Source organism: Serratia sp. Nf2, assembly GCF_003028435.1.
GTDB classification, from domain to species: domain Bacteria; phylum Pseudomonadota; class Gammaproteobacteria; order Enterobacterales; family Enterobacteriaceae; genus Serratia; species Serratia marcescens_L.
Genome location: NZ_PYTW01000012.1, coordinates 113322 through 217979 on the forward strand (window position 1 = coordinate 113322; position 104658 = coordinate 217979).

Annotated in this window: 89 protein-coding genes, 2 tRNA genes, 1 rRNA gene and 1 pseudogene (1 of these 93 cut by a window edge); 48 read left to right on the forward strand and 45 right to left on the reverse strand. The window is 61.0% G+C overall.

The genetic code is table 11. From position 1 onward, the window contains the following. A protein-coding gene (gene iolD, locus C9411_RS22840; protein WP_107227984.1) for a 3D-(3,5/4)-trihydroxycyclohexane-1,2-dione acylhydrolase (decyclizing) crosses the window boundary here: on the reverse strand, positions 1-717 show its start. 1224 nt of this gene lie to the left of the window's left edge; 717 of the gene's 1941 nt are visible here — the first part of the coding sequence; the start codon lies at positions 715-717; the stop codon falls past the left edge of the window. A gap of 545 nt (positions 718-1262) precedes the next feature. On the opposite strand from iolD, the gene iolC reads away from it, so the two are divergent. Both iolC and C9411_RS22850 read left to right on the forward strand, forming a co-directional pair. After that, complete coding sequence (gene iolC / locus C9411_RS22845; RefSeq protein WP_107227985.1) at positions 1263-3194, forward strand: 5-dehydro-2-deoxygluconokinase; 1932 nt, start codon at positions 1263-1265, stop codon at positions 3192-3194. 203 nt (positions 3195-3397) lie between these two features. Continuing rightward, complete coding sequence (locus C9411_RS22850; protein WP_004930856.1) at positions 3398-4234, forward strand: MurR/RpiR family transcriptional regulator; 837 nt, start codon at positions 3398-3400, stop codon at positions 4232-4234. Positions 4235-4275: 41 nt separating this feature from the next. Here C9411_RS22850 and C9411_RS22855 read toward each other — a convergent pair whose 3' ends face one another. The 4 genes from C9411_RS22855 to C9411_RS22870 form a co-directional block, all read right to left on the reverse strand. Beyond that, the gene (locus tag C9411_RS22855) at positions 4276-4614 is read right to left on the reverse strand and encodes a type II toxin-antitoxin system RelE/ParE family toxin (RefSeq protein ID WP_038871444.1); all 339 of its coding nucleotides are present in this window, start codon (positions 4612-4614) and stop codon (positions 4276-4278) included. A 14-nt stretch (positions 4615-4628) separates the two neighbouring features. Then, positions 4629-4898 (reverse strand): hypothetical protein, encoded by a 270-nt coding sequence (locus tag C9411_RS22860; RefSeq protein ID WP_033649358.1) that lies wholly within the window; start codon positions 4896-4898, stop codon positions 4629-4631. A gap of 174 nt (positions 4899-5072) precedes the next feature. Further along, on the reverse strand, positions 5073-5894 hold the full coding sequence (gene iolB / locus C9411_RS22865; protein ID WP_033636349.1) for a 5-deoxy-glucuronate isomerase: 822 nt from the start codon (positions 5892-5894) through the stop codon (positions 5073-5075). A 77-nt stretch (positions 5895-5971) separates the two neighbouring features. Then, the gene (locus C9411_RS22870) at positions 5972-7477 is read right to left on the reverse strand and encodes a CoA-acylating methylmalonate-semialdehyde dehydrogenase (protein ID WP_049202852.1); all 1506 of its coding nucleotides are present in this window, start codon (positions 7475-7477) and stop codon (positions 5972-5974) included. A gap of 556 nt (positions 7478-8033) precedes the next feature. Here C9411_RS22870 and C9411_RS22875 point away from each other — a divergent pair. After that, the gene (locus tag C9411_RS22875) at positions 8034-9476 is read left to right on the forward strand and encodes a sugar porter family MFS transporter (protein WP_107227986.1); all 1443 of its coding nucleotides are present in this window, start codon (positions 8034-8036) and stop codon (positions 9474-9476) included. 32 nt (positions 9477-9508) lie between these two features. Beyond that, entirely contained in the window at positions 9509-10345 is an 837-nt protein-coding gene (locus C9411_RS22880) for a TIM barrel protein (RefSeq protein ID WP_063991727.1), read from the forward strand. A 36-nt stretch (positions 10346-10381) separates the two neighbouring features. Here the strand turns inward: C9411_RS22880 and fetB are convergent, their stop codons facing one another. From fetB to C9411_RS25650, 4 genes are all read right to left on the reverse strand, one after another. Beyond that, on the reverse strand, positions 10382-11155 hold the full coding sequence (fetB, locus tag C9411_RS22885; protein ID WP_033645324.1) for an iron export ABC transporter permease subunit FetB: 774 nt from the start codon (positions 11153-11155) through the stop codon (positions 10382-10384). Continuing rightward, a complete protein-coding gene (gene fetA / locus C9411_RS22890) occupies positions 11142-11819 on the reverse strand; it encodes an iron ABC transporter ATP-binding protein FetA (protein ID WP_063991728.1) in 678 nt (225 codons plus the stop codon). Before fetA ends, fetB begins: the two co-directional genes overlap by 14 nt. Before the next feature lie 190 nt (positions 11820-12009). Continuing rightward, positions 12010-12297, reverse strand: coding sequence for a FaeA/PapI family transcriptional regulator (locus C9411_RS22895; RefSeq protein WP_063991729.1), 288 nt, complete (start codon positions 12295-12297; stop codon positions 12010-12012). A gap of 73 nt (positions 12298-12370) precedes the next feature. After that, a complete protein-coding gene (locus C9411_RS25650) occupies positions 12371-12652 on the reverse strand; it encodes a hypothetical protein (RefSeq protein WP_146158894.1) in 282 nt (93 codons plus the stop codon). A gap of 752 nt (positions 12653-13404) precedes the next feature. Here C9411_RS25650 and C9411_RS22900 point away from each other — a divergent pair. The 9 genes from C9411_RS22900 to C9411_RS22940 all read left to right on the forward strand — a co-directional run bounded on the left by C9411_RS22900 (position 13405) and on the right by C9411_RS22940 (position 22318). Then, positions 13405-13935: a fimbrial protein gene (locus C9411_RS22900; protein ID WP_107227987.1), complete on the forward strand. Its 531-nt coding sequence runs from the start codon at positions 13405-13407 to the stop codon at positions 13933-13935. An 88-nt stretch (positions 13936-14023) separates the two neighbouring features. Further along, complete coding sequence (locus C9411_RS22905; RefSeq protein WP_060424946.1) at positions 14024-14575, forward strand: fimbrial protein; 552 nt, start codon at positions 14024-14026, stop codon at positions 14573-14575. Between the two features lie 79 nt (positions 14576-14654). Continuing rightward, complete coding sequence (locus C9411_RS22910) at positions 14655-17156, forward strand: fimbria/pilus outer membrane usher protein (RefSeq protein ID WP_107227988.1); 2502 nt, start codon at positions 14655-14657, stop codon at positions 17154-17156. A gap of 30 nt (positions 17157-17186) precedes the next feature. After that, positions 17187-17930 carry a molecular chaperone gene (locus tag C9411_RS22915; RefSeq protein WP_063991732.1) on the forward strand — a complete coding sequence of 248 codons (744 nt, stop codon included), beginning with the start codon at positions 17187-17189 and terminating at the stop codon, positions 17928-17930. 11 nt (positions 17931-17941) lie between these two features. Beyond that, positions 17942-18553, forward strand: coding sequence for a fimbrial protein (locus C9411_RS22920; protein WP_107227989.1), 612 nt, complete (start codon positions 17942-17944; stop codon positions 18551-18553). Further along, positions 18531-19475: a fimbrial protein gene (locus tag C9411_RS22925; protein ID WP_107227990.1), complete on the forward strand. Its 945-nt coding sequence runs from the start codon at positions 18531-18533 to the stop codon at positions 19473-19475. Before C9411_RS22920 ends, C9411_RS22925 begins: the two co-directional genes overlap by 23 nt. Before the next feature lie 8 nt (positions 19476-19483). Then, positions 19484-20014 carry a fimbrial protein gene (locus C9411_RS22930; protein WP_233221940.1) on the forward strand — a complete coding sequence of 177 codons (531 nt, stop codon included), beginning with the start codon at positions 19484-19486 and terminating at the stop codon, positions 20012-20014. Positions 20015-20121: 107 nt separating this feature from the next. Further along, entirely contained in the window at positions 20122-20745 is a 624-nt protein-coding gene (locus tag C9411_RS22935) for a LuxR C-terminal-related transcriptional regulator (protein ID WP_107227991.1), read from the forward strand. A 79-nt stretch (positions 20746-20824) separates the two neighbouring features. Continuing rightward, the gene (locus C9411_RS22940; RefSeq protein ID WP_107227992.1) at positions 20825-22318 is read left to right on the forward strand and encodes a PLP-dependent aminotransferase family protein; all 1494 of its coding nucleotides are present in this window, start codon (positions 20825-20827) and stop codon (positions 22316-22318) included. Here C9411_RS22940 and C9411_RS22945 read toward each other — a convergent pair. Next, entirely contained in the window at positions 22315-23154 is an 840-nt protein-coding gene (locus C9411_RS22945) for a DMT family transporter (RefSeq protein WP_233221945.1), read from the reverse strand. The genes C9411_RS22940 and C9411_RS22945 overlap by 4 nt on opposite strands. Positions 23155-23526: 372 nt before the next feature. On the opposite strand from C9411_RS22945, the gene C9411_RS22950 reads away from it, so the two are divergent. The 4 genes from C9411_RS22950 to C9411_RS22965 all read left to right on the forward strand — a co-directional run bounded on the left by C9411_RS22950 (position 23527) and on the right by C9411_RS22965 (position 30407). Next, the gene (locus C9411_RS22950; protein ID WP_107227993.1) at positions 23527-24777 is read left to right on the forward strand and encodes an SrfA family protein; all 1251 of its coding nucleotides are present in this window, start codon (positions 23527-23529) and stop codon (positions 24775-24777) included. Then, positions 24777-27722, forward strand: coding sequence for a virulence factor SrfB (locus tag C9411_RS22955; protein WP_199200148.1), 2946 nt, complete (start codon positions 24777-24779; stop codon positions 27720-27722). Before C9411_RS22950 ends, C9411_RS22955 begins: the two co-directional genes overlap by 1 nt. Next, a complete protein-coding gene (locus C9411_RS22960) occupies positions 27719-29899 on the forward strand; it encodes a virulence factor SrfC family protein (RefSeq protein ID WP_107227995.1) in 2181 nt (726 codons plus the stop codon). The genes C9411_RS22955 and C9411_RS22960 overlap by 4 nt, the downstream gene beginning before the upstream one ends. A gap of 94 nt (positions 29900-29993) precedes the next feature. Beyond that, positions 29994-30407: a VOC family protein gene (locus tag C9411_RS22965; protein WP_063991741.1), complete on the forward strand. Its 414-nt coding sequence runs from the start codon at positions 29994-29996 to the stop codon at positions 30405-30407. On the opposite strand, the gene C9411_RS22970 is transcribed toward C9411_RS22965, so the two are convergent. Further along, positions 30404-31087, reverse strand: a complete 684-nt coding sequence (locus tag C9411_RS22970) for a Crp/Fnr family transcriptional regulator (RefSeq protein ID WP_063991742.1) — start codon at positions 31085-31087, stop codon at positions 30404-30406. The genes C9411_RS22965 and C9411_RS22970 overlap by 4 nt on opposite strands. 161 nt (positions 31088-31248) lie before the next feature. Here C9411_RS22970 and C9411_RS22975 point away from each other — a divergent pair, with 161 nt between their 5' ends. Then, positions 31249-32184, forward strand: coding sequence for a nucleoside hydrolase (locus C9411_RS22975; protein WP_107227996.1), 936 nt, complete (start codon positions 31249-31251; stop codon positions 32182-32184). 14 nt (positions 32185-32198) lie between these two features. Then, positions 32199-33191 (forward strand): adenosine deaminase, encoded by a 993-nt coding sequence (gene add, locus C9411_RS22980; protein WP_063991770.1) that lies wholly within the window; start codon positions 32199-32201, stop codon positions 33189-33191. A gap of 28 nt (positions 33192-33219) precedes the next feature. Here add and C9411_RS22985 read toward each other — a convergent pair whose 3' ends face one another. Beyond that, entirely contained in the window at positions 33220-34419 is a 1200-nt protein-coding gene (locus C9411_RS22985) for an NAD(P)/FAD-dependent oxidoreductase (RefSeq protein WP_107227997.1), read from the reverse strand. A 300-nt stretch (positions 34420-34719) separates the two neighbouring features. Between C9411_RS22985 and pitA the strand changes: the two genes are divergently transcribed. Further along, on the forward strand, positions 34720-36222 hold the full coding sequence (pitA, locus tag C9411_RS22990) for an inorganic phosphate transporter PitA (protein WP_063991745.1): 1503 nt from the start codon (positions 34720-34722) through the stop codon (positions 36220-36222). An 80-nt stretch (positions 36223-36302) separates the two neighbouring features. Here the strand turns inward: pitA and uspB are convergent, their stop codons facing one another. Beyond that, positions 36303-36638, reverse strand: a complete 336-nt coding sequence (gene uspB, locus C9411_RS22995) for a universal stress protein UspB (protein ID WP_016930435.1) — start codon at positions 36636-36638, stop codon at positions 36303-36305. 439 nt (positions 36639-37077) lie between these two features. On the opposite strand from uspB, the gene C9411_RS23000 reads away from it, so the two are divergent. The 13 genes from C9411_RS23000 (at position 37078) to C9411_RS23060 (ending at position 50830) form a co-directional block, all read left to right on the forward strand. Next, positions 37078-37851: an SDR family oxidoreductase gene (locus C9411_RS23000; RefSeq protein WP_107227998.1), complete on the forward strand. Its 774-nt coding sequence runs from the start codon at positions 37078-37080 to the stop codon at positions 37849-37851. Positions 37852-37916: 65 nt separating this feature from the next. After that, the gene (locus C9411_RS23005) at positions 37917-38186 is read left to right on the forward strand and encodes a hypothetical protein (RefSeq protein ID WP_063991747.1); all 270 of its coding nucleotides are present in this window, start codon (positions 37917-37919) and stop codon (positions 38184-38186) included. Beyond that, complete coding sequence (locus C9411_RS23010) at positions 38179-39933, forward strand: monovalent cation:proton antiporter-2 (CPA2) family protein (RefSeq protein ID WP_107227999.1); 1755 nt, start codon at positions 38179-38181, stop codon at positions 39931-39933. Before C9411_RS23005 ends, C9411_RS23010 begins: the two co-directional genes overlap by 8 nt. Positions 39934-39938: 5 nt before the next feature. Continuing rightward, positions 39939-40520 carry a DUF924 family protein gene (locus C9411_RS23015; RefSeq protein WP_197817126.1) on the forward strand — a complete coding sequence of 194 codons (582 nt, stop codon included), beginning with the start codon at positions 39939-39941 and terminating at the stop codon, positions 40518-40520. Positions 40521-40568: 48 nt separating this feature from the next. Further along, the gene (locus C9411_RS23020; RefSeq protein WP_063991750.1) at positions 40569-41477 is read left to right on the forward strand and encodes a LysR family transcriptional regulator; all 909 of its coding nucleotides are present in this window, start codon (positions 40569-40571) and stop codon (positions 41475-41477) included. 267 nt (positions 41478-41744) lie between these two features. Next, on the forward strand, positions 41745-42182 hold the full coding sequence (gene uspA, locus C9411_RS23025; protein ID WP_004930988.1) for a universal stress protein UspA: 438 nt from the start codon (positions 41745-41747) through the stop codon (positions 42180-42182). A gap of 199 nt (positions 42183-42381) precedes the next feature. Continuing rightward, a complete protein-coding gene (gene gdhA, locus C9411_RS23030; RefSeq protein ID WP_033649380.1) occupies positions 42382-43725 on the forward strand; it encodes an NADP-specific glutamate dehydrogenase in 1344 nt (447 codons plus the stop codon). Between the two features lie 329 nt (positions 43726-44054). Beyond that, positions 44055-45041 carry an autoinducer 2 ABC transporter substrate-binding protein gene (locus tag C9411_RS23035; RefSeq protein WP_033636379.1) on the forward strand — a complete coding sequence of 329 codons (987 nt, stop codon included), beginning with the start codon at positions 44055-44057 and terminating at the stop codon, positions 45039-45041. A 105-nt stretch (positions 45042-45146) separates the two neighbouring features. After that, a complete protein-coding gene (locus C9411_RS23040) occupies positions 45147-46646 on the forward strand; it encodes a sugar ABC transporter ATP-binding protein (RefSeq protein WP_063991753.1) in 1500 nt (499 codons plus the stop codon). After that, the gene (locus tag C9411_RS23045) at positions 46639-47628 is read left to right on the forward strand and encodes an ABC transporter permease (protein WP_063991754.1); all 990 of its coding nucleotides are present in this window, start codon (positions 46639-46641) and stop codon (positions 47626-47628) included. The genes C9411_RS23040 and C9411_RS23045 overlap by 8 nt, the downstream gene beginning before the upstream one ends. 1 nt (position 47629) lies before the next feature. Then, complete coding sequence (locus C9411_RS23050; protein ID WP_049202888.1) at positions 47630-48583, forward strand: ABC transporter permease; 954 nt, start codon at positions 47630-47632, stop codon at positions 48581-48583. A gap of 10 nt (positions 48584-48593) precedes the next feature. Further along, a complete protein-coding gene (locus C9411_RS23055; RefSeq protein WP_063991755.1) occupies positions 48594-50231 on the forward strand; it encodes an FGGY-family carbohydrate kinase in 1638 nt (545 codons plus the stop codon). Then, positions 50231-50830, forward strand: a complete 600-nt coding sequence (locus tag C9411_RS23060; protein ID WP_060433490.1) for an SIS domain-containing protein — start codon at positions 50231-50233, stop codon at positions 50828-50830. The genes C9411_RS23055 and C9411_RS23060 overlap by 1 nt, the downstream gene beginning before the upstream one ends. Before the next feature lie 28 nt (positions 50831-50858). Here the strand turns inward: C9411_RS23060 and rsmJ are convergent, their stop codons facing one another. The 4 genes from rsmJ to C9411_RS23080 all read right to left on the reverse strand — a co-directional run bounded on the left by rsmJ (position 50859) and on the right by C9411_RS23080 (position 55766). Beyond that, on the reverse strand, positions 50859-51605 hold the full coding sequence (rsmJ, locus tag C9411_RS23065; protein ID WP_063991756.1) for a 16S rRNA (guanine(1516)-N(2))-methyltransferase RsmJ: 747 nt from the start codon (positions 51603-51605) through the stop codon (positions 50859-50861). An 8-nt stretch (positions 51606-51613) separates the two neighbouring features. Next, positions 51614-53656 (reverse strand): oligopeptidase A, encoded by a 2043-nt coding sequence (prlC, locus tag C9411_RS23070; RefSeq protein ID WP_107228000.1) that lies wholly within the window; start codon positions 53654-53656, stop codon positions 51614-51616. A 118-nt stretch (positions 53657-53774) separates the two neighbouring features. Continuing rightward, positions 53775-54236: an HIT family protein gene (locus C9411_RS23075; RefSeq protein ID WP_107228001.1), complete on the reverse strand. Its 462-nt coding sequence runs from the start codon at positions 54234-54236 to the stop codon at positions 53775-53777. Positions 54237-54323: 87 nt separating this feature from the next. Next, positions 54324-55766 (reverse strand): amidase, encoded by a 1443-nt coding sequence (locus C9411_RS23080; protein ID WP_233221942.1) that lies wholly within the window; start codon positions 55764-55766, stop codon positions 54324-54326. A gap of 106 nt (positions 55767-55872) precedes the next feature. Between C9411_RS23080 and C9411_RS23085 the strand changes: the two genes are divergently transcribed. Then, the gene (locus C9411_RS23085) at positions 55873-56778 is read left to right on the forward strand and encodes a LysR family transcriptional regulator (RefSeq protein WP_033649404.1); all 906 of its coding nucleotides are present in this window, start codon (positions 55873-55875) and stop codon (positions 56776-56778) included. Here the strand turns inward: C9411_RS23085 and C9411_RS23090 are convergent. Next, a complete protein-coding gene (locus C9411_RS23090) occupies positions 56773-57177 on the reverse strand; it encodes an ASCH domain-containing protein (protein ID WP_063991759.1) in 405 nt (134 codons plus the stop codon). The two genes, C9411_RS23085 and C9411_RS23090, sit on opposite strands and share 6 nt — an antisense overlap. A 135-nt stretch (positions 57178-57312) precedes the next feature. Here C9411_RS23090 and C9411_RS23095 point away from each other — a divergent pair, with 135 nt between their 5' ends. Both C9411_RS23095 and gorA read left to right on the forward strand, forming a co-directional pair. Beyond that, positions 57313-58155, forward strand: a complete 843-nt coding sequence (locus tag C9411_RS23095) for a 23S rRNA (adenine(2030)-N(6))-methyltransferase RlmJ (RefSeq protein ID WP_063991760.1) — start codon at positions 57313-57315, stop codon at positions 58153-58155. Between the two features lie 130 nt (positions 58156-58285). Beyond that, positions 58286-59638, forward strand: a complete 1353-nt coding sequence (gene gorA / locus C9411_RS23100; RefSeq protein ID WP_063991761.1) for a glutathione-disulfide reductase — start codon at positions 58286-58288, stop codon at positions 59636-59638. Between the two features lie 77 nt (positions 59639-59715). Here gorA and C9411_RS23105 read toward each other — a convergent pair whose 3' ends face one another. The 3 genes from C9411_RS23105 to C9411_RS23115 form a co-directional block, all read right to left on the reverse strand. Further along, positions 59716-60234 carry a DinB family protein gene (locus C9411_RS23105; protein ID WP_107228002.1) on the reverse strand — a complete coding sequence of 173 codons (519 nt, stop codon included), beginning with the start codon at positions 60232-60234 and terminating at the stop codon, positions 59716-59718. Between the two features lie 66 nt (positions 60235-60300). Further along, a complete protein-coding gene (locus C9411_RS23110; RefSeq protein WP_063991763.1) occupies positions 60301-61152 on the reverse strand; it encodes a PhzF family phenazine biosynthesis protein in 852 nt (283 codons plus the stop codon). A 36-nt stretch (positions 61153-61188) separates the two neighbouring features. After that, positions 61189-61818 carry a LysE family translocator gene (locus tag C9411_RS23115; RefSeq protein WP_107228003.1) on the reverse strand — a complete coding sequence of 210 codons (630 nt, stop codon included), beginning with the start codon at positions 61816-61818 and terminating at the stop codon, positions 61189-61191. Positions 61819-61955: 137 nt separating this feature from the next. Between C9411_RS23115 and C9411_RS23120 the strand changes: the two genes are divergently transcribed. The 3 genes from C9411_RS23120 to C9411_RS23130 all read left to right on the forward strand — a co-directional run bounded on the left by C9411_RS23120 (position 61956) and on the right by C9411_RS23130 (position 65742). Continuing rightward, the gene (locus tag C9411_RS23120; protein ID WP_107228004.1) at positions 61956-63305 is read left to right on the forward strand and encodes a PLP-dependent aminotransferase family protein; all 1350 of its coding nucleotides are present in this window, start codon (positions 61956-61958) and stop codon (positions 63303-63305) included. 161 nt (positions 63306-63466) lie between these two features. Continuing rightward, complete coding sequence (locus tag C9411_RS23125; protein ID WP_033631849.1) at positions 63467-63961, forward strand: molybdopterin-dependent oxidoreductase; 495 nt, start codon at positions 63467-63469, stop codon at positions 63959-63961. Further along, a complete protein-coding gene (locus C9411_RS23130; RefSeq protein WP_107228005.1) occupies positions 63958-65742 on the forward strand; it encodes an ATP-binding protein in 1785 nt (594 codons plus the stop codon). Before C9411_RS23125 ends, C9411_RS23130 begins: the two co-directional genes overlap by 4 nt. Here C9411_RS23130 and C9411_RS23135 read toward each other — a convergent pair. The 4 genes and pseudogenes from C9411_RS23135 to C9411_RS23150 all read right to left on the reverse strand — a co-directional run bounded on the left by C9411_RS23135 (position 65732) and on the right by C9411_RS23150 (position 74423). Continuing rightward, complete coding sequence (locus C9411_RS23135) at positions 65732-66583, reverse strand: helix-turn-helix domain-containing protein (RefSeq protein ID WP_063991767.1); 852 nt, start codon at positions 66581-66583, stop codon at positions 65732-65734. The two genes, C9411_RS23130 and C9411_RS23135, sit on opposite strands and share 11 nt — an antisense overlap. A 455-nt stretch (positions 66584-67038) precedes the next feature. Continuing rightward, positions 67039-70065, reverse strand: a pseudogene (locus tag C9411_RS23140) (autotransporter outer membrane beta-barrel domain-containing protein). 202 nt (positions 70066-70267) lie between these two features. After that, positions 70268-73291, reverse strand: a complete 3024-nt coding sequence (locus tag C9411_RS23145; protein WP_107228006.1) for an autotransporter serine protease — start codon at positions 73289-73291, stop codon at positions 70268-70270. Positions 73292-73769: 478 nt separating this feature from the next. Then, positions 73770-74423, reverse strand: coding sequence for a TetR/AcrR family transcriptional regulator (locus C9411_RS23150; RefSeq protein WP_063990809.1), 654 nt, complete (start codon positions 74421-74423; stop codon positions 73770-73772). Between the two features lie 248 nt (positions 74424-74671). Between C9411_RS23150 and C9411_RS23155 the strand changes: the two genes are divergently transcribed. Then, a complete protein-coding gene (locus C9411_RS23155; RefSeq protein ID WP_107228008.1) occupies positions 74672-75889 on the forward strand; it encodes a Tm-1-like ATP-binding domain-containing protein in 1218 nt (405 codons plus the stop codon). A gap of 94 nt (positions 75890-75983) precedes the next feature. Here C9411_RS23155 and spy read toward each other — a convergent pair whose 3' ends face one another. Further along, positions 75984-76472, reverse strand: coding sequence for an ATP-independent periplasmic protein-refolding chaperone Spy (gene spy, locus C9411_RS23160; protein WP_063990806.1), 489 nt, complete (start codon positions 76470-76472; stop codon positions 75984-75986). A 534-nt stretch (positions 76473-77006) separates the two neighbouring features. Between spy and pdeR the strand changes: the two genes are divergently transcribed. Beyond that, on the forward strand, positions 77007-79001 hold the full coding sequence (pdeR, locus tag C9411_RS23165; protein WP_063990805.1) for a cyclic di-GMP phosphodiesterase: 1995 nt from the start codon (positions 77007-77009) through the stop codon (positions 78999-79001). Between the two features lie 16 nt (positions 79002-79017). Here pdeR and C9411_RS23170 read toward each other — a convergent pair whose 3' ends face one another. After that, complete coding sequence (locus tag C9411_RS23170; protein WP_063990804.1) at positions 79018-79884, reverse strand: crotonase/enoyl-CoA hydratase family protein; 867 nt, start codon at positions 79882-79884, stop codon at positions 79018-79020. Positions 79885-80225: 341 nt separating this feature from the next. Between C9411_RS23170 and yhjD the strand changes: the two genes are divergently transcribed. Continuing rightward, the gene (gene yhjD / locus C9411_RS23175; protein ID WP_063990803.1) at positions 80226-81245 is read left to right on the forward strand and encodes an inner membrane protein YhjD; all 1020 of its coding nucleotides are present in this window, start codon (positions 80226-80228) and stop codon (positions 81243-81245) included. A gap of 10 nt (positions 81246-81255) precedes the next feature. Here yhjD and C9411_RS25765 read toward each other — a convergent pair whose 3' ends face one another. After that, entirely contained in the window at positions 81256-81402 is a 147-nt protein-coding gene (locus C9411_RS25765; RefSeq protein WP_158263890.1) for a hypothetical protein, read from the reverse strand. A gap of 171 nt (positions 81403-81573) precedes the next feature. On the opposite strand from C9411_RS25765, the gene C9411_RS23180 reads away from it, so the two are divergent. Both C9411_RS23180 and C9411_RS23185 read left to right on the forward strand, forming a co-directional pair. Further along, positions 81574-82896 (forward strand): MFS transporter, encoded by a 1323-nt coding sequence (locus C9411_RS23180; protein WP_107228009.1) that lies wholly within the window; start codon positions 81574-81576, stop codon positions 82894-82896. Between the two features lie 102 nt (positions 82897-82998). Beyond that, entirely contained in the window at positions 82999-83766 is a 768-nt protein-coding gene (locus C9411_RS23185) for a CDP-diacylglycerol diphosphatase (RefSeq protein ID WP_107228010.1), read from the forward strand. On the opposite strand, the gene C9411_RS23190 is transcribed toward C9411_RS23185, so the two are convergent. Together C9411_RS23190 and pdeH are read right to left on the reverse strand one after the other, a co-directional pair. Then, positions 83767-85806: an AsmA family protein gene (locus C9411_RS23190; RefSeq protein WP_063990800.1), complete on the reverse strand. Its 2040-nt coding sequence runs from the start codon at positions 85804-85806 to the stop codon at positions 83767-83769. It lies immediately after the preceding gene. Positions 85807-85896: 90 nt separating this feature from the next. Next, positions 85897-86688 carry a cyclic-guanylate-specific phosphodiesterase gene (gene pdeH, locus C9411_RS23195; RefSeq protein WP_107228011.1) on the reverse strand — a complete coding sequence of 264 codons (792 nt, stop codon included), beginning with the start codon at positions 86686-86688 and terminating at the stop codon, positions 85897-85899. A 240-nt stretch (positions 86689-86928) separates the two neighbouring features. Here pdeH and C9411_RS23200 point away from each other — a divergent pair, with 240 nt between their 5' ends. Further along, the gene (locus C9411_RS23200) at positions 86929-87864 is read left to right on the forward strand and encodes a sugar kinase (RefSeq protein ID WP_063990798.1); all 936 of its coding nucleotides are present in this window, start codon (positions 86929-86931) and stop codon (positions 87862-87864) included. A 48-nt stretch (positions 87865-87912) separates the two neighbouring features. Here the strand turns inward: C9411_RS23200 and ilvC are convergent, their stop codons facing one another. Further along, complete coding sequence (gene ilvC / locus C9411_RS23205) at positions 87913-89388, reverse strand: ketol-acid reductoisomerase (protein ID WP_038874693.1); 1476 nt, start codon at positions 89386-89388, stop codon at positions 87913-87915. Between the two features lie 168 nt (positions 89389-89556). On the opposite strand from ilvC, the gene ilvY reads away from it, so the two are divergent. After that, positions 89557-90447 carry an HTH-type transcriptional activator IlvY gene (ilvY, locus tag C9411_RS23210; RefSeq protein ID WP_063990808.1) on the forward strand — a complete coding sequence of 297 codons (891 nt, stop codon included), beginning with the start codon at positions 89557-89559 and terminating at the stop codon, positions 90445-90447. A 10-nt stretch (positions 90448-90457) separates the two neighbouring features. On the opposite strand, the gene C9411_RS23215 is transcribed toward ilvY, so the two are convergent. The 10 genes from C9411_RS23215 to C9411_RS23260 form a co-directional block, all read right to left on the reverse strand. Beyond that, positions 90458-91159 carry a DUF2461 domain-containing protein gene (locus tag C9411_RS23215; RefSeq protein WP_107228012.1) on the reverse strand — a complete coding sequence of 234 codons (702 nt, stop codon included), beginning with the start codon at positions 91157-91159 and terminating at the stop codon, positions 90458-90460. A gap of 21 nt (positions 91160-91180) precedes the next feature. Further along, positions 91181-91759 (reverse strand): hypothetical protein, encoded by a 579-nt coding sequence (locus C9411_RS23220; protein ID WP_107228013.1) that lies wholly within the window; start codon positions 91757-91759, stop codon positions 91181-91183. Next, positions 91759-92754 carry a hypothetical protein gene (locus tag C9411_RS23225; RefSeq protein ID WP_063990795.1) on the reverse strand — a complete coding sequence of 332 codons (996 nt, stop codon included), beginning with the start codon at positions 92752-92754 and terminating at the stop codon, positions 91759-91761. The genes C9411_RS23220 and C9411_RS23225 overlap by 1 nt, the downstream gene beginning before the upstream one ends. A gap of 112 nt (positions 92755-92866) precedes the next feature. Then, positions 92867-94411, reverse strand: a complete 1545-nt coding sequence (gene ilvA, locus C9411_RS23230) for a threonine ammonia-lyase, biosynthetic (RefSeq protein ID WP_033654502.1) — start codon at positions 94409-94411, stop codon at positions 92867-92869. A gap of 5 nt (positions 94412-94416) precedes the next feature. Then, positions 94417-96267, reverse strand: coding sequence for a dihydroxy-acid dehydratase (ilvD, locus tag C9411_RS23235; protein ID WP_033649965.1), 1851 nt, complete (start codon positions 96265-96267; stop codon positions 94417-94419). Between the two features lie 76 nt (positions 96268-96343). Continuing rightward, positions 96344-97270 carry a branched-chain amino acid transaminase gene (locus tag C9411_RS23240; protein WP_033636413.1) on the reverse strand — a complete coding sequence of 309 codons (927 nt, stop codon included), beginning with the start codon at positions 97268-97270 and terminating at the stop codon, positions 96344-96346. A gap of 23 nt (positions 97271-97293) precedes the next feature. Beyond that, the gene (gene ilvM, locus C9411_RS23245) at positions 97294-97551 is read right to left on the reverse strand and encodes an acetolactate synthase 2 small subunit (RefSeq protein WP_038874702.1); all 258 of its coding nucleotides are present in this window, start codon (positions 97549-97551) and stop codon (positions 97294-97296) included. Continuing rightward, the gene (ilvG, locus tag C9411_RS23250) at positions 97548-99194 is read right to left on the reverse strand and encodes an acetolactate synthase 2 catalytic subunit (protein ID WP_063990792.1); all 1647 of its coding nucleotides are present in this window, start codon (positions 99192-99194) and stop codon (positions 97548-97550) included. The genes ilvM and ilvG overlap by 4 nt, the downstream gene beginning before the upstream one ends. Before the next feature lie 142 nt (positions 99195-99336). Continuing rightward, a complete protein-coding gene (gene ilvL, locus C9411_RS23255) occupies positions 99337-99435 on the reverse strand; it encodes an ilv operon leader peptide (protein ID WP_013814970.1) in 99 nt (32 codons plus the stop codon). A gap of 133 nt (positions 99436-99568) precedes the next feature. Then, the gene (locus C9411_RS23260; RefSeq protein WP_063990791.1) at positions 99569-100801 is read right to left on the reverse strand and encodes an MFS transporter; all 1233 of its coding nucleotides are present in this window, start codon (positions 100799-100801) and stop codon (positions 99569-99571) included. Between the two features lie 341 nt (positions 100802-101142). Here C9411_RS23260 and C9411_RS23265 point away from each other — a divergent pair, with 341 nt between their 5' ends. Then, the gene (locus C9411_RS23265) at positions 101143-102666 is read left to right on the forward strand and encodes a YifB family Mg chelatase-like AAA ATPase (protein ID WP_107228014.1); all 1524 of its coding nucleotides are present in this window, start codon (positions 101143-101145) and stop codon (positions 102664-102666) included. A 27-nt stretch (positions 102667-102693) separates the two neighbouring features. Here the strand turns inward: C9411_RS23265 and C9411_RS23270 are convergent, their stop codons facing one another. Next, a complete protein-coding gene (locus C9411_RS23270; RefSeq protein WP_004929946.1) occupies positions 102694-103032 on the reverse strand; it encodes a DUF413 domain-containing protein in 339 nt (112 codons plus the stop codon). 119 nt (positions 103033-103151) lie between these two features. On the opposite strand from C9411_RS23270, the gene hdfR reads away from it, so the two are divergent. Next, on the forward strand, positions 103152-103979 hold the full coding sequence (gene hdfR / locus C9411_RS23275) for an HTH-type transcriptional regulator HdfR (protein WP_063990789.1): 828 nt from the start codon (positions 103152-103154) through the stop codon (positions 103977-103979). 260 nt (positions 103980-104239) lie between these two features. Here the strand turns inward: hdfR and C9411_RS23280 are convergent. The 3 genes from C9411_RS23280 to rrf all read right to left on the reverse strand — a co-directional run bounded on the left by C9411_RS23280 (position 104240) and on the right by rrf (position 104653). Beyond that, positions 104240-104315, reverse strand: a tRNA-Trp gene (locus tag C9411_RS23280). A gap of 51 nt (positions 104316-104366) precedes the next feature. Beyond that, positions 104367-104443, reverse strand: a tRNA-Asp gene (locus tag C9411_RS23285). A gap of 94 nt (positions 104444-104537) precedes the next feature. Further along, positions 104538-104653 (reverse strand): 5S ribosomal RNA (gene rrf, locus C9411_RS23290). Between the last annotated feature and the right edge of the window lie 5 nt (positions 104654-104658).

Genomic DNA, 104658 nt, shown 5'->3' on the forward strand with positions numbered 1-104658 from the left:
GCCGCCGCCGCACACCAGCAGCGGTTTGCGCTTGGCGGTCAGCAGCGCCAGCGCGTCCGCCAACATACCGTCGGTCGCCGGGCGGCGATCGAGCCGATGCACGCGTTTTTGGAAGAAATAGTCGGGATAGTCGTAGGCTTCTCCCTGCACGTCCTGCGGCAGACACAGCGTCACCGCGCCGGTATCCGCCGGATCGGTCAGCACGCGCATCGCGTTGATGCAGGCGCTCATCAGCTGTTCCGGCCGCACGATGCGGTCCCAGTATTTGCTCACCGCGCGGAACGCGTCGTTGGTGCTGATACTGAGATCGTAAGATTGTTCGATTTGCTGCAGCACCGGATCCGGCTGGCGGGAAGCGTAAACGTCGCCCGGCAGCAGCAATAAAGGAATGCGGTTGGCGGTTGCGGTGGCCGCGGCGGTGATCATATTGGCGGCGCCGGGGCCGACCGATGAAGTGCAGGCGTAGATCTGCCGGCGCAGCTTCTGTTTGGCGAAGCCGATCGCCGCATGGGCCATGCCCTGCTCGTTGCGGCCCTGATGCACCCGCAGCTCGCCGCTATCCTGCTCCAGCGCTTGCCCCAGCCCCAGTACGTTGCCGTGGCCGAAAATCGCGAAAATGCCCGCGACGAATTTGGTTTCCACGCCGTCGGCCAGCAGATACTGGTTATCGAGGAATCTGACGAGCGCCTGCGCCATGGTTAGCCTGATCTTGCCCATTTACTCACCCTTTAGATTGAGGGCCGCCCCGGAAAGGGCTCGCGCCGAGCCGACAATCCCGTGTTTGTATTACGCGGCGGCAGCTATTATCTTGAGCAGGCGATGCCCGCTGCTCACGAAGTCGACAACCTGAAACGTGAAGCGATTATAAACAAATATATTTTTCATAAAATCACATTACAGAAGAAACATTTCATTTTGCGATAAAGATCGCATATTGCATGAAAAGCCCGTTTCATCTCGTGATTCAGCTTTCACTGGCTTCGCGCCGCGCACCGTCCGATAGAAGCCGTTAGCACACCAGCTGACAGCCTTTATCCTGACCTAACCCTCCTTTTCTGCGCGCGCCCGGTCGCCGTCTTATAGTCACTTCATCGGCTTTTCCCGTTCCCCTGCCGATGTTTTAAACGCATCACATTTTCGGGGTGTAAATTTCATTCTATATTGAAATTGAAATTTTCATTCCCCATACTGACCACATGCTTCCTGCAGGGCGCCACGCTCGGGCCGCCGCCGGAGTTTTGCTTAAACAGAAGGAAACGGGTATGGCTACACAAGAAAAACAGCTTGATGTCATTTGTCTCGGGCGCATCGCCGTCGATTTCTATGCTCAGCAGATCGGCGCGCGGCTGGAAGACGCCGGCACATTCGCCAAGTACCTCGGCGGCTCTTCCGGCAACGTGGCCTACGGCACCGCCATTCAGGGGTTAAAATCCGGCATGCTGGCGCGGGTCGGCGACGAGCACATGGGCCGCTTTCTGCGCGAAGAGCTGCAGCGCGTCGGGGCCGATACCCGCTGTCTGATCACCGACAAACGTCGGTTAACCGGCCTGGTGATCCTCGGCATCAAGGATCAGGAAACCTTCCCGCTGATCTTCTACCGCGAAAACTGCGCGGACATGGCGCTGACGCCGGACGACATCGACGAGGCCTACATCGCCTCCGCGCGCGCGCTGGCCATCACCGGCACGCACCTGTCGCACCCGAACACCCGCGCCGCGGTGCTGAAGGCGCTGGAATACGCGCGCCGCCACGGCCTGCGCACCGCGCTGGACATCGATTACCGCCCGGTGCTGTGGGGGCTGACGTCGCTGGGCGACGGCGAAACCCGCTTTGTGGAATCGGACCAGGTCACGCGCGAGCTGCAGGAGGTCCTGCACCATTTCGATCTGATCGTCGGCACCGAAGAGGAGTTTCATATTGCCGGCGGCAGCACCGACACGCTGGCGGCGCTGAAAAACGTGCGCCGGGCCACGGCGGCCACGCTGGTGTGCAAGCGTGGCGCGCAGGGCTGCTCGGTATTCGAAGGCGAAATCGCCGACGACTGGGCGCAGGTGAAACTGCACGCCGGCGTGCGGGTTGAGGTGCTGAACGTACTGGGAGCCGGCGACGCCTTTATGTCCGGCCTGCTGCGCGGCTACCTGAACGATGAGGGCTGGGATCAGGCCTGCCGCTACGCCAACGCCTGCGGCGCATTGGTGGTCTCGCGCCACGGCTGCGCGCCGGCCATGCCGACCAAGCAGGAGTTGGATGACTATCTGCAGCGTGAACAACAGGTCACGCGCCCGGACCGCGACGCACGCCTGAACCACCTGCACCGGGTCACCACCCGCAGGCAACAGTGGCCGGAGCTCTGCGTGTTCGCTTTCGATCACCGCAAGCAGCTGGCGGACATGGCGCGCGAAGCCGGCGTCGGCGAGGAACGCATTCCGCGCCTGAAAACCCTGCTGCTCACCGCGGCGCAACAGGCTGCCGCGCAGGCGGGGCTCAACGGCAACAGCGGCATTCTGGCCGACACCACCTACGGACAGGCGGCGCTGAACGAAATCACCGGCCAGGGATGGTGGATCGGCCGGCCGGTAGAGTTGCCCAGCTCGCGCCCGCTGCGCCTGGAGCACGGCAATATTGGCTCGCAATTGATCGACTGGCCGCAGGAGCACGTGGTGAAGTGCCTGGTGTTTTATCACCCGCACGACGCGGCGGAACTGCGCCGCGAACAGGATGAGCTGATTGCCGACGTTTACCGCGGCTGCTGCAAATCCGGCCACGAGCTGCTGCTGGAGGTGATCCTGCCGGACAGTAACCCCGACAAGGACGAGCGCCATTACCTGGGGATGATTGAACACTTCTACCGGTTGGGCATTCAGCCGGACTGGTGGAAACTGCCGCCGCTGAGTGCGGAAAACTGGCAGCGGGTCGGCGCGCTGATCGACACCTACGATCCCCACTGCCGCGGCGTGCTGATCCTGGGGCTCGACTCCCCGGAGGCGGTGCTGAAGGCGGGCTTTGCCGCCGCTGCGGATGCGCGCTGGGTGAAAGGTTTCGCCGTCGGCCGCACCATCTTCGGCCAGCCTTCGCGCCGCTGGCTGCAGGGTGAAATCGACGACGCGGCCCTGATCGAGCAGGTGAAACAAAAATACCTGACGCTGATCGGTTTCTGGCGCCAGTACCGTCCGCAGGCGAGCGGCGCGCACTAACAGCGAGCGCGAGTTCACGTCCCCTTAAGGCTATTTCGCCGCTTTAAGGGGATTTTTTTGCCCCTTTTCTGTGAAGTCGCGCAATGTGCGATCGAATAAATCGCTTTTTGAGGAAATGAAATTTCCGCTCCGTCTGTTAAAATACCCTGTCAATATTTCAGGCGTCAGGCCCATGCGCCTTCACCCCACTGCGAGCCGAATGGATGAACAACCCAACTCAACTTTCGCTGTTACAGGACGAGATTCGCCACCGTTATGAAACGCTGAGCAAGCGTTTGAAGCAGGTGGCGCGCTATATTTTGGATAACAGTAACAGCATCGCTTTCGATACCGTTGCCTCCATCGCCGCACAGGCCAGTGTGCCGCCTTCCACCCTGATCCGTTTCGCCAATGCCTTCGGCTTCAGCGGCTTCAACGAAATGAAGCAGGTGTTCCGTCAGCATCTGATGGAAGAAACGGTGAACTATACCGAGCGCGCGCGCCTGTTCCGCCAAACCTCCACCGACGACAACGTCGCACCGGAGAAACCGGCGGAAATTCTCAACGTATTCACCATGGTCAACGCGCAAGCGCTGCAGCAGCTGGCGATGCAGATCGCCCCCGAGCAGCTGGATCGCGCCGTAGAACTGCTCAACAACGCCGAAAACATCTACGTGATCGGCCTGCGCCGTTCGTTCAGCGTCGCCTCCTATCTCACCTATGCGCTGCGCCATCTGGAGCGCCGCGCGTTTCTGATCGACGGCCTGGGCGGCATGTTCACCGAACAGCTGAGCATGGTGAAACCGAAGGACGTGGTGATCGCCATCAGCTATTCGCCGTACGCCCGCGAGGCGGTGGAACTGGTGGAATTGGGCGCCAAGCGCGGCGCGCAGCAGATCGCCATCACCGACAGCCAGGTCAGCCCGCTGGCCGCCTTTAGCGATGTCTGTTTCGTGGTGCGCGAAGCGCAGGTGGACGGCTTCCGCTCGCAGGTGGCTTCGATGTGCCTGGCGCAGACGCTGGCAGTCTCGCTGGCGCTGAATAACGCCCGGGACGAGTAAGGCTGGGGTGAACGCGCCCGGCAGGCTCGGGCGCGGCGGGATTATTGCAACAACAAATAGCGGTAGAGCGCGCTTTCCAGATCTTGCTTCATGCTGATGAAAAGCAGAATCTCCACCGTCTGGCCGTCGTAGTCATAAATGACGCGATATTCGCTGTCGGGATCCAATCGCTCGTGCAACCGTACCCCCATGCCCGCCAGCACGGCGTTGAAGCGATAGCGGGCAGGATCGTCCGCGATTGCCGCAAGAGACGATAGCAACAGATTATCCACGAACACTCCGGCGGCGGCGGCCCCTATCGTTCCACTCTTGTAAGACTCGATGTCTTTCAGGCTCCATTCCGCCGCCGGCGCGACGGTAAAACGTATTTCCTGGGGCATCCTGCACCTCGGGCCTATTTCCGCGCGTCACGCAGCCGCTGCAAGGTTTCTTCGGGCGACAGACCGCGCTGATTTTTAATCTCTTGTTTCGCCAGCATAGTCAGTTTCAACAACGCATTGGACTGGCGCTCCAGATTGCGTTCCCGAATTTCGGCCTCTCTCTCAGCCGCCGTTTGCACAAACAGTTCGGCAACACCATTTTTTGTGACGTAAACCCCGCCTTCAAACAGATCGGGTGAACCTAATCCTTCGCGCGCCGCTTTTTGGGACATGGTGGTCGTCATGGTTTTTCCTCCTGCGCATAGGCAATCTCGCTGTATCACAGCGGTTCTTTGGAGTCACTCGGTCGGGGAGCGATCGCGTGCGGACAGGTTATCATTTGAGCAAGAGGGAGGGCAAATTTAGGGCAAATTTATACCCTGATAAAAAGAAGGCCCGGCAAGCCGGGCCTCAAACGCTTATTGCGCGGCGGGATAGCCGTCGCCGTTAATCCAGGCGTGGTCTTTTTCCCAGGTGAATTTCCACTGCCGCACCGGCCCGGCCATCACGTTAAGATAATAGTTGTCGTAGCCTGCCAGGGTCGCCACCGGGTGATAACCACGCGGCACTTTCACCACGTCGCGATTGTAGACCGGCATGCACTCGTCGAGCGTGCGATCGTCGGTATAGACACGCTGCATGCAGAACCCCTGCTCCGGCTGAATGCGGTGATAATAGGTCTCTTCGAGATAGGTTTCGTCCGGCGAGTCTTCCCGATCGTGCTTGTGGCTTGGGTAAGAGCTGGTGTTGCCCTCGTCGGTGTAAACCTCCACCACCAGCAGGCTGTCAGCCGGCTCGCTGTCCGGCAGAATGTTGTGCACCAACCGCTGGTTGCGCCCCTTGCCACGCCGCTCCACGCCGATATCCGCCGGCGTGATCAGCCGTGAGGGCAGGTGGCCGCTGCCGGGCGCGCTGCACACCGCCAGCTCCAGATCGGTTTCTGCCCGCACGTCGATGCGATCGTGGTGCGGCACATACACCGCGTAAGGCGGTGTGCGCTCGAACGGGCTCATGCGTTTGCCGATATGCGGGTACTCGGCGCGCAGCGTGGCGACGGAGGCGATACCGGCCACCAGCACCAGGCACAGCTCCTTGTCGCCGCACTCAAGCTGCAGCGACTGCCCGGCGGCCAGGCGATAAACGTCAAAGCCGACATAGCGCCACCCGGCATTTTCCGGCGTCACGTGCTGGATGCGCCCCTCGGCGTTCGGCGTTTGACATTTGGCAAGCAGTGAAGACATCTCGATTCTCCTGTTAACTCCCCGTGCAAAGGCCGTTGCCCCAAGGGAACAACGGCCCGTTTATACTCTGCGATCGCTTAACCCAGCGTCGGCATGCTGAATTCGGACACCGTCTGCTGCCCGGCCGGCCAGCGCGCGGTGGCGGTCTTCATGCGCGTATAGAAGCGCACGCCGTCGGTGCCGTGCACGTTCAGCGCGCCGAACACCGAGCGCTTCCAGCCACCGAAGCTGTGGAACGCCATCGGCACCGGTACCGGCACGTTGACGCCGACCATCCCGGCCTGCACTTCTTGTACGAACTGGCGCGCGTAGTGGCCGCTGCCGGTAAAGATGGCGCTGCCGTTGCCGAACTCGTGGCCGTTCACCGTGTCGATGGCGGTACGGTAGTCCGGCACTCGCACGATGCCCAGCACCGGCCCGAAGATCTCTTCGCGGTAGATGCGCATATTCGGTTTCACATGGTCGAACAGCGTGCCGCCGACGTAGTAGCCTTCAGGGTAGCCCGGCACCTGATAATTGCGGCCGTCGGCCACCAGGGTCGCGCCTTCTTCCACGCCCAGATCGATGTAGCCCAGCACCTTCTTCTGGTGGGCGGACGACACCAGCGGCCCCATTTCATTCTCTTCGCCGCCCTGCTGCAAGCCCGGCCCGACGCGCAGCTGCGCGATCAGCGGCTTCAATTTGGCGATCAGTTTGTCGGCGGTATCGTCACCGACCACCACGGCGATCGGCAACGCCATGCAGCGCTCGCCGGCGGAGCCGAACGCGCCGCCCATCAGCGCGTTGACCGTGGCGTCCAGATCGGCGTCCGGCATGACGATCGCCTGGTTCTTCGCCGCGCCGAAGGCCTGCACCCGCTTGCCGTGCGCGCTGGCGGTGGTGTAGATATGTTCCGCTACGGTGGAGGAGCCGACGAAGCTCACCGCCTGAATGCGCGGATCGGTGCACAGCTGCGCCGCGTCTTCATTGGCGCAGTGCACCACGTTGAACACGCCGTCCGGCAGGCCGGCTTCTTTCAGCAGTTCCGCCAGGCGCACCGAGGCGGAAGGCACCAGCGCCGGCGGCTTGAGGATGAAGGTGTTGCCGCAGGCCAGCGCGATAGGGAACATCCACATCGGCACCATCGCCGGGAAGTTGAACGGGGTAATGCCCGCCACCACGCCCAGCGGCTGCATCAGCGAGAAGCTGTCGACGCCGCTGCCGACGTCCGGCGAATACTCGCCCTTGATCAGATGCGGGATGCCGCAGGCGAATTCGACCACTTCCATGCCGCGCGTCAGTTCGCCCAGCGCATCCGAGTACACCTTGCCGTGCTCGCTGACGATAAGCTCGGCCAGCTCGTCGCGGTGCTGTTCCAGCAGCGCCTTGAAATTGAACATGATGCGCGCGCGGCGCAGCGGCGTGGTGCGCGACCAGTCGGCAAACGCCCGATGGGCCACGTCGATGGCCTGTTTGACTTCGGCGGCGGTGCTCTGCGTGACGCGCCGCTCAACCTGCCCGCTGGCCGGGTTGTGCACGTCGACGGTTTGATTGCTGCTGCTCAGGCATACCTGCCCGCCAATAAAGTTACCCACGGTTTTCATGTCACGCCCTCTTTTCAAGTCCGCTGTCGCCTGGCCACACGCCGGCGGCGCGGCGTTAATCGTCCCGCTCGCCAAACCCCGTCGGCAAGCCGGCTAAATCCTGACCGGATGCAGCAAACTCTATTTCATTGAAAAAAAAGTTTCAAATAAATTGTTTTGAAAAATTTGTTTTTAGTGCGTGAGGTCGCAATTTTGTAGTGTCGATCGGATTAGCGCTTTCATTAGCGTGCCAGGGAAAGCGCAACGACGGCGGAGAAAACAAGGGTAATACACACTGACTTTGCTACAGAAAACCCGCGCTGCGCCAGCGCTGTCGTCGTTATCGCCCGCCCCCGAGCACCCAAGGTGCCCGAATCACTCGCGACGGTTTTTTTTGAACTGGATCTAAAAATCAATATTCCATTATTCACTAATTATGAAATAAATGTTCTTGTTTGTTCCAGCATTTATCGACGACATCGCCTTGATGACAGGCACGGTTCACACCCTTCCGCTCGCCCTCTTCCCGACACCCCAACCGTGCGGACGGAAGCCAGGATAAAAATCGGAGCAACACATGTCATATCAGCGTAAGCACAATACCGGCTACATATTGCGAATTTGCGGCATCGCCGCCCTGGGCGGCATTCTGTTCGGTTACGATACCGCCGTGATCTCCGGCGCGATCGAAGCGTTGAAAACCTATTTCAGTCTCAGCCCGGCCGAAACCGGTTGGGCAGTCTCCAACGTGGTGATCGGCTGCGTCGTCGGCGCCTTTGCCGCCGGGCCGCTGGCGGCGCGCTGGGGCCGTAAAAAGGCGCTGATGCTGGCGGCGCTGCTGTTCACCGTGTCCGCCATCGGCGCAGCCTTGGCCCCGACTTTCACCTGGTTCGTCATCTACCGCATCATCGGCGGGCTGGCGGTCGGCATTGCCGCCACCGTGTCGCCGATGTACATGTCGGAAGTGTCGCCAAAGGACATGCGCGGGCGGGCACTCAGTATGCAGCAGTTCGCCATCGTGTTCGGCCAGATCGTGATTTTCTACGTCAACTTCAAAATCGCCAGCATCGCCAGCGAAGCCTGGCTGGTGGAAATGGGCTGGCGCTGGATGTTCGCCTCGGGCGTGATCCCCTGCATTCTGTTCTGCATCCTGGTGTTCGTCATTCCTGAATCGCCGCGCTGGAACGTGATGATGGGCCGTGACGATCAGGCGCTGGCGATGTTGACCAAGGTCTCGAACGCCGCCCACGCGCAGAATCTGCTGAAAGAAATCAAAGATTCGCTGCAGCAGGATCAACAGCAGCAGCACCGGAAGCTGAACTACAGCGATGCGCGGGTGCGTTTCATCCTGTTCGTCGGCTGCATGATCGCCATGCTGCAGCAGGTGACCGGCGTCAACGTAATGATGTACTACGCACCGGTGGTGCTGAAAACCGTCACCGAAAACGCGCAGGAAGCGCTGTTCCAGACCATCTGGATCGGCGTGCTGCAGCTGGTCGGTTCGGTCATCGGCGCCATGCTGATGGATCGCATGGGCCGCATTCCCTTGATGCGTTACGGCACGCTGGGCGCCATCGCCGGCCTGCTGCTCACCTCGTACGCGCTCTATACCCAGGCCACCGGCTATTTCGCGTTGTTCGGCATGCTGTTCTTCATGGTGTTTTATGCGCTGTCCTGGGGCGTCGGCGCCTGGGTGCTGGTGTCGGAAATCTTCCCGAACCGCATGCGCGCGCAGGGGATGAGCATCGCCGTCGGCTGCATGTGGGTCGCCAACTTCGCGGTGTCGCAGTCGTTCCCGATGATCAACGACCACCCTTACCTGTTCTCGCATTTCCACGGCGCCTTCCCGATGTGGATCTTTGCCGCCTGCTGCCTGTTCAGCTACTGGTTCATCGGCCGCTATATTCCGGAAACCAAAGGCGTTTCGCTGGAAAAGATGGAGCAGGTGGTGCTGGCCAAACGCCACCGCCACCCCCTGCCCGACGGCAAGCCGCTGCCGCTGGAAAACGGCAAATCCTGATCTCTCAACCCTGACCGCTGGAGTAATGCCTCATGACCATTGCGCTGGACCGCTTCTGCATTAACCGCAAGATCGCGCCGAATCTCGATCTGGACAGTTTTTTCCGCCTGGTGAAACGCTGCGGGCTCAGCAACGTTGAGCTGCGCAACGACATGCCCAGCGGCAAGGTAACCGACGATCTGAGCGACGCGCAGCTCAATGCGCTCGCTGCGCAATACGGCATCGAGATCGTCACGATCAACGCCCTCGGCATGTTCAATCTGATGGATAATCCGGCGGCGCTGCTGCAGCGCGCCGAAGCATTGCTGGCGCAGGCGCAGGCCATCCACAGCCGAGCGCTGGTGCTGTGCCCACACTGCAGCGCCGACGACATGCGCAGCGAGCAGCAAAAACGGGACGACACCCTCGCCGCGCTGCAGCTGCTGGCGCCGCTGTTTGCGCGCTATGGCGTGCAGGGATACGTCGAGCCTCTGGGCTTCGGCATCAGCTCGCTGCGATCGTCGCTGCTGACCCAGGCGCTCATCCGCGATTCGGGCGCACCGTACCGCATCGTGCTCGATACTTTCCACCACTACCTGAGCGGCGTGACGCAGGCCGACTTCGACGCGCAAATCCAGGTGGCGCAGATCGGCCTGGTGCATCTGTCCGGCGTGGAGGATGGGCGGGATAAAGGCGCGCTGAGCGACGAAGAACGCATCATGCTGAGCGAGGGCGATCGGCTGGAGAGCCGCCGCCAGGTACAGAACCTGGAACGCCTGGGCTATACCGGCGTTTATGCCTTCGAGCCCTTCTCTTCGCAGTTGGACGGCTGGAGCGAAGCGGATATCGAACGGGAAATCCGCCAGAGCATCGCCCTGCTGCAAGAGTGAAAAAAACGGCCTCCGCGGAGGCCGTTTTTCATGGCGTTACTTCAGGTTGCCGACCACCAGCTGGTGGCGCTCGTTGTAAAACTTACGGTAGGCCAAATAGCAGGCGATAATGGTCGACAGGCTGGCGGTGGAAAGCAGCATGAAGGTCACCATAATCTGGTATTTGATCGCTTTCACCGGGTCGATACCGGCGAAGATCAGCCCAGACATCATGCCCGGCAGGCTAACCAGCCCAACGGTTTTCGCCGAGTCCACGGTCGGAATCAGCGAAGCGCGGATGCTGTCGCGGATCAGCGCCGCCGAAGCGAACTTGGGCGTCGCCCCCAGGCTGAGCATCTCCTGAATCTTCTGCTGTTCGCTCTTGAAACGCTGGCCGAGGTTGGTGTAGCACAGCCCCACCGCCACCATGGCGTTACCGGCGATCATCCCGGAGATGGGGATCACCTGCATCGGCGTAAATTCGATGGAGCCGGTCAATACCAGCACCGCCAGCGTCAGCACCGCGCCGGTGGTGATGGCGATAAACGACGTCACGAACGCATGTTCGACGTACTTGCTGCGTTTCTTGGCGTTGTAGGCCGCGTTAAAACAGATGAACAGCACCATCAACACGGTGAGCACCGCGTTATCCAGGTCGAAAATATACTTCAGCACGTAGCCGACGATGATCAGCTGCACCACCGCGCGGCAGATACTCCAGATAATGTCCTTTTCCAGCGCCAGCTTTTCCCGGTGGCTGATCAGGATGGCGACCACCACCAGCACCATCGACAAGCCTAAGGATTCGTTGGTGATGTTATGCTGATTCATGCTGTTGCTCCTGTTGTTCGGCGCCGTGCGCGCGCAGGGTGATCACCTCATCCGCATGCGCTATCTCTTCGGTATCGTGCGTCACCCACAGCACCGCCAGCCGGTGCTCCGCTACCAGCTGATGAACGATTTCGTTGACGTTGCGCTTGTTTTCTTCGTCCAGCGCGCTGGTGATCTCATCGAGCAACAGCACCCGGGGCATAAACTGCAGGTTGCGGATCAGGGACACGCGCTGCTTCTCCCCGCCGGACAGCTCATTGATGCTTTTGGTCAGCATCGCCTCCGGCAACCCAAAACGCGTCAGATCGGCCTGCATTTTTCGTTCATCCGGCGACTGTTGACGGATCTGGTAGGGCAGCGCCAGATTGTCGTAAACCGTATTGCCGAACAGCGCCGGCGTCTGGAAGCAGTAGGAAACCTGCTTGCGATACGCCTCCGGCGATATCTCGCCGATCGCCCGTCCGTCGAAATAGAGGTTCCCGCTCGTCGGATCCATTAAAGAGGAGATGATTTTCAGCAGCGTGCTTTTCCCGCAGCCGGAAGGCCCGGTGATCAGTTTGAACTCGCCTTCACCCAGCGTGAAAGAGACGGAGTCCAGGATCACCTGGTTGTCTATTTGATAATGAATATCATCCAATCTCAGTATGTCTTTCTTTTCCTTCATTACGATGCCGGCTCCCTACACCTGTTCCCGTCTGAGCGATAAGTATATGGCTGCAAAAAACATCTTAGCAACGCCTGCGCGGGTGGCAGAGAGCGGAGAGGAGGATTGGCGGAGCAAAACGCCCCGCCAAATGATAAATTTAATTAATCATTAGCTGTAGGAATAGTCAAAAGCGACCGCCAGGGTCGAATCACTCTTTTTTTATCGCTGCCTGTTCGTCGCAGCTGTACCAGCGTAGAGAATTGTTGATGCTGCGGTGGGTGCAGTGAACCTTGCCCTCCTTTTCCAGCGCCAGCAGCAGGGTGCGGGTGGTATAAATGTTTTCACCGCATTTATCCGCCAGTTCACGCGTCTTCGGCCATTGCTCCGGCGGGGGATGATGGCCCCCGGCCCCTTCCACACGCTCCCTGCACAATCCTTGCAACACATCCAGCATCAGCGATTTTCTACTTTCAAACGTTTTCGGCACCTTGGCCATAGCATTCCTCCTGAGTGGTTACTGCTGAGCTCCCCGCTCATGGCTGCACGTCAGCGATGCGCAGGGGGATAAATCACGGCGGTGTCCGCGCAAACGGCGTTGTTCCGATAAAATAGACCTGGCGCTGTCGAACACCGCGAGAATGAATATTTATTAATGAATCCAACCTTTGCAGATAAAATGTCATGCATTGATCCTCGGATTTTTCACTAGGATTTTTCTGTGCAATTTTTTTCACGGTTATCATGGTACGAAGATGTTTAAACAATCCCATAACGAACCGCGAAGAAATAATTACCAACATCGTCAACGCATTCGCCTTACCTCTGCTAAAAGCATTAATCTCAGTAATCATTCCATTGATCATCCTTTCATTATCACTTAGGTCATTATTATATGATGAACATGGCATTTCCTGCCCTTTTCTGGTTAATCACAATGGGTTAAATAACATAAATGCGTCAAAAAAATAGCATCGGATAAGAATAATCTCCCCTCCATCATGTTGTTATTTTTTTGTTAAAAACACGTCAACAACCCAGGAATTGGCGTTGGAAACGCCATACGGACAACTAATCACACAAAATTATATAAAACAAATGCTTATGTTTTTCATTTTGTTTCATAAAGAAAATTTTTCAATGACCGTCAAAGCGTAATATTAGCAAAGCGATATTGCGCATTGTAGGGCAACAGCTATTCCAGTCGATCAAATATCTCGCATAACCTTATTTATACAGTGATTTATTCTGGATAATATTTACATACGATCTATTGGTTTTTGATCTTATATTTAACTTTTTCCTTTTGGTTTTATATTCTGAATTTGACTTATTTTAATAAAATCTATTTCCAAGCAATGCTATTGTTTGCAAGAATATTCCCAGCAAAACGCCATGCCGACATTCGGTTTTTAAAATCAAATAAAACCGACTAAACATCACATAACCATTTCGTTATTGAAAACAAATAACGAAGGGTGTGCGTATTGCCCAAAGCAAAAGGATCTGGCTCCCATCGCAGCGCAGCTGACAAGGCGTTGCCGCTCTGCGGGGATTTAGGTGTGCTTTTCTTTTTATTTAAATACTCTCTACAGGAACCTGAGAAATGAAACTGAATAAATTAATGCTGGCGACCGTCATTGCTTTTTCCACCGCCTCCTTTGCACATGCGGCGCCTAACCAGGGCAGCGGCACCGTGACCTTTAGCGGTGAAATTATCGATGCGCCTTGCAGCATCACGCCGGACTCCGTCGATCAAACCGTCCCGATGGGCCAGATCAGCAGCCGCATCCTGGCCAAAGAAGGCAAATCCAGCGCCGAACCCTTCAGCATTGAGCTGAAAGACTGCGCGCTCAACACCATGAAAAACGTCAAGGTGACCTTCACCGGCACGCCGGATGCCGTCAACAGCAAACTGCTGGCGTTGAGCGGTTCCGCCAGCGGCGCGGGCATCGTGATTTACGACCAGTTGCATGCCAAGGACGTTGAGTTGGGCACCGCAACGGACGGCCAGGGCCTGAACGAAGGCAACAACGCCCTGAAATTCGCCGCATACCTGCAAGGCAACAGCGCTTCCGGCGCCGTCGTGCCGGGCAAGTTCACCAGCGTGGCGAACTTTACCCTGGCTTATCAGTAAGCCTCGTTGGGGATGCCGGCACGGGCATCCCCATGCTTAACGACGCCGGCTCCGGCAAAGGAACCGATCTCGACAGGGAGAAGCCAGCATGACCATCCATTGGCGAGGCGCATTGCTGATCGCGCTCAGCATCGGCAGCGCTAGCGCCACGGCGAAAACTCAGGGCCACGGCAAAGTCAGCCTGGGCGGCGAAATCGTCGAAACGCCATGCAACATCGCCGGTGACAGTCTGGATCAAACCGTTGATTTCGGGCTGGTTTCAATGAGCGACGCCGGGCGGGATGCCCAGCCGAGCCTCATCGGAAGCCGCCGCCACTTCGCCATCAGGCTGGTGAACTGCGAACTGGCCAGCCAGATAAAACCCGATTTTATTTATCGCGCGGCCAACCTCACCTTCAGCGGCATCGCGGATAGCCAAGATCCGCAATGGCTCGCCGTCCAGGGCGAGGCGCGCGGCATGGCTATCGAGTTGCTGACCGACGCCGGTACCCCGATCCCGCTCGGCAGCACGACCGCAGATTATCTGATCGTCGCCGGCGACAACACGCTGCGCTTTGGCGCCCAGTTGCGCATTCACCCCGACAGGGCACGGGCGGGCGGTTTCAGCTCATTGGCCAAATTTACCCTGTCTTATCTGTAGCCGGTTTTCGTTAGGAACGCTGTACAGCATTACGTATTCAGGTCGTAGGGGATGACCTGCTATTAGGCGCGGATTTGCCATGAGTGATCATTCTATGACGTCTTTACTGACAATAAAAAAAACGCCCATCATCGTCATTCTCTCTTTTCTCTGGGCAAAACCGGTCTTTTCCGCCACGGAATTCAATACCGACGTGTTGGATATCGGCGAACGCAGCAAAGTGGACTTATCCCGCTTTTCCGACGCCGGTTACGTCATGCCGGGCACCTATCTGCTGGATATCAAAATCAACCAGAAAACGCTGCCCCAGCGCAGCATTCAGTATTTCCCGTCGCCGGATGACAAGAGCGGCAGCCAGGTGTGCCTGCCGCCTGACCTGGTGGAAAAAATGGCGCTGAAAGAAGAAGTGGCCAAAAAAGTCACCCTGTGGCACGACAACCAGTGTGCCGACATTCGCGGCATCAAAGGCGCAACCATTTCCGACCGCATCAGCGGCGGCGTACTGGCGATCACCATTCCGCAGGCCTGGATGAAATATTCCGATCCCGACTGGACGCCGCCCGAGCAGTGGGACGATGGCATCCCCGGCATGCTGCTGGATTACAATCTCAGCGGCCAAATCGGCAAACAGCACCACGACAACGGAACCACCGAAAGCCTCAGCAGCTACGGTACGTTGGGCGCCAACCTGGGCGCCTGGCGCCTGCGCGCCGATTACCAGACCGACTTCAACCAACAATACGGCCGGCGCGACAGCAATTTCGACTGGAATCAGATCTACGCATACCGCGCGCTGCCGATGCAGGCCGCCAGGCTGACGCTGGGCGAAATCTACCTGAATTCGCCGGTGTTCGACGCCTACCGTTTTACCGGCCTCAACCTCGCCAGCGACGAGCGCATGCTGCCGCCCAACCTGCAGGGTTACGCGCCTGAAGTACGCGGCATCGCCAAAAGCAATGCCCGGATCACCGTCTCTCAGGAAGGCCGCACGCTGTATCAAACCACAGTGCCCGCCGGGCCGTTCGCCATCCAGGATCTCAGCAGTTCGGTACGCGGCAAACTGGATGTGAAAGTGGAAGAACAAGACGGCAGCGTTTCCACTTTTCAGGTAGATACCGCCAGCATTCCTTATCTGACCCGCCCCGGCTACGTGCGCTATAACATGGCGCTGGGCAAGCCGTCTGCCTACGATCACCGCACGCAAGGGCCGGTGTTCTCTGCCGGCGATTTCTCCTGGGGGTTGAGCAACGCCTGGTCGCTATACGGCGGCGCACTGATCGGCGGCGATTACAACGCCTGGGCCCTCGGCCTGGGGCGTGACCTGAACCTGTTCGGCGCCCTGTCGGTGGACGCCACGCAGTCGATCGCGCGCCTGCCCAATGAACCCAGCGCCAAAGGCATGTCATTCAAGGTCAACTACGCCAAACGTTTCGACGAACTCAACGGCCAAATCACCTTTGCCGGCTACCGCTTTTCGCAGCGCAAATTTATGACCATGTCGCAGTACCTGCAGGCGCGCTACGGCGACATTGACGATCGCTACAGCGGCCGACAAAAAGAGTTGTATACCGTCACCGCCAGCAAAACCTTTATGGCGGAGGACAGCGCTCAGGCGATCACCGCTTATCTGACCTACTCACACCAGACTTACTGGGACGCCGGTGCGCAAAATCGCTACGGCATGTCGACCAGCAAGCTGTTCGACTTCGGCGGGATCAGCAATATCACCGCCTCGTTGGCGGCCTATCGCACTCACTATCGGGGCCGCACCGACGATAGCGCGATGCTCAATTTCACCGTGCCTATCGGCGAGCACAACCGCCTGGGCTACGCGCTGCAGGTCAATAACCACGACGTGACCCAAACGGCGACCTACACCGACAACAGCGACATCAACAATACCTGGCAGGTCGGCAGCGGCGTCACCCAGTCCGGCAAACCGACGGCGAGCGGTTACTACACCCATAACGCGTCGTTCGGCACGCTCAACGCCAACGCGTCTTATCAGCAGGGCAGTTACTCCTCGATAGGCGGAACTTTCCGCGGCGGCCTGACCGCTACCCGGCACGGCGTCGCCGCGCACCAGAACGCCGGCAACGGCGGCAGCCGCATGATGCTGGATACCAACGGTGTCGCCGGCGTGCCGATCAACAACGGCCGCGCTTACAGCAACCGCTTCGGGTTGGCGGTGATCTCGGATATCACCAGCTACTACAACACCGATACGCGCATCGACGTCAACAAGCTGGCGGACGACGTTGAAGCCACACGCGCGGTGGTGCAGGGCACGCTGACTGAAGGCGCCATCGGTTATCGCCACTTCGAGGTGGTGAAAGGCAGCAAGCTGTTGGCCACCATCAAGCTGGCGGACGGCAGCGAACCGCCGTTCGGCGCCACGGTGCTGAATGCGACCGGACGGGAGATCGCGGTGGTGAACGACGGCGGATCGGTGTATCTGACCGGCGTCCAACCGGAAGAACGGTTGGACGTCGCCTGGGAAGGCCGCCGTCAGTGCCGCATCGCCATCCCAGGCGCCGCCAAACCGCTGGACCGGCTGCTGTTGCCGTGCGCCAAACCGTAATCCGCAACACATTGAGAGTAGACGAATAACATGAACAAACATTCGATAGCAGTAACCGCGGGCAGCCTGGCGTTGATGACGCTGGTTTCGACGGCCGACGCGGCGATCGCGTTGGATCGCACGCGCGCCATCTATGTGAGCGACGCCAAATCGATCAGCCTTAACATAACCAATGAGAACAAAGAGTTGCCATTTCTTGCTCAGGCCTGGATCGAGAATGCGCAACATCAAAAGATCGTTTCGCCGCTGGTGGTATTGCCGCCGCTGCAACGGGTGGAAGCCGGAGAACGCAGCGTCGTGCGCATTACCAAAACGCCGGAAGCCGAGCTATTGCCGCAAGATCGCGAATCGGTGTTTTATTTCAATTTGCGCGAAATTCCGCCCAAAAGCAGCAAAGCCAACGTGATGCAGCTGGCGCTGCAAACGCAGATCAAACTGTTCTTCCGCCCGAAGGCCATCGTCGCCCCGCAGGGTGAGATATGGCAAGAGCAGCTGGTGTTCCACAAAACCGCCGACGGTTTCACCATCGAAAACCCGACGCCGTTCCACATCACGCTGACCGGTATCGCCCGTCAGACGCAGAAACAAGGCGGTGGCGCGATCGGCGATTTTCAGCCGGTGATGCTGTCCCCCAAATCCAGCGAAAAAGTGCGTTTGCGCGACAATGGGTTCGACGCCTTCGTCGTCACCTATATCAATGATTTCGGCGGCCACCCCGAGTTGCGCTTCACCTGCAGCGTTAACCTCTGCACCGCCGCAACCGGGAAAAAATAAGGAGATACGGCATGGCTGACTTCACCGGCCGCCTGCGGCCTCTGCTGATCGGCGCCTTGCTGCTCGGCAACGGCGCCGCAATGGCCTCTCCGCCGGGAGAGGTTCAGGGCACCAGCGGCACCGTCGGTTTTCAGGGCGCTCTGCTGAGCTCTCCCTGCAGCCTGGCGCCGGATAGCCGCGATCAGTCGGTCGATCTCGGTGAGATCGGCACGACCGCCTTCCGGCATGTCGGCGATCAAAGCGCGCCGGTACGTTTTCGTCTCGCCTTTAACCATTGCCTGCTGGGCGCCAGGGCGCTGGCAGACAATCCGGCCGGGATGCGCAATGGCGATGCCGGCCTGCTCTACCTGCGGGGGGAGCAGGCCGCCACGCTGGTGTTCCTCGGTGAAAGCGATCCCGACAATCCGCAGTTGCTGAAGCTGCACGGCGGCGTACAAGGCGTTGGCCTGCGGCTGAAAGATCAACGGGGCCGCGCATTGTCCCTCAACCAACCCGGCGCCCCCTATGTCTTGCAGCCCGGCGGCAATACGTTGTGGTTCAGCGCTCAGTTGGAATCAACCCGTCAGTTCATCGAAGCAAACCAATTCAAAGGAGTGGTGCATGTCCAGTTGGTCTATTTATAAACGCCTGGCGTTGCTGGGTTGCCTGGCGACGCCATTCGGCGCTCAGGCGCTGGAATGCCACCTGAATACCGAGAACGGCATTACCGAAGAGAGCGAGGATATCGGCCGGTTGACCATACCGGCCACCTTACCGGTCGGCAGCCGGCTTTGGACCTCTAAACCGATGAGCCGCGACGTTATGTGCTGGGCGCACTCCAGCAAACCCAAAGGGGAATGGGTTTATTTCTATCCCAATCCGGACAACCGGCAATTCGCCGCCGGCATCTCCATGGGGGTGATTTATAACGGCCAGGATCTTGGCCTGATCAATTCCCGGGTACAAACCGATATGTTTCGTACCCCCAAGCAACGGGAGCTCGGTCACGTCAATTACCAGGTTTATTTGCAAAAAACCGGAGAAATCATCGCGGGAGGCGCCAGCCAGATCGCCGTTTTTCAGCTCGATGGCGTAGGCGGCATCAACGTCCACCCAGGGAAAAATTACCGTTTCACCCTAACCGGGCTGGATAAAATCAAGGTCATCCAGTGCGCCGCGTCGGTGGAACTTTCAACCCCGGAAGGCGTTGATTTCGGCGAAATCCCCACCTGGAAACCCAATGCGGGCACCGTAGCGAGCAAGGATTTCAGCATCTTGATCCGTAAAAACGGCTGCAGCGACAGCTTCGCGCTGGACGCCAATTTCATGGTGAAAAACGGCACGCTGACCGACGCTACCGGCTTGAATATGGACAATGGTTCAACCTTGCGCATCCACGATAATTCCAACCCCAAATGGATTAAATACAATCAGTTCGACAGCTTCGCCGACATGAATGGTCACGATCAGGTGCAAAAATCCTACAGCGCCTCATTGCAGGCCACCGGGGAAGGACAGGAAGGCAATTTCCGTAAGACCGTAATCTTGCTGATTAATTATATTTAAGGGGGGTGATGATGAATAACTATCGGACAATCACCCTTCTGTGCAGTATCGGTTTTCTATTTTCCTCCGCAGTCGCGGCGGAAAATAAGGAAATAGACTTTTTCGGCTCCGTGGTAAGCAGGCCCTGCAATATCGACCCGCAGTCTCTTCACCAGACCGTCGAGATGGATACGGTGTTGATCAAAACGTTGTACCGCTACGGCCACACCAACCCCGTGTCATTTTCCATTCGCTTAACCGACTGTAAAACCGCCGTTTTCAAATCGGTCACCGCCACCTTTACCGGCACTGAAGATGCCGAACTGCCGGGCAAACTGGCGATCAACAATGGCGCCAACGGCGCCGCCATCGCGCTGTTCGACGGTGCGGGCAAAGCGATTGAGCTGGGTACGCCGGCTGATGCGGTGACATTGCAAGACGGACCCAATGCCCTGAGGTTCAGCGCCTATGTCCAGGCCCGGCCGAGCGCGATTAAAGATAAAACCCTTACCGAAGGCGCATTCAGTTCAGTCGCCAATTTTGTGCTGGCGTACCAATAAGCTCGCACTACCCCAGGGAAATCAGGAAAACGCCGGCGCCCCTTGCCGGCGATGGGTCGTTACCGTTCGCCACGGCCCGGTACGACGACCTTTTAAAGGAGCCCTCCATGCCAGATATTCGCTTCACGCTGTTCGACAGCGATAACTTCTACCGGCAGGGGTTGCACCTGCTGCTGCAGGATTATCTGCACTCCCTGAACGAATGCCACCGCCTGTACCCTCAGTTCGCGCCGTTGGCGCTGCAGACGCTGGATAACATCGAAATCGTGTTCCGCACGCCGGAAGAACGTTGGGGTTGCGCCTGCTGCTACCAGAGCCCCTACGGCATCCCGCTCCAGCGGCAGCTGACCCTGCTGATCCTCGACGATGCGACCCAACAACAGGTGAAAAACCTGCCGCAGCTGTTCAGTATCCATCGCCGCGATTCGGCTTACGCCATCCGCCTCAAGCTCCAGATGGCGCTGGAAAAATTCATCCAGCATCCGTGGATGGCGCTGCATGCCGCCGGCGTGTGGAAATGCCAGGCTTGCCGCATCGCTGCACTCAGCCACTGCGAAAAAAAGGTGTTGGGGTTGATGAGCAGCGGCATGTCCGCCTGCCGCATCGCCGGCCTGCTGCAGCGCAGCCAGAAAACCATCAGCGCCCATAAGCGCTCGGCAATGCGCAAGCTGAACGTGCGGAAAAACAGCGAGTTGAATAGGGTGCTGCTGAATCAGCGGGGGCTTGGCTGAGCGACAACAGGCTCGCGAGTGACACCAGAGTGGTTTACTCTGAATACTCATTTTCGTACTGTAAAGCGAGCCGGAATCCATGCCAAGAACAGCCAAAGTCGTTGACGTCCCCGCCCTCGGCGAACTCGATCGTCAGGCGGGCCAGCTTAGCCACCAGCTGGCGCAGGCCCTGCGCCAGGCCATCCACCGGGGCGATCTGAAAGCGGGCGACCTGCTGCCTTCGACGCGTCGGCTGTCGGCGGCGCTGAATCTGGCGCGCGGTACGGTATTGGAAGCATTTGCTCAGCTGACGGCGGAAGGCTTTCTCGAACCGCAGCCCGGCTCCGGCACCCGGGTCGCTCACTATCAGGCGCCGCGCCGCACGCCGCACGCCAAGGTGCAGGCGAGCTCGGCGGTAGCGGTGCCGCTTTCTTCACAGGCGCAGCATCTGGCGCGCTTCGCCGCCCAGGCGCGGGCGCTGCCGCCGGTGCCATTCACCGTCTCGGTGCCGATCGGCGATACCGCGCCCGACGATGTCTGGCGGCGGCTCGGCAACCGCATCCGGGCGCGTGGCCCCGGCGCCCCGTCAGGTTACGGCGATCCGCTGGGCGCGTTGCCGCTGCGCGAAGCCATCTGCGACTACGTGCGCCGTTCCCGCTCGGTAAACTGCACGCCGCAGCAAATCCTCATTACCTCCGGCACGCAACAAGGGCTCTATTTGGCCGCCCAGATCCTGCTGGACGCCGGCGACAGCGCCTGGGTCGAAGATCCCGCCTACGCCGGCATTACCGCCATTTTCGACAGTCTGTTTCGCGATCGGCGCATGATTAGGGTGCCCGTCGCCGACGACGGCATCGACGTTGCCGCCGGCGTGCGTCTGGCTGCCGACGCCCGCGCCGCCTTTGTCACGCCGTCGCATCAATATCCGCTGGGCATGCCGATGAGCATGGCGAAAAGAAGCGCCCTGCTGGCCTGGGCCAAAGAGCGGCAGGCCTGGATCGTGGAAGACGATTACGACAGCGAGATGCGCTACGCCGGCCACCCGTTCCCTTCGCTGCAGGGGCTGGCGCCCGAGCGGACGCTCTATCTCGGCACCTTCAGCAAGGTGCTGTTCCCTTCGCTGCGGCTGGGTTACGCCATCGTGCCGCCGCCGCTGGTCGACGCCTTTTGCGGCGCCAGGATCCTGATGGATCGCCATCCGCCCAGCGCGGACCAACACGTGCTGGCCGCCTTTATCGCCGAAGGGTATCTCGACCGGCATATCCGCAAAATGCGCGGCGTCTACGCCGAGAAACGCCGGGTGCTGATCGAGGCGATCAACACGCACATCCCCGCTGAGCTGGCGGTAGTGCAGCCCTGCGATCAGGGCATGCACATGGTGCTGTGGCTGAGGAAAGATCTCGATGACGTGCGGGTCGCCCAGTGCGCCAACGAAGCCGGATTGGCGCTGCGGGCGGTGTCGCCGATGTATGCACCCGGCCACGGTGAACCGGGCCTGGTGCTGGGATTGGGCGGTTACGCCGACCGCCAGGTGCAACAGGCGGTGGAACGGCTTGGACAGGAGATCCTGGCCTGCGCCGGCAGCAGCGCCTAGCGGGAAAAACGTTTGGCGCCAAACACGCAAACCACCACGCCGGCCATCACGGCGATCATCATCGGCTGGACGGTCTCATGCAGCAGCCAGCCCGCCAGCGCCAGGCCGAAGAACGGTTGCAGCAGCTGCAACTGCCCGACGGCGGCGATGCCGCCCTGCGCCAGGCCGCGATACCAGAAAATAAACCCAATCCACATGCTGAACACCGAGACGTAAACCAGCGACAGCCAGGCGGCGCCGCTGATCACGGGCCAACCGGCCGGCGCCGCCAGCCAGGTGGCCGCCAGCGTCAACGGCAACGCCACCACCAGCGCCCAGGAGATCACCTGCCAGCCGCCGATCCGGCGCGACAGCACCGCCCCTTCGGCATAACCCAGGCCGCACAGCAACACCGCCCCGACCATCAGCGCATCCCCTTGCCAGGCACCGCCGCTCCCCTGGCTCAACGCGAAAGCGCCCACCAGCACGGCGCCGACGCCTGAAAAAGCCCAAAAAGTGGGCTTGGGCCGTTCTCCGCCGCGCAAAACGCCAAAACCGGCGGTCGCCAGCGGCAGCAGACCGATGTACACCAACGAATGCGCCGACGTGGTGTGCTGCAGCGCCAGCGCCGTCAGCAGCGGAAAACCGATGACCACGCCGAGCGCCACAAACAGCAGCGGCGGCAAATCGGCCCGCGTCGGCCGCGCCTGCCGGGTGATCAGCAACGCACACAGGGCCAGCAAGGCGGCGATCGCCGCCCTGACCGCCGTCAGAAACAGCGGATCGAGCTCCAGCACCGCCACTCGCGTGGCGGGCAGCGAGCCGCTGAAGATCATCATGCCGAGGAAACCGTTCATCCAGCCCTGGGCCGACTGCCCGGCAGCGGGATGTGCAGGGGGAACAACGAGAGTTTTTTCAGACTGACTGTCCGTCATGTGAACGCTCCGCACGCCTGAGGCATACCGAAATCGGCAACCCGCGAGGCGATGTCATAGTGAAAGAGAACATCGTTCCCCGGCGTCGCTTGCCGGGGCCAGGTTCTATTTTTCAGATAAAGCGGTTCACAGACAGGTCCAGATAGCGAGATTTTCACTGTGCCGGTTAGCAAAGCATGCCGCTAACGCCAAAGAAGGGCGTTTTTCGGGCTGTCCTTGGCCGTTTGGCGGCTCGGCCTGCGGGGTATCATGGACTTTTATGCGTTTTTGCAGAACAGGACAAGGTGCGGTGCCGTGGTGAAACCCTTCTTACGCAGTGGCAGTTTGGATGATGTGCTGGCTTTAGGCGAAAACGGGCAACCGGTTTACGCCTGTGCGCAGCAGCTGCGGGAAACCCTGCGTCTTCGCCGGCAGCAGCAGGCCGCCGACTGTCTGGCGATCCCCCAACCGAACGAAAGCGGCACCCGCATCGACTGGTATGCGCCCTTCCCCGGCAAAGTCACCTCCTGGCTAGCGGCGAGCGACGCCCAGCGCGCGCAGGCGGTGCGCCACCTGGAACACTGCCTGACGACCTTCCGCAGCCTGACGGAACAGGCCCAGGCGACCGATCACCCCAGCCATCGCCTGTTCGGCGCGCTGCTGGCCAAAGCGATGCACATGCCCGATCCCAACCACGTTTATCTGGTGGACGACCGGCCGGTGCTGACCTTCTGGGGCTTTATCAAGCCGCAGGCGCAGAGCCCGGACGATCCGTTGGCCTGCCTGCGCCCGATCGAAGCAGAGGTGAAAGTCGAAGTGGAAAAACCGGCGCCGATCGCCGCCGCTCCGCGTAAACCGGCCATTGTCGAACCGGTAAAACCGGCCCCGGCCGCCGAGTCCGAACCGGTGCCTGCCCCGGCAGCGCCTATCGAATCCCCTGCCGCCGTTCGCCCACGCCGGCGCCACGCGCTGTGGCTGTTGCCCGTACTGCTGCTAGGCAGTGCGGCGCTGGCCGCCTGGCTGCATCGCTCACCACCGCCGCAACCGGCGATGCCGACTGAGGTGCAGCATCCGGCGCCGCCGGAAAAAACCGCCGCGCCGTTGCCTAAGCTGCGTTTGCCGCTGGCGCACGCGACGCTGATGCCGCCGCCATCGGCGCCGGTCATCCCGCAGCCGGCGGACAAAAATGCGCTGGTGCTGCCGCCCGAGGCGGTGAAGGCCGGCTCCACCCGTTTCCTTAACGGCAAATGGCGCGCCACGGTGGCGCTGAAAGATCCGATCACCGGCAAACGCCCCAGCCTGCAATACCGCCTGAACGCAGGCAAAGGCAACGCCATCATCGCCTACGGCGACGGCGTCAGCTGCCGGGTGGCGGTCGAAGCCGGGCTGATGCAGTCCGGCAATCTGGTGATCAACAGCCGCACCAAGGCGCGCTGCAGCGACGGCAGCCGCTACCAGATCCCGGAGATCGTTTGCCGCCAGGGCGAAACCGGCGCGGCGGAGTGCACCGGCCGCTACGATGCGGACACCACCTATCCCATGACGTTCAAGCGCGAGAGTAAATGATGCTGGCACCCCTTACGGACTACAAACACGGCATTACGCTGATTCAGGACAGCGGCATTCAGTTTCTGGACTTTGCCCTGACGCCGCTGCTGGACGCCGAGTTTCCCGGCAAATTCGTGCGCAAGACCGCCAGCGGCCCGCTGCTGCGCCTGCAATGGGAGGCCGAGAGCGGCAAATACCAGCTGCCGGCCGTGAGCGACCAGGCCGCCGAAGTGGTGCGGCCGGAGTTCAGCTATCCGCTGCAGCAGTCGCTGCGCCTGCTGGATAAGCTCTGGCTGCCGCTGCCCTTCTTGCGCCACACCCCGGCGGGCCTGTTTTTGTCGGGCCCGGACAACTGGGCGCGCCTGCAGGTGGTGCAGTTGGATGAACCGGATCAGGACGGCAACCTGCTGCGCGTGGTGCTGGCCTTCGACACCCGTGCCGCCGCGCCCGGCCAGGAGGCGCTGGCGCCGGGCGAAAGCGATCTCGGCACCGGACTGAACTTCGCGCTGGCGCACCGCAACCACGAGCTGGGCGAATTTCTCGATCTGACCTGGGTAGACGGCTGGCTGCGCGAGGCGTTCAGCCAGCGCGCCGCCGAGCGGGAGCAGCGCGCCGAAGTGGAGATCAACGCCGGGCTGAAAACCTTCGAGTATCAGGCGCACTACCTCAACCTGCTGCACATGCTCGGCCACCAGCTCGCGGTGCCGCAGATAAAGATGGTGGCGGCGACGCTGCAGCAACCGGCGATCGACGTCGATCTGGTGCTGGACGTCGGCAATTCTCACACCTGCGGCGTGCTGGTCGAAGACCACCCGGAAGAGAGCAACGGCCTGAAGCAAACCTACGAGCTGCAGCTGCGCTCGCTGTCCGAACCGCACCGCGTCTACAACGAACTGTTCGAGAGCCGGGTCGAGTTTTCTCAGGTCAGCTTCGGCAAGCCGCATCTGTCGTTCCAGAGCGGGCGCGACGACGCCTTCCAGTGGCCCTCCATCACCCGCGTCGGCCGCGAAGCCGCGCAATTGGCGCAGCGGCGAACAGGCCATGAAGGCACTACCGGCATTTCCAGCCCGCGCCGCTACCTGTGGGACGAGGAGCGCTATGCGCCCGGCTGGCGCTTCAACGAGCGGCACGAGCCGATGGCCGCCGCCGCACCGTTGACCACCCTCATCAACGACGAAGGCGTGCCGCTGTCCACCCTGCCGACGGCGCAACGGCTGCCGGTGTTCGCCGCCCATTACAGCCGCAGCGCGGTGATGACGCTGATGCTGAGCGAGCTGTTGGCGCAGGCGCTGATGCAGATCAACGGCATCGCCCAACGCAGCCGCATGCCGAACGCCGCCGCGCCGCGCCGTTTGCGCGCCATCATTCTGACGCTGCCTTCGGCCATGCCGAAGCCGGAGCGCGAGATCTTCCGCCGCCGCATGCAGGAGGCGATCGGGCTGGTGTGGAAGGCCCTCGGCTGGCACCCGCAGGATGCGCCGTTCGACGGCGCGCACGCCCACTTCCCGGTGCCGCAGGTGCAGATGGAGTGGGACGAGGCCACCTGCGGCCAGATGGTCTATCTGTACAACGAAACCCAGGTGAACTTCGCCGGCCGCACCGACGCCTTTTTCGCCGCCATGGCCCGGCCAGACCGGCCGCTGGCGCCGGACGAGCAGGCGGGTAAAACGCTGCGCATCGCCTCCATCGACATCGGCGGCGGCACCACCGATCTGGCGATCACGCACTATTCGCTCGACGACGGCGTGGGCAACAACATCAAAATCAACCCGCGCCTGCTGTTCCGCGAGGGCTTTAAAGTCGCCGGCGACGACATCCTGCTGGACGCCATCCAGCAGTTTATCCTGCCCGCCGTGCAGCAGGCGTTCGAAGCCGCCGGCGTGAGCGCCGCCGCGGCGCTGATGGACAAACTGTTCGGCAACGAAGGGCGCATGGACGGGCTTTCCACCCTACGTCAGCAGGCCGCGCTGCAGATTTTCATGCCCGCCGGACGCGCGCTGCTCGGCGCCTATGAAGAATACGATCCGCTGGACAGCCGGGCGGAAATCGCCGCCAGCCTCGGCGATCTGCTGCCGCAGCCGCCGACGCCGCAGGTGCTGGCGTTTATCAACGGCGAAGTGCAGCGCGAAGCCGACAGCGACGCCTTCAATATTCTGCACACCCCGCTGGTGATCCGCCTGGCCGACCTGCACGCCGCCTTCTTGTCCGATCGCATCGGCATCGGCCGCTGCCTGCGCCTGCTGGCCGAGGTGGTGGCGCTGTATACCTGCGACGTGCTGCTGTTGACCGGCCGCCCGGCGCGTTTCCCCGGCGTGCAGGCGCTGCTGCGCCATCTGCAACCGCTGCCCGCCAGCCGCATTCTGCCGCTCGAGGGCTACCACACCCGCAGCTGGTACCCGTTCAACAAACGCGGCCGCATCGACAACCCGAAATCCACCGCCGCGGTGGGCGCCATGCTGTGCCTGCTGGCGATCGACCTGCGGCTGGAGAGCTTTTACTTCAACGTCGGCGATTTCCAGCCCTACTCCACCATTCGCCATCTGGGCATGCTGGACGGCAATAACATGCTGGCGGACGATAACGTCTATTACCGCGACATCGATCTGGATCGCGCCGACTTCGCGCTCGACCCCGCCGGCAGCTTCCAGCTGCGCGGCCCGCTGCGCCTGGGCTTCCGCCAACTGGACAACGAGCGCTGGCCGGCCTCGCCGCTCTATACGCTGACCATCAATGACGCCCAGCTGGCGCGCAAACTGGCCGGCGATGCGGTGATCACCCTGCGGCTGGCTATTACCGCCAGCGCCGAACAGGGCGCAGAAAGCGTCAAGATCGCGCAGGCGTTGTTGGCCGACGGCAGCCCCGTCCCGGCGCACCACCTGCAACTGAAACTCAATACCCTGGCTGCCAGCGCCTCCGGCGCGACCCACTACTGGATAGACAGCGGGAGCATTTACCCACGATGAAAGCCACCACTACCGCCCAATCGGCCCCGAACCACGCACTCAGCACCGGCATTCTGCAGGCGATCGCCTGGGTGGACGCCGCACGCCGGCAGTCCACCCGTTTGGAACAGGAGGCGGATCGCCTGACGCTGCGCCTGCGCCGTTGCCATAACCGCGCGCTGCAATTGGCGAATGCGCAACCTGAGCAGGTCGCTATCGGCCTGTACGGCCACAACGCCACCGCCAAGGCCCACCTGCTGGCGGCGCTGGCCCCCGGCGCAGAAAGGCTGCACGCAGACGCCGCGCTGGCGGTGCGTTACTGCGCCGCCGCGCCGTCGCCGTGCGCCGAGTATCCTCTCGCCCTCGCGCTGCTCGATGAAGCGCAGTGGCTGGCCATCACGCTCGATGCCGCCGCGATGGGCGGCTTCCGGCTGGACTGGGACGCCCGCGCGATCGCCAGCCACCTGCAAGCGTTGGCACGCCACCGCCAAGCCGTCGCCCTCGACGGCCTCAGCGACAGCGATGTGCTGACGCTGTGGGATAGCCAACGCCGCCACGGCGACAAGGGGCAACAGACGCTGGACAGGCATTTCTGGCCGCAGGCCGTGGCGCTGGCGCCGCAGTTGAGCATTGACGATCGCGCGCGCCTGTTTGCGCCGCTGTGGGGAGAGGAAACAACGCTGACGGCGCGTTATCGCCAGTTGGCACACACGCTGCATGCCCTCGGCGGCAGCCGACAGGTTCATGCCCCGCACCGCGTCTTGCCGCTGCTGACCGCGAGCGCCGCAGCGGAAAACGCGACGATCGTCGTGATGGCCGAACACGGCGGTGAACGGGAGATCGCGCTGAGCGATCTGATCTGGCTGACCGCCGAAGTCACCACCGTTCTGCCGCAAACGGCGCAGGCGGGCCTGCCCGCCGACGTGGCGCTGATCGACCTGCCCGGCAGCCACGCCTGCCCGCAGGCGGAACCAACGCAGCGGCTGCAACAGGCGAAACGCGCCCATTTGCTGACCCGCTGCGCAGACGGCCTGCACGCCAACCTGCTGCTGGTGGCCGATGCGGCCGCCACGCCGCAGGATGCCGCCCGCATCGGCCAGGCGCTCGCCAACTGGGTCAACCAGACTCAGGGGGAAACCCCGACGCTGCGCCAGCGCCGCAAGCCTGGCCTGATCTGGGCGATCACACCGTTCGATCAACGCGGGGAAGGCAAAGCGCGTCCCGACGACGCCGTACAGCGCCAGGTCGGCGAGCCCGGCGACAGCTGGGCCACGCTGCTAGCGCTGGATGAACAGGATTGCCGCCGCATGGTGAGCTACCTGGCCGCCCAGGCGCGCCCGGTCCAGAAGCAAGCGCGCCTGCTCGAACAGCGCGAAGAGTTGCAGCGCGAACTGACGGAAAGCCTGCTCGGCAACTGGCTCACCGCCGCCGATCCACACGCGGCGCAGCAACGCGGCCAACAGCTGCTGCGCGCGCTGCAGGCGCAGGCCGGCCGCCACGGCGAACTGCTGGAGCGGCTGTTGCCCCAGCGCGATACGTTGCGCCAACTTTATCAGCAACAGCAGCACGCCGTACCGGCCCCGGCGGCGACGCCTGCGCCGTTCGGGCTCGATATCGATCTGTTCGGCGCACCGGAAACCCCGGCGCCCGGTGAGTCCCCCGGGTCATCCTTTGCCGCGCGGGTATTCGCAGATTGGATCAACCATCTGCGCAGCCTGCCGGACAGCCGCCGGTTGCTGGAGCTGCTCGGCGTCGAAAAGCCGCATCTGGAACTGCTGGTCGATGCGCTGATCGGCGCCGCCTGTCGCCTGCAGCTCAATGATGAGCTGGAACGCGCGCTGTGCGCCGGGGGCCTGCCGGAACAGAGCGAAGATCGGCAAATCAGCCAGGCGCTGGCGCTACTGGGCGACTTCGTCGCCTGGCTCGGCTTCCAGCGGCGCGATGCGGCAACGCGCCCCGAGAGCCGCGTCAATCCCGGCCAGCCGATCTTTACCCCGCCGCCGCAGCCGGCGGTGGACTGGAGCGGCCAGCAGCGGCTAACCCGGCTGGCGCCGACGCCGACCAAAAATACCGCGTTTTATATCTATGATTGGCTGATCGGCCTGCAAACCCTGCTGGCGGAGAATGCAGCGACGGAAAGCGCGCTCGGCGAGGCGCAGCGCGCGGCGTTGGAAGAGATCGTGGCAACTCTGCGATAAGCGGCAGCTCTGGCAGCAATAGGGGGCGAAAACAGGATAAATCGGGCGTTGCCGATTATGCTGATGAGTAACGCAGCGATTCTGGGAGAAAATCATGCCCCCTTTCAGCCTGAAGACTATCGATCATGTGGTGTTACGCGTGCGCGATGCGGAAAAAAGCCTGCGGTTCTATACCCAGACGCTGGGTTGCGACATCGCCAAACGGCGGCCCGATTTGGGGCTGGTGCACCTGCGCGCCGGGGCGGCCATGATTGATCTGGTCGACGTTAACGGCCAGCTTGGAAAAAAAGGCGGCGACGCGCCCGATCCTCACCGGCAAAATGTCGATCACCTCTGCCTGCGCATCGATCCTTTCAACGAAGACGAGCTGTTGACCTATCTGCGATCGCAAGGGATCGCCGTCGATCCCGCTGAATCTCGCTACGGCGCGGAAGGCGACGGGCCGTCGATTTACTTCAACGATCCGGACGGCAACCGCATAGAGCTTAAGGGGCCGGCGATCGGCTAGATCCTGGCACTCCCGTTGATGTCGGCCAGCCGTTGGCTATCCACCACCCGTAGCGATTTGTTTTTAAACTGAATAATACCGTCCGCCGCGAGCCGCGCCAGCGCGCGGCTCAGTTGCCTGACGGAGATCCCTAATCTGCCCGCCAACAACTCCCTGTTTTCGAGCTGAATCTGCACGCCTTCCTGCTTTATTTTAAATAACAAAAATTTGCGCAGCTTATATTCTGCCGTTAAGCCGCCGCTCGCATGCAGCAATGAAGCGTTAAGCAGCTTGTCGCTCAACTGGCGGCACATAAAGGCGAGGAAAACAGGATCGTGCATGGCCCGCTCTTTGATGACCTCGATAGGCAGCGTGAAGATCAGCGCGTCCGTGACCGCCTGTACGGTGCTGAACACCGCCCGCTGCGCCTGGGAGAACAGCTCCAGATCGCCTATCACGGAGAAATCCGTTTCGAAGGAAAAGACGATGTGCATGCCGTTCACATCGTAATTCTCAACCTGCAATTTTCCCTGCACGAGAAAAAACAGGTGGGTCAACCGATCGCTTTGCGTCACCAGGTATTCACCGGCCTCGACCCTGACCAAGCGCAAGGCGGCCAGCAGCGGGGGCGAAAGCGCCGTTCGCAGATCGTGAGCTTCGATAAACGCTTCTTTTAGCTTGCTGTCACCGACAGTTTTCACGGCGATTCACTCCCAGGGCTTATCCGTTAACGTCTTGCATCCTATCTTTTCGGCTGCGCCCAGAATAGCCGGGGCGCTTCAGAAAGAAACAGGACATCTGACCTTTTTCACCCTAAGCCGCGTGGGTATGTTCTCCTGAAGACCAACCAGGGGAGATTGATATGCGACATATTTTGATAGATACCGATACCGCCTCCGACGATGCCGTCGCCCTGCTGATGGCGTTGCGCGAGCCTGACGTGAGGGTGGAAGCGATCACCACGGTCGCAGGCAACTGCCCGCTTGAACAATGCGTCAAAAATGCGCTTATCTGCGTGGAAAAAGCGGGAACCTATACGCCCCCGGTTTATGCCGGCATGGCGAAACCGCTGTTCCGAACGCGTTATCACTCGCACCACATTCACGGTGAAGACGGCATGGGCGACATGGCCTTGCCCGATCCACAGCTGACCGCCGCACCCATTCATGCCGTAGACGCCATCATCGACTGCGCCGCACGGCTCAATGGCGAGCTGGAAATCGTCACCCTCGGGCCGCTGACCAATCTTGCGATGGCGGTGCTGAAAGCGCCCGCGCTGGCCGAACAAGTGAAAAGGGTTTATGTCATGGGCGGTTCCGGGCTGACGCCCGGCAATATCACTCCGCTGGCCGAATTTAATTTTTACGTCGACGCCGAAGCCGCGCATGTGGTGCTCACTGCCGGGCTGCCACTCACCCTTGTCGGCTGGGAAATCGGCATGGGGGAAGCATTTATCGACCAACGCGATATAGCACGATTGAATGATCTCAGCGATCTGGGGCGCTTTGCCGTGCGCTGCAACCGCACGCTGATGGCGTTCAACGCCGGGCGCACCGAGCGTAAAGGCTTTGATTTGCCCGATCCGACCACCATGGCGGTGGCGCTCTACCCGGACATTGTCGAGACCAGTCTGGAGGCGTATTCCTGGGTAGAATATAAAAGTGAACGGTCTTACGGCCATTACGTCATTGATTCCACCCACCTGACCGGCGAACCGGCCAATGCGCGCGTGATTACCCGCATTAAACCCGGCCTGTTTAAAGAAAAACTGTTCTCACTGTTATCTCACCGCGAATGAAAGAGGTGGCTGCCATGAATTTCGATCCGAGCAAATTAAAAAAAGTGGAATTACACGTCCATTTAGATACGTGCTTGAGCTACCACTATGTCAAAAAGATCGACCCGCAATTAACCAGAACGGCCTTTAATCGGCAATTTATCGCGCCGAAGCGATGCGCCGATCTGGGGGACTTTTTAAGCAAGATCGCGCCGCAAATAGACCTCTTGCAGACGCGCCAGGCGATAGCGCTGGCCGTCGATGACTTGTTCGCGCAGCTGGCGACAGATAACGTCATCTATGCGGAAGTGCGCTTTGCCCCGCTGCTGCATACCCGGATGGGATTAAGCGGTGAAGCGGTGGTCGAGACGGTGCTCGCCGCGATGCATGACGCCGCGCAAACTTACGGCGTCGCCGCCGGGCTGATCCTGTGCACGCTGCGGCATTTCGATGCGGCCGCCAGCCTGCAAACCGCCGGGCTCGTGATTAACTATCTGGGCCGCGGCGTGGTCGCGCTGGATTTGGCCGCCGACGAAGCGCGTTACCCGCTGGCCAATCACATAGCGGCCTTTCGGGCGGTGCGCGAAGCCGGCGGCAACGTCATCGCCCACGCCGGCGAGGCGAAGGGCGCCGACAGCGTACGGGAAACGCTGGATAGGCTGCAGGTGTCGCGCATCGGCCACGGCGTCAGGAGCATCGAGGATGCTGCGCTTATCGAGCGCCTGATAGCCACCGGCGTCCTGCTCGAGATCTGCCCCAGCTGCAATCTCGTCTGCAATCTGTTCGACAGCATCGACAGTCACCCGATAGACCGGCTGAAAAGAATGGGAGTGCGGCTGAACGTGAATACCGATGCGCGCACCGTCGCCGATACCACGCTGAACAAGGAGTACCAGCTGTTGCATGACGCCTTCGGCTGGCAGGATGACGATTTTAACCGCAGCAACCGACAGGCGCTGGAGGCGAGTTTTCTCGACGGCGACACTAAAATGAAATTAATGAATCAGCTCAAGGCCGGGTCAATGTGACCCGGCACGTTTCAAGGCTGAGCAGGTTTTAACGCCCCTGTGCCGCCAGCGCCTGGGCGCAGGCCCAGGCCGAGCTCCACGCCCACTGGAAGTTGTAACCGCCCAACCACCCGGTCACATCCACCACTTCGCCGATGAAGTAGAGCCCCGGCGCCTTGTGGGCCTCCATCGTCTTGGAGGAAAGTTCACTGGTGTCGACGCCACCGAGCGTCACTTCCGCCGTGCGGTAGCCTTCGGTGCCGTTCGGCTGCACGCGCCAGTTCTGCAACAGATCCACCAGCGCCGCCTGCTGCGGCGCATTCAGCTGCTTCAGCGTGGCCTCCGGCAGTTGTCCCAGGGTCTGCAAGCACTCCACCAGCCGCTTCGGCAATTGCAGCGCCAGGGTGTTTTTCAGGCTTTGGTTCGGGTGCTCTCGGCGTTGATCATCCAGGAAGGCCGCCAAATCCAGCTCAGGAAGTAAGTTAACGCTCACATACTCACCCGGTTGCCAGTAGCTGGACAGCTGCAGCACCGCCGGGCCGGACAGGCCGCGATGGGTAAACAGGATGCTTTCACGGAAGCTGACACCGTTCTCGGCGGTGATCACCGCCGGCACCGAGACGCCGGACAGCGTCTGCACATGCTCCAGCAGCGGCTTATGCAGGGTAAAAGGCACCAGCCCGGCGCGCGTCGGCAGCACCTTGAGGCCGAACTGCTCCGCCAGTTTGTAACCGAACGGCGAAGCGCCCAGCCCCGGCATGGACAATCCGCCGCTGGCCACCACAAGTGAGCGAGCACTCACTTTTTCACCATTCAGCGCCAGCGAGTAGCCATGTTCGGTTTTCTCCACGCCCAGCACTTCGCTGCGCAGGCGCATCGTCACCTGGCCCAGCTCGCACTCTTTGACCAGCAGATCCACCACCTGCTGCGCCGAGTCGTCGCAGAACAGCTGCCCCAGCGTTTTTTCATGGTAGGCGATGCCGTAGCGGTTGATCAGATCGATGAAGTCCCACTGGGTGTAGCGCGCCAACGCCGACTTGCAGAAGTGCGGGTTGTTCGACAGATAGGCCGCCGGCTCGGCGTACATATTGGTAAAGTTGCAGCGCCCGCCGCCGGACATCAGGATCTTGCGGCCCGGTTTTTTGCCGTTGTCGAGCAGCAACACGCGGCAACCGAGTTGCCCCGCCTGCGCGGCGCAAAACATGCCGGCGGCGCCCGCCCCAATCACTACGACATCAAACTGTTCCACCTGAGCCTCACTTATCAAAACCACAATCGCGACAAAAGAGCGCCATATTACGCCGTTTCGCCGCCGGTCACCGCCAAATTCACGGCGGCAGATTGTAAAGCCCCGGCGTCGCCAACGCCATAGTAAGAAAATATTACAGAGGTCAGAGGAGATTAACGCGTTGATATTCCATATTTTTGTTATAGGCGCGTCATCGTTTCGTCATGTCCAAATCAAAAAAACGTCATATTTTCCTTTTCCCCGGCCCCGGTTGTCACTGATAATGCGCGGCGTTCATGTCCACAAACTGGCGTAACGCTTATGCTGCATTTGTTCGCTGGCCTGGATTTCCATACCGGCCTGATGTTAATTCTCGCATTGTTGTTCGTGTTGTTTTATGAAGCCATCAACGGTTTTCATGATACGGCCAATGCGGTCGCTACAGTTATTTATACCCGCGCCATGCGCTCGCAACTTGCGGTCGTGATGGCAGGTTTGTTCAACTTTCTTGGCGTAATGCTCGGCGGTTTGAGTGTTGCTTACGCCATCGTCCATTTGCTGCCTACCGATCTGTTGTTGAACGTCAGTTCAGCACACGGATTAGCCATGGTCTTCTCCATGCTGTTGGCGGCAATCATCTGGAACCTCGGCACCTGGTATTTCGGTCTGCCGGCCTCCAGTTCCCATACGCTGATAGGCGCAATCATCGGTGTCGGTTTAACCAACGCCCTGATGACCCACACTTCGGTGGTGGATGCGCTTAACGTCCCGAAAATGATTGGCATTTTCCTTTCTCTGCTGTTCTCGCCGCTGGTCGGCATGATGGTGGCGGGAGTGATGGTGTTCGCCTTGCGCCGCTATTGGAGTGGCACCAAGAAACGCCAGCGTATCCACATGACCCCTGCGGAACGTGAAAAGGTCGACGGCAAACGCAAGCCGCCGTTCTGGACCCGTATCGCACTGATCCTGTCGGCGATTGGCGTCAGCTTCTCGCACGGCGCCAACGACGGCCAGAAAGGCATCGGCCTTATCATGCTGGTGCTGATCGGCGTTGCGCCGGCCGGCTTCGTGGTCAATATGAATGCAACCGGTTATGACATCACCCGTACGCGTGATGCCGTGGCCCACCTGCAGCAATATTACCAGCAGCACGGCGACGCGCTGTCGCATGCGGTGTCGCTGACGCCGCTGGTGCCAAGCCCGGATGACGAAGCCGCGCCTAACAAGCCGGCCGAGTTCCACTGCGACAGTTCGCGCGCCATGCCGGCGATCGAGCTGGCTCAGGGCATGCTGACCAACCTGCAGAGCTACGATCAGCTGACGGTTGACCAGCGCAGCCACCTGCGCCGCCTGCTGATGTGCGTAACCGACACGGCGGATAAAGTCGCCAAGCTGCCGGAAACCTCATCCGCCGACCAGCGCTTCCTGAAGAACCTGCGTCAGGATCTGCTGCAGACCGTCGAGTACGCGCCGATGTGGATCATCGTCGCCGTCGCGCTGGCACTGTCGCTCGGTACTATGGTGGGCTGGAAACGCGTAGCCACCACCATCGGCGAGAAGATCGGCAAGAAAGGCATGACGTATGCCCAGGGCGTATCGGCCCAGATGACCGCGGCGCTGTCGATCGGCGTGGCGAGTTATACCGGCATGCCGGTCTCCACCACCCACGTCCTCTCTTCGGCGGTTGCCGGGACGATGATCGTGGACGGCGGCGGCGTGCAGAGCAAAACCGTGAAGAACATCCTGTTGGCCTGGGTACTGACCCTGCCAATCTCGATTCTGCTTTCCGGTGCGCTGTATTGGGTTGCGTTGAAGCTGATCTAAGCGATAAAAGCGATAAGCATGAGAAAGGCGGCCGCAGGGCCGCCTTTTTTTTTGCCTGCATCAAGGGAAACAGAAAGGCATTAATACCAGATCATCAGCGCTATCAGGCTGATGACCACCAGGCCGCACAGGGCCGAAGTCAGCATAAACTGCCCGCGCACCCGCTCGCAGCGGCGAATAAACTCCGGATCGTGGTGCTCGACATAGCGCTGCGCAAAGATATAGCGCACCAGCCTCAGCTGCTTGCTGGGTTGCCCGTGGGCGGTGAAGAAACCGCCGCCGTCGACGTATTGGTACAGCAACGGGTCACAGCCGCGCAATACCACCAGCAGCGCGCGCAGAGAAGAGTAATACCGCACCATGTTTACCACACACACCACACATAAGGCCCAAAACAGCGCGACGGTACTGATCATGATTGCCCCCTCAAGGCGTTGTTATCCTCGGCCATCCGCCGGGTCCAACCGCCCTACCTCATTACCCGATACTCTGCTGGAGCTTACCGCTCTCATCCCCTTTTTTGCCTGCACGGGCCACGCCCATAACCCACCGCCTCCGGAGACGTTACCGCACCGCACAGAGAGATTTGCACAGCGAGGTTCCACTCAGAGGGGAAATGATGAGGCCCATATCCATCATTGTAGGTTAATGAAACGCAAACTGGCCTGATCAGTGGATAAAATTTACCGCCACGCGCCGGGAAGTCACCCACCGGGCCGTTATAAGTGATAACCGTCCGTCTGCAATTAGTCGTTTTTCCTGGATAGTCTATCCCGCCCCACGCCGCTGATCTTTCGCCCAACGCTGGTTAGACTCAAGTTTCCGTTACATTCACCCGCACCCAAGGAAACTGTTATGGCCAATCATTCAATCAAAGGAAAAACCGTCCTGATCGCCGGCGGCGCCAAAAATCTCGGTGGGCTGATCGCACGCGATTTAGCGGAACAAGGCGCCAAAGCGGTGGTGATCCACTACAACAGCGCCGCCTCCAAAGCCGAGGCGGATAAGACCGTCGCCGCCATCCAGGCCGCCGGGGCGCAAGGCGTCGCACTGCAGGCCGATCTGACCACCGCGGACGCCGTCGAGAAGCTGTTCGCCGATGCGGTCGCCGCCGTCGGCAAGCCGGATATCGCCATCAATACCGTCGGCAAAGTGCTGAAAAAACCCATGGTCGACATCAGCGAAGCCGAGTACGACGAGATGACGGCGGTCAACGCCAAAAGCGCGTTCTTCTTCCTGAAAGAGGCGGGCAAGCATCTCAACGACAACGGTAAAATCTGCACGCTGGTCACTTCGCTGCTCGGCGCCTTTACGCCGTTTTACGCCGCGTACGCCGGCACCAAGGCGCCGGTGGAACACTTCACCCGCGCCGCCGCCAAAGAGTTCGGTGAACGCGGCATCTCCGTGACCGCCATCGGCCCGGGCCCAATGGATACGCCGTTCTTCTATCCGGCCGAAGGCGCCGATGCAGTGGCGTATCACCAAAGCGCAGCCGCGTTGTCACCGTTCAGTAAAACCGGCCTGACCGACATCCAGGATGTGGTGCCGTTCGTTCGCCACCTGGTCAGCGACGGCTGGTGGATAACCGGCCAAACCATCCTGATCAACGGCGGCTACACCACCAAATAACGCTGAATGGGGGCGGCGCGTCTGGCACCGCCCCAGCCAGAAAGCGCAGCGTAGAGGATATTGCAATGCACATGCTGATGGTTATTGGTGGAGGCGTGGTTCTCCTGGGAGTGTTCGTGCTGTTTGGCTGGCTCTGGGGCGCCAGCGCGGCGGGTATGGCGCTGGCGGCCAAAATTTTCGTGCCGGCCTGGCTGCTGATCGCAGGAGTCAATATGTGGGTGGGCGTCGCCCACGCGGGCTACAGCGTGCGGGCAGAATTGCCGATCCTGCTGCTGGTGTTCGCGATCCCCGCCGCCATCGCCGCGCTGGTATTCTGGCGCCTCGTTCATGTCTGAAAGCGCCGGCGATCTGCTCAACGTAGTGACGCTACTGGGCGCCGCGGTGGTGGCCGTGCCGCTGTTCAAACGGTTGGGGCTGGGTTCGGTGCTGGGTTATCTGGCCGCCGGTTTGGCGATTGGGCCGTTCGGCTTCGGTTTGTTCAACGACGCGCAGACCATCCTGCACACCGCCGAGCTTGGGGTGGTGATGTTTCTCTTCGTCATCGGCCTGGAGATGCGGCCTTCTCATCTGTGGAACATGCGGCGCGACATTTTCGGCCTGGGCAGCCTGCAGGTGTTGAGCTGCGGGCTGCTGCTCACCGCCATCGGCGTGGTCTTCGGTTTTTCACTGGCCATCTCGTTCGTTTGCGGCATGGGGTTCGTGCTGACGTCTACCGCCATCGTCATGCAGCTGTTGGGCGAGCGCGGCGACATCGCCAGCCCGCGCGGGCAGAAAATCGTCGCCGTATTGCTGTTTGAAGATCTGATGATTGTCCCGCTGCTGGCGCTGGTGGCGTTCCTCTCGCCGGCCGATTCATCAACGCCGGTATCCAGTTCCGCCTGGGGCGGCATCGCCATCGCCGCCGGTGCGCTGGCCGCGCTGGTGGCGGCCGGCATCTGGCTGCTGAACCCGCTGTTTCGCATTCTGGCGAACGCCAAAGCGCGCGAAGTGATGACCGCAGCCGCGCTGCTGGTGGTGCTCGGCGCCGCTTTGCTGATGCAACTGGGTGGCCTCTCCATGGCCATGGGCGCCTTTTTGGCCGGCGTGCTGCTGTCGGAATCGACGTTCCGCCATCAACTCGAAGCCGACATTGAGCCCTTTCGCGGTTTGCTGTTGGGGTTGTTCTTCCTCGGCGTCGGCATGTCGCTCGATCTGGCCGTGGTGGCGCGCAACTGGCCGCTGATCGTCAGCGGCGTGCTGGCGATGATGTTGATCAAAGGCCTGTGCATCTACTGCGTGGCGCGGTTGGCGAGAAGCTCGCACGGCGATGCTCTCGACCGTGCCGTGCTCATGGCACAAGGGGGAGAATTCGCTTTTGTGCTGTTCGCCGCCGCGCTGGCCAACCATGTGCTGCCAGCGGAAACCAACGCCAACATGACGGCCGTCGTGGTGCTGTCGATGGCGTTGACACCGCTGGTGGTGCTGATTCACCAACGGCTGCGCGCCTCGTCCGGCGCCTCGTTGGACGGCGCTGAACAGCCCGCAGGCTTGACCAACAGCGTGCTGATCGTCGGATTCGGCCGCTTTGGCCAGATAGTCAGCCAGCACGTTTTGGCGATGGGCGCCGATATCGCCATCATCGACCACGAACCCCAGGTTGCCCGCGACGCGCAAGAATTCGGCTTCAAGGTTTACTATGGCGACGGCGCACGCATAGATGTGCTGCATGCGGCAGGTGCCGATCACGCCCGCGCCATCTTGGTTTGCCTTGACGATCCGCTCGCTGCCACGCAGATTGTCGAACACGCCAAAAGCCATTTCCCACAAGCCCGCGTGCTGGCTCGCGCTTACGATCGCGAACATGCCATCGCTTTGATCAAGGCAGACGTGGATTACCAAATTCGCGCCACCTTCGAGTCCGCCATGTCTTTCGGGCATGAGGCCGTCATGGCATTGGGCACCGATCCGGAAACCGCTACGGACCTGATGGCCGAACTACGGCGCAAGGACGCCGAACGTTTGGCGATGGAAGTGTCCGGCGGCATTTACGCCGGCACATCGATGATTTTGGGCAATGCGCCGACCAAAACGAAGAAGGAATGACTGGCATGCAGACCTTTTTCCGCCGGCGCAGCGATGCGCTCGCGGCCGATAATCAAACGGCCGATGAGATGATTCGGTTTTGGCGAGACGCCGGCGCCGGTCAATGGTTCCGGCAGGATCTGCGCTTCGACCAACATTTTCGTACACGCTTTTTGGGCCTGCATCTGGCGGCGGCCCGGCGTGAACGTGACGACTGGCTCAAAGCGCCGGAAAGTGCGCTGGCGCTGATAATCCTGCTCGACCAATTTCCACGCAATGCTTTTCGCAATACCGCCCACATGTACGCCACCGATCCGCTGGCACGCCGCTTCGCCCGCATCGCCGTTACGGCGAGCTACATGCAGGCCGTCGAGCCGGCGTTGCGCCTGTTTTTTTGCCTGCCGTTCGCCCACTCGGAAAATCTCGCCGATCAGGATCTGTCCGTAGCGCTAAACTCTCAACTGGGGTCGGCCGAACGTGCGCATGCCGAGGAGCACCGCGATATCATCCGCCGTTTCGGTCGTTTCCCGCATCGCAATCGGCTGCTGCTGCGCGATACGACTGAGCAGGAGCAAGCCTTCCTGGAACAAGGAGGGTTTTCCGGATAACTCCGCTGGAAGACATTAAACGACAACAAGGACAATACAGGCGCACCAATGGACAGATTCAATCAATACCGCGTATTCGTACAGGTGGCGGAAATGGGCAGCTTTATCCGGGCGGCCCATGCGCTGGAGATACCGCGCGCCTCGGTATCCGCCGCCGTGCAACAACTCGAAACGCAGCTGGGCGTGCGCCTGCTGCACCGCACCACGCGGCAGGTGCGGCTGACCGCCGACGGCGAACAACTGCTCGAGCGGCTGCGCCCGCTGCTGGCCGAGGTGGAAGACATCGATCAGTCATTTCAGGCCAGCCAGCGCCAGGCCTCCGGCCGGCTCAGCGTCGACGTGCCGAGCCGCATCGCCCGCCGGATGATCGCCCCGGCGCTGCCCGGCCTGCTGCGGCGCCACCCTCATCTGCAGCTGGTGCTCGGCTCCGCCGATCGCGCCATCGATCTGGTCCAGGAAGGGGTCGACTGCGCGGTGCGCGTCGGCGATCTGCACGACAGCAGCCTGGTGATGCGCCCGCTCGGCCATATCGCGCTGATCAACTGCGCCAGCCCCGCCTACCTGAGCGAATTCGGCCATCCGCGCCAGCCCGGCGATCTCGTCGAGGGGCACTGGAGCATCGGCTACGCCTCGCCCAAAACCGGCCGTGAGTCCCCTTGGGAATACCTGACCGACGACGGCCATACGCAACGGCTCGAACTGCCCAGCCGGGTGGTGGTCAACAACGCCGAAAGCTACATCGCCTGCTGCCGCGCCGGGCTGGGGCTGATGCAGATCCCGCGCTACGACGTGCAACACCTGCTCGACGCCGGTGAACTGGTAGAAGTCCTGCCCGGTTACCGCGCCGCCTCCATGCCGATCGCCCTGATCTACCCCCATCGCCGCCAGCGATCGCGCCGCCTGGCGGTGTTTCATGAGTGGTTTGAAAGCCTGCTGCAGCCGCATCTGGAGCGCTGATTGCACATTTAGCGCTATACTTTGTTTAATAACGCTTATAATTCAAGCGGTCAGACCGTCAGCATCCGCATAACCCATAGGCTTTTACGCCGCGCGGGTGTACAACGAAAGGTATCGGGCGGAGAGATTTTCGATGCGGCGCAGTGTGATCGCCCCAACATATCATTGCGTTATCCGAATGATACTATGGAACCAAAAGCGCCAGGCGGGTAAACGGAACGCCTGCTAACCCTTTTTAATCGGCATGTTTATGGAAGGAGTATTCTTATGGCTTACAAACACATACTGATCGCGGTGGACCTATCCCCGGAAAGCAAGATCCTGGTAGAAAAAGCCGTCTCGATGGCGCGGCCGTACAACGCTAAAGTTTCTCTGATCCACGTCGATGTCAACTATTCCGACCTCTATACCGGCCTTATCGACGTCAATCTCGGCGACATGCAAAAACGCATCTCCGAGGAAACCCATCAGGCGCTGACCGAACTGTCGCAGAACGCCGGCTACCCGATCACCGAGACCCTGAGCGGCAGCGGCGATCTGGCGCAGGTATTGGTCGATGCCATCAAGAAATACGACATGGACCTGGTGCTGTGCGGCCACCACCAGGACTTCTGGAGCAAGCTGATGTCTTCCGCTCGCCAGCTGATCAATACCGTGCACATCGATATGCTGATCGTGCCGCTGCGCGATGAAGAAGACGAATAAAGTAAGCACTTGCTAACTTAATTGCCCAACGCCCGCGCCCTGCGGGCGTTTTTCATGCCGCCATGCCGATTAATCGCTTGATAATCAACCGCCCTCCGATGATATAGTCGCTAAAGACACAACATCCTCCCCCGGGCATCGCCTATACCCATATCTATAAGAAATAGCGGGGGAAATTTAATGCGAAAAGGAGTTATCCATGGAATATGCCGTATCGGTAGAGTCTTTCCTGTCCTCGTTACAACGCCATAACCCCCACCAGCCGGAATATTTGCAGGCGGTGCGCGAAGTATTCACCTCGCTGTGGCCGTTTATCGAACGCAACCCGCGCTATCGCGAACAGGCGCTGCTGGAGCGCCTGGTGGAGCCCGAGCGCGTCATTCAGTTCCGCGTCAGCTGGGTGGACGATCGCGGCCAGGTGCAGGTCAACCGCGCCTTCCGCGTACAGTTCAACTCGGCCATCGGCCCCTACAAGGGCGGCATGCGCTTCCACCCGTCGGTAAACCTGTCGATCCTGAAGTTCCTCGGTTTTGAGCAGACCTTCAAGAACGCGTTGACCACCCTGCCGATGGGCGGCGGCAAAGGCGGTTCCGATTTCGATCCCAAGGGTAAAAGCCAGGGCGAGATCATGCGCTTCTGCCAGGCGCTGATGACCGAGCTGTACCGCCATCTGGGGCCGGACACCGACGTGCCGGCCGGCGATATCGGCGTCGGCGGCCGCGAAGTCGGCTTTATGGCCGGCATGATGAAAAAACTGTCCAACAATACCGCCTGCGTATTTACCGGTAAGGGCCTCTCCTTCGGCGGCAGCCTGATCCGCCCCGAGGCGACCGGCTATGGTCTGGTGTACTTCACCGACGCCATGCTGCAGCGCCACGGCCTGGGCTTTGAGGGCATGCGGGTGGCGGTATCCGGCTCCGGCAACGTGGCGCAGTACACCATCGAGAAAGCGCTGGAACTGGATGCGCGCGTGATCACCGTGTCGGATTCCGGCGGCACCCTGGTGGACGAAGACGGCTTCACCACCGAGAAGCTGGCGCACCTGGCGGAGATCAAAAACCAGCGTTATGGCCGGGTGGCGGACTATGCCCGCGAACGCGGCCTGACCTATCTGGCCGGCCAGCAGCCGTGGAACGTGCCGGTGGATATCGCCCTGCCGTGCGCCACCCAGAACGAACTGGATCTCGAGGCGGCGCAGACGCTGATCCGCAACGGAGTGAAGGCGGTCGCGGAAGGCGCCAACATGCCGACCACCATCCAGGCCACCGACGCCTTCCTCGACGCCGGCGTACTGTTCGCGCCGGGCAAGGCGGCCAACGCCGGCGGGGTGGCCACCTCGGGGCTGGAGATGGCGCAAAACGCCGCGCGCATCGGCTGGCGGGCAGAGAAAGTGGATGTACGTTTACAACATATCATGGCCGATATTCACCACGCCTGCGTGGAATACGGCGGCGAAGGCAAGCAAACCCACTACGTGCACGGCGCGAATATCGCCGGTTTCGTCAAGGTCGCGGACGCCATGCTGGCGCAGGGCGTGCTGTAATCCGCCTTAAAGGTGATCTTGTTCACACATCGATTAAATGCTTCAATGCCGGCCTCTGCGCCGGCATTTTTTTATGCTTTCACGCCATCCAAATGATGCCGATACGTTAAATAAAAGTTAATAATAGGTTATTTATTGCTTCTTAATCGGTAGTAAATTTACCACCACCAAATAATTAAACATTTATTTAACATTAAATACGCCATTATTTTACTTAAATGTGCGCAGATCACATTTCATTAACTTCAGCTACGCCCCCTCTTCCATTCCTTTGTAATCTGCAGCGGTGGAAAAACCGCCACCCCTACAGATAAAAAAAGGTACAGCTAATGAAATTTAACCTCGCATTATTAAATGCATGTGTGGTTTCTGCGTGCATGTTATCGACAACACCTGTGTTCGCCGCTGATAAGTATGAGATTGCCGTGGTCGCTAAAGTGACCGGCATTCCGTGGTTCAACCGCATGGAAGTGGGCGTCAACGAAGCGGCGAAAAAACTCGACGTCAACGCCTACCAAACCGGCCCTTCTACGCCGGATCCGGCCGCGCAGGTCAAGGTGATTGAGGATCTGATCGCCAAGAACGTCAACGCCATCATCGTGGTGCCGAACGACGCCAAGGTGCTGGAGCCGGTGCTGAAAAAAGCGCGCGACAAAGGCATCGTGGTGCTGACCCATGAATCCCCGGACCAGCAGATCGGCCAGTGGGACATCGAGACCATCGACAGCGAGAAATACGCGCAGGCCAACGTCGATGAGCTGGCGAAAGACATGGGCGGCAAAGGCGGCTACGCGATCTACGTCGGCTCGCTGACCGTGCCGCTGCACAACGCCTGGGCCGACTCCGCCATCAAATACCAGAAAGAAAAATACCCGGACATGTTTGAAGTCACCTCGCGCCTGCCGGTGGCGGAAAGCATCGACAAATCTTACGCCACCACGCTGGATCTGATGAAAACCTATCCGCAGATGAAGGGCATCATCGGCTTCGGCTCGCTCGGCCCGATCGGCGCCGGCCAGGCGGTGGCCAAGAAACGCGCCAAGGACAAGATCGCGGTAGTGGGCATCGCCATGCCGGCGCAGGCCGCCCCTTACCTGATGCGCGGCGACATCAAGAAAGCGCTGCTGTGGGATCCGAAAGACGCCGGTTATGCGCTGGTGACGGTGGCCGACCAGCTGCTGCAGGGCAAGGAAGTGAACAAAGACCTGTCGATCGAGGGCCTCGGCAAGGCCGACGTCGACATGGAACACAAAGTGATTCGGTTTAATAAGATTTTGGAAGTGACCAAAGACAACGCCCAATCGCTTGGATTCTGATTTTTCGCGTAATTTCGCCACACCGGGAAAGTAGTTAAACCCTCGTAGGGGCGCAGCATTGCTGCGCCCAGGGCTTCGGCCGCTACGCAAGCACAGGTTAACGTTATGACAGCCTCCCCCGCATTTATCACCCTGGAGAATATCAGCAAGCGATTCCCAGGCGTGCTGGCATTAGACCAGATCAACCTGACGCTGAATAAAGGCGAAGTGCACTGCCTGGCCGGGCAAAACGGCTGCGGCAAAAGCACCATCATTAAAATCATCTCCGGCGTCTATCAGCCGGAAAAAGGCGCCAACATTTCGCTGGAAGGCAAACTCTTCCACGCCCTGACGCCGCAGCTGTCCGGTTATTACGGCATACAGGTGATCTACCAGGACCTGTCGCTGTTCCCCAACCTGACGGTGGCGGAGAACATCGCCATCCACCGTTACCTGCCCGGCGGCCATTTCTGGGTGCGCAAGCGGGTGATGCGCCAGACGGCACTCGACGCCATGGCACGGGTCGGCATACGCATCGATCCCGATAAAAAGGTGGAAAAACTGTCGATCGCCGATCGGCAGCTGGTGGCGATTTGCCGCGCCATCGCCGCCGAGGCGCGGTTGGTTATCATGGACGAACCGACCGCCTCGCTGACCCGCCAGGAGGTCGACGGCCTGCTGCGGGTGGTCAACGAGTTGAAGGCGGCCGGCATCTGCGTGGTATTCGTCAGCCACAGATTGGACGAAGTGATGGAAGTCGCCGATCGCATCAGCGTGATGCGCGACGGCAAGCTGGTAGGCACCTGGCCGGCCAGCGAACTGGACAGCCATGAACTGGCGTTCCTGATGACCGGCCAACGCTTCCACTACAGCCCGCTGCCGCCGCTGCCGCCGGCCGAACAGGCACCGCTGCTCGAGGTGCGCAACCTCAGCCGCGGCGAGAAATACCGCAACGTCAATCTGGCGCTGCGCGGCGGCGAGATCGTCTCGATCGTCGGCCTGCTCGGCGCCGGCCGTACCGAACTGTGCCTCAGCCTGTTCGGCATGACGCGACCCGACAGCGGCGAGATCCGCATCGAGGGCCGGGCGGTGCAACTGCACAACAACCGCGAAGCGGTGCGCCACGGCATCGGCTATGTGTCGGAGGATCGCCTGACGCAGGGGCTGATCATGGAACAATCAATCTACGACAACACCATCGTCACCGTCTTCGATCGGCTGCATACCTCGCTCGGGCTGTTGGATCACGCCAAGGCGACCGAGCTGGTCAACCGGCTGATCCGCGATCTGAACATCAAGGTGTCCGACAGCGCATTGCCGGTGAAAACCCTGTCCGGCGGCAACGCCCAGCGCATCGCCATCGCCAAATGGGTGGCGACCCAGCCGAAGATCCTGATCCTCGACTCACCCACCGTCGGCGTGGACATCGCCAACAAAGAGGGGATCTACCAGATCGCCCGCGATCTGGCGCAGCTGGGCATGGCGGTGCTGATGATCTGCGACGAGATCCCGGAAGCCTATTACAACAGCCATCGGGTGATGGTGATGCGCAAGGGCGAACTGATCGCCGAGTTTGCGCCGCACCAGAGTACCGAGCAACAGATCGCCGAGGTGGTGAATGGATAAGTCATTATTGGCCCGCCTGGCCGGGCGGCACGAGTTTTATCTCGGCCTGTTGGTGCTGCTGCTGGCGATCGGCCTGAGCGCCGGCACCGACGAATTTCTGACGCTCGGCAACCTGACCGACGTCGCCACCAGCTACGCCATTCTCGGCATCCTGGCCTGCGGGCTGTTCGTGGTGCTGATCGCCGGCGGCATCGACATTTCGTTCCCGGCGGTCACCGCCATCGCCCAGTATGTGATGGCCAGCTGGGTGATCCAGCACGGCGGCAGCTTCCCGCTGGCGTTCGCCCTGGCGATTGGCGTCGGCCTGCTGCTCGGGCTGGTGAACGGTTTCCTGGTGTACTGGCTGAAAGTGCCGGCGATCATCATCACCATCGCCACCCTTAACCTGTTCTACGGCCTGCTGGTGTACGTCACCAACGGCACCTGGCTGTACGGCTTCCCGGACTGGTTCATGAACGGTATCAACTGGTTCTCGTTCCAGGGCGCCGACGGCTACGACTACGGCCTGACGCTGCCGCTGCTGTGCCTGCTGGCGACCATCGTCGTCACCGGCGTGCTGATGAACCGCACCCGGCTGGGGCGCCAGATCTACGCCATGGGCGGCAACCGCGACGCGGCATCGCGCCTGGGGTTGAACCTGCTGCGGCTGCATTTTTGCGTCTACGGCTACATGGGCATTCTGGCCGGCGTCGCGGCGGTGGTGCAGGCGCAGATTACCCAGTCGGTAGCCCCCAATTCTCTGCTCGGCTTCGAGCTGACGGTATTGGCGGCGGTGGTGCTGGGCGGTACCAGCATGAGCGGCGGCCGCGGCTCGTTGACCGGCACCCTGCTCGGCGTGGTGCTGCTGGCCTTCCTGCAAAACGGGCTGACGCTGCTCAGCGTCTCGGCCTATTGGCACCAGGTGTTCAGCGGCGCGATCATTTTGATCAGCATCAGCACCACCGCCTGGAACGAAAAACGCAAGCTGCTCAAGGAGATCTGACATGACGCAGTTAACTCGGTTGATCCCAAGCGATCGGATCATTCGCCTGCAGGGCGCGATCATCATCGCGGTGGCGCTGCTCTTCGCCGGGCTGCTCGGATCGCGCTTCTTCAGCCTCGGCAACTTCCAGTCGATCGCCTCGCAGCTGCCGATCCTCGGCCTGCTGGCGCTCGGCATGGGCATCACCATGCTGACCGGCGGCATCAACCTGTCGATCATCGCCGGCGCCAACGCCTGTTCGCTGGTGATGGCGGCGATCATCGTCAGCCATCCCGACCAGCCGCTGTTCCTGGTGCTGGCGCTGTTGGCCGGCCTGCTGGTGGCGGTGGCGATCGGCGCGCTGAACGGCGCGCTGGTGGCCTGGATCGGCGTCTCGCCGATCCTCGCCTCGCTCGGCACCATGACGCTGATCACCGGCCTGAATATCCTGCTGTCCAACGGCGCGGTGATCTCCGGCTTCCCGGCGGCGATTCAATTTCTCGGCAACGGCGCCGTGCTCGGCGTGCCGGTGGCGCTGATCCTGTTCCTGCTGGTGGCGGCCGGGCTGTGGCTGCTGCTGGAGCACACCACGCTGGGCCGCAGCCTGTACCTGATCGGCTCCAACGAGCAGGCTACCCGCTTCAGCGGCGTGAATACCGCGCGGGTGCAGATCGCGGTGTATATCCTGTCGGCGCTGCTCGGCTGGGGCGCCGCGCTGCTGATGATGGCCAAGTTCAACTCGGCCAAGGCCGGCTACGGCGAATCTTATCTGCTGGTGACCATTCTGGCCTCGGTGCTGGGCGGCATTAATCCGGACGGCGGTTTCGGCCGTATTCTGGGGCTGGTGCTGGCGCTGATCGTGCTGCAAATGTTGGAAAGCGGCCTCAATCTGCTGGGGGTCAGCAGCTACCTGACCATGGCCCTGTGGGGCGGCGTGCTGATCCTGTTTATCGCGTTACAGAATCGAAAAGCCTGAGGAGAAAATAATGGCGAGCTATTTTATTGGCGTAGATGTGGGCACCGGAAGCGCGCGCGCAGGCGTATTCGATCTCAACGGCCGCATGGTCGGCCAGGCCAGCCGGGCCATCGATCTGTACCGGCCGAAGGCGGATTTCGTCGAGCAGTCGTCGGATAACATCTGGCAGGCGGTGTGCAATGCGGTGCGCGACGCGGTCAACCAGGCCGACATCAACCCGATCCAGGTCAAGGGGTTGGGCTTCGACGCCACCTGTTCGCTGGTGGTGCTGGATAAAGAGGGCAAGCCGCTGACCGTCAGCCCCTCTGGCCGCACCGAACAGAACATCATCGTGTGGATGGATCACCGGGCGATCGCCCAGGCCGAGCGCATCAACGCCACCAAACACCGGGTGCTGGACTTCGTCGGCGGCATTATCTCGCCGGAGATGCAGACGCCGAAACTGCTGTGGCTGAAACAGCACATGCCCACCACCTGGGCCAACGCCGGCTACCTGTTCGATCTGCCGGACTTCCTCACCTGGCGCGCTACCCAGGACGCCACCCGCTCGCTGTGTTCGACGGTGTGCAAGTGGACCTATCTCGGCCACGAACAGCGCTGGGACAAGAGCTACTTCCAGCAGATCGGGCTGGAAGACGTGCTGGAACATGACGCGGCCAAGATCGGCAGCGATGTCAAAATGATGGGCGAGCCGCTGGGCCACGGCCTGACCCAGCGCGCCGCCAGCGAGATGGGGCTGATCGCCGGTACGGCGGTGAGCGTGTCGATCATCGACGCCCACGCCGGCACCCTCGGCACGCTGGGCGCCACCGGCGTCTCCGGTGAGGTGGCCGACTTCAACCGCCGCGTCGCGCTGATCGGCGGCACCTCTACCGGCCACATGGCGATGTCGCGCACCGCGCGCTTTATCGGCGGCGTCTGGGGGCCGTATTACTCGGCGATCCTGCCGGAATACTGGCTGAACGAGGGCGGCCAGTCCGCCACCGGCGCACTGATAGACCACGTCATCCAGTCGCACCCGTGCTACCCAGAGCTGCTGGCGCAGGCGAAAACCCAGGGGCAGACCATCTATGAGGTGCTGAACGCCATTCTGCGCCGCATGGCCGGCGAGCCGGAGAATATCGCCTTCCTGACGCAGGACATCCATATGCTGCCGTATTTCCACGGCAACCGCTCGCCGCGCGCCAACCCGACGCTGACCGGCATCCTGACCGGGCTGAAGCTGTCGCGCACGCCGGAGGACATGGCGCTGCACTACCTGGCCACCATTCAGGCCATCGCGCTCGGCACCCGCCACATCATCGAAACCATGAACCACAGCGGCTACTGCATCGACACCATCATGGCCAGCGGCGGCGGCACCAAGAACCCAATCTTCGTGCAGGAGCACGCCAACGCCACCGGCTGCGCCATGCTGTTACCGGAGGAGAGCGAAGCGATGCTGCTCGGTGGCGCCATGATGGGCACCGTGGCGGCGGGCGTGTTCGACACCCTGCCGGAGGCAATGAGCGCCATGAGCCGCATCGGCAAGACGGTCACGCCGCAGACCAACCAGATAAAAAGCTACTACGACCGCAAATACCGGGTATTCCACGAGCTGTACAACGACCACATGAAATACCGCCGGTTGATGCAGGAGGAGGCGTGATGCAGCAGGAATGGCGGCAGGCCGTGCAGGGTTGGCAAACCTACAGCCAGGAGCTGGCGCAGCTGGGCGAGCGCCTCGACGCACGCACCTGGCAACGGCTGCTGGCGTTGCTGGCCGACTGCCGCGGTAAAATCGCCGTCACCGGCGTCGGCACCTCGGGAATTGCGGCGCGCAAGATAGCCCACATGCTGGCCTGCGTGGAACGGCCGGCGGTCTACCTCGACGCCACCGGCGCGGCGCACGGCGATCTGGGTTTTCTGCGTGCCGACGATCTGCTGATCCTGATCTCGCGCGGCGGCAACTCCGACGAACTGACCCGCCTGCTGCCGACGCTGCAGGCCAAGGGCGTGACGCTGATCGCGGTGACGGAAAACCCGCATTCCGCCATCGCGCAGGCGGCGCAGCTGACGATCGCCACCGGAGTGCAAAAGGAGATAGATCCGCTGAACATGCTGGCCACCACCTCAATTGTGCTGGTGCTGGCGATCTTCGACGCCGCCTGCGCCTGCCTGATGGCGCGCAGCGGTTACGACAAGGACACCTTGTTGGCGGTGCATCCGGGCGGCGGCGTGGGGAAAAGCTTGCGGGAGGAAAACTGAGGGCCCGACACGGCGGGCCCGGCAGACATTACAGGGGCATGTAGATATCGAAACGGTGGCTTTTGGTCAGCGTGGCGGCGTGCGCCGGCACGTCGGCCAGCGGCGGCGCGTAGTCCGGGCGTTTCACCACCACGCGCTTGGTCGCCAAACGGCGCGCCGGCTCCAGCAGGCCGTCGGCGTCATCGTCGCTGCCCACCAGCGATTGAAACACCCGCATCTCTTTCTTCACCAGCGCGCTTTTCTGCTTGTGCGGGAACATCGGATCGAGATACACCACCTCGGGGCGCGGGCTGAGATCCACCAGCGCCGTCAGGCTGGAGGCGTGCAGCAGCGTCAGGCGCTCGCGCAGCCACGGGCCGATTTCCGCATCCTGATAGCCGCGCTGCAGGCCGTCGTCCAGCAACGCCGCCACCACCGGATTGCGCTCCAGCATCCGCACCCGGCAACCCAGCGCCGCCAGCACGAAGGCGTCGCGCCCCAGCCCGGCAGTGGCGTCCACCACGTCCGGCAGATAGCTGCCCTTGATGCCGACCGCTTTGGCCACCGCCTCGCCGCGGCCGCCGCCGAAGCGGCGCCGGTGCGCCATGGCGCCGGTGACGAAATCGACGTAGATCCCGCCGAGCTTCGGCTCGTCGCGCTTGCGCAGCTCCAGCCGCTGCGGGGTCAGTACCAGCGCCATCGGCGCGTCGTCGTCGGACGTCAGTTGCCAGCGCTGCGCCAAAACAGACAAGGCGCCGGGATCGGCGCCTGCTTCACACAATAAACACACGCTCACGTGTCGGGTTATCCTTTAATGCCGTAATGGCGCAGCATAGCATCCAGCTGCGGCTCGCGGCCACGGAAGCGTTTGAACAGCGCCATCGGCTCTTCCGAACCGCCGCGCGACAGAATGTTGTCGAGGAAGGATTTGCCGGTTTCGGCGTTGAAGATCCCCTCTTCTTCGAAGCGCGAGTAGGCGTCTGCCGACAGCACTTCCGCCCACAGGTAGCTGTAGTAACCGGCCGCATAGCCGCCGGCGAAGATGTGGCTGAAGGCGTGCGGGAAGCGGCCCCAGCTCGGCGAAGGCACCACCGCCACCATTTTCTTCACTTCCGCCAGCGTCGGCAGGATCTGCGCGCCTTTTTCCGGGCTGTATTCGAAGTGCATGCGGAAATCGAACAGGCCGAACTCCAGCTGGCGCAGGATGAACAGCGCCGCCTGGTAATTCTTGGCCGCCAGCAGCTTGTCGAGCATGGCCTTCGGCAGCGGCTCGCCGCTCTGGTAGTGGCCCGAGATAAACGCCAGCGCTTCCGGCTCCCAGCACCAGTTTTCCATAAACTGGCTCGGCAGTTCGACCGCATCCCACGGCACCCCGTTGATGCCGGAGACGCCGGCGGTATCGATCTGCGTCAGCATGTGATGCAGACCGTGGCCGAACTCGTGGAACAGCGTGGTCACTTCGTTATGGGTGAACAGCGCCGGCTGGTCGCCCAGCGGGCGGTTGAAGTTGCAGGTCAGGTAAGCGACCGGTTTTTGCAGCGTGCCGTCGGCCTTGCGCAGGCTGCCGACGCAGTCGTCCATCCAGGCGCCGCCGCGTTTGTTTTCGCGGGCGTACAGATCGAGGTAGAAGCTACCGCGCAGCTCGCCGTTAGCGTCGAACAGATCGAAGAAACGCACGTCCGGATGCCAGGTTTCCACGTCTTTACGCTCTTTAGCGGTGATGCCGTAGATGCGTTTCACCACTTCGAACAGCCCTTCCACCACCCGCTGCTCCGGGAAGTACGGGCGCAGCTGCTCGTCGCTGATGGAGAACAGGTGCTGCTTCTGTTTTTCGCCGTAATAGGTGATGTCCCAGGCGTCGAGCTCGTCCACGCCATAGTGCTGTTTGGCGAAGGCGCGCAGCTGCGCCAGCTCTTGCTCGGCCTGCGGGCGGGCGCGCTTGGCCAGATCGCTCAGGAAGCCGATCACCTGCTCCGGGCTCTCCGCCATTTTGGTCGCCAGCGACTTGTCGGCGTAGGTGTCGAAGCCCAGCAGCTGAGCCAGCTCGTGGCGCAGCGCCAGCGTTTCCGCCATCACTTCGCTGTTGTCCCATTTGCCGGCGTTCGGCCCCTGGTCAGAGGCGCGGGTGGCGAAGGCGCGGTACATCTCTTCACGCAGCGCGCGGTTGTAGGCATAGGTCAACACCGGCAGGTAGCTCGGCATGTCCAGCGTCAGCAGCCAGCCGTCCTGCTCTTTGGCCTGCGCCATCGCCTGTGCCTGCGCCAGGGCGCTCTCCGGCAGGCCGCTCAGCTCGGCTTCGTCGGTAATCAGTTTGCTCCAGCCCATGGTGGCGTCGAGCACGTTGTTGCTGTAGGTGGAACCCAGTTCGGACAGGCGCGCGACGATCTCGCCGTAGCGCTGCTGTTTATCCGCCGACAGGCCGATGCCCGACAGTTCAAAATCGCGCAGCGCGTTGTCCACCGCCTTGCGCTGCGGCACGCTCAGCGCCTCGAACGCCGCGCCTTCTTTCAGGCTGCGGTAGGCCTGGTACAGCCCTTCGTGCTGGCCGACCCAGGTGCCGTACTCGGACAGCAGCGGCAGCGCCTGTTCATAGGCGGCGCGCAGCTCCGGGCTGTTTTTCACCGAGTTCAGGTGGCCGATCGGCGACCAGATGCGCGACAGGCGATCGTCCGACTCCGCCAGCGGCTGACACAGATTATCCCAGGTGAACGGCCCCGGCTGCGCGACCACGCGCTCTACCGCGGCGCGACAGTCCGCCAGTGCGGATTGCACCGCAGGCACGATATCTTCAGGGCGGATCGCCGAGAACGGCGGCAGGGAAAACGGGGTCAGCAACGGATTTGTCATAGGGCAGTCCTGATTAGCGTTGGGGCCCGCCGCGGGGGCGAGCCTTAAAATGCGTATGAATCTCTAACATGGAGCCAGACAACAGGAAAATCAATGCCCGGCGTTGATCGTTCGTGCCTTAAACGGCGCTTTGGCGGATGCGGGCGGCCAGCGCCGCCAGTTGTTCGTCGTCGGCGCGCGCGGCGTCGTGGGAGGAGATATAGCCCTCGTAACGTTCGAAAAACTTCGGCGAGGTCGATTCGATCGGCCGCCACTGTGCCAGCGACGCGGTGCCGTGCAGCGGGATCAGTTTGGCGTGTACATGGTCGACGCCGTAGCCCTCGAACACCATGCCGCAGCGGCCGACGTCGTCGAATGCGCGATCCAGCTGCTTCGCCACCCGCTTGGTCGCCAGCATCAGCGCGCTCAACACCTCGTCCGGCAGGTCAAAGGCGTAGCTCGGGTGGTGTGCCTTGGGGATCACCACGCTGAAACCGTCGGTGTTGGGAAAGATGGACAGGAACGCCAGATGGTCGTCGTCTTCCCAGATTTTATGGCACGGCGCCTTGCCCGCCACGATATCGCAAAAAATGCAGCTCATATCGCCTCCAGGGTGCAGCGTCGAGCCGACGGCCCGCCATCAAACACCTCTCGGCAACATAGCGGATATTTTGCTTTTTTACCGCTATTAAACGGCATTCCCCGCCCAAATCGCCGGACGCCGCCCATGCCAGGGCGCGGCGCGTTCCAGCTGTCCGGCCAGCTGCAACAACCGATCCTCACGGCCAAAACCGGCGACAAACTGCATGCCTATCGGCAGGTTATGCTGCGCATCCTGGGCCAACGGCACCGACATCGCCGGTACGCCGGCGACGTTAAATACCGGGGTGAACGGTGAATGATCGAACAAATGCGCCGTCCATTCCAGCCCGTCCATATTCGCCGCATTCGCGCCATAACGGCCAAGCCGCCAGGGCAGGTCGGGTAGCGTCGGCGTCAGCAGCAGGTCGTATTGCTGGAAATAGGCGCCGACTGCGCGAGTCACCCGGTTGCGTACCTCGAGCGCACGCACCATATCCACCGCCCTGGCCGCCTGGCCGTAGCGATAGCAGGCCAGCGTTTCCGGCTCCAGCGTCTCGCTTGAAATAGCCCGTCCGCTCGCTTGGCTCAGACCATCGACCCAGCCAACCAGATTGGCGCACCAAATTTGCGCATTGGCGAACACCAACTCTTGCCAACTGACGCCGATCGCCATTTCCGTTTCGCTGACCTGATGCCCCAACGCCGCCAATAACACCGCCGTTTCCGCCGTGGCGCCGGCGATGTTCGACTCGGTTTTTCCGCCGTTCCACGCCTCGGTCATCATGCCGATGCGCAGCCTGCCCGGTTGCCGCGTCACCTGCGATAACCAGCTGTGCGCCGGCGGCGCCGTGTAATACGGCTCGCCAACGTGAGGACGCTGCATCGCATCCAGCAACGCGGCGCTGTCACGCACCGTGCGGCTGAGCCCCAGCTGGACGCCAAAGCCGTTGAAGACCTCATCCATCACCGGGCCATGCGGCACCCGACCGCGCGTAGGCTTGAGACCAAATACCCCGTTTGACGAAGCCGGTACGCGAATCGAGCCGGCGGCGTCGGTGGCGTGAGCGATGGGCACCATACCGGCGGCAACCGCCGCACCGGCGCCACCGCTGGATCCACCGGCGCTGAAATCCAGGTTCCAGGGGTTGCGCGTTGCACCGTAAAGCACGGCCTCGGTGGTGGTGCTGAACGCCATTTCCGGCATGCTGGTGCGGCCAAAGGTCACCAGCCCGGCCCGGCGGATATTGCTCATCAGATGGCTGTCGGCGGCGGCGACGCTGCCCTGCGCCAACCGGCTGCCCAGCTCAACGCGCTTGCCTGCCATGCTGATGGCGATGTCCTTGATCAGGAAAGGCACGCCCGACAAAGGCCCGTCGTCTTGTTCCGGCGGCTGCTCCCAGTGTTCCACCACCGCGTTAATCGCCGGGTTCACCGCCTCGACGGCGGCCCGCGCCGCCTGTTGCAGCGCCGCTGCGCTGACCTCGCCACGCCGCACCAATTCGGCCAATCCCAGCGCATCGTAGCTCACGTATTCGCTCAATTTCATCATCGTCCCCCTCTCCGTTGCGGTTTCACCGGTCTGTTCCGGCGTCCGTTCCACGGTAGGGAGATCGGCGCTATAGTTGAAATTGATAGATTTAATTCGGGGAATAGTTATCAACAATTTAAAGCGGCTCGATCTCAATCTTTTGGTCACATTGGAAGCGTTGCTCAGCGAGCGCAGCGTGACGCGGGCGGCGGCGCGCCTCAATCTCAGCCAGCCTTCGGTCAGCATTCAGCTTGCCAAGCTGCGTGAGATCTACCGTGACCCGCTGCTGCTGCCGAACCCGCGCGGCATGCTGCCGACGGCGCGCGCGCTCGGCCTGTTGGCACCGCTGCGCCAAACGCTGGCCGATGTGGGCCGCCTGGTCGCGCCGGAGCAGCCCTTTGATCCGCGGCAGGCGGAAGTCACCTGGCAGCTGGCCGCCGCCGATGCCGCTGAATACGCAATTTTGCTGCCGATGCTGCCCCGTCTGCGGCTGGCGGCGCCGAAATCCCGTCTGGCGATCCGCGAAGCGGCGCCCAAACGCATGAGCCGCGATTTGGCGGACGGGGTGATCGATCTCGGTTTTCTGAGCCGGGAAGAAGCGCCGGCGGAGCTGCGCCATCGGCCGCTGTTTCACGAGAACTACCTGCTGGTCGGCCGCCGGGATCACCCGCTGTTGCAACGGCCGCCCTCACTCGAACAGTTCTGCCAGCTTGAGTTTGTGATGGTTTCGCAAGATGGCGGCGGTTTTCGTACCCAGATCGATACGCTGCTGGCAGCACAGGGGTTAACCCGACGGGTCGTAATGTCGGTGCCGCACTTCCTGTTTATTCCCGCGTTGCTGGCGAAGTCCGATATGGTCGCCATGCTGCCTTCGCGCATGCTGGGGGAACTGTTGGGGGAATTGCGCACCTGCGCGGCTCCGCTGGAGATGCCGGGTTACGACATGGTGATGGTATGGCATGAACGCTCCCATCTCGACCCGGCCCACAGCTGGCTGCGCGAGCAGGTGGTGGCCGCGCTGGGGCCGCTATAAAATCTCCACCAGCGCAAACTCTTCGAACACCAGCCACATGTCCGGCGCAAAAGTGCCCTCGCGGGTAAAGAACGCCTGATGCCCCTCGCGCCAAAACGCCAGGCTTTTGTCGCCTTCGCCCTCTTTGGCTGCCATCTCGGCGGTCACCTGGTCGTAGCGCACCAGGCGCAGCGCCAGGGTTTTGATCACGCAGGCCGGTTGGCCGCGGCCGTCGAGAATAATGCTATCGTCGCCGATCATCGGCGCTTGCTCCCGGCGATAGCTCGCATAGGAGCTGCAGGTGGCGGTCTTTTCCCCGCTCAGCACCAACTGCAACAGTTCGTCGGCCAACTCGGGGCCGTCGCCGAACGCCCAGCGCGCCGCGTCGGGGTAGTTCGCCAAAATCGCCTGTTTGCTCATCGTCCTGTCCCTTTCTGTGAACGTCTGCGGCAACGGAGTCCGGTTTTTCCCGGCCAGACAGTTTATACTGTGCAGATTATAAGCCTTATTGCATTGAATGCTCCGTCTGCGGAGCACAAGGAACCGCCACCCGTCATGTTAAGTTATCGCCACAGTTTCCACGCCGGCAACCACGCCGACGTGCTCAAGCACACCGTTCAGAGCCTGATCATCGAGTCGCTGAAGGAAAAAGAGAAGCCGTTCCTGTATCTGGATACCCACTCGGGGGCGGGCCGTTATCAGCTCAGCGGCGAACACGCCGAGCGCACCGGCGAATACCTGGAAGGCATCGGCTTGCTGTGGCAACGCGACGATCTGCCGGAAGAGCTGGCGGCCTACATGAGCGTAGTGCACAACTTCAACCGTTCCGGCACGCTGCGCTACTATCCCGGTTCGCCGCTGATCGCCCGCCAGCTGCTGCGCCCGCAGGACAAAATTCACCTGACCGAGCTGCACCCGAGCGACTACCCGCTGCTGCGCAGCGAATTCCAGAAAGACGAGCGCGCCAAAGTGCAGCGCGCCGACGGCTATCAGCAGCTGAAATCCCAGCTGCCGCCCCTGTCGCGCCGCGGCCTGATCCTGATGGACCCGCCGTATGAAATGAAGACCGATTACCAGGACGTGGTCAAAGGCATTCAGGAAGGCTACAAGCGTTTCGCCACCGGCACCTACGCGCTGTGGTACCCGGTGGTGATGCGCCAGCAGATCAAACGCATGCTGCGCGATCTGGAAGCCACCGGCATTCGCCGCATTCTGCAGATCGAACTGGCGGTGAAACCCGACAGCGATCAGCGCGGCATGACCGCCTCCGGCATGATCGTCATCAACCCGCCGTGGAAGCTGGAACAGCAGATGAAAAACGTGCTGCCGTGGCTGCACAAGACGTTGGTGCCGTCGGGCATCGGCCACCATCTGGTGAACTGGGTGGTACCGGAATAATCCCCAGCAGGGCGCGGTTCGCCGCGCCCTGCGTCCACCTATCGCAGCCATCGACGCAATCTTTGCGACAAACCCCGGTCAGGCGTTAAACTCTTACCCTCTTCAAATTCACAACTCATGGAAATCCCAGATGACGAAACATTACGATTATCTAGCAATTGGCGGCGGCAGCGGCGGTATCGCATCGATCAACCGGGCAGCCATGTACGGCCAAAAGTGTGCGCTGATTGAAGCCAAAGAGCTGGGCGGCACCTGTGTAAACGTGGGTTGTGTACCGAAAAAAGTCATGTGGCACGCGGCGCAGATCGCCGAGGCCATCCATCAGTACGGCCCGGACTACGGCTTCGACACCACCGTCAACGCCTTCGACTGGAAGAAGCTGGTCGCCAACCGCACCGCCTATATCGACCGCATCCACAATTCCTACGATAACGTGCTGGGCAAGAACAAGGTCGACGTGATCAAAGGCTTCGCGCGCTTCGTAGATGCGCACACCGTGGAAGTGAACGGCGAGACCATCACCGCCGACCACATCCTGATCGCCACCGGCGGCCGCCCGAGCCACCCGGCTATTCCGGGCGCGGAATACGGCATCGACTCCGACGGCTTCTTTGAGCTGGACGCCATGCCGAAGCGCGTCGCCGTAGTCGGGGCCGGCTATATCGCCGTGGAGATCGCCGGCGTGCTGAACGCGCTGGGCGCGGAAACGCACCTGTTCGTGCGCAAGCACGCGCCGCTGCGCACCTTCGATCCGATGATCGTCGAAACCCTGGTGGAAGTGATGAACACCGAAGGGCCGAGCCTGCACACCGAATCGGTGCCGAAAGCGATCGTCAAGAACGCCGACGGCAGCCTGACGCTGCAGCTGGAAAACGGCAAAGCATTCACCGTCGACTGCCTGATTTGGGCCATCGGCCGCGAACCGGCGACCGACAACCTGAACCTCGGCGTTACCGGGGTGAAGACCAACGAGCAGGGCTACATTGACGTCGATAAGTTCCAGAACACCAACGTCAAAGGCATCTACGCGGTGGGCGACAACACCGGCGCGGTAGAGCTGACCCCGGTCGCCGTGGCCGCCGGCCGCCGCCTGTCCGAGCGCCTGTTCAACAACAAGCCGGACGAACACCTGGATTACAGCAATATCGCCACCGTGGTGTTCAGCCACCCGCCGATCGGCACTATCGGCCTGACCGAGCCGGAAGCTATCGAGAAGTTCGGCGCGGACAACGTGAAGGTGTACAAATCCTCCTTCACCGCCATGTACAGCGCTGTGACGCAGCACCGCCAGCCGTGCCGCATGAAGCTGGTGTGCGCAGGTAAGGAAGAGAAGATCGTCGGCCTGCACGGCATCGGCTTCGGCATGGATGAAATCCTGCAGGGCTTCGCGGTAGCGGTGAAGATGGGCGCCACCAAGAAGGACTTCGACAACACCGTGGCCATCCACCCGACCGCGGCGGAAGAGTTCGTTACCATGCGCTGAGGCGCAACCTCGCCGGGTTCCGGCGCGTAACAGGCCAGGCGCGCAAGCGTCTGGCTTTTTTATTTATCTCGCTCGCCTCACGGCGCCCGGCGGTAATGATCGCGAAGAAACACCGGCAAATCGTTCGCCGGCGAGGCGAAGGGCACCTGATAGAGCATATCGCCGACAAAACCGCGATGATAGGTCGCGTGGTTGACGACATGCAGCACGATTTCATGGCGCGTCATGCGGCCTTCCCCCCCGCCGACGAACTCGAACTGCACCACCTGCGCCAGCGCCTCGGGTGACCAGTTGTCCACCTGTTCGATATACCAGCGGTCCATTTCCTCCACCGCACACCGCAAGTCGTCAAGCGCAGGCGTTTGCTCGGTGTTGCGCGCGAGGTAGCCATGTTTTCGACCTTGCAGATGGTGCCTGAAGATATCGTCCACCACATACACATGATTCAAGGTATGCACCATATTGCCAAAACGGGTCGGCCGCTGCCGCAAGGCTTCACCGGCCGGCAAGGACATCACGGTGTCAAAGGTCAGCGCATTCGCCCACGCTTTGTAACGTACCAGCATTTTCAAGGTATCGATGGCCGTTGCAGACATACTGCTCACTCCTTATCGGATGAAAATCGATATTCCGTTCAGTCGCACGCAGTGCGGCGACGCGTTCTACGCCGTGCCAATCCCTTGCAACCGCCCTTCGACCTGAGTGCGTGTATTGCCGCCCACCCAAATCCGGCCCCCCTCGTCGCGGGTGATATGCACGTGCCCGTTGCGCCCACGACAGCGGCCCTGAGCGGCAATATATCCGCCGCTGACCACGCCGCTTGCGAACAACCACTGGGCCAGGGAGGCATTGAGACTGCCGGTGACCGGATCTTCGACGATAGCGCCAAGATGATCGCTCAAAAAAGCGCGCACTTCGAAGGCTGCGTCACCCTCAGCATGTGGGCCGACGACGCCAATGTCCACTCTGCGCGGCCAGCTTCTCGCCGGCGTCAGGGAAAGCACCCGCTCGGCGCTGGCCAGCCGGATCCCCAGCCACCCCGGGCCATTATCGATCCAGGCGGCATCGAGCACCTCATCAGACGCGATCCCCAAAAATCGCAACGCGTCGGCTAACGTCTCTCCTGACGGCGCCCCGGAACGAATCAACGGTGGCGCGGCAAAACATAACCGCCCGCCCGCGCGACGAATGCTCACCAATCCTGCTCCGCACTCCTGGATGATCTCCGTCTCGTTGCTGGGCGCCCCTCCCATAGCGAGCCAGGCATGGCAACTGCCCAACGTCGGATGCCCGGCAAACGGCATTTCACGATCCAGCGTGAATATTCGCACCCGGTAATCCGCCTGCGGGTGCGTCGGCGGCAGTAAAAAGGCCGTCTCCGACAGGTTGAACCAACGCGTCAAGCGCTGCATGTCCTCCGTCGACAACGCTCCGGCGCCCGCGATCACCGCCAACGGATTGCCGGCGAGTGGCCCGGCGCCAAAGACATCCACCATCTGCATGCCAAAAACCATCGCTTCTCTCCTCAGGTTAACGCCGGGCGTGCGTGATTACCCCCGCGATATCAACAGCTCCAGGCCCACGCAAGCAAACAACAACGCAAGCATGCCTTCAATCCAGCGCCTCACCCGGGTATAAAACGCGATCATCGGCGCCGTTGAGAACAGCAGGGCATACCCCCCGAAAATCGTCACGCCGAGCAACGCACAACCGCCGATAATCGCCGGTAAAACACCTTCAGGCGCCCCTTGTCGCAAACCCAGCGACATGATCGCCATCCAGGACATGATGGCCTTGGGATTACCGAGATGCATCAGCACGCCCTGCCGATACAACTTCCGATAAGATCGCCCGCCATCCCCTGCCGCTATCCCTGTCGAGACGGGAGACGCCCGTAATGCGGATTGGCCGGCGCGCAGCGCCAGATACAGCATATACACGCCGCCGACGATTTTGATGGCCCGCAGCGCCTGCGCATACGTAGCCAGCACGGCGGAAAGGCCGGTCGCCGCCAGCAGTGCCCAGCACAGCGATCCGGTCACCACCCCGGCCGCCAGCGCCAGTGCGGGTGAGCGGCCGTCACGCATCGCCACGCCCATGATCGCCATGTTGCTGGGGCCCGGGCTGGCAGTAGCGAGAAGGTATGCGCCATAAACCAACGCAAGCTGACTGACATTCATGGAAAAACTCCGCTGACCCGCCTTGCGGCCGAGACGTTGTTGAAAACTCAGGGACTCTTCACCAACATAGTATGTGTTACACTTTTCACCTATTTAAATAGTGTCACGTGACACTATTCGTTTTTCGGAGCATCACCATGCGGCTTCAATCGCCCTGGCAACCTCGCCTGGCCAATGCGGAAGTCACCACCGTCGAGCGGCTGGTGCTGGCGTTAGGCGACGACATTATCGAGGGTAAACTGCAGGGTGGCGATCGTCTGCCGGCCCACCGTACGCTCGCCTGGCAATTGGAGATCGGTCTGGGCACGGTGACCAAAGCCTATGCCATCCTCGAACGACGCGGGTTGGTACGCAGCGTGAAAGGCCGCGGGATGTTCGTGGCGATTCGCCGCGCCCGTGAAAAACGCGAAATCGATCTTTCGTCCAATGCGCCGCCGGCGATGCTGACCGATCGTTTGCTGACGCGCACGCTGGCCGGTATTGCGCGGAAAATGGATGCGAACCATTTGAACATCTATGCCCCTCCGACCGGGCATCTGGAGCACCGACGTTTGTTGACCCGCTGGCTCGAAAACGTCGGCGTCACGATCGAACCGTCGAATCTGGCGCTGACCAGCAATGCCCGGCAGGCGATTTCACTGGCTTTTGACCTGGCCTGCGGGCCACGCGGGACGATACTGACGGAGAGAATCACCTATCCCGGCGCGATCGCGCTGGCCCGGCGCCAAGGCCATTGCTTGATCGGTATCGATATCGATGCGCAAGGCATGGTGCCGCAAGCGCTGTCTAGCGCGCTTGAGCGTGTTTCCTGCGGCCATACTGCGGTCTATCTGACCCCGACGCTGCATAACCCGACAACGGCCACCATGAGCGCCGAGCGCAGGCAGGCTATCATCGAGATATGCCGGCAGGCGGATGTCTGGATCATCGAGGATGGCGTGTATGCCCTGGGGCATTCAGCAGCGCCTGCGCTCGCGACATTGGCACCCGAGCGGGTGTTCCATGTCAATGGTCTGTCGAAAACGCTCGGCCCGGGGCTGCGGATCGGTATGCTGACTCTGCCGCCCGGTATGCAAAACGCGGCGGAAGAAGCCTTGCAAGATATTCCCTTCGCGCCTTCGCCACTGTCTTGCGCAGTGGTGGGGGAGTGGCTGTCCAGCGGCGCGATCGAGGCGATACCGCAAGCGTTGCGCCATGAGGCTCAGCGCAGAGTGCATCTGGCCACCTCGATATTCGACGCCGGCGAATGCGTATCGCATCCCGACGCTTATCATGTCTGGCTGCCGATGCCGCGCGAAACCGCCGAGTCTGTGGCCGCCGCCGCCGCATTGGCCAACATAAAAGTGACGCCGCCGGACACCGTGATGGTGGACCGCGACGAACGGGCAACGGGCATTCGCCTGTGCCTGGGTTCCCCTTCGTTGGACGAACTAACGGCAGGCCTGACGCAGCTGGCGCAGCTGTTGAAAGCACATCGGAACGGCTGACAAACGGAAGGGAAAGGTTACGCGCACGGGTCGTCCGGCTCAGGCCTGTTCTTTTTGTGCGGTTTACTATTCCCTTCGCACCCGCCTGCTTTTTCTGCCATTATTCTGCCTGATAAATTAGCGGGACTGATACAACCTCCCCGCGCCTCTGGAGAACACCGATGCTGTTCAAACTATGCAAAACCCTTGCGATGGCCTGTGTGGCCCTGATTATCGCCCAGAGCAGCGCGCTCAGCTTTACCCTGGAAGTGGCGGGCAAGATCGACAACGTGACCGACCCGGTCAAAAAAAGCTATCTGTTCACCGATAAGCAGCTGTTGGCGATGCCGGTGCGCAGCATCACCACCTCCACGTCCTGGACGCCGCAGAGAAAATTCGAAGGGATCTCGGTGGCCGATATCCTGGAGCGCGTCGGCGCCAAGGGCGAGACGCTGACCTTCTACGCGCTGAACGATTATTACATCGACGTGCCGCTGTCCGACGTCAAGAAATACAATATGATCCTGGCCTACAAGATGGACGGGGAGATGCTGAAGCTCAGAAACTTCGGCCCGCTGTTCCTGGTGTACCCGCGCGACGCCGCCGGGCCTGAGCTGAACTCGCCGTTGTACAATTCGCGCTTTATCTGGCAAGTCGACAGGATCGTGATCAAATGAAGCTGACGACCTTTAAGAACGGCAGCAGGCTGGCGATCCCGGCCATCTTCGCCGCGCTGTTTTTAGTGGCTTCGACCGTCACGCTCTATTACTACAGCGCCACTCTGTCGAAGAAAGGGCTGTATGCCATCGCCGGCACGCAGGAGAACTACTCGTGGTCGATCGCCAAGTTCTCCATCAAGCTGGCGGAGTTCGACACGCTGGTCGAGCAGCAAAGCCATGCCGCGCAGGTGGACAACGACAACCTGCGGCTGCGGTTCGAAATCCTCTATTCGCGCTTTTACGTGCTGGAAACCGTCTCCGAATCGACCCAGCCGCTGTACGCCGAGCCGGGTTACCCGGAAGTGGTCAAACAGATGCGCCTGCAGATGGATCGCATCGATAAGCTGCTGGACAGCCCGAAAATCGACTTCAGCCAGGTGTCCGCGGCCATGAGGGCCATCAAACCTTACGCCATCGAAATGGCCAACCTGACCGACCACGCAGAGGTGAAGCAGCGCACCGCCGCCTATGAGGATTACATCGAGAAACGGCACATCATTTTCTATGGGTTGGTGATCGTCATGTTCTCGGTGATCGCGCTGATCGCCATCACCCTGATCGTGTTCCGTCAGCAGCGGCTGACCATTCGCCAGCAGGCCAAGGCCATTGAGGCGGAGAAAGCGACACGCACCAAAAACGCCTTCCTCGGCGCCATCGGCCACGAACTGCGCACCTCATTGCAGAGCGTGATGTCGGCCATCGACGTGCTGGTGAACACCCGGGTGTCGGCGGAGCATGCGGACACTTTCCAGCGGCTGGAGACCGCCGCGCAGCAAATCGAAAGCCAGATGAAGGATCTGACCGACTACGCGCACCTCGACAGCGGCATGATGGAATTGCGCATCGTGCCGTTCGACGCGCAGAAGCTGATCGCGGAAACCGCCAACGAAATCGCCACCCTGACCCGCAAAGAACAGGTCAAACTGAGCTGCGAAGTGGAATGCAGCCACCTGTTGGTGCACTCCGATCCGCTGCGCATCCGGCAGATTATCGTCAACCTGCTGACCAACGCCTACAAATACACCGAAAGCGGCAGCATTACGCTGCACAGCTGCCTGCGCCGCCAGCCGGGCGGCAATTCGTTGATTATCGAAGTGACCGACACCGGCATCGGTATCGAAAAAGACCAGCTCGATCAGATCTTCAAACCCTTTACCCAGTTGGATCAGTCGCATACTAAACAGTATGCCGGCGTCGGGATGGGGCTGGCGATCGTGCACGGCCTGGTGACGCTGCTCAACGGCACCATCACGGTATACAGCGAAATCAAGAAAGGCAGCACCTTTATCGTCAGCATTCCGGTGCAGATCAGTGAAGACGAACGTGCCGACGAGCCCGCCGCCGCCAATGCCTCTCTGCAGCAGAAGCCGCAGCAGGTGCTGGTGGTGGATGACAACAAGTCGGTGGGTGACGCCTTTGCGGCGCTATTGGACAAGCTGGGCTATCAGCACGAACTGTGCGACTCGCCGGAACGTGCGCTGCAGAAGCTGCTCAGACGCCCTTACGACGCGCTGTTGCTGGATCTGCAGATGCCGGGCATCGACGGGGCCGCCCTGGCCAGGCAGCTGCGCAACCGTCGCGGCCCCAACCGCCATGTGCCGATCATCGGCATCAGCGCCTATACGCCTGAGCAGCTGACGGCGGACCAGCGCGCCCTGTTCGACAACTACCTGATGAAGCCGGTCCGGCTGGATGCGCTGTCGAGCGCGCTGGCCGAGGTGTTCCCCGCTAAAGATTAAAACAGCGTTGCAGTGCGGCTTCGATCACATGGAGCCGCACCGGCTTTTCATAAGGGCCGAGCACGTCGTACTCGCGCATCGCCTGAGCGATCTCCGACTCACGTCGGTCGGTCCCCAGCTCGCCGGTCAGCACCAGTACCGGCGCGTCCGGGTTGTCAGAGGCGCGGATGGTGGCGATACAGCGATCCGCCGTTTCCTCACCGATCAGCCAGTCCACCACGTAGCCGTCGAACAGGCTTTGCTGCAACGCCTGACAGAAACTGTCGACGTCGTAAAACGCCACCGCGTTGAAGCCGCAGCCGCCGAGATACTTGGCCAGCTCATCGGCCGCCTGATGCGAATCGTCCAATACCGCGATGCTCAGCCGCTCGTCGTCACCGAAGCCGGGCCGGATTTCGATCAGATCGACGCCGTAACGCGGGCCTGCCGGCGCCTCATCGGCGCGATAGATATGCCACTGCCCTTCCACGCGCAGCGCCACAAATTCCGCCGGCCGCCCGGCAGGAAGCTCGTCGCTGACGTGCCCGACGCAAGGTATCGCCACACCCGCCACGAAAAAGATGGCATCGCGCGCCATGTTTGGCTCGGTGGGTTCGTGTTCGGCGCTCAAATCGGCGATCGCCGCCGGCGTTTCTCCCAACGCGGCCGCGACGCTGTTGATCTGTTCCAGCGTCCAGGGGCTTTGCCCTTTCAGTTTGCGGTGCGCATGTGAAAAACTCAGATCCAAGATGCGGCTGAGTTCGCGAGCATGCTGACGTTTTCCAATTCCGTAATGTAAAAACAGCTCCCTGACCCGATTGGCAATCGACTGTGAATCGAATTTTTGGTGATTGTTATCCATTTGTTCCTTCGATTTTTTTTACTGATTTATCAGTCGTTTTGATTATTTCCGCTGAAAAAGCCACATCAAAAACTAGCATCTCATGCAATTATGCGTTAAAAACGTTGCTTGACATACCATGTTGCATCGTCAAACATGGTATCAAAAGAGACATACAGCAATACACTATAAAAAATAACACCAGCACGTTTTTTAATAATAACCATAGTAACACCAGGGAAAATTTGTTCCGTTGCCGCTACTGAGACGATGAGCACATCGCTCGGACTGCGCAAATCAAACGGGGCTTGAGCCTTTAGCGCTAATCTGTTTTACCCACTTTTAAGCCGGGATCCGTCAGGGTCCCGGTTTTTTATTGCCCTGGCGCCGCGCCATCATACGGACTCACCCCGCAGCCGCAAATAAAAACGGAGCCGGCATGCCGGCTCCGTTGTCCTTGAGATTGCCGCTGAAGGTCAGAAGCGCCAGGTGAAGCCGGCGTTGACGCTGTTGTCCTGGTGGTGCTGCGACAGCAGCCCGCCGTAGCCCAGCGACAGCATGGCGTTCTCATTCACCGCCACTTCCGCTCCCGCCTTCAGCACCATCCCGTCGCGCGAGACCGGTACGCTGTCCACCACGAACGGCGCATTGCCGCCGTTGAACCGCAGCCCGGTGCCTCGCTCCAGACCGCCGTACTGATGCTGCCACCCCAGCTCGCTGCGCAGCGCCACCGTCGTGCCCGGGCTCACCTGCCAGGCGGTGTCCGCACGCAGGCCCAGCGTCGACACCGTCGCATCCGTGTGCTGCTTGTCGCCGCGCAATGCCGCCGCGCCGCCACTTTCCGCGATGCCGTTGTTCTCGAAGTTCACGTACGCCAGGTTCACGAACGGCTCCAGGTTCAGCCACTCACCCTGCACGCTGTAGCCCGCTTCCGCGAACAGCTGCTCGGTGCGCGCGCTGTACTTCGCCGTGTCGCGGTCCGACTGCATCCCGTAGTTCACCGACCGTTTGGTGTCGATGCGATGCCAGGTGTAGCCCGCCCCGCCGCGCAGCGCCAGCGCCCCGAACTGCTTGTCGCCGTACGCCGCCAGGTGGTAGTTGTCGCTGTCCGCCTTCGACCCGTACCCGCCGTGCAGCGAGGTGCGGGTGTAGCCGGTCGCCACCCCCAGCCGCCAGTCGTCCGCCGCCGCCGAGTCCAGCCCCACCAGCACCCCGTAGGTCGAGGCCTAATAACCCGTGGCGTTGGCGTCGCCCGACGCGTGGTCCCACGCCCCCAGCAGCTGCGCCCAGGCCCCGCCCTCGTCCGCCTTGATGGCCGACGAGCTCGCCAGCCCTTCCGCCTGACGCAGACGCCCGTTCAGCGCCTCACGCAGGTAGCGGCTGTCGTTCACCAGCGCCGACGCGATATCCGCATGGATTTGCCCGGACAGCTGACGGAACGCCTGCCGCGCCTCGCCCGCCGTGCCGCTGTTGAGCAGGCTTTCGTACACCGGGTTGCCCGCCGCCAGCGCATCCGCCGCCGCCGCCACCGCCCGCTCGTTCGCCGTCTGCGCCACGCTGGCGAAGCTGGTGCCATTGCGCCCGACGCTCAGCGTCACCCCGGCCGGCTGGTAGCTCAGCCCGGTGCCGAGGAACAGGTAGTTCGGCGCCACCGCGTCAAACTGCCCGCTCACCCCCTGCTGCGCGCTCAGGATGGTGTACTGCTGGCCCAGCAGGCTGCGCACTTCGCTTTGCGTCAGCAGGTTGGGGCTGTTCTCCAGCGTCACCGCCACCTCGCCGCCGCCGATCGTCGCCGATCCGCTGCTCTGGATCCGATCGCTCTGGCCATTCGCCCCCACTTCCACCGCGTAGCGCGACCCCGGTTCGAAGCTGACGTTGCCCGCCACATTCAGGGTGCCGATCGAGTTGCCCGGCGCCATGGTGCCGCCCTGACGGGCGGCCAGCGAACCGACCGTGCCGCTGCCGCCGACGATGCCGCCGTTCTGCACGCTGACGGCCGAGGTGACCGAGCCGTTGACTGCCAACCGCCCCTGATTGACCAGCGTCGGGCCGGCATAGGTGTTGGCGCCGGTCATGACCAGCGTGCCCATCCCTTCTTTGGTGAGGCCGCCGTGGCCAGAGATGTTGTTGGAGTAAACTTCCAGCTCGCAGCTGATGTCGTCACACTTCCTGGCGTGCAGCGTGCCGGCATCCACCTCGGCACCCAGGCCCGGAATATTGGCGACAAACTGGGTCGAGCCGTAGGCCACGCCCGTCGGATCCGGGATGCGGAACTCCGCAGGAATATCGTCGACGGTATAGAACATGCCCGGACCGTTGATGGCCTTGCCCAGGTTAATCATCCCCCAGCCGTAGAGCGCGTCGATGCCCGGCGCGCCCATGTCGGTGGCGGTGGTTTTCAGCACGTCGGCAATCTGCGCCGAGCTCATGTACGGGAAGCGCTGCAGCAACACCGCCACCGCGCCGGTGACGTGCGGCGTCGCCATCGAGGTGCCGTTTTTATTGCCGTAGTCCGACACCAGGTTGGCCGGATCGGAACCGTTGGCCACGGTGCTGTAGATTTTGCTGCCCGGCGACGAGACGCAGAAGCTGGCGGTATAGCCGCAGCGGGAAGAGAAGCTGCTGATGGTGTAAGGCACGCTGTTGGTCGATGCCGCATCCTGCGCCACGCTGGCGACCGATAGCCAATTCGGCGCAATGTCCGGCACGAAGTAGGCCAGCCCACTGATCACATCCGGCTGGTTGTAGTTGCCGTCGTTCCCGGCGGCGAACAGCACCAGAATATTTTTGCGCGCCGCGTCGATAGCGCCCTGATAGCCTGCGCCGGCCAGGCTGCCGAGCAGCGGTTTGACCTGATCGAATTGTTCCTGCGCATCCTTCAGCTCAAAGTGCAGCGCGTTAGGATCGCGGCCGCCATCGGACAGAAAGTCGGGAATACTGACGCCCCAGCTGTTGTTGATCACCCGCACGCCGCTGTTGATCATCGCCTGCCAGCCGGCATTGGTGACGGCGCCGTCCAGGCCGAGGAATTCGCCGTAGGCCGGGCCGTCGTTGTCGTTATCGACACTGATCACCTGCGAATCGAAGGCCACGCCGTGCATCCCGACGCCGTCGCGGTTGGCGGCGCTGATGCCCGCAACGTGCACCCCGTGATTGCTCAGCATGCCCTGTGAGCCGCTGTAGAAGTGGAAGGTGCCGTCGAAGTAAAAGCGGTCACCGGCGTTAATGCCCGGCCGGTGCGGATCGGTGTAGGCGCGATAGCCTTCGGTGACCACGTTGATCAGTTTGCCGTCGCCGGCGAACTCGGGATGGCGGTTGACCGGGGTATCGAAAATGCCCACCTTCTGCCCTTTGCCGGTATAGCCGGCGGCATAGGCCTCATCGGCGTGGATCGCCCCCAGCCCCCAGTTGGCGTTGAATTCGGCGTTGCGCCAGCTGGCCGGATCGCCGGCTTGACCGTTCACCTCGTGCGGCGCCGCCTGCGCATACCCCGCCAGCGCCATGCAGCAGACCAGCGCGTTCAGCCGCCACGGCGAGCGACGAGCGTTTCCTTTGTTATCAAAACCCATTGTTGTTGTCATTTCCTTACCTTTTGCTTGTTATTGGCCGACGCCCCAGGTGCGCCGGGTTCTCATTAGCAGGATGTGAAAAAGGAACCGCCCGCAGACGGTTCCCCTACAAGGATTGAGTCGATGGTGCTTGTGCTTAGAAGCGCCAGGTGAAGCCGGCGTTGACGCTGTTGTCCTGGTGGTGCTGCGACAGCAGCCCGCCGTAGCCCAGCGACAGCGTGGCGTTCTCATTCACCGCCACTTCCGCTCCCGCCTTCAGCACCATCCCGTCGCGCGAGACCGGTACGCTGTCCACCACGAACGGCGCGTTGCCACCGTTGAACCGCAGCCCGGTGCCTCGCTCCAGACCGCCGTACTGATGCTGCCACCCCAGCTCGCTGCGCAGCGCCACCGTCGTGCCCGGGCTCACCTGCCAGGCGGTGTCCGCACGCAGGCCCAGCGTCGACACCGTCGCATCCGTGTGCTGCTTGTCGCCGCGCAATGCCGCCGCGCCGCCGCTTTCCGCGATGCCGTTGTTCTCGAAGTTCACGTACGCCAGGTTCACAAACGGCTCCAGGTTCAGCCACTCACCCTGCACGCTGTAGCCCGCTTCCGCGAACAGCTGCTCGGTGCGCGCGCTGTACTTCGCCGTGTCGCGGTCCGACTGCATCCCGTAGTTCACCGACCGCTTGGTGTCGATGCGATGCCAGGTGTAGCCCGCCCCGCCGCGCAGCGCCAGCGCCCCGAACTGCTTGTCGCCGTACGCCGCCAGGTGGTAGTTGTCGCTGTCCGCCTTCGACCCGTACCCGCCGTGCAGCGAGGTGCGGGTGTAGCCGGTCGCCACCCCCAGCCGCCAGTCGTCCGCCGCCGCCGAGTCCAGCCCCACCAACACCCCGTAGGTCGAGGCCTGATAACCCGTGGCGTTGGCGTCGCCCGACGCGTGGTCCCACGCCCCCAGCAGCTGCGCCCAGGCCCCGCCTTCATCCGCCTTGATGGCCGACGAGCTCGCCAGCCCTTCCGCCTGACGCAGACGCCCGTTCAGCGCCTCACGCAGGTAGCGGCTGTCGTTCACCAGCGCCGACGCGATATCCGCATGGATTTGCCCCGACAGCTGACGGAACGCCTGCCGCGCCTCGCCCGCCGTGCCGCTGTTGAGCAGGCTTTCGTACACCGGGTTGCCCGCCGCCAGCGCATCCGCCGCCGCCGCCACCGCCCGCTCGTTCGCCGTCTGCGCCACGCTGGCGAAGCTGGTGCCATTGCGCCCGACGCTCAGCGTTACTCCGGTCGGCTGGTAGCTCAGCCCGGTGCCGAGGAACAGGTAGTTCAGCGCCACCGCATCAAACTGCCCGCTCACCCCCTGCTGCGCGCTCAGGATGGTGTACTGCTGGCCCAGCAGGCTGCGCACTTCGCTTTGCGTCAGCAGGTTGGGGCTGTTCTCCAGCGTCACCGCCACCTCGCCGCCGCCGATCGTCGCCGATCCGCTGCTCTGGATCCGATCGCTCTGGCCATTCGCCCCCACTTCCACCGCGTAGCGCGACCCCGGTTCGAAGCTGACGTTGCCCGCCACGTTCAGGGTGCCGATCGAGTTGCCCGGCGCCACGGTGCCGCCCTGACGGGCGGTCAGCGAACCGACCGTGCCGCTGCCGCCGACGATGCCGCCGTTCTGCACGCTGACGGCCGAGGTGACCGAGCCGTTGACTGCCAGCCGCCCCTGATTGACCAGCGTCGGGCCGGCATAGGTGTTGTTACCCGTCAGCACCAGGGTGCCGATGCCCTGCTTGGTCAGGCCGCCGTGGCCGGAGATGTCGTTGTTCCAGAAGTCCAGGCCGCACAGTACATCGCTGCAGACGCGCTCGGTCGGTTTGCCCTTGTCCAGCACCGCGCCGACGCCCGGCAAATCCACCACGAACTGGGTCGGGCCGTAGGCCACACCCGTCGGATCCGGGATGCGGAACTCCGCAGGAATATCCTCGACGGTCACCAACATGCCCGGGCCGTTGATGGCCTTGCCCAGGTTGATCATCCCCCAGCCGTAGAGCGCGTCGATGCCCGGCGCGCCCATGTCGGTGGCGGTGGTTTTCAGCACTTCCGCCACCTGTGCGCCATTCAAATACGGGAAACGCTCCATCAGCACCGCAACGCTGCCGGCCACGTGCGGCGCCGCCATCGAGGTGCCGCTGTATTTGGCGTAGCCGGTCGTCAGATTCTCCACGCTGGTGCCTTCGATTACCGAGCTGTATACCCGGGTGCCCGGTGCCGAGACGCACAAACTGGCGGTGTAGCCGCAGCGGGAAGAGAAGGTGCTGATGCTGTAATCGCCGGTATTGGTGGGATCCTGCAGGCTGGCGACCGACAGCCAGTTCGGCGCGATGTCCGGCACGAAATACGCCAGGCCGGCCATGGCGTCCGGGTTGTTGAGGTTGCCGTCGTTGCCGGCGGCGAAGATGGTGACCACGCCGCTACGCGCCGCATCGATCGCGCCCTGATAGGCGCCGCCGGGCTTGGTGCCCAGGATCACGCTAATCTGATCGAACTGCTTTTGCGCGTCGTTCACCGTGAAGTGCGGATAAGCCGGGTCATACCCGCCTTTATCGAACTTCTCAGTGATGCCAATGCCCCAGCTGTTGTTGATGATGCGCGCGCCGCTGGCCACCAGCGCATTCCAACCGGCCTGGTAAACCGCGCCGTCGTTACCGAGGATGATGCCGTCTTCTGGACCGGGATCGCCGTTTTCGGCGCTGATGATCTGCGCATTGAACGCCACGCCGTGCATAGCGCCGCCGTCGCGGCTGCCGGCGGCGATGCCGCCCACGTGAGTGCCATGCGAACCGAGCGTGCCATCGGAATCCACGCTCGGCGTACCGTCATAACGGAAAACGTCGCCTTTTTTTACCGGAATATAGGGATCGGTGTATTCACGAATGCCTTCGGTGACCAGATTGATCACCTTATTCTCACCGGCAAATTCGGGGTGCTTAGCGTAGACCGGCTGATCGAAAATGCCGAGTTTGATGCCTTTGCCGGTATAACCGGCGGCGTAGGCCTGGTCGGCGTGGATCGCCCCCAGCCCCCATTCCGCGTTGAATTCACTGCTGCGCCAGCTGGCCGGATCGCCCGCTTTGCCGTTCTCTATATAGGTGGCAGCCTGCGCCCCGCCGATCGCCGTCAGGCAGATCAGCATCGCGCTCCATTGTGCGCGATGAACTCCGATTTCAGGCCAGCCGAAGGCCGCCCGAGCGGATTTGACTCCTCTAAGTTTCTTCTCCATCCCAGATACCGTCCGTTGTTGTTTGCAAATGTTTTATAAGATTTTTTGTGTAACAGTTTGGTAACACCAAATAAATAAAGCACAACAATCTCAAGTGCGCTTAATGTGTCATCCGGCAGTCAGGAGGGAGGAGAGAAAGTTTCAGGGGTGAATCAGGCCAGTGCCGATAAGAAATGGCAATGACGCTTACCGGCATCGAAGCGGCAATAACAAGTGGAGAAATAAATTATAATTCACTAATAAATAAAGATATAATTCAGAATGGAGTGATGAGTGTGGCCGCCTGAAAAGTGCTTCACAGGCGTCTTTTATCACTTTTTATTATAAATTTTGCCAATATTCACTTAGTGAATTATGCTGGATTTTCACTCAGCCATCGGCAAAAATTGGATTATCCTGCTGATGTTTTTTTGCGGTTCATCGCGTCCTCTTCCGCCTGACGCAGGATGGCTTTGGCCATCCATTGCGTGACGTCCTGAATGCTCTCAAGCTCAAGCCCCCAGATATCTTTCAACACCAGGAACACTTCCGAGCCGTAAATCAGCGAGAAAGCATAAATCACTCTCTGCAGAGAGTCCGGCGGCAGTTTGCCCTGCAGCGGTTCTACCGCCAGCGTCAACAAACGCTTGCGGTTGCCGCGCACGAATTTTTCACCCGGTGTAGCGTTCGCCCACTGCTGCAAAGAGAGCTGCAGTGCCGCGCGCAATGCACCCTCGTGCCGCTCCATCTGAGGATAGGCGAAGGTCAGCAACTGCTGGATGCGCTTCAGGGCATCATCGTCTTGCGGGCGCCATTCCAGAATAGGTCCCAGGCTTTCCGCCACCACGGCGCTAATCAGCGCACTCTGGGTCGGAAAGTAGCGATAAGCCGTCGCGCGCGAGACCTGTGCATGCGTCGCCAGTTCGGTGATCGAAGGAAACGCCCCTTCGTCATACAACGCCATCGCGCTGGCCAGCAACAAACGGTAGGTTTTTGCCCGGGTGGAGGTCAATGAAGGATCGAACGGAGTGGAAAAAGCATCTATCGGCACATAAACCTCATGCATCTGCACACGCTTGCGCAACAGAGGATGCGCCTCTGTCGACTGGCCGCCGGCAAAGCGTCGGCCACATTGAAAAGCTCAAAAATGAGACAGAAGTCCCATTTTGCATCGAGCAGCCCTTGCAAAAATGATACTGCCGTCTCATTATATAAATACATTAATCAATTTAATTTAAATGCCAACACCAGGGCACTAAAAAAATATAATATATTAATTTTCAAATAAAAATTATAATTCCCTCGGAAAAATACATGAGAAACACTTCAAATTTTGTCTATATTGCTACCACAGCAGATACCAAAGGACAAGAGTTGGAGTACGTACAGCGATTGATCGCTGCCCTGAATTTACCTACGCGAACCGTCGATCTCTCCACCCGCAGCCTGCCGTTTGATTCCCCCGCCGATATCAGCCCAGAGGACGTTGCCCGCCACCATCCGGCAGGCGCCGGCGCGGTCTTCTGTGCCAGCCGCGGCCAGGCGATCGCGGCCATGGCAACCGCTTTCGAACGCTTTATCCTGACGCGCCGCGATATTGCTGCCCTGCTTGGTCTGGGCGGCTCCGGCGGCACCGCCATCATCACGCCGGCCATGCAGCTGCTGCCGATCGGCCTGCCGAAAATAATGGTCTCAAGCATGGCGGCGGGAGACGTTTCCCCCTATGTCGGCGCCAGTGATATCAACATGCTGTATTCGGTCACCGATCTCGCCGGCCTGAACCGCATCTCGCGACGGGTGCTCGGCAATGCGGCGCGCCAGATAGCCGGCGCAGTGCACTTCGCCGCCGTCGACTATGACGACCACAAACCCGCGATCGGCCTGACGACGTTTGGTGTCACCACACCCTGCGTTCAGGCGTTAGTTGCCGAACTGGGATCGCAATGGGATTGTCTGACGTTTCATGCGACCGGCAGCGGCGGCAGATCGTTGGAAAAACTGATCGATAACCGCCAGCTGCACGGCGCCATCGATTTGACCACCACCGAAGTGGCCGATTACCTGTTTGGCGGCGTGCTGCCCTGCACTACAGATCGTTTCGGCGCCATCGCACGTACCGGCATCCCGTGCGTGCTTTCCTGCGGCGCGATAGACATGATTAACTTCGGCGCGCCGCATACGATACCGGCTCGCTATACCAACCGTCTGCGTCACCCTCACAACCCGCAAGTGACGCTGGTGCGCACCAGCGTGCGGGAGAATGCGTTAATGGGGCGTTGGATGGGCGAAAAGATCAATGCCTGCGTAGGCGAAGTGCGTTTCGTTATCCCAACGGGCGGCGTATCGGCTTTGGATGCGCCCGGACAACCGTTCTGGGATCCGGCGGCGCTGGCCGCCTTTATGCAAGCGCTGGAAGAAACGGTACACGCCACCGACAAACGCCGGGTGATAAAAACGCCTTATCATATTAACGACCCATGCTTTGCCCAGGCCGTAGCCGAACAGTTCCGGTACATTGTCGGCGGAGAATGATTATCACTCACTGCATAGCCTGCCAGTGATAACGCCAAATAGAAAAAGGGCCAGACAAATAGTCTGGCCCTTTTTTATTCATCGCGAGCGGATATTACTGACCGGAGGACATCTGCTCCTTCATTTTATTCATGTGGTCCATCATCTTTTGCTCACGTTTCTGATAATTCTCATTGTATTGTTTTTTCTGCTCAGGCGTCAGCAGGTTATACATTTTATTTTCCGCTTTGGCGCGCTCCAGCATGCGTTCGGATTGCGCTTTGCCGATCGCGTCAATTTGCGCCTTCGCCTTCGCTTCGTCAAAGCTGTCGGAAGCGACCAGATTGTGCAGCGCCTGGCGTTCCTCTTTCATGCCCGGCCCGCGCTTCTGGTGCGACTCTTTCATGATATCGCGCATCTGCTGGCGCTGTTGCTCGGTCAGGTTCAGCCCGGCGAACGGGCCGCCTTTGCCTTCACCCTTGTGATGCATCATTTTCATCGGTGCCGCATCCGCCGCCGGCGCCGTCGTGTCGGCAGCGAACGCTGCGGAAGCAGAACCCAGAGCCAGCGTGGAAGCAATAAATAAAGCCGTCAATTTACGCATAATCATTTCCTTAAAAGTTTTTCTTCATCAGGAGCGCTGTACGTTAACAGGCTCATCGTCGTCGGAGATAATAATAGGCTGATAAATTTCAAGTAATGAGAGGGTGTGTAAACTTTTTAAAACCCGTCTCGGATTTATTCACCAATTATGAGAAAACTATGAAGATGGCGTTTATTTGATGGAAATTTTAATTTCCCGGCAAAAATCCCCCCGGTGGAGTTATTTTTCCGTTTTCCCCTCACCGCTATAATTTACTCGCCTGCAAGGCAACCTTGCATCAACCGTTTTCCGACAGCAGGGGAAATCAGTACAAGCATCATACGATCCGATGTTCTCCTACACTTGAAGACAAGCGGCCGCCGGGCGACGTTTACACCGCAAAACTAATCATTGCTTATATAATAGTTTCTATCACCCGCCCCGCCTGTGAAAACCTGTTATATGATGCACAGAGGCGTACGGCGATCGCTTTCGGGCCAACAGACTGCCCGGAGCTGCGCCGGCCGCCCGCCCGTGCTCTTTTGAGGAATTGTCATGCCCGCAGACCAAGGCCCTGAGCTTCTTAGCGCTCACTTCGGCACCCAAAGCCCCCACTGGCGGCTGGCGTTTGACAGCCATGCCCTGGAGCTGTCCGCCGTTAAGGGCAAAGCCCACGTCGCGGTGGCGCTCAGCGCCATGGAAGCGGCGAAAATCCGCCGTCTGACCGGCGTGACCGCCAGTCTCGAGCTGACCATTACGCTAGCCGGTGAACCGCTGCATCTGCATCTGGTCGGGCGCCGCGTCAACAACCTCGAATGGGCGGGCACCGCTTCCGCCTTCAGCGACACCCAATCCGTGGCGCGCGACCTGGTGCACGGTCTCTCCTTCGCCGAGCAGGTGGTGTCCGAAGCCAACTCGGTGATCGTGATCGTCGATCAGCACGGCCGCATTCAGCGTTTCAACCGGCTGAGCGAGGAGTACACCGGGCTGCGCGAACACGAGGTGATCGGCAAAAACGTTTTCCAGCTATTTATGAGCCCGGAAGAAGCCGCCGCCTCGCGGCGCAACATCGCCGGCTTCTTTCGCAACGGTTCGTCCTATGAGGTGGAACGCTGGGTAAAGACGGTCAAGGGTGAACGGCTGTTCCTGTTCCGCAACAAATTCGTGCACAGCGGCAGCGGCAAAAACGAGGTATATCTTATCTGCTCCGGTACCGACATCACCGAAGAACGCCGGGCGCAGGAACGGCTGCGGGTGCTGGCCAACACCGATCTCATCACCGGCCTGCCAAACCGTAACGCCATACAGGACAAGATCAATCACGCCATCGCCACGCGCGGCGAAGAGAGTTTCGGCCTGGTGTACCTCGATCTCGACAACTTCAAAAAGGTCAACGACGCCTACGGCCATATGTTCGGCGATCGGCTGCTGGTCGAGGTCGCGCTGGCGATCCTCGGCTGCCTGAGCCCGGATCAGGTGCTCGCCCGCCTCGGCGGCGACGAATTCTTGGTGCTGGCGCCGCAAACCGATCGCGAGCGCCTGCAAACGCTGGCGCAGCGCATTATCGACAGGCTGAAGACCCCTTTCCGCATCGGTCTGATTGAGGTGTATACCGGCTGTTCAATCGGCATCGCGCTGTGCCCGGAGCACGGCAACGATCTCGACAGCCTGATCCGCAGCGCCGATACCGCCATGTACGTCGCCAAGGAGCATGGCAAACGCACCTATACCGTCTTCTCGCCGGAGATGAACAAGCGCGTCGCCGAGTACATGTGGCTGGACACCAACCTGCGCAAAGGGCTGGAGCAAAATCAGCTGGTGCTGTATTACCAGCCTAAAATCGACGCACGCAGCGGCGAAGTGCACAGCGTGGAAGCGTTGGTGCGCTGGGATTCGCCGGAGCGCGGTCTGATCCCGCCGCTGCAGTTCATTTCCTACGCCGAGGAGTCCGGCCTGATCGGCCCGCTCGGCCAATGGGTGCTGCAGACCGCCGCCGGGCAGGCGGCGCAGTGGCAAGAACAGGGCTTGAATCTGCGAGTGGCGGTCAACCTCTCTGCCCGGCAGCTGGCCGATGACAGCATCGTCAACGACTTGCTCGGGGTGCTGCGCCGTCACCGTATGGCCCCCTGTCTGCTGGACTTCGAGTTGACCGAAAGCAGCCTGATTGAAGACGAGAACCGCGCGCGCTCACTGATCACCCGGCTGCGCGAACTGGGCGCACAGGTGCATCTCGACGACTTTGGCACCGGCTATTCGTCGCTGGCGCAGCTGGCGCGCATTCCGCTGGACGCCATCAAGCTGGATAAAAGCTTCGTGCGCGGGGTGAATTTCAACCCGGTATCGCAATCGCTGGTGCGCGCGATCGTCGCGGCGGCGGAGGCGTTGGCCTTCCGCGTGATCGCCGAAGGGGTGGAGACCGAGAGCGAAAACCAGTTCCTCGACGAGGTCGGCGTGGACGAAAAACAGGGCTTTCTGTTTGCGCGGCCAATGCTCCCGGAACAGCTGGAGCATTGGCTGCAGTCCTATCGCCCGCGCTCACCCTCCGCATGAGGCGGGCGCGTTAACGTTAGCCGGCACGACGCAGGTTCAGGGTATGGCGATCCTGCAACATCACCAGCCGCTCGATGTAGGCGCGGTCTTTTTCCTCGATGGTAAAGGCTGAGTGCACCCAATCTTCGGTAATGTCCATCAGCTCCGAACGCGTCAGCTGCAACACGCGCTGACGCGCCCGCAGCATGGCGCGCATGCCATTGAGCTTCGGCCGGATGGTATCGATAAAGGTGCGCGTCGCCATGTAGGCGTCGCCGGGCTGGAACAGCTGGTCCACCAACCCGCGGCTCTCGAACCATTCTGCGGTGTGCGACTCGCCGCCCCAAATCAGCTCCTCGGCCAAGCGCATGCCCGCCTTGCGCGCCACCAGCGAGTAACCGCCCATACCGGGAAACAGGTTGAACGCGATCTCCGGAAACCCCATGCGCGCGTTGTTCTGCGCCAGCACGAAATGGTGCGCCAGCGCCGCTTCAAAACCGCCGCCCAACGCGCTGCCCTCGATCATCGCAATGCTGACCGCGCCGGTGTCGAAACCGCGCGCCGCCGCATGCACGCAGTCGATGCAGGCGCGCGCGTAGGCCATCATCGCCTCGCGCTTGCGGTTTTTGATCGCTTCGGCGAAGAACTGCAGATCGCCGCCGACGTTGAACATGTTCGGCACCAGCGAGCCGGTGACCCAAAAATCGAACCGCAGCGAAGACTCCTTCGCCGCCTGCGCCAGCGTCATGATGTCTTCGATCAGCGCCTGGTTGAAGCAGGGGCGCGGCGCGGCGCGCAGCAGCATCCACATAATGTGCCGCCCTTCTTCATAGTAGGCGGAAAGCTGCGACAGATTGCCCGCTTCGGTAAACGGACGGCAGGTGGGATGATTAAGCAATTTCATAAGACCTTCCAGTTTTTCTGTTGATGACGGATGAGACCGTTCCAGCCCCTACGGCTGCAGCGGAGCGGCGGTCGGCAAAGCGCGACGCCACATCATGAGTAAACGCTTTCTCGCCGACGAAACAGATAAAAATTGGAGGTAGGGAAGTGAAAAAAACCGAGGCGCCACGCGGTTTTCATAGGAATTTTACCTATCGGTCCCTCCCCGGCATTTCATGCCGGGCGCTAACGCGCTAAGCTCGGAAAATAACCGTTTGCCGCCCCGGCGCTCAAAACGCCGCGGGGCTTTGGCTATAATCAATGCTGAAACATGCCGTTTAACGTTAAGGAAATCGTGAAGTAATGCCTACAGGACCAGACCAGGAACAGCGCCAGCCCTCACAAAACACGCCGCCGAAGCCGCTTATCGCCATCAAGACCGGCCATGAGACCCTCGACCGCCGCATCGGTGGTTTTTCACGTCTGATTGAACGCATCAAAGCCTGGCCGAGCGTGGCGCACCTGCTGCGTGCGGCCGAACGCTTTAACGATCGGCTGGGTAGCCAGTTCGGCGCCGCCATCACCTATTTTTCATTCCTTTCGCTGATCCCGATCCTGATGGTGTCGTTCGCCGCCGCCGGCTTCGTGCTGGCCTCCAATCCGGATCTGCTGGCCCGATTGATCAACCGCATCGTCGGCAGCATCAGCGATCCGACGCTGGCCAGCACGCTGAAGAACACCGTCAACACCGCCATTCAGCAGCGCACCACCGTGGGGTTGACCGGTCTGGCGCTGGCGCTCTATTCCGGCATCAGCTGGATGGGCAACCTGCGTGAAGCGATCCGCGCGCAGTCGCGCGATGTCTGGGAGCGCAATCCGCAGGATCAGGAGAAAATCTACTTCAAGTACACCCGCGACTTCATCTCGCTGACCGGCCTGGTGGTCGCGCTGATCATTACGCTGTCGCTGACTTCGGTCGCCGGGTCGGCGCAGGCGGCGATCGTCAATGCGCTGGGGCTGGACGGCATCGAATGGCTGCGGCCGGCGCTGACGCTGATCGCGCTGTCGATCTCGATTTTCGCCAACTATCTGCTGTTCCTGTGGATTTTCTGGATGCTGCCGCGCCACAAACCGAAGAAAAAAGCGCTGCTGCGCGGCACCTTGCTCGCCGCCATCGGCTTTGAGGTGATCAAGTTCGTGATGACGATGACGCTGCCGCAGGTAGCGAAGTCGCCTTCCGGCGCGGCCTTCGGTTCGGTGATCGGACTGATGGCGTTCTTCTACTTCTTCGCCCGTTTGACGCTGTTTTGCGCCGCCTGGATCGCGACCGCCGACTACAAAGGCGACAAAGCGTTGCCGGAACGCGAGCCGCCGGCGCGCTGAAGCCATGCAATCATGCCGGTGTTATCGCACACACCGGCACTTTCCCCTGGTTAATAACCAAAAAACCAGTCAATTCATCTGAATCGTGCGGTAAGCCATCCGGCAAACCAGCATAACAAACTGCCACATCACTTTTCTTTGCCGTTTTTTCAGCCATTCCCTCTGCACGAAAGCCATTTCTCAACGTTTAACGCTGCAGAAAAGAATCCTGGTAAAACATTAGTCTTTTTAACCGGTTAGGCGCGGCATTGCCCAAAGCGCCCGCGTTGAAAACGCCGCATGCTGTCACTAAGATGGATTTTTACCCCTTCCAACAATAAGAAATATTATGCAAGCCACCATCGCACCCCCACTCGACGCCGACGAGGCATCCACACCGGTGAACTCCCGCGGGAAAGTCATCGTCGCCTCACTGGTCGGCACCGCCATCGAGTTCTTCGACTTTTACATCTATGCCACCGCGGCCGTGATCGTGTTCCCGCATATTTTCTTCCCGCAGGGCGACCCGACCACCGCGATGCTGCAGTCGCTGGCCACCTTCGCCGTCGCCTTTGTCGCGCGCCCTATCGGTTCAGCGCTGTTCGGCCACTTCGGCGATCGCGTGGGGCGCAAGGTGACGCTGGTCGCCTCGCTGCTGACCATGGGGGTTTCCACCGTGCTGATCGGCCTGCTGCCGAGCTATGAAACCATCGGCATCTTCGCCCCTATCCTGCTGGCGCTGGCGCGCTTTGGCCAGGGCCTGGGGCTGGGCGGTGAGTGGGGCGGTGCCGCCCTGCTGGCGACGGAGAACGCGCCGGCCAAAAAGCGCGCGCTGTACGGCTCTTTCCCCCAGTTGGGTGCGCCGATCGGCTTCTTCTTCGCCAACGGCACTTTCCTGCTGCTCTCCTGGCTGCTGAGCGACCAGCAATTTATGGAATGGGGCTGGCGCGTGCCGTTCATCCTCTCCGCGGCGCTGGTGCTGATTGGCCTGTATGTTCGGGTATCGCTGCATGAAACGCCGGTGTTCGCCAAAGCGGCCAAGGCCGGCAAACAGGTGAAAGTGCCGCTCGGCACGCTGCTGAGCAAGCATCTGAAAGCCACCATCCTCGGCACCTTCATCATGCTGGCGACCTACACGCTGTTTTATCTGATGACGGTGTATTCGATGACTTACGGCACCGCGCCGCAGCCGCTGGGCCTCGGCTACTCCCGCAATAGCTTCCTGTGGATGCTGATGGTGGCGGTGATCGGTTTCGGCGTGATGGTGCCGATCGCCGGCCTGCTGGCGGACGCGTTCGGCCGCCGCAAGACCATGATCGCCATTACCCTGTTGATGATCGGCTTCGCGTTCCTGTTCCCGACCCTGCTCGGTTCCGGCAACCAGGCGCTGGTGATGGGCTTCCTGCTGTGCGGCCTGAGCATCATGGGGCTGACCTTTGGCCCGATGGGCGCGCTGCTGCCGGAGCTGTTCCCTACCGAAGTGCGCTATACCGGCGCGTCGTTCTCCTACAACGTCGCGTCGATCCTCGGCGCGTCCGTGGCGCCTTATATCGCCACCTGGCTGGCGGCCCATTACGGGCTGTTCTACGTCGGCATGTACCTGGCGGCAATGGCCGGGCTGACGCTGCTGGCCCTGCTGCTGATGAAAGAAACCCGCCACCAGTCGCTGTGATCCCCTATGGCCCCCCTCACTGCGGGGGGCCGCACGCGTTGTTCGTTTCCTGTCATAAAACCGGGCTATGCTGGATGTTTATCTCGGTAATAGGATCGGCCGATGTCTCTGCGTCGTGGGGTATTTATCTGCGTTGCGCTGCTGGCGGCTCTCGCCATCGCGCTCTATTACGGGTTGAAACCTGACCATCCCGATGCGCTGTGGCGCATCGTCAGCCAGCAATGTCTACCCAATCAACAAGCGCATGACAACCCGGCGCCCTGCGCGCAGGTGGATGTGCCGGCCGGCTTCGTGGTGTTTAAAGATCGCAACGGACCGCTGCAATACCTGCTGATGCCCAGCGCCAAAATCACCGGGATAGAAAGCCCGGCGGTGCTGGACGCCGACACGCCGAATTTCTTCGCCCAGGCCTGGCGCGCGCGCCACGTGATGGCGGAACGCTATGGCAAACCGATTGACGACGGCGATATTTCACTGGCGATCAACTCGGAATATGGCCGCACGCAAAACCAGCTGCATATTCATATCTCCTGCCTGTTGCCGGCGGTCAAACAGCGGCTGGCGCAGATCGGCCCCGATTTCATCGATCAATGGCAACCGCTGCCCGGTGGTCTGTTGGGGCATGATTATCTGGGACGGCGGGTGACCCCCGCCGAGCTGGAACAACAGGGCGCCTTCCGCCTGTTGGCCTCCGGCCTGCCGCGCGCCGACGGGCGCATGGGCAGCTTCGGCCTGGCGATGACCGCGCTGCCGGATGGTGATTTCCTGCTGCTGGCGACCGAGCGCAGCCTGCTGCCGTTCACCCTGGCCTCGGCGGAAGAGATCCAGGATCACGACTGCCGGCTGCTCACGCCGCCGCCGCGCGCCTGATTATTTTTTGCCTTTCATCTCCCTCAGGATCTGCCCGCACTGGTTCTCCTCGCCGCCTTCACTGGGCGAGACCAGCGCCAGCAGCGCCGCCGCCGGCGTCAGCACCGCCCCCAACGCTACCGCCGCCGCGCCGCGCGCGATCAGCGGCCCGGCTTTCACCCCGGCGTCCGGGTGCTTGAAGGTGCCTTTCACGTACAGCGGCGAACGCAGGGTCAGCACGCGCATCCCCTTGCTTTCCGGATCGATGGATAAATCCAGCCGTTCGGTGGCGAGGTTGGTGTTGCCGGTGATGTTGATCACCGCGTTCTCGGTGTCGAACACGAACAGCCGCGGCGCGGCGACGCCGCTGCGGATGCCGACGTCCGCCGCCGCGCAGTTGATGCCCACCACGTCGTCGCCGAACAGTTGCGCCACCAGATAGTTGCCGACGTTCAGGCCAAGGATCTCCATCAGGCTACGGCTGATCACCCCGTTATTGATCAACAGGCGCAGGTCGCCGTTGCTGGTCGCCAGCAGCTCGGCCACCGAATTGCCGCTGCCCGCCAGCCTGGCGTCGCCGTTCATCTGCCCGAGGCTGCGCTTCATCGCCGCTACGTTCGGCAACAGCTGTTTGAGCTGGAGTTTGCGCGCGTGCATATCCACCTGGCCACGCATCGGCTTTTTGCCGCCGTCGAGGCGCACGACGGCGTTCAGGCTGCCGCCCGCCATGCCGAAGCGCAGCGGATCTAGGCGCAGTTCGCCATTGTTCAGCTTCAGGTGCGTGGCCAAATCGCTCAGCGGCAAATCGCTGCCGCGTTCAATGCGTGCGGCGGCAAACTTCACGTCCGCATCCATCTTGCGCCAGCTTTGCGTATCGAACTGTTCGACCGGCAGCACTTTATCCGCCGGCTGGCGGCTCTTCTCGCCGCGCCCGGCTTTGGCGGCGTTGGAGTCCGCGCCGATCAGCGGCGCCAGATCCGCCAACCTCAGCTGCCGGGAGCTCACCGCACCGCTCAGCGTCGGCCGCGGTTTACCAGCAACGTATTTCAAGTCGCCGTGAATGTCGCTGTCGCCGATTTTGCCGTCGAATTTCTGATATTCGAACACGGCGCCGCCCGGCTGATGCAGGCGGGCAATCAGATGGCCATCGGTCGCATACGGCGGCGTGTTCGGCAGCAGCACGCCGGTCAAGCCATAGAGGTTACCCAGGCTTTCGCCGGAAAATTTCAGCTGCACGTCCAGGCCGCCGAGATTCAGCGGATCGGACAAGGTGCCCGCCACCGCCACCCGGGTGCTGCCGGAGCGCACGTCGGCCTGTAGTGGGAACGGCAAATCGGCGCTCTGCAGCGACAGCATGCCGCCAATCTTGCCGCTGCCGCTCAGCGGTTCGCCGTTATATTTGCCCTTGACCTGCCAACCGAAGACGTAGTCAGGGGTGGCGGCCTTGCCGCCGCTCTGTTTGCCGGTCACTTCACTGAACGGCAGCGGTTTGCCGAGCGGGTCGATGACGGCGCGGAAGTCCGCCTTCAGGGTGGCGTCTTTAAAAGCGATCTGCCCCTTGTCGAACACGATGTCATGAACGGTGAACGACCAAGTGGAAGGCGGTTGCTGCGGATCCTGGCCAGCGGCCAGGTCAAACGTCCAGTTGTTGTCGCCGTTAGCCAGCCGTTGCAACGACGCATTCGGCTGCTTGAGCCAGATGCGCGGGATCAGCAGTTCTTTTCTCAGCAGCGCCAGCGGTGCGATGCTGGCGTCGACGCGCTGCAGCGTCACCATACTGTCGCCGGGCATGTTTTTCGGGTTACCCAGCCACACGTCTTCGGCGTGAATATGCGGCCAGGGCACCCAGGCGCGCCAGCCGCCCTCATCCCGGTTACGCGACCAGTCGACGCCCAGATCGCCGCGGATGGCGAACGGCCGCCGCAGCTCGGCCGACACTTTGTCGTTGATGGTGGGTTTGAGTCGATTCCAGTCGAAGGTAGCGATGAAGATCGCCAGCGCAACGATCGCCAGCAGCACAATGCCGCCAAGCCAGCTGAAAACCTTTCCTGTTCTTGTCATAGGGCTCCCTCAGCACATAAACCGGGCTGCCGAATGAAAGGAAAAGGAATGAGCAGCCCCGTTTAAGCCTAGCTGAGGATAGGCCGGAGTTCACGCCGGCGCGCCGGGCGCGGCGAACAACGTCGGTACGCTGTGCAGAGTTTCAAAGCACGCAGGGCGGGAAAGATAGTAACCCTGCGCAGCCAACGCGCCGGAACGCTGCACCAGCCGCCACTCCTGCTCGGTTTCCACGCCTTCAACGATCACCCCGTCGCTGTGCTGGTTCATCATCTTGATCAGGGTGCCGAGCAACTGTACGCCCTCTTCAGACTGTTTAAGCAAGGTGAACAACTCGCGCGCCACCTTGATGTATTGATAGCGCCAGGCGCCGACGGCGGAGAAGTTGGCCAGCCCGCTGCCGAAATCGTCCAGCCACAGCCGTTCGCCGCCGACAATCTGCTGCAACGGGCGGTTTGACGCCGTTTCGGCGTGCTCCACCAGCTCGAAGCGCAGATAGGGCATCTCGGCGATCTGCCGTTGCAGCTCGCTATGGCGCTGCAACGCTTGCAGCGCCATACCGTCGATATTGACTGACACCATCACCGCGTGGCGAATGAACAACGCCTGCCAGCGCTGCAACAGCGCCAGCTGCTCCTGGATCACCCGCAAACGCTGTGCGACGCCGAGCGAGGCGAAATACTGTTCGGGGGATTGTCGTTTGTCCGGCTCATTCGGGTGATATACCGCCGTCAGCAGCTCCACCGCCAGCAACGCGCCGCTGGTGCGATAAATCGGCTGGAAGGTATACAAGCGCCGGCATTGCCGCCAGTAGCGCCGCGATTTGGCGCAGGCATAGAGGGCAAAACAGGGCGCCAGCAGACCCGAGATCAGGTTGGTTATCATCGGTACTATCGCCGTGGCGGGGAAGTGAGAGCGCTGCCGCTGTTTCTTTACCCAACTTATCGGCCGCGTCGCGTAAAACTTTAAGCACGAATTGCCGCACGGTTTCTTCTTCACCCTGTTTTGGCATGGGCCGATCGCGATCATAAAAAATCAAAACACTGTTTTAATTTATTGACTGCCCCACCGCCTTGCATGGAGACTGGCGGTTGTTGCTTCTTCTTTAGCCAGGGCTTATTGACGATGTCTATCCGAAATCTCGCCGTGATCGGCGAATGCATGATCGAACTGTCGCAGCAGGGCGCGCAGCTGACGCGCGGCTTTGGCGGCGATACCCTCAACACCGCCGTCTACCTCGCCCGCCAAATGCCGGAACAGGCGCTGCAGGTGCATTACGTCACCGCACTCGGCACCGACAGCTTCAGCGGCGAGATGCTGCAGGCCTGGCGGCAAGAGAAGATCGAGACCGGGCTGATTCAGCAGTTGGAAAACAAACTGCCAGGCCTGTACGTGATCGAAACCGACGCCGCCGGCGAACGCACCTTTTACTACTGGCGCAACGACGCCGCCGCCCGGTATTGGCTGGCGGGCCCCCAGGCCGAGACACTGTGCGCCCGGCTGGCGCAGTTCGATTACCTGTACCTCAGCGGCATTAGCCTGGCGATCCTCGCGCCTGCCGACCGCGCGAAGTTGCTGGCGCTGCTGCGCCGCTGCCGCGCCAACGGCGGCCAGGTTATCTTCGATAACAACTATCGCCCGCGCCTGTGGCCCAGCCGTGAGGAAACGCAGCAGGCCTACCGTGAGGTGCTAGCCTGCACCGACATCGCCTTCCTGACGCTGGATGACGAAGAGCTGCTGTGGGGCGCACAGCCGGTTGAACAGGTGGTGGCACGCACGCAGGCGCTCGGCGTCGGTGAGATCGTGATCAAACGCGGCGCGGATGCCTGCCTGGTATTCAGCGTGGAGGGAGAGCGGCTTGAGGTACCGGCGATCACGCTGCCGCCGGAGCGCGTGGTGGATACCACCGCGGCGGGCGACTCTTTCAGCGCCGGTTATCTGGCGGAACGCCTGAACGGCGGCAGCGCCCGGCAGGCGGCTCAGCGCGGCCACCGGCTTGCCGCGACGGTGATCCAACATCGCGGCGCCATCATTCCCGCCGCGGTCATGCCGGAGGCATAAAAAAAGCCGGCATCGCAGCCGGCGTTTTGTTATTTGCCTTGCGGAAAATCAGCCCGCAACGGCGATGCGTTTCATGTCGGTCATGTAGCCACGCAGTTTGCGGCCGACGGTTTCGATAGGGTGGCTGCGCACCGCTTCGTTCACGTCGCGCAGCTGCGCGTTGTCCACCGCCGTACCCGCCGCGGCTTTACCCAAATCGCCCGCCTGCAGGGTGGTCATGAAGTCCTTCAGCAACGGCACCGCCGCGTTGGCGAACAGGTAGTTGCCGTACTCTGCGGTATCGGAGATGACCACGTTCATTTCATACAAACGCTTACGCGCAATGGTGTTGGCGATCAACGGCAGCTCGTGCAGCGACTCGTAGTAAGCCGACTCTTCGATGATGCCGGCATCGACCATGGTTTCGAACGCCAGCTCAACGCCCGCTTTCACCATCGCCACCATCAGCACGCCGTGATCGAAGTACTCTTGCTCGCTGATTTTTCCTTCAAACTGCGGCGCATTCTCGAACGCGGTTTTGCCGGTCTCTTCGCGCCAGGTCAGCAATTTCACATCGTCTTCCGCCCAGTCGGCCATCATGCCGCTCGAGAAAGCGCCGGAGATGATGTCGTCCATGTGCTTCTGGAACAGCGGCGCCATGATGGTTTTCAGCTGTTCGGACAGCGCATAGGCACGCAGCTTGGCCGGGTTGGACAGGCGATCCATCATCAGGGTGATACCGCCCTGCTTCAGCGCTTCGGTGATGGTTTCCCAGCCGAACTGAATCAGTTTCTCGGCGTAAGCCGGATCGGTTCCCTCAGCAACCAGCTTGTCGAAGCACAGCAGCGAACCCGCCTGCAGCATGCCGCACAGAATGGTCTGCTCGCCCATCAGGTCGGATTTCACTTCGGCGACGAAGGAGGACTCCAGCACGCCGGCGCGGTGGCCGCCGGTCGCCGCCGCCCAGGCCTTGGCGATCGCCATGCCTTCGCCTTTCGGATCGTTTTCCGGGTGAACCGCAATCAGGGTCGGCACGCCGAAGCCGCGTTTGTACTCTTCGCGCACTTCGGTGCCCGGGCATTTCGGCGCGACCATCACCACGGTGATGTCTTTACGCACCTGCTCACCCACTTCAACGATGTTGAAGCCGTGGGAGTAACCCAGCGCAGCGCCGTCTTTCATCAGCGGCTGCACCGCACGCACCACGGAAGAGTGCTGCTTGTCCGGGGTCAGGTTGACCACCAGATCCGCCTGCGGGATCAGGTCTTCGTAGGTGCCGACCTTAAAGCCGTTTTCGGTCGCCTTGCGCCAGGAAGCGCGCTTCTCGTCGATCGCTTCTTTGCGCAGGGCATAGGCAACGTCCAGACCGGAATCGCGCATGTTCAGCCCCTGGTTCAGACCCTGGGCGCCACAGCCGACAATCACCACTTTTTTACCTTTCAGGTAGCCGGCTTCGTCAGCAAATTCGTCGCGCGCCATAAAGCGGCATTTACCCAATTGCGCCAACTGCTGACGCAGGTTCAATGTGTTGAAATAGTTAGCCATGGTGGTACTCCGGTTTGATGTTGTCTTGCATTGTTATTTTCATTCCCCGCCCTGTCTGTGCGGAGATTCGTTAAACTCAATGTATAACAGGAAATGCGTTGCTTAAATTGATATATTGAGAACGTGATATTGCAATTTTTGCAACACTCTCACTGCGAGCGCATCGATATGGATTTACGTGATTTAAAGCTGTTCCTGCATCTGGCCGAAAGCCATCACTTCGGGCGCACCGCCAAGGCGATGCACGTCAGCCCGTCGACGCTCTCCCGCCAGATCCAGCGGCTGGAAGAGATCCTCGGGCAGCCGCTGTTCCTGCGCGATAACCGCACCGTGCAGCTGACCGACGCCGGCGAACAGCTGAAAGAATTCGCCCAGCAAACGCTGCTGCAGTATCAGCAGCTGAAGCACTCGCTCGGCCAGCACGGCCCTTCGCTGAGCGGCGAACTGCGGCTGTTCTGCTCGGTGACCGCGGCGTACAGCCACCTGCCGCCGATCCTCGATCGCTTCCGCGCTCAGCACCCGCTGGTTGAGATTAAGCTGACCACCGGCGACGCCGCCGATGCGGTCGACAAGGTGCAATCCAACGAGGCCGATCTCGGCATAGCCGGCCGGCCGGAAACGCTGCCCACCAGCGTGGCGTTCACCAAAATCGGCGAAATTCCGCTGGTGCTGATCGCGCCGGCGCTGCCCTGCGCGGTGCGCAGCCAGGCGTTCGCCGACAAGCCCGACTGGACCGAAATCCCGTTCATCCTGCCGGAGCACGGCCCTTCGCGAAAACGCATCGAGCTGTGGTTCCGCCGCCACCGCATCAGCAATCCGCTGATTTACGCCACCGTCGGCGGCCACGAAGCCATCGTGTCGATGGTCGCTCTGGGCTGCGGCATCGCACTGATCCCGAGCGTGGTGGTGGACAACAGCCCAGAGCCGGTACGCAACCGCATCTCGCAGCTGGATAACATCTCGATGGTCGAACCGTTCGAGCTGGGGGTCTGCGTCCAGAAAAAGCGCCTCAGCGATCCGCTGATCGATGCCTTTTGGCGCTTGCTGCATCCCCGCTAACGCGGGGCTTTTAAAGGTCCGCCGGATCGACCTGCTTCATCGCCTCTACCTGCATCAGCCAGTGGTAGAGCGGCTCAAGCTGCAAAAATGCCCCGGCCAGCAGCGGCGCCAGTTCGGCGCTGAACAGCTTTTCCACTTCGCTGTCAGTCACCATCACCGCGAACGATTTGCGGTTGTACCAGGTGGCGATCTCCGCCGCCTGCTCCTTAACCAGCGGGCGCTTGTAGTTTTCGCCCACCAGCTCGAATGGCGGCCGGCAGCAGGCGGCCACCTCAAGGAAAGGCTGCGGCCGCTGCCTCAGCGTATGGCGGAACAGATCCATGGTCGGCTTGTTGGCGCTGTAGTAGCCGAGCCCATAGCGCAGCATGTCCGGCCCCAGTTCGAAAAAGTAGACCGGCGCGTCTTTCCAGTCTTTGCTCGGGCGCTTGAACGTCAGCCACATGCGGCTGCGGTAGCGCGATTTGTCATGTGAAAAGCGCGTATCGCGATGAATGCGCGACAGCGTTTTGCCGATCGCCGGGCGAGTCTCGAACAGCGGATCGATCGCCAGCATGCCGGGAGCCAGCTGCTCCACCAGCGCGCGAAACGGCGCCAGCAGCTCGCGATCGTAGATGTCGCGGTTGCCGTCGAACCACGCCTTATCGTTCTCGATCCGCACCTGCTGCAGGAAATTCAGACCCTGCTGGCTAAAGCCGGAGAAGGGTTGCGTCATAAGTTTTTCCGTTCTGACGGTTTATCGGGTGTTGCGCAGATCTTCTCTCTGCCAACGGCGTTTGATAAATACGCGCCGACGCGTGCGAAAATAAGCGACATAGAGATAGAACGCCGCCCGGTTGCTGAATAGCGCACCGCCAACCACGCCCCCCAGCAGCATGGCGACAGTGGCGATGCCGGTCGTCCCCGCCGCCCACGCCGCCACGGCGCCAAGGCAAAACAGGCCGAGCATGCCAAGGTAATATTGCAACAATACCACCCCGCTGTTTTTACCCTGCACCAGTTGGAACAGGATCAACGTCATCCACACCGCCACGATCGCGCCGCTGCACATGAGAACGGCGGCGGAAGTCTTGCCGCTCCAGGCGGCCGCCACGTCCGTGGCCAGGCCCATCACGCCCGCCAGCCCCAGCGTCAGGCATACCATCAGCAACATGACATTGCCGACGCCCGGCGGCGACAGCCGCTGGCCCGGCGTCAGGAAATGCTGCTCGAGCGGCGCATCCACGCCGGCGAAAAGCGCGCGATCGCGCGCCGCGATTTGGCGTTCCATCTCCCGGCCCTGCGCGATCAGGCGTTTAATCATCCAGTCCGCCATTACCTCACCATCTGCGGCAATTTCTGCATAATGCCCACAAAATACTGCCCGGTGGTTTTCACATTCACTGGCGCAGACAGGGTGCCGCTGATGCCGCTGCCCACGAACGTCAATGAGTTATTGAGCGCCGAATGCAATTGCTGGCGCAGCCCGTTTTGGATCGCTTCCGTCGGGTAGCGCTTCGGGTATAAGCCGTTCTTCACCATCTCTTTCAAGACGTTATTGGAAATTCCCGGATTTTCCGCCCGAATGATGTTTTCGGTCAGCCGCTTCCTTTCGCTACGGGGCATGCTTTTCAGCCATTCCGTCGCCTTGCGCGCCGAAATGCGGCGCATGGCGCGGTAGGTCATCGCCGCTTCCTTCAGGGCAGCCCCGGCACTGGCCAGCGAGATCACATCGAGCACGGTACTGGTGGCGATATACCACTGTTCTGAGTCGAGCTGAGCCAGTTCATCGCCTTTCCCGTCATAAAGCTTGTTGACGCGGTACAGCCCATTGCCGCACTGCAACGCGCTGGCGGCCATGCCGGCATAGCCCAGATAAGCCACCGCCGAGCTGGTGCCGCCGGTAAACGGCACGGCGACGCTGCCCGACGCCAGTAAAAACACCGATACCAGCAGCGTTCCGCACGACAGCGCGGCCGAGGCCAACTCTTTGCTGACGCTGGGTTTGCTCAACGCTTCCGACAACGTATTGGTCGCGGCAACGCGTGAAGTATGAGCCACCGTTTTGCTGATGACCACGTGGGTAACCTGCGAAGCGTTCGAGTAACCGGTGTGCTGCGTCGGGCGGACTAAAAATGAGTTCTGCCCGTCGGAAAAAATAATGCCCACCCCATGAAAGGCGAGGCTGCAGTCCAGCGAGTCCTGCAAAGCTTGCAGATTAATATCGCGATAGAATTCTTGTACGCCGGTATTGCCCAACAGGCGGGCAAACTCGGCGTTGGTCAAATCGTCTTCGGGGGAACCGAACGGCGTAGAAAAAGCGGTTTTCATTGTCGTGCATCCCTATACGTCAGAAGTCTTGGCAGTATAAAAATGCACGACAAAATCACAACCATGCAACCCATAAACTGACTAACGCGTCACGGTTGCTTATCAATCCGACTCACCCCTGCAAAAAGAAGCGGAACGCCGGGTTGTCGGTTTCGTCGTGGCAATCGTAGCCCAGCGCCTGCAGGTGCCGCTCGAATTCCGGCTCGGTTTGCGCCAGTTCGAAGGCCGCCAGCACCCGGCCGAAGTCGGTGCCGTGGCTGCGATAGTGGAACAGCGAAATGTTCCAGTGCGTACCCAGCGTCTGCAGGAACTTCAGCAGCGCGCCCGGCGACTCCGGAAACTCAAAGCTGTACAGCCGTTCACGCAGCGGCTTCGACGGACGCCCGCCCACCATGTAGCGCACGTGCAGCTTGGCCATCTCGTCATCCGACAGATCCACCACCTGATAACCGTCAGCGTTGAGCTCGTCGATGATTTCCCGCCGTTCGGCGTGCCCACGCGTCAGGCGCACACCGACAAAAATACAGGCGTTGTCGGCATCGGCGTAGCGGTAGTTGAATTCGGTCACCGAGCGGCCGCCCAGCAGCTGGCAGAACTTGAGGAAGCTGCCCTGCTGTTCCGGAATGGTTACCGCCAACAGCGCTTCGCGTTGTTCGCCCAGTTCGCAACGTTCGGAAACGTAGCGCAGCCCATGGAAGTTGAGGTTGGCACCGGACAGCACGTGCGCCAGACGCTCACCCTGAATGTTGTGCTGCTGGACGTACTTTTTCAGCCCCGCCAGCGCCAGCGCGCCGGAAGGTTCAGCAATCGCACGCACGTCCTCGAACAGATCTTTGACCGCCGCGCAGATAGCGTCGCTGTCCACGGTGATCACGTCGTCCAGATACTCACGGCACAGGCGGAAGGTTTCGTCGCCGATGCGCTTCACCGCCACGCCTTCGGCGAACAGCCCGACGCGCGCCAGATCCACCGGATGGCCGGCATCCAGCGCCGCGCGCAGGCAGGCGGAGTCTTCCGCTTCGACGCCAATCACTTTGATCTGCGGCATCAGTTGCTTGATCAGCACCGCCACCCCGGCAGCCAGGCCGCCGCCGCCGACCGGCACGAAGACCCGATCAAGATGCGCGTCTTGCTGCAGCAGCTCCATCGCCAACGTGCCCTGGCCGGCGATCACCGTCGGGTGATCGAACGGCGGCACGAAGGTCATTCCTTGCTGTTGGGAAAGCTCGATCGCCTTCGCTTTCGCCTCGTCGAAATTGGCGCCGTGCAGCAGCACTTCGCCGCCGAAACCGCGCACCGCATCCACCTTGATGTCCGCGGTGGACACCGGCATCACGATCAGCGTTTTGATGCCCAGCCGTTTACCGGAGAAGGCGACGCCCTGCGCGTGGTTGCCGGCCGAAGCCGTTACGACGCCGCGCGCCTTCTGCTCTTCGTCCAGCCCGGCGATCATCGCATAGGCCCCGCGCAGCTTGAAGCTGTGCACCGGCTGGCGATCTTCGCGCTTCACCAAAATGGTGTTGCCGAGGCGCGAAGAAATTTTGCTCATGGCTTGCAACGGGGTGACCTGCGCCACCTCGTAGACCGGCGAGCGCAGTACCGCTCGCAGATATTCCGCGCCGCAGGGGGCGCTGGGTAGGGGTTGAGAGACCGCCATGCTGCTTATCCCCCCAGTTTGCTCTTGTCGCGCACCGCGCCTTTGTCGGCGCTGGTGGCCAACGAGGCGTAGGCGCGCAGCGCGAAGGACACCTGACGTTCACGGTTTTTCGGCGTCCAGGCCGCATCGCCGCGCGCCAGTTCCGCCTCATGCCGCGCCGCCAGCTCCTGCTCGCTGACATCCAGTTGGATGCCGCGATGAGGAATGTCGATCGCGATCATGTCGCCGTCCTGCACCAGGGCGATCAGGCCGCCGTTGGCCGCCTCCGGCGAGGCGTGGCCGATGGACAGCCCGGAGGTGCCGCCGGAGAAACGCCCGTCGGTGATCAACGCGCACGCCTTGCCCAGCCCCATCGATTTCAGATATGTGGTTGGGTAAAGCATTTCCTGCATGCCCGGCCCGCCTTTCGGCCCTTCGTAACGGATAACGACCACGTCGCCCGCCACCACTTTGCCGCCGAGGATCGCTTCTACCGCATCATCCTGGCTTTCATAGACTTTGGCAGGGCCGCGGAAAGTGAGGATTTCCTTGTCTACGCCGGCGGTTTTGACGATACAGCCGTTTTCCGCCAGGTTGCCGTACAGCACCGCCAACCCGCCGTCCTGACTGTAGGCGTGCTCGCGGGTACGGATGCAACCCTCTTTGCGGTCGGTGTCCAGCGAATCCCAACGGCAATCCTGCGAAAATGCCTGCGTGGTGCGGATACCGGCCGGCCCGGCGGAGTACATTTTCTTGACGCTTTCGTCACGGGTCAGCATCACGTCGTAGGCTTCCAGCGTCTGCGGCAGGGTCAGCCCCAGCACGTTGTTCACCTCGCGGTTCAGCAAGCCGGCGCGATCCAGCTCGCCGAGGATGCCGATTACGCCGCCGGCGCGGTGCACGTCTTCCATATGGTATTTCTGCGTGCTCGGCGCCACCTTGCACAGATGCGGCACTTTGCGCGACAGGCGATCGATGTCTTCCATGGTGAAGTCCACCTCGCCTTCCTGCGCCGAAGCCAGCAGGTGCAGCACGGTGTTGGTCGAGCCGCCCATGGCGATGTCCAGCGTCATGGCGTTCTCAAACGCCGCCTTGTTGGCGATGTTGCGCGGCAGCGCGCTCTCGTCGTCCTGCTCGTAATAGCGTTTGGTCAGCTCGACGATGCGCTTGCCGGCGTTGAGGAACAGCGCTTTGCGATCGGCATGAGTGGCCAACAGCGAGCCGTTGCCCGGCTGCGACAGGCCCAGCGCCTCAGTCAGGCAGTTCATCGAGTTGGCGGTGAACATGCCGGAGCAGGAGCCGCAGGTCGGGCAGGCGGAACGCTCGATCTGCTCGCTGTCGGCGTCGCTGACGTTCGGGTTAGCGCCCTGGATCATCGCGTCCACCAGATCCAGTTTGATAATCTGGTTGGAGAGTTTGGTTTTGCCGGCTTCCATCGGGCCGCCGGAGACGAAGATCACCGGAATATTCAGGCGCAACGCCGCCATCAGCATGCCCGGGGTGATTTTGTCGCAGTTGGAGATGCACACCATCGCGTCGGCGCAGTGGGCGTTCACCATGTATTCGACCGAGTCGGCGATCAGCTCGCGCGAAGGCAGGGAATAGAGCATGCCGCCGTGGCCCATGGCGATGCCGTCATCCACCGCGATGGTGTTGAACTCTTTGGCCACGCCGCCGGAGGCTTCGATCTGTTCGGCGACCAGTTTGCCCAGATCGCGCAGATGCACGTGGCCCGGCACGAACTGGGTAAAGGAGTTGACCACGGCGATGATCGGCTTACCGAAATCGGCGTCGGTCATCCCGGTCGCGCGCCACAATGCGCGGGCACCCGCCATATTGCGGCCGTGGGTGGTGGTGGCGGAACGGTACTTAGGCATGCTCTTTTCACTCCAAATGTATTTATGACAGGCGGCGAACGAACCGCCTGGATATTCTTATCTGTCTGTCTTGTCGTTACGGATTTACCGGATCCAGCCAGCCGTATTTGTCTTCTGTCTTGCCACTGAACAGGCCGAAGAACGCCTGTTGGATCTGTTTGGTCACCGGGCCGCATTTGCCGATGCCGACCTGAATGCCGTCCACGCTGCGCACCGGCGTGATTTCCGCCGCGGTGCCGGACATGAACACTTCGTCGGCCAGGTACAGCGATTCGCGCGACAGCACCTGCTCACGCACTTCGAAGCCCATGTCTTTCGCCAGCTTGATGATCGCGTCGCGGGTGATGCCCGGCAGCGCCGAAGAGGTAAACGGCGGGGTGTAAATCACGCCGTCTTTCACTTCAAACAGGTTCTCGCCCGCCCCTTCGGAAATGTAACCGTGGACGTCGAGCGCAATGCCTTCCTGATAGCCGTGGCGACGCGCTTCGCTGCCCACCAGCAGAGAGGAAAGATAGTTGCCGCCAGCCTTGGCCGCAGTGGGGATCGTATTAGGTGCGACGCGGTGCCAGGAGGAGACCATCGCGTCGATGCCTTGATCCAGCGCTTCTTCACCCAGATAAGCGCCCCAAGGAAACGCCGCGATAATCACGTCCGTTTTGTAACCGGCCGGCGGGTTGACGCCCATGCCGACATCACCGACGAACACCAGCGGGCGAATATACGCGCTGACCAGGTTGTTCTTGCGCAGCGTGGCGCGGCAGGCTTCCATCAGCTCATCGACGCTTTGCGAAACCGGCATACGGTAGATTTTCGCCGAATCGTGCAGACGCTGCATATGCTCGCGATGACGGAATACCACCGGCCCCAAGTGCGAGTCGTAGCAGCGTACGCCTTCAAACACCGACGTGCCATAATGCAGCGCGTGCGACATCACGTGCACTTTGGCCTCGGCCCAAGGAACCATCTCACCATTGAACCAAATGTAATCGGCTTTCTTTGTCATTGTTATTTATCCTTCTCGGCGCCTCAGGCGCGTATTTGTTGTGATGTTGGCTGCTGGATCTCGACGCAGGAGACGTCCAGTAGTTTGCTTAACTGAGATGACAACAGGGCGACCGGACGCGGGCTGGCAACGGTCAATTCGATATTGATGCTGTCGGCGTTGGCCGGGGAAACCATATTCATAGCACAAACCTGAAAGCCGCGATGACGCACGACCCGCAATACGCGCTCTAACATTTCGGGGCGAAAACGCGCCTGGATCGAGAGTTGATGCTGCATCATGATATTTCCTCCAACATGGTTTCGTTGCCGGCGCCCGGCGGCACCAGCGGCCAGACGTTTTCGAGTTCGTCGATAGAGACCTGCAGCAGATAAGGGCCTTCGGTGTTGAACAGCGCCTCGAGCGCGCCCTCCACCTGATCCTTGCGGCTGATGCGCTGGCCGGGAATGCCGAAGGCGGCGGCCAGCATCAGGAAGTCGGGGTTATCGGACAGGTTGGTTTCGCTGTAGCGACCGTCGAAGAACAGCTGCTGCCATTGACGCACCATTCCGAGGCGCTGGTTGTCCAGCAGCACGATCTTCAGCGGCAGCTGTTTGCGCTTGATGGTGCCCAGCTCCTGCACGTTCATCATGAAGGAGCCATCGCCCGAGACGCAGATCACCGTATCTTGCGGGCGCGCGATCTGGGCCCCTACCGCCGCCGGCACGCCGAACCCCATGGTGCCGAGGCCGCTGGAGGTGATGAAATTCTCCGGGCGTTCGAACGTCATGTGTTGCGCGCTCCACATCTGGTGCTGCCCCACGTCGGTGGTCACCACGCTGTTGGCCGGCTTGCGGGCGGACAGCTGGCGCAAGAACAGCGGCGCGTAGATAGGCTGGCCGGGGTGATCGTAGCGACAGGCGTGCTCGGCTTTCAGCGCCGTCACCTGCTGCTGCCAGGCGGCGATGTTCAGCGGACGCTGCAACGCCGGCAGCAACGTTTTCAAATCGCCCTGCAGGGCGACATGCGCCTGGCGCAGCTTGCTCATTTCCGCCGGGTCGATATCCATGTGGATCACTTTGGCATGCGGTGCGAAGGCGTTCAGTTTGCCGGTCACGCGATCATCGAAACGCGCGCCGACGGCAATCAGCAAATCGCACGCCTGTACCGCCAGGTTGGCAGCCTTGGTACCGTGCATGCCCAACATGCCGAGGTACAGCGGATCTTGCGCATCCGGCGCGCCCAGTCCCTTCAGGGTGGCGACGTTCGGCATACGGGTCACGGCGATAAATTCACGCAGTGCCGGCACCGCCTGCGCCATGCCCACGCCGCCGCCGACGTACAGCATCGGTTTGTGCGCCTGCGCCAGCAGCTCGGCCGCTTCTGCCAACGCCGTCGCCGGGAACATCGGCGCTTCGTCGACCGGCATCAGATGCGGGTGCAAGTCGCCCTGCGCCAGCTGGATGTCTTTCGGGATATCGATCAGCACCGGGCCGGGACGGCCGCCCGCAGCGATGGCAAAGGCTTCCGCCATGATGCCCGGCAAGGCGTCCAGCGACTCCACCAGGAAGCTGTGCTTGGTGCAGGCCAGAGACAGGCCGAGAACATCGATCTCCTGAAAGGCATCGGTGCCGATCAGCGCGGAACCCACCTGACCGGTGATGGCGACAACGGGAACGGAATCGAGCAGCGCATCAGCCAGGCCAGTGATCAGGTTGGTGGCGCCAGGGCCGGAGGTGGCGATGCAAACGCCGACTTTGCCGGTGGCGCGAGCGTAGCCGATGGCGGCCATCGCGGCGCCCTGTTCATGGCGGCACAGCAGGTGTTCCACTCCGCCGTCGTACAGCGCATCGTACACCGGCATGATTGCCCCACCCGGATAGCCGAATACGGTATCCACACCCTGCGCACGCAACGCTTGAACTACCCACTGAGCGCCATTCATAGTTATTTCCCCGCCTTACTTCGACAACCGCAGGATTTTGTTCTGTTTTTCATTCTCTGCCCCTTGCTCCACTTTTCTCTTGCCAATAAAAAACCCCCGGACCTGACGGTGCGGGGGTTCTCTTGCGATTCCGGCTTGTTTGCTAAGCCTTTCTTCGTCCAAGTGCAGCCCCGCACGGTGGGATAATAATCACCACCACGCTAATCACGACTAGGCTAATCACTTGGGCAAAGGCTTTCATAATGGGTTTGTTCACTGTGCTCATTCAGAACTAATGCTTACAGAGGTACCATAGTCGCGCGCGGTATGACAACACTTTTTTTGCGTTATTATTCGGCGCAATCTGGTCATACCTCACGCTAATCGCCCGGATTTCACACGTTGGCGCGCATGTCCGGATTTTTCACCGCGTCGGTGATCGCCTTGCCGCGCGTATCCTTGCCGAAGAACACCAACAGGGCGATCGCCACCGCCACCGAACCGGCGACGATCGCCATCGCCAGGCCATAGTTCTGACCATGATGTTCGGCGATGGTCGCCTGCAGCGTGGCGTTGACCGAGGCGATGAGGTTACCCAGCTGGTACACAAACCCCGGCAGCACCGCGCGCGTGTTGGCCGGCACCAATTCGGTCAGGTAGGTCGGTATCACGCCCCAAGCGCCCTGCACCATGAACTGCATCAGGAAAGCGCCGATCCCCAGCATCAGTGAGCCGCTGGAAAACGCCCACAGCGGGATCACCGGCAGCGCCAGCAACGCGGCGATGATGATCGCTTTTTTGCGGCCGATCTTTTCCGATAACGAACCGAAGAAGACGCCGCCGATAATTGACGCGATATTGTAGCTAATAGCGATAATACTGACGGTTTTTGGATCGAAACCGTGCTGAACTTTCAAAAATACCGGATACAGATCCTGTGTGCCGTGGGAGAAGAAATTGAACGCCGCCATCAACAGCACCAGATAGCAGCACAGCTTCCAGTGGCTCTTCAATACCGGCAGCAAGGCGGTGCTTTCTTTGCGTTCACGCGCCGCCAGCCACACCGGCGACTCCTGCACGCAATAATAAATAAACGGCAGCAGCAGGATCGGCGCCGCGCCGATAACGAACATTCCGCGCCAGCCGACCGTTTCGAACAGCAGGCCGTACACCACCGCCGCCAGCAGATAACCGAACGGATAGCCGGCCTGGAAAATGCCCGACATCAGGCCGCGTGAGCGGTCCGGTATGGTTTCCATCGCCAACGACGACGCCACGCCCCAGATGCCGCCCATCGCAACGCCGTACAACACCCGCAACAGCAAGAAGACCGTCAGCGAGGGCGCAGCGGCGGAGAGCAGCTCAAACACCGAGAAGAAGACAATATTCAACATCAGGATCGGCTTACGGCCATATTTTTCCGCCGCACGCCCGAAGATCAGCGCGCCGATCGGGCGCACCGCCAGCGTGAGCAGAATCGCCAGCGTGACCTGTTCCAGGCCGACGTGAAAGGATTGCGCGATGTCGCTAAGTAAGAATACCAACACGAAAAAATCGAAAGCGTCGAGCGTCCAGCTTGAAAAGCTGGCGATTGCCGCGTTGCGTTGCAGCGGGGTCCAACCAAACATAGTGTTATCCCTACCGTAGAGTACGAAGTCAGGAGGTTTAGCGGCTGCCGGGCAGAATGCGGCGGCGGTCGGGGTTTGTTAAAGAAGTGATTTTTCTTTTAATCAATTGTTAAATACACCCGTTAACCCTATGGTTGCAATGCGTATGGGCCGCTAATATGTTGCAGCCTTCAGCGAATTGTTAATGGGTATTGCCGCAGGTTGCGAGGCGGCTCGCACAATCTCATTTACTGAGATGAAAATCTGCGATTAGGCTGCGAAATTCATGGAAAAATCACCAATAATGTCGCGCAATGCCAGGATGAATCGCGCATCATGTCGCCCTCAGCAAGGAGAGCGACATGTCACTGGCGGTAATCTATAGCCGCGCCATCATCGGCGTTCAGGCCCCTTCCGTGACGGTGGAGGTGCATATCAGCAATGGCCTGCCCGGCCTGACGCTGGTCGGCCTGCCGGAAACCACGGTAAAAGAGGCGCGCGATCGGGTGCGCAGCGCCCTGATCAACAACGGTTTCACCTTTCCCGCCCGGCGCATCACCGTTAATTTGGCCCCCGCCGATCTGCCGAAAGAAGGCGGACGTTACGATCTGCCGATAGCGCTGGCGATCCTCGCCGCCTCCGAGCAATTACCCCTCGCACCGTTGGCGCGCTACGAGTTTCTTGGCGAGCTCGCGCTGTCCGGCTCACTGCGCGCGGTCAGGGGCGCGATCCCGGCGGCGCTGGCGGCGGCTGATGCCGGGCGGCAACTGATCCTCTCGACGGACAACGCCGCCGAAGTCGGCCTGATCGCGCAGTCACACTCCCATACCGCCCAGCACCTGTTGGAAGTCTGCGCTTTTCTGCTCGGCCAGGGCGAACTGCCGGTGGCGGCCACGCCTCCCGCTGCGGACACCGCCTGCGACAGCGCCGATCTGCGCGACATCATCGGCCAGGAGCAGGCCAAGCGGGCACTGGAGATCGCCGCCGCCGGCGGGCATAACCTATTGCTGATTGGGCCGCCCGGCACCGGTAAAACCATGCTGGCCAGCCGCCTAACGGGCCTACTGCCACCGCTCACGGAGCATGAGGCGCTGGAAAGCCTGGCGGTCGCCAGCTTGCAGCATCACATTCCCGCTGCCCTACCATGGCGCCAGAGGCCATTTCGCGCACCGCACCACAGCGCCTCGATGGCGGCATTGGTCGGCGGCGGTTCACTGCCGCGACCGGGTGAGATCTCGATGGCGCATAACGGCGTGCTGTTTCTGGATGAACTGCCGGAATTCGAGCGTAAGGTACTGGATGCGCTGCGTGAGCCGTTGGAATCCGGTGAGATCGTGATTTCACGCGCCAACGCCAAGGTCTGTTTCCCCGCCAGAGTACAACTAATCGCGGCAATGAACCCCAGCCCGACAGGGCATTATCAGGGGTTGCACAATCGCGCCTCACCGCAGCAGGTGTTGCGCTATCTGGCCCGGCTGTCAGGGCCTTTTCTCGACCGTTTCGATCTGTCTATCGAAGTCCCGCTGTTGCCGCCGGGTACACTCAGTCAGCGGAAAACGCATGGAGAAAGCAGCGAACAAGTGCGGAAAAGGGTGCAACAGGCACGCGCCAGGCAGCTCGAACGCGCCGGTAAAGTCAACGCGCTGTTGAGCAACCGCGAAGTGGAACGAGATTGCGTTCTGCAGGCGGCAGACGCCGAGTTTTTGGAAGCGACATTAAACGCGCTGGGGTTATCGGTTCGCGCCTGGCAGCGCATCTTGAAAGTGGCGCGCACGCTGGCGGATTTGGCGGGAGATGCTGAGCTCGACAGATGCCACCTCAGCGAAGCGCTGGGCTATCGCTGTATGGACCGGTTGCTGTTACAACTGCATCGTAGTCTGGAATGAAAATGGGGCCCGCAGGCCCCATCGTCTTTAGTCTTCGCTGTCGCTGTAATCTTCTACAGCGTCAGCCTGCGGTTTACCGCCGGACAGAGTATGGAATTTCTTCGGGCGACGTGTGCGCGCCAGATATTTAGCCCATACTTTTTCCTGCTCGGTAGCCGCTTCGCGCTCACCGCGGCACACTGCGACGAACAGCTGTTCTTCTTCAGTGGCTGGCTGGCGTTTGCCCGAGTCCAGCTCGTTAAACGCGTAGCCGAAGCGCTCTAGCAATTGCGCCTCTTTAATGGTGAAATCGCCGTGACGGGAGAACCCGCGAGGGTAATGTTTATTATCAAAAAAACGATTGGTCGTGGTGAAGCTATCCGCCATCTGACACGCTCCTAATTCTCTTATGGCCGTGCTGTTTATGGCGCGGAGTATTAGATAGGCTTGACAGCGTGTAAAACAAAACATTTAAATCTTAACGACAAATTTTTTTGGAGATAGGTGTGGATACCGAATTACTGAAAACCTTTTTGGAGGTCAGTAGAACGCGTCACTTTGGCAGAGCCGCAGAATCTTTGTACTTAACGCAATCCGCGGTCAGTTTCCGCATCCGTCAGTTAGAAAACCAGTTGGGCGCCAATTTATTTACCCGTCATCGCAATAATATCCGCCTGACGCCTGCCGGCGAGCGGCTTCTGCCCTATGCCGAGAGCCTGATGAACACCTGGCAGTTGGCGAAGAAGGAGGTCGTGCGTTCGCTGCAACACACCGAGTTGTCGATCGGCGCTACCGCTTCGCTGTGGGAGGCCTATCTGACCCCCTGGTTGCAAGCGCTCTATCAACAACGCGAGGCTCTGCAGCTAGAAGCCAGGGTGGCATTAAGGCACTCTTTGGTAAAACAACTGCATGAAAGGCAGCTCGATTTACTGATCACCACTGAACCGCCGAAGATGGATGAGTTGGCCAGCCAGCAGCTGAGCAATTTCTCATTACGCCTGTTCTCATCCGCTTATCGTGACAAACAGGCCCCAATGCCCTACATCAAGCTGGAATGGGGAGCCGACTTCCACCAACAGGAAAACCGCATGTTGGAAGGTGATAACGTGCCGGTGCTTACCACCACCTCTGCCCACCTGACGCGTCAGCTGTTGGAAACCACGGGCGGATGCGCTTTCCTGCCCAGCCAGTGGGAAAAAGAGTATCCACAGCTGGTGGCCGCCGCCGAGATCCCGCCGATTATCCGCCCGCTGTATGCCGTCTGGTTGCAAAATAGCGATCAACAGCCTTTGATTCGGCAATTACTTAAAATACCTTTAAATACCGCAGCCTAAAGCGTTATGACGGCCTTAAACGCCGTCATCGTGGTAATGACTGTCTATCACGCAAAAACGCGCTCATCGCCTTCTGAGAGAAGATAATGTAAAACGATATAAGAATCAGGAGGCCGGCAGGGCAGAGTTCGGAGGAACATGAAGCAACCAGGATCGGGTAAACATCGGCACATAGCGCCCATGAGATCTGTTCCAAAACGGTAAAGAAGAGAAATAATAGGCAAAAAAAAACCCTTTGCTTTCGCAAAGGGTTCTTAATATGGCAGGGGCGGAGAGACTCGAACTCGCGACACCCGGTTTTGGAGACCGGTGCTCTACCAACTGAGCTACGCCCCTAAATCTCGCTTAACATTATGCCTGCTGATAAAGCAGGCATAATTAAATAAGTGGCGGAACGGACGGGGCTCGAACCCGCGACCCCCTGCGTGACAGGCAGGTATTCTAACCAACTGAACTACCGCTCCACCGATTCTTTTACGTCGCATCTCTCGATGCCGGCAAATTCGCGCTCTGCGATTTGCGCATTACCAGTCGTCACACTGATAACGTTTATTTGATGCCTGGCAGTGTCCTACTCTCGCATGGGGAGACCCCACACTACCATCGGCGCTACGGCGTTTCACTTCTGAGTTCGGCATGGGGTCAGGTGGGACCACCGCGCTATTGCCGCCAGGCAAAT

Bases quoted from the DNA above. Each gene is read 5' to 3' on its own strand.
- C9411_RS23120 (WP_107228004.1), top strand. From the start codon at position 61,956: ATGCGGCTTCAATCGCCCTGGCAACCTCGCCTGGCCAATGCGGAAGTC.
- C9411_RS23185 (WP_107228010.1), top strand. From the start codon at position 82,999: ATGTCTCTGCGTCGTGGGGTATTTATCTGCGTTGCGCTGCTGGCGGCT.
- ilvM (WP_038874702.1), bottom strand. From the start codon at position 97,551: ATGATGCAGCATCAACTCTCGATCCAGGCGCGTTTTCGCCCCGAAATG.
- C9411_RS22955 (WP_199200148.1), top strand. From the start codon at position 24,777: ATGCTGGCACCCCTTACGGACTACAAACACGGCATTACGCTGATTCAG.
- C9411_RS23110 (WP_063991763.1), bottom strand. From the start codon at position 61,152: ATGGTTTTTGGCATGCAGATGGTGGATGTCTTTGGCGCCGGGCCACTC.
- C9411_RS22915 (WP_063991732.1), top strand. From the start codon at position 17,187: ATGAACAAACATTCGATAGCAGTAACCGCGGGCAGCCTGGCGTTGATG.
- fetB (WP_033645324.1), bottom strand. From the start codon at position 11,155: ATGAATCAGCATAACATCACCAACGAATCCTTAGGCTTGTCGATGGTG.
- gorA (WP_063991761.1), top strand. From the start codon at position 58,286: ATGACGAAACATTACGATTATCTAGCAATTGGCGGCGGCAGCGGCGGT.
- C9411_RS23035 (WP_033636379.1), top strand. From the start codon at position 44,055: ATGAAATTTAACCTCGCATTATTAAATGCATGTGTGGTTTCTGCGTGC.
- C9411_RS22875 (WP_107227986.1), top strand. From the start codon at position 8,034: ATGTCATATCAGCGTAAGCACAATACCGGCTACATATTGCGAATTTGC.
- C9411_RS23050 (WP_049202888.1), top strand. From the start codon at position 47,630: ATGACGCAGTTAACTCGGTTGATCCCAAGCGATCGGATCATTCGCCTG.
- pitA (WP_063991745.1), top strand. From the start codon at position 34,720: ATGCTGCATTTGTTCGCTGGCCTGGATTTCCATACCGGCCTGATGTTA.
- C9411_RS22855 (WP_038871444.1), bottom strand. From the start codon at position 4,614: ATGCCCCAGGAAATACGTTTTACCGTCGCGCCGGCGGCGGAATGGAGC.
- C9411_RS22910 (WP_107227988.1), top strand. From the start codon at position 14,655: ATGAGTGATCATTCTATGACGTCTTTACTGACAATAAAAAAAACGCCC.
- C9411_RS22940 (WP_107227992.1), top strand. From the start codon at position 20,825: ATGCCAAGAACAGCCAAAGTCGTTGACGTCCCCGCCCTCGGCGAACTC.
- C9411_RS23000 (WP_107227998.1), top strand. From the start codon at position 37,078: ATGGCCAATCATTCAATCAAAGGAAAAACCGTCCTGATCGCCGGCGGC.
- C9411_RS23215 (WP_107228012.1), bottom strand. From the start codon at position 91,159: ATGACGCAACCCTTCTCCGGCTTTAGCCAGCAGGGTCTGAATTTCCTG.
- C9411_RS23045 (WP_063991754.1), top strand. From the start codon at position 46,639: ATGGATAAGTCATTATTGGCCCGCCTGGCCGGGCGGCACGAGTTTTAT.
- C9411_RS23115 (WP_107228003.1), bottom strand. From the start codon at position 61,818: ATGAATGTCAGTCAGCTTGCGTTGGTTTATGGCGCATACCTTCTCGCT.
- iolC (WP_107227985.1), top strand. From the start codon at position 1,263: ATGGCTACACAAGAAAAACAGCTTGATGTCATTTGTCTCGGGCGCATC.
- C9411_RS22960 (WP_107227995.1), top strand. From the start codon at position 27,719: ATGAAAGCCACCACTACCGCCCAATCGGCCCCGAACCACGCACTCAGC.
- C9411_RS23225 (WP_063990795.1), bottom strand. From the start codon at position 92,754: ATGAAAACCGCTTTTTCTACGCCGTTCGGTTCCCCCGAAGACGATTTG.
- C9411_RS23270 (WP_004929946.1), bottom strand. From the start codon at position 103,032: ATGGCGGATAGCTTCACCACGACCAATCGTTTTTTTGATAATAAACAT.
- C9411_RS22920 (WP_107227989.1), top strand. From the start codon at position 17,942: ATGGCTGACTTCACCGGCCGCCTGCGGCCTCTGCTGATCGGCGCCTTG.
- C9411_RS23200 (WP_063990798.1), top strand. From the start codon at position 86,929: ATGTCTATCCGAAATCTCGCCGTGATCGGCGAATGCATGATCGAACTG.
- pdeH (WP_107228011.1), bottom strand. From the start codon at position 86,688: ATGATAACCAACCTGATCTCGGGTCTGCTGGCGCCCTGTTTTGCCCTC.
- yhjD (WP_063990803.1), top strand. From the start codon at position 80,226: ATGCCTACAGGACCAGACCAGGAACAGCGCCAGCCCTCACAAAACACG.
- C9411_RS22860 (WP_033649358.1), bottom strand. From the start codon at position 4,898: ATGACGACCACCATGTCCCAAAAAGCGGCGCGCGAAGGATTAGGTTCA.
- C9411_RS22930 (WP_233221940.1), top strand. From the start codon at position 19,484: ATGATGAATAACTATCGGACAATCACCCTTCTGTGCAGTATCGGTTTT.
- C9411_RS23180 (WP_107228009.1), top strand. From the start codon at position 81,574: ATGCAAGCCACCATCGCACCCCCACTCGACGCCGACGAGGCATCCACA.
- C9411_RS22925 (WP_107227990.1), top strand. From the start codon at position 18,531: ATGTCCAGTTGGTCTATTTATAAACGCCTGGCGTTGCTGGGTTGCCTG.
- C9411_RS23075 (WP_107228001.1), bottom strand. From the start codon at position 54,236: ATGAGCTGCATTTTTTGCGATATCGTGGCGGGCAAGGCGCCGTGCCAT.
- C9411_RS23265 (WP_107228014.1), top strand. From the start codon at position 101,143: ATGTCACTGGCGGTAATCTATAGCCGCGCCATCATCGGCGTTCAGGCC.
- pdeR (WP_063990805.1), top strand. From the start codon at position 77,007: ATGCCCGCAGACCAAGGCCCTGAGCTTCTTAGCGCTCACTTCGGCACC.
- C9411_RS23105 (WP_107228002.1), bottom strand. From the start codon at position 60,234: ATGTCTGCAACGGCCATCGATACCTTGAAAATGCTGGTACGTTACAAA.
- ilvC (WP_038874693.1), bottom strand. From the start codon at position 89,388: ATGGCTAACTATTTCAACACATTGAACCTGCGTCAGCAGTTGGCGCAA.
- C9411_RS23125 (WP_033631849.1), top strand. From the start codon at position 63,467: ATGCTGTTCAAACTATGCAAAACCCTTGCGATGGCCTGTGTGGCCCTG.
- ilvA (WP_033654502.1), bottom strand. From the start codon at position 94,411: ATGGCGGTCTCTCAACCCCTACCCAGCGCCCCCTGCGGCGCGGAATAT.
- C9411_RS22935 (WP_107227991.1), top strand. From the start codon at position 20,122: ATGCCAGATATTCGCTTCACGCTGTTCGACAGCGATAACTTCTACCGG.
- spy (WP_063990806.1), bottom strand. From the start codon at position 76,472: ATGCGTAAATTGACGGCTTTATTTATTGCTTCCACGCTGGCTCTGGGT.
- C9411_RS23135 (WP_063991767.1), bottom strand. From the start codon at position 66,583: ATGGATAACAATCACCAAAAATTCGATTCACAGTCGATTGCCAATCGG.
- C9411_RS23240 (WP_033636413.1), bottom strand. From the start codon at position 97,270: ATGACAAAGAAAGCCGATTACATTTGGTTCAATGGTGAGATGGTTCCT.
- C9411_RS23040 (WP_063991753.1), top strand. From the start codon at position 45,147: ATGACAGCCTCCCCCGCATTTATCACCCTGGAGAATATCAGCAAGCGA.
- ilvG (WP_063990792.1), bottom strand. From the start codon at position 99,194: ATGAATGGCGCTCAGTGGGTAGTTCAAGCGTTGCGTGCGCAGGGTGTG.
- C9411_RS22880 (WP_063991727.1), top strand. From the start codon at position 9,509: ATGACCATTGCGCTGGACCGCTTCTGCATTAACCGCAAGATCGCGCCG.
- C9411_RS23055 (WP_063991755.1), top strand. From the start codon at position 48,594: ATGGCGAGCTATTTTATTGGCGTAGATGTGGGCACCGGAAGCGCGCGC.
- C9411_RS22850 (WP_004930856.1), top strand. From the start codon at position 3,398: ATGAACAACCCAACTCAACTTTCGCTGTTACAGGACGAGATTCGCCAC.
- C9411_RS23220 (WP_107228013.1), bottom strand. From the start codon at position 91,759: ATGGCGGACTGGATGATTAAACGCCTGATCGCGCAGGGCCGGGAGATG.
- uspB (WP_016930435.1), bottom strand. From the start codon at position 36,638: ATGATCAGTACCGTCGCGCTGTTTTGGGCCTTATGTGTGGTGTGTGTG.
- fetA (WP_063991728.1), bottom strand. From the start codon at position 11,819: ATGAAGGAAAAGAAAGACATACTGAGATTGGATGATATTCATTATCAA.
- C9411_RS22965 (WP_063991741.1), top strand. From the start codon at position 29,994: ATGCCCCCTTTCAGCCTGAAGACTATCGATCATGTGGTGTTACGCGTG.
- C9411_RS23005 (WP_063991747.1), top strand. From the start codon at position 37,917: ATGCACATGCTGATGGTTATTGGTGGAGGCGTGGTTCTCCTGGGAGTG.
- ilvL (WP_013814970.1), bottom strand. From the start codon at position 99,435: ATGAAAGCCTTTGCCCAAGTGATTAGCCTAGTCGTGATTAGCGTGGTG.
- C9411_RS23010 (WP_107227999.1), top strand. From the start codon at position 38,179: ATGTCTGAAAGCGCCGGCGATCTGCTCAACGTAGTGACGCTACTGGGC.
- iolB (WP_033636349.1), bottom strand. From the start codon at position 5,894: ATGTCTTCACTGCTTGCCAAATGTCAAACGCCGAACGCCGAGGGGCGC.
- C9411_RS22895 (WP_063991729.1), bottom strand. From the start codon at position 12,297: ATGGCCAAGGTGCCGAAAACGTTTGAAAGTAGAAAATCGCTGATGCTG.
- add (WP_063991770.1), top strand. From the start codon at position 32,199: ATGAATTTCGATCCGAGCAAATTAAAAAAAGTGGAATTACACGTCCAT.
- C9411_RS23190 (WP_063990800.1), bottom strand. From the start codon at position 85,806: ATGACAAGAACAGGAAAGGTTTTCAGCTGGCTTGGCGGCATTGTGCTG.
- C9411_RS22870 (WP_049202852.1), bottom strand. From the start codon at position 7,477: ATGAAAACCGTGGGTAACTTTATTGGCGGGCAGGTATGCCTGAGCAGC.
- prlC (WP_107228000.1), bottom strand. From the start codon at position 53,656: ATGACAAATCCGTTGCTGACCCCGTTTTCCCTGCCGCCGTTCTCGGCG.
- C9411_RS25765 (WP_158263890.1), bottom strand. From the start codon at position 81,402: ATGGCTGAAAAAACGGCAAAGAAAAGTGATGTGGCAGTTTGTTATGCT.
- gdhA (WP_033649380.1), top strand. From the start codon at position 42,382: ATGGAATATGCCGTATCGGTAGAGTCTTTCCTGTCCTCGTTACAACGC.
- C9411_RS25650 (WP_146158894.1), bottom strand. From the start codon at position 12,652: ATGATTACTGAGATTAATGCTTTTAGCAGAGGTAAGGCGAATGCGTTG.
- C9411_RS23130 (WP_107228005.1), top strand. From the start codon at position 63,958: ATGAAGCTGACGACCTTTAAGAACGGCAGCAGGCTGGCGATCCCGGCC.
- C9411_RS23080 (WP_233221942.1), bottom strand. From the start codon at position 55,766: ATGATGAAATTGAGCGAATACGTGAGCTACGATGCGCTGGGATTGGCC.
- C9411_RS23095 (WP_063991760.1), top strand. From the start codon at position 57,313: ATGTTAAGTTATCGCCACAGTTTCCACGCCGGCAACCACGCCGACGTG.
- C9411_RS22905 (WP_060424946.1), top strand. From the start codon at position 14,024: ATGACCATCCATTGGCGAGGCGCATTGCTGATCGCGCTCAGCATCGGC.
- C9411_RS23015 (WP_197817126.1), top strand. From the start codon at position 39,939: ATGCAGACCTTTTTCCGCCGGCGCAGCGATGCGCTCGCGGCCGATAAT.
- C9411_RS23145 (WP_107228006.1), bottom strand. From the start codon at position 73,291: ATGCTGATCTGCCTGACGGCGATCGGCGGGGCGCAGGCTGCCACCTAT.
- C9411_RS23170 (WP_063990804.1), bottom strand. From the start codon at position 79,884: ATGAAATTGCTTAATCATCCCACCTGCCGTCCGTTTACCGAAGCGGGC.
- C9411_RS22900 (WP_107227987.1), top strand. From the start codon at position 13,405: ATGAAACTGAATAAATTAATGCTGGCGACCGTCATTGCTTTTTCCACC.
- C9411_RS23155 (WP_107228008.1), top strand. From the start codon at position 74,672: ATGAGAAACACTTCAAATTTTGTCTATATTGCTACCACAGCAGATACC.
- C9411_RS23260 (WP_063990791.1), bottom strand. From the start codon at position 100,801: ATGTTTGGTTGGACCCCGCTGCAACGCAACGCGGCAATCGCCAGCTTT.
- C9411_RS23060 (WP_060433490.1), top strand. From the start codon at position 50,231: ATGCAGCAGGAATGGCGGCAGGCCGTGCAGGGTTGGCAAACCTACAGC.
- ilvY (WP_063990808.1), top strand. From the start codon at position 89,557: ATGGATTTACGTGATTTAAAGCTGTTCCTGCATCTGGCCGAAAGCCAT.
- ilvD (WP_033649965.1), bottom strand. From the start codon at position 96,267: ATGCCTAAGTACCGTTCCGCCACCACCACCCACGGCCGCAATATGGCG.
- C9411_RS23090 (WP_063991759.1), bottom strand. From the start codon at position 57,177: ATGAGCAAACAGGCGATTTTGGCGAACTACCCCGACGCGGCGCGCTGG.
- C9411_RS23150 (WP_063990809.1), bottom strand. From the start codon at position 74,423: ATGCATGAGGTTTATGTGCCGATAGATGCTTTTTCCACTCCGTTCGAT.
- uspA (WP_004930988.1), top strand. From the start codon at position 41,745: ATGGCTTACAAACACATACTGATCGCGGTGGACCTATCCCCGGAAAGC.
- C9411_RS23020 (WP_063991750.1), top strand. From the start codon at position 40,569: ATGGACAGATTCAATCAATACCGCGTATTCGTACAGGTGGCGGAAATG.
- C9411_RS22975 (WP_107227996.1), top strand. From the start codon at position 31,249: ATGCGACATATTTTGATAGATACCGATACCGCCTCCGACGATGCCGTC.
- C9411_RS22945 (WP_233221945.1), bottom strand. From the start codon at position 23,154: ATGAACGGTTTCCTCGGCATGATGATCTTCAGCGGCTCGCTGCCCGCC.